General features: G+C 69.8%; 105 protein-coding genes, 2 tRNA genes and 2 pseudogenes (2 of these 109 running past the window's edge). 49 read left to right on the top strand and 60 right to left on the bottom strand.

Going from position 1 to position 113502, the window contains the following annotated elements; all coding sequences use genetic code 11:
* Both MRB58_RS17950 and MRB58_RS17945 read right to left on the bottom strand, forming a co-directional pair.
* A protein-coding gene (locus MRB58_RS17950) for an MFS transporter (protein WP_244778464.1) crosses the window boundary here: on the bottom strand, nucleotides 1–1160 show its 5' portion. It extends 49 nt beyond the left edge of the window; the window shows 1160 of its 1209 coding nt (coding positions 1–1160); the start codon lies at nucleotides 1158–1160; the stop codon falls past the left edge of the window.
* A gap of 210 nt (nucleotides 1161–1370) precedes the next feature.
* Nucleotides 1371–2384, bottom strand: coding sequence for a methyltransferase (locus tag MRB58_RS17945; RefSeq protein ID WP_244778463.1), 1014 nt, complete (start codon nucleotides 2382–2384; stop codon nucleotides 1371–1373).
* Nucleotides 2385–2536: 152 nt separating this feature from the next.
* Between MRB58_RS17945 and MRB58_RS17940 the strand changes: the two genes are divergently transcribed.
* The 5 genes from MRB58_RS17940 (at nucleotide 2537) to MRB58_RS17920 (ending at nucleotide 7958) form a co-directional block, all read left to right on the top strand.
* Nucleotides 2537–4033 carry an FAD-linked oxidase C-terminal domain-containing protein gene (locus tag MRB58_RS17940; protein WP_244778462.1) on the top strand — a complete coding sequence of 499 codons (1497 nt, stop codon included), beginning with the start codon at nucleotides 2537–2539 and terminating at the stop codon, nucleotides 4031–4033.
* Nucleotides 4033–4533: a Rap1a/Tai family immunity protein gene (locus MRB58_RS17935; protein ID WP_244778461.1), complete on the top strand. Its 501-nt coding sequence runs from the start codon at nucleotides 4033–4035 to the stop codon at nucleotides 4531–4533. Before MRB58_RS17940 ends, MRB58_RS17935 begins: the two co-directional genes overlap by 1 nt.
* Nucleotides 4530–5726: an FAD-binding protein gene (locus MRB58_RS17930; RefSeq protein ID WP_244778460.1), complete on the top strand. Its 1197-nt coding sequence runs from the start codon at nucleotides 4530–4532 to the stop codon at nucleotides 5724–5726. Before MRB58_RS17935 ends, MRB58_RS17930 begins: the two co-directional genes overlap by 4 nt.
* An 86-nt stretch (nucleotides 5727–5812) precedes the next feature.
* Nucleotides 5813–6451 (top strand): hypothetical protein, encoded by a 639-nt coding sequence (locus tag MRB58_RS17925; RefSeq protein ID WP_244778459.1) that lies wholly within the window; start codon nucleotides 5813–5815, stop codon nucleotides 6449–6451.
* A gap of 61 nt (nucleotides 6452–6512) precedes the next feature.
* A complete protein-coding gene (locus MRB58_RS17920) occupies nucleotides 6513–7958 on the top strand; it encodes a heterodisulfide reductase-related iron-sulfur binding cluster (protein ID WP_244778458.1) in 1446 nt (481 codons plus the stop codon).
* A gap of 18 nt (nucleotides 7959–7976) precedes the next feature.
* On the opposite strand, the gene MRB58_RS17915 is transcribed toward MRB58_RS17920, so the two are convergent.
* The 5 genes from MRB58_RS17915 to MRB58_RS17895 all read right to left on the bottom strand — a co-directional run bounded on the left by MRB58_RS17915 (nucleotide 7977) and on the right by MRB58_RS17895 (nucleotide 12378).
* A complete protein-coding gene (locus tag MRB58_RS17915) occupies nucleotides 7977–9104 on the bottom strand; it encodes a hypothetical protein (protein ID WP_244778457.1) in 1128 nt (375 codons plus the stop codon).
* Between the two features lie 148 nt (nucleotides 9105–9252).
* Complete coding sequence (locus tag MRB58_RS17910; RefSeq protein WP_244778456.1) at nucleotides 9253–10227, bottom strand: NAD(P)-dependent oxidoreductase; 975 nt, start codon at nucleotides 10225–10227, stop codon at nucleotides 9253–9255.
* Nucleotides 10228–10234: 7 nt separating this feature from the next.
* Nucleotides 10235–11437 (bottom strand): alpha-hydroxy acid oxidase, encoded by a 1203-nt coding sequence (locus MRB58_RS17905; protein ID WP_256461683.1) that lies wholly within the window; start codon nucleotides 11435–11437, stop codon nucleotides 10235–10237.
* Nucleotides 11438–11669: 232 nt separating this feature from the next.
* Nucleotides 11670–11746, bottom strand: a tRNA-His gene (locus tag MRB58_RS17900).
* A 134-nt stretch (nucleotides 11747–11880) separates the two neighbouring features.
* Complete coding sequence (locus MRB58_RS17895) at nucleotides 11881–12378, bottom strand: phasin (RefSeq protein ID WP_244778455.1); 498 nt, start codon at nucleotides 12376–12378, stop codon at nucleotides 11881–11883.
* A gap of 312 nt (nucleotides 12379–12690) precedes the next feature.
* Here MRB58_RS17895 and MRB58_RS17890 point away from each other — a divergent pair, with 312 nt between their 5' ends.
* Complete coding sequence (locus MRB58_RS17890; RefSeq protein ID WP_244778454.1) at nucleotides 12691–14124, top strand: PAS domain-containing protein; 1434 nt, start codon at nucleotides 12691–12693, stop codon at nucleotides 14122–14124.
* A gap of 32 nt (nucleotides 14125–14156) precedes the next feature.
* Here MRB58_RS17890 and MRB58_RS17885 read toward each other — a convergent pair whose 3' ends face one another.
* Nucleotides 14157–14654: an Lrp/AsnC family transcriptional regulator gene (locus MRB58_RS17885; RefSeq protein ID WP_244778453.1), complete on the bottom strand. Its 498-nt coding sequence runs from the start codon at nucleotides 14652–14654 to the stop codon at nucleotides 14157–14159.
* A 50-nt stretch (nucleotides 14655–14704) separates the two neighbouring features.
* Here MRB58_RS17885 and MRB58_RS17880 point away from each other — a divergent pair, with 50 nt between their 5' ends.
* The 8 genes from MRB58_RS17880 to MRB58_RS17845 all read left to right on the top strand — a co-directional run bounded on the left by MRB58_RS17880 (nucleotide 14705) and on the right by MRB58_RS17845 (nucleotide 22844).
* Nucleotides 14705–15709, top strand: coding sequence for an ELM1/GtrOC1 family putative glycosyltransferase (locus MRB58_RS17880; protein ID WP_244778452.1), 1005 nt, complete (start codon nucleotides 14705–14707; stop codon nucleotides 15707–15709).
* A gap of 54 nt (nucleotides 15710–15763) precedes the next feature.
* The gene (gene trxB, locus MRB58_RS17875) at nucleotides 15764–16747 is read left to right on the top strand and encodes a thioredoxin-disulfide reductase (RefSeq protein ID WP_244778451.1); all 984 of its coding nucleotides are present in this window, start codon (nucleotides 15764–15766) and stop codon (nucleotides 16745–16747) included.
* Nucleotides 16748–16788: 41 nt separating this feature from the next.
* Nucleotides 16789–17682: a LysR family transcriptional regulator gene (locus MRB58_RS17870; protein WP_244778450.1), complete on the top strand. Its 894-nt coding sequence runs from the start codon at nucleotides 16789–16791 to the stop codon at nucleotides 17680–17682.
* A 1-nt stretch (nucleotide 17683) separates the two neighbouring features.
* The gene (locus tag MRB58_RS17865; protein WP_244778449.1) at nucleotides 17684–18442 is read left to right on the top strand and encodes a DUF1624 domain-containing protein; all 759 of its coding nucleotides are present in this window, start codon (nucleotides 17684–17686) and stop codon (nucleotides 18440–18442) included.
* 210 nt (nucleotides 18443–18652) lie between these two features.
* Nucleotides 18653–18874 carry a hypothetical protein gene (locus MRB58_RS17860; RefSeq protein WP_244778448.1) on the top strand — a complete coding sequence of 74 codons (222 nt, stop codon included), beginning with the start codon at nucleotides 18653–18655 and terminating at the stop codon, nucleotides 18872–18874.
* An 89-nt stretch (nucleotides 18875–18963) separates the two neighbouring features.
* A complete protein-coding gene (gene uvrB / locus MRB58_RS17855) occupies nucleotides 18964–21825 on the top strand; it encodes an excinuclease ABC subunit UvrB (RefSeq protein ID WP_371747200.1) in 2862 nt (953 codons plus the stop codon).
* A 95-nt stretch (nucleotides 21826–21920) separates the two neighbouring features.
* Nucleotides 21921–22235, top strand: coding sequence for an ATP-dependent Clp protease adaptor ClpS (locus tag MRB58_RS17850; RefSeq protein ID WP_244778447.1), 315 nt, complete (start codon nucleotides 21921–21923; stop codon nucleotides 22233–22235).
* A gap of 243 nt (nucleotides 22236–22478) precedes the next feature.
* Nucleotides 22479–22844 (top strand): hypothetical protein, encoded by a 366-nt coding sequence (locus tag MRB58_RS17845; RefSeq protein ID WP_244778446.1) that lies wholly within the window; start codon nucleotides 22479–22481, stop codon nucleotides 22842–22844.
* 10 nt (nucleotides 22845–22854) lie between these two features.
* Here the strand turns inward: MRB58_RS17845 and recO are convergent, their stop codons facing one another.
* The 8 genes from recO to rpoZ all read right to left on the bottom strand — a co-directional run bounded on the left by recO (nucleotide 22855) and on the right by rpoZ (nucleotide 30089).
* Entirely contained in the window at nucleotides 22855–23598 is a 744-nt protein-coding gene (gene recO, locus MRB58_RS17840) for a DNA repair protein RecO (RefSeq protein ID WP_244778445.1), read from the bottom strand.
* Between the two features lie 12 nt (nucleotides 23599–23610).
* Complete coding sequence (gene era, locus MRB58_RS17835; protein ID WP_244782036.1) at nucleotides 23611–24537, bottom strand: GTPase Era; 927 nt, start codon at nucleotides 24535–24537, stop codon at nucleotides 23611–23613.
* 94 nt (nucleotides 24538–24631) lie between these two features.
* On the bottom strand, nucleotides 24632–25330 hold the full coding sequence (rnc, locus tag MRB58_RS17830) for a ribonuclease III (RefSeq protein WP_244778444.1): 699 nt from the start codon (nucleotides 25328–25330) through the stop codon (nucleotides 24632–24634).
* Nucleotides 25331–25339: 9 nt separating this feature from the next.
* Nucleotides 25340–26095, bottom strand: a complete 756-nt coding sequence (gene lepB / locus MRB58_RS17825) for a signal peptidase I (RefSeq protein ID WP_244778443.1) — start codon at nucleotides 26093–26095, stop codon at nucleotides 25340–25342.
* Nucleotides 26096–26217: 122 nt separating this feature from the next.
* Nucleotides 26218–26616, bottom strand: a complete 399-nt coding sequence (gene acpS, locus MRB58_RS17820) for a holo-ACP synthase (protein WP_244778442.1) — start codon at nucleotides 26614–26616, stop codon at nucleotides 26218–26220.
* Entirely contained in the window at nucleotides 26613–27383 is a 771-nt protein-coding gene (locus MRB58_RS17815; protein WP_244778441.1) for a DUF2062 domain-containing protein, read from the bottom strand. The genes acpS and MRB58_RS17815 overlap by 4 nt, the downstream gene beginning before the upstream one ends.
* 46 nt (nucleotides 27384–27429) lie before the next feature.
* Nucleotides 27430–29556: a bifunctional (p)ppGpp synthetase/guanosine-3',5'-bis(diphosphate) 3'-pyrophosphohydrolase gene (locus tag MRB58_RS17810; RefSeq protein WP_244778440.1), complete on the bottom strand. Its 2127-nt coding sequence runs from the start codon at nucleotides 29554–29556 to the stop codon at nucleotides 27430–27432.
* 143 nt (nucleotides 29557–29699) lie between these two features.
* Entirely contained in the window at nucleotides 29700–30089 is a 390-nt protein-coding gene (gene rpoZ / locus MRB58_RS17805) for a DNA-directed RNA polymerase subunit omega (RefSeq protein WP_244778439.1), read from the bottom strand.
* 193 nt (nucleotides 30090–30282) lie between these two features.
* Between rpoZ and MRB58_RS17800 the strand changes: the two genes are divergently transcribed.
* A complete protein-coding gene (locus tag MRB58_RS17800) occupies nucleotides 30283–30882 on the top strand; it encodes an NYN domain-containing protein (protein WP_244778438.1) in 600 nt (199 codons plus the stop codon).
* Nucleotides 30879–31544 carry a uracil-DNA glycosylase gene (locus MRB58_RS17795; RefSeq protein WP_244778437.1) on the top strand — a complete coding sequence of 222 codons (666 nt, stop codon included), beginning with the start codon at nucleotides 30879–30881 and terminating at the stop codon, nucleotides 31542–31544. Before MRB58_RS17800 ends, MRB58_RS17795 begins: the two co-directional genes overlap by 4 nt.
* 133 nt (nucleotides 31545–31677) lie before the next feature.
* On the opposite strand, the gene MRB58_RS17790 is transcribed toward MRB58_RS17795, so the two are convergent.
* From MRB58_RS17790 to MRB58_RS17780, 3 genes are all read right to left on the bottom strand, one after another.
* The gene (locus MRB58_RS17790) at nucleotides 31678–32814 is read right to left on the bottom strand and encodes a polysaccharide biosynthesis/export family protein (RefSeq protein WP_244778436.1); all 1137 of its coding nucleotides are present in this window, start codon (nucleotides 32812–32814) and stop codon (nucleotides 31678–31680) included.
* Between the two features lie 230 nt (nucleotides 32815–33044).
* Nucleotides 33045–34379 carry a hypothetical protein gene (locus MRB58_RS17785; protein ID WP_244778435.1) on the bottom strand — a complete coding sequence of 445 codons (1335 nt, stop codon included), beginning with the start codon at nucleotides 34377–34379 and terminating at the stop codon, nucleotides 33045–33047.
* Nucleotides 34380–34385: 6 nt separating this feature from the next.
* Complete coding sequence (locus MRB58_RS17780) at nucleotides 34386–35243, bottom strand: ATP-binding cassette domain-containing protein (protein ID WP_244778434.1); 858 nt, start codon at nucleotides 35241–35243, stop codon at nucleotides 34386–34388.
* 416 nt (nucleotides 35244–35659) lie between these two features.
* Here MRB58_RS17780 and MRB58_RS17775 point away from each other — a divergent pair, with 416 nt between their 5' ends.
* The 5 genes from MRB58_RS17775 to MRB58_RS17755 all read left to right on the top strand — a co-directional run bounded on the left by MRB58_RS17775 (nucleotide 35660) and on the right by MRB58_RS17755 (nucleotide 40665).
* A complete protein-coding gene (locus MRB58_RS17775; protein ID WP_244778433.1) occupies nucleotides 35660–36337 on the top strand; it encodes an HAD-IA family hydrolase in 678 nt (225 codons plus the stop codon).
* On the top strand, nucleotides 36334–37071 hold the full coding sequence (locus MRB58_RS17770; protein WP_244778432.1) for an ATP12 family chaperone protein: 738 nt from the start codon (nucleotides 36334–36336) through the stop codon (nucleotides 37069–37071). The genes MRB58_RS17775 and MRB58_RS17770 overlap by 4 nt, the downstream gene beginning before the upstream one ends.
* A 325-nt stretch (nucleotides 37072–37396) precedes the next feature.
* Nucleotides 37397–38929, top strand: a complete 1533-nt coding sequence (locus tag MRB58_RS17765; protein WP_244778431.1) for an acyl-CoA carboxylase subunit beta — start codon at nucleotides 37397–37399, stop codon at nucleotides 38927–38929.
* A 75-nt stretch (nucleotides 38930–39004) separates the two neighbouring features.
* Nucleotides 39005–39771 (top strand): IS5 family transposase gene (locus MRB58_RS17760; RefSeq protein ID WP_244778430.1). Its coding sequence is split into 2 segments (ribosomal slippage): nucleotides 39005–39314 and nucleotides 39314–39771, totalling 768 coding nucleotides; the frame shifts between segments, so codons are not numbered across the junction.
* A 9-nt stretch (nucleotides 39772–39780) separates the two neighbouring features.
* A complete protein-coding gene (locus MRB58_RS17755; protein ID WP_244778429.1) occupies nucleotides 39781–40665 on the top strand; it encodes an SDR family NAD(P)-dependent oxidoreductase in 885 nt (294 codons plus the stop codon).
* Between the two features lie 22 nt (nucleotides 40666–40687).
* On the opposite strand, the gene MRB58_RS17750 is transcribed toward MRB58_RS17755, so the two are convergent.
* From MRB58_RS17750 to MRB58_RS17740, 3 genes are all read right to left on the bottom strand, one after another.
* Nucleotides 40688–41653, bottom strand: a complete 966-nt coding sequence (locus MRB58_RS17750) for an ACP S-malonyltransferase (RefSeq protein ID WP_244778428.1) — start codon at nucleotides 41651–41653, stop codon at nucleotides 40688–40690.
* Between the two features lie 180 nt (nucleotides 41654–41833).
* Nucleotides 41834–42559, bottom strand: a complete 726-nt coding sequence (locus MRB58_RS17745) for an LrgB family protein (protein WP_244778427.1) — start codon at nucleotides 42557–42559, stop codon at nucleotides 41834–41836.
* A complete protein-coding gene (locus MRB58_RS17740; RefSeq protein ID WP_244778426.1) occupies nucleotides 42559–42894 on the bottom strand; it encodes a CidA/LrgA family protein in 336 nt (111 codons plus the stop codon). The genes MRB58_RS17745 and MRB58_RS17740 overlap by 1 nt, the downstream gene beginning before the upstream one ends.
* 77 nt (nucleotides 42895–42971) lie before the next feature.
* Here MRB58_RS17740 and MRB58_RS17735 point away from each other — a divergent pair, with 77 nt between their 5' ends.
* The 3 genes and pseudogenes from MRB58_RS17735 to MRB58_RS17725 all read left to right on the top strand — a co-directional run.
* Nucleotides 42972–44951, top strand: coding sequence for an acetyl/propionyl/methylcrotonyl-CoA carboxylase subunit alpha (locus MRB58_RS17735; protein ID WP_244778425.1), 1980 nt, complete (start codon nucleotides 42972–42974; stop codon nucleotides 44949–44951).
* Complete coding sequence (locus MRB58_RS17730; protein ID WP_244778424.1) at nucleotides 44951–45223, top strand: acylphosphatase; 273 nt, start codon at nucleotides 44951–44953, stop codon at nucleotides 45221–45223. The genes MRB58_RS17735 and MRB58_RS17730 overlap by 1 nt, the downstream gene beginning before the upstream one ends.
* A gap of 141 nt (nucleotides 45224–45364) precedes the next feature.
* Nucleotides 45365–45760, top strand: a pseudogene (locus tag MRB58_RS17725) (VOC family protein); the annotation flags it as partial.
* A 105-nt stretch (nucleotides 45761–45865) separates the two neighbouring features.
* Here MRB58_RS17725 and MRB58_RS17720 read toward each other — a convergent pair.
* On the bottom strand, nucleotides 45866–47263 hold the full coding sequence (locus MRB58_RS17720; protein WP_244778423.1) for a pyruvate dehydrogenase complex dihydrolipoamide acetyltransferase: 1398 nt from the start codon (nucleotides 47261–47263) through the stop codon (nucleotides 45866–45868).
* Nucleotides 47264–47432: 169 nt separating this feature from the next.
* On the opposite strand from MRB58_RS17720, the gene MRB58_RS17715 reads away from it, so the two are divergent.
* From MRB58_RS17715 to MRB58_RS17705, 3 genes are all read left to right on the top strand, one after another.
* The gene (locus tag MRB58_RS17715) at nucleotides 47433–48647 is read left to right on the top strand and encodes a glycosyltransferase (protein WP_244778422.1); all 1215 of its coding nucleotides are present in this window, start codon (nucleotides 47433–47435) and stop codon (nucleotides 48645–48647) included.
* Nucleotides 48648–48865: 218 nt separating this feature from the next.
* Complete coding sequence (locus MRB58_RS17710) at nucleotides 48866–49168, top strand: hypothetical protein (RefSeq protein ID WP_244778421.1); 303 nt, start codon at nucleotides 48866–48868, stop codon at nucleotides 49166–49168.
* A 156-nt stretch (nucleotides 49169–49324) separates the two neighbouring features.
* Nucleotides 49325–50047: an SDR family oxidoreductase gene (locus MRB58_RS17705; protein ID WP_244778420.1), complete on the top strand. Its 723-nt coding sequence runs from the start codon at nucleotides 49325–49327 to the stop codon at nucleotides 50045–50047.
* Between the two features lie 49 nt (nucleotides 50048–50096).
* Here the strand turns inward: MRB58_RS17705 and MRB58_RS17700 are convergent, their stop codons facing one another.
* The 3 genes from MRB58_RS17700 to MRB58_RS17690 are packed head-to-tail and all read right to left on the bottom strand — an operon-like array spanning nucleotide 50097 to nucleotide 52028.
* Nucleotides 50097–50399: a hypothetical protein gene (locus tag MRB58_RS17700; protein ID WP_244778419.1), complete on the bottom strand. Its 303-nt coding sequence runs from the start codon at nucleotides 50397–50399 to the stop codon at nucleotides 50097–50099.
* A gap of 13 nt (nucleotides 50400–50412) precedes the next feature.
* The gene (locus MRB58_RS17695; protein WP_371747199.1) at nucleotides 50413–51066 is read right to left on the bottom strand and encodes a L,D-transpeptidase family protein; all 654 of its coding nucleotides are present in this window, start codon (nucleotides 51064–51066) and stop codon (nucleotides 50413–50415) included.
* Nucleotides 51063–52028 (bottom strand): glycine betaine ABC transporter substrate-binding protein, encoded by a 966-nt coding sequence (locus tag MRB58_RS17690; RefSeq protein ID WP_244778418.1) that lies wholly within the window; start codon nucleotides 52026–52028, stop codon nucleotides 51063–51065. Before MRB58_RS17690 ends, MRB58_RS17695 begins: the two co-directional genes overlap by 4 nt.
* Nucleotides 52029–52218: 190 nt before the next feature.
* On the opposite strand from MRB58_RS17690, the pseudogene MRB58_RS17685 reads away from it, so the two are divergent.
* The 3 genes and pseudogenes from MRB58_RS17685 to MRB58_RS17675 all read left to right on the top strand — a co-directional run.
* Nucleotides 52219–53466, top strand: a pseudogene (locus MRB58_RS17685) (putative DNA modification/repair radical SAM protein); the annotation flags it as partial.
* 62 nt (nucleotides 53467–53528) lie between these two features.
* A complete protein-coding gene (locus MRB58_RS17680; protein WP_244778417.1) occupies nucleotides 53529–55040 on the top strand; it encodes a UdgX family uracil-DNA binding protein in 1512 nt (503 codons plus the stop codon).
* A 134-nt stretch (nucleotides 55041–55174) separates the two neighbouring features.
* Nucleotides 55175–56689 carry a DUF2865 domain-containing protein gene (locus MRB58_RS17675; protein WP_244778416.1) on the top strand — a complete coding sequence of 505 codons (1515 nt, stop codon included), beginning with the start codon at nucleotides 55175–55177 and terminating at the stop codon, nucleotides 56687–56689.
* Between the two features lie 64 nt (nucleotides 56690–56753).
* Here the strand turns inward: MRB58_RS17675 and MRB58_RS17670 are convergent, their stop codons facing one another.
* The 3 genes from MRB58_RS17670 to MRB58_RS17660 all read right to left on the bottom strand — a co-directional run bounded on the left by MRB58_RS17670 (nucleotide 56754) and on the right by MRB58_RS17660 (nucleotide 60181).
* A complete protein-coding gene (locus tag MRB58_RS17670; RefSeq protein WP_244778415.1) occupies nucleotides 56754–58109 on the bottom strand; it encodes a glutamate--tRNA ligase in 1356 nt (451 codons plus the stop codon).
* The gene (locus tag MRB58_RS17665; RefSeq protein ID WP_244778414.1) at nucleotides 58102–59673 is read right to left on the bottom strand and encodes a nitrilase-related carbon-nitrogen hydrolase; all 1572 of its coding nucleotides are present in this window, start codon (nucleotides 59671–59673) and stop codon (nucleotides 58102–58104) included. The genes MRB58_RS17670 and MRB58_RS17665 overlap by 8 nt, the downstream gene beginning before the upstream one ends.
* Before the next feature lie 94 nt (nucleotides 59674–59767).
* Nucleotides 59768–60181, bottom strand: coding sequence for a helix-turn-helix domain-containing protein (locus tag MRB58_RS17660; RefSeq protein WP_371747198.1), 414 nt, complete (start codon nucleotides 60179–60181; stop codon nucleotides 59768–59770).
* A 79-nt stretch (nucleotides 60182–60260) separates the two neighbouring features.
* On the opposite strand from MRB58_RS17660, the gene MRB58_RS17655 reads away from it, so the two are divergent.
* On the top strand, nucleotides 60261–61466 hold the full coding sequence (locus MRB58_RS17655) for an MFS transporter (RefSeq protein ID WP_244778412.1): 1206 nt from the start codon (nucleotides 60261–60263) through the stop codon (nucleotides 61464–61466).
* A gap of 91 nt (nucleotides 61467–61557) precedes the next feature.
* Here the strand turns inward: MRB58_RS17655 and MRB58_RS17650 are convergent, their stop codons facing one another.
* From MRB58_RS17650 to MRB58_RS17635, 4 genes are read right to left on the bottom strand one after another with little or no spacing between them, the layout of a single operon-like run.
* Nucleotides 61558–62958 (bottom strand): class II 3-deoxy-7-phosphoheptulonate synthase, encoded by a 1401-nt coding sequence (locus MRB58_RS17650; RefSeq protein WP_244778411.1) that lies wholly within the window; start codon nucleotides 62956–62958, stop codon nucleotides 61558–61560.
* Nucleotides 62959–62976: 18 nt separating this feature from the next.
* The gene (locus MRB58_RS17645; RefSeq protein WP_244778410.1) at nucleotides 62977–63543 is read right to left on the bottom strand and encodes a gamma-glutamylcyclotransferase family protein; all 567 of its coding nucleotides are present in this window, start codon (nucleotides 63541–63543) and stop codon (nucleotides 62977–62979) included.
* Nucleotides 63540–64922, bottom strand: coding sequence for a glutathione-disulfide reductase (gor, locus tag MRB58_RS17640; protein WP_244778409.1), 1383 nt, complete (start codon nucleotides 64920–64922; stop codon nucleotides 63540–63542). The genes MRB58_RS17645 and gor overlap by 4 nt, the downstream gene beginning before the upstream one ends.
* A gap of 4 nt (nucleotides 64923–64926) precedes the next feature.
* Nucleotides 64927–65448 (bottom strand): DUF2059 domain-containing protein, encoded by a 522-nt coding sequence (locus MRB58_RS17635; RefSeq protein ID WP_244778408.1) that lies wholly within the window; start codon nucleotides 65446–65448, stop codon nucleotides 64927–64929.
* Nucleotides 65449–65579: 131 nt separating this feature from the next.
* Between MRB58_RS17635 and MRB58_RS17630 the strand changes: the two genes are divergently transcribed.
* Complete coding sequence (locus tag MRB58_RS17630; RefSeq protein ID WP_244778407.1) at nucleotides 65580–66251, top strand: HAD-IA family hydrolase; 672 nt, start codon at nucleotides 65580–65582, stop codon at nucleotides 66249–66251.
* Between the two features lie 26 nt (nucleotides 66252–66277).
* Here the strand turns inward: MRB58_RS17630 and MRB58_RS17625 are convergent, their stop codons facing one another.
* Nucleotides 66278–67099 (bottom strand): thioesterase family protein, encoded by an 822-nt coding sequence (locus tag MRB58_RS17625; RefSeq protein WP_244778406.1) that lies wholly within the window; start codon nucleotides 67097–67099, stop codon nucleotides 66278–66280.
* 191 nt (nucleotides 67100–67290) lie between these two features.
* Between MRB58_RS17625 and MRB58_RS17620 the strand changes: the two genes are divergently transcribed.
* The 3 genes from MRB58_RS17620 (at nucleotide 67291) to MRB58_RS17610 (ending at nucleotide 70028) form a co-directional block, all read left to right on the top strand.
* On the top strand, nucleotides 67291–68076 hold the full coding sequence (locus tag MRB58_RS17620) for an SDR family NAD(P)-dependent oxidoreductase (protein WP_244778405.1): 786 nt from the start codon (nucleotides 67291–67293) through the stop codon (nucleotides 68074–68076).
* Nucleotides 68077–68323: 247 nt separating this feature from the next.
* Entirely contained in the window at nucleotides 68324–69235 is a 912-nt protein-coding gene (locus MRB58_RS17615) for an ABC transporter permease (protein ID WP_244782034.1), read from the top strand.
* A gap of 1 nt (nucleotide 69236) precedes the next feature.
* Nucleotides 69237–70028: an ABC transporter permease gene (locus MRB58_RS17610; RefSeq protein WP_244778404.1), complete on the top strand. Its 792-nt coding sequence runs from the start codon at nucleotides 69237–69239 to the stop codon at nucleotides 70026–70028.
* A 15-nt stretch (nucleotides 70029–70043) separates the two neighbouring features.
* Here MRB58_RS17610 and MRB58_RS17605 read toward each other — a convergent pair whose 3' ends face one another.
* Nucleotides 70044–71042: an NADPH:quinone oxidoreductase family protein gene (locus MRB58_RS17605; RefSeq protein ID WP_244778403.1), complete on the bottom strand. Its 999-nt coding sequence runs from the start codon at nucleotides 71040–71042 to the stop codon at nucleotides 70044–70046.
* Between the two features lie 140 nt (nucleotides 71043–71182).
* On the opposite strand from MRB58_RS17605, the gene MRB58_RS17600 reads away from it, so the two are divergent.
* Nucleotides 71183–72025: a universal stress protein gene (locus MRB58_RS17600; protein WP_244778402.1), complete on the top strand. Its 843-nt coding sequence runs from the start codon at nucleotides 71183–71185 to the stop codon at nucleotides 72023–72025.
* Between the two features lies 1 nt (nucleotide 72026).
* On the opposite strand, the gene MRB58_RS17595 is transcribed toward MRB58_RS17600, so the two are convergent.
* Nucleotides 72027–72761 (bottom strand): IclR family transcriptional regulator, encoded by a 735-nt coding sequence (locus tag MRB58_RS17595; protein ID WP_244778401.1) that lies wholly within the window; start codon nucleotides 72759–72761, stop codon nucleotides 72027–72029.
* Between the two features lie 170 nt (nucleotides 72762–72931).
* Here MRB58_RS17595 and MRB58_RS17590 point away from each other — a divergent pair, with 170 nt between their 5' ends.
* Entirely contained in the window at nucleotides 72932–73573 is a 642-nt protein-coding gene (locus tag MRB58_RS17590; RefSeq protein WP_244778400.1) for a VOC family protein, read from the top strand.
* 92 nt (nucleotides 73574–73665) lie between these two features.
* Here the strand turns inward: MRB58_RS17590 and MRB58_RS17585 are convergent, their stop codons facing one another.
* From MRB58_RS17585 to MRB58_RS17575, 3 genes are all read right to left on the bottom strand, one after another.
* Nucleotides 73666–74886 (bottom strand): murein L,D-transpeptidase family protein, encoded by a 1221-nt coding sequence (locus tag MRB58_RS17585; protein WP_244778399.1) that lies wholly within the window; start codon nucleotides 74884–74886, stop codon nucleotides 73666–73668.
* Nucleotides 74887–75171: 285 nt separating this feature from the next.
* A complete protein-coding gene (locus MRB58_RS17580; protein ID WP_244778398.1) occupies nucleotides 75172–76128 on the bottom strand; it encodes an acetyl-CoA carboxylase carboxyltransferase subunit alpha in 957 nt (318 codons plus the stop codon).
* 68 nt (nucleotides 76129–76196) lie between these two features.
* Nucleotides 76197–77069: a tyrosine recombinase gene (locus MRB58_RS17575; RefSeq protein ID WP_244782033.1), complete on the bottom strand. Its 873-nt coding sequence runs from the start codon at nucleotides 77067–77069 to the stop codon at nucleotides 76197–76199.
* Between the two features lie 286 nt (nucleotides 77070–77355).
* Here MRB58_RS17575 and MRB58_RS17570 point away from each other — a divergent pair, with 286 nt between their 5' ends.
* From MRB58_RS17570 to MRB58_RS17560, 3 genes are read left to right on the top strand one after another with little or no spacing between them, the layout of a single operon-like run.
* Complete coding sequence (locus tag MRB58_RS17570; protein ID WP_244778397.1) at nucleotides 77356–77937, top strand: shikimate kinase; 582 nt, start codon at nucleotides 77356–77358, stop codon at nucleotides 77935–77937.
* The gene (gene aroB / locus MRB58_RS17565) at nucleotides 77934–79058 is read left to right on the top strand and encodes a 3-dehydroquinate synthase (RefSeq protein WP_244778396.1); all 1125 of its coding nucleotides are present in this window, start codon (nucleotides 77934–77936) and stop codon (nucleotides 79056–79058) included. Before MRB58_RS17570 ends, aroB begins: the two co-directional genes overlap by 4 nt.
* Nucleotides 79059–79083: 25 nt before the next feature.
* Nucleotides 79084–80355 (top strand): HlyC/CorC family transporter, encoded by a 1272-nt coding sequence (locus MRB58_RS17560; protein WP_244778395.1) that lies wholly within the window; start codon nucleotides 79084–79086, stop codon nucleotides 80353–80355.
* Here the strand turns inward: MRB58_RS17560 and MRB58_RS17555 are convergent, their stop codons facing one another.
* Nucleotides 80356–80754, bottom strand: coding sequence for an NUDIX domain-containing protein (locus MRB58_RS17555; protein ID WP_256461739.1), 399 nt, complete (start codon nucleotides 80752–80754; stop codon nucleotides 80356–80358).
* Nucleotides 80755–81015: 261 nt separating this feature from the next.
* On the opposite strand from MRB58_RS17555, the gene MRB58_RS17550 reads away from it, so the two are divergent.
* Nucleotides 81016–81891, top strand: coding sequence for a metallophosphoesterase (locus tag MRB58_RS17550; RefSeq protein WP_244778393.1), 876 nt, complete (start codon nucleotides 81016–81018; stop codon nucleotides 81889–81891).
* A 101-nt stretch (nucleotides 81892–81992) separates the two neighbouring features.
* On the opposite strand, the gene MRB58_RS17545 is transcribed toward MRB58_RS17550, so the two are convergent.
* A complete protein-coding gene (locus tag MRB58_RS17545; RefSeq protein WP_244778392.1) occupies nucleotides 81993–82268 on the bottom strand; it encodes a DUF1153 domain-containing protein in 276 nt (91 codons plus the stop codon).
* Between the two features lie 137 nt (nucleotides 82269–82405).
* Here MRB58_RS17545 and mnmA point away from each other — a divergent pair, with 137 nt between their 5' ends.
* From mnmA to MRB58_RS17530, 3 genes are all read left to right on the top strand, one after another.
* Complete coding sequence (mnmA, locus tag MRB58_RS17540; RefSeq protein WP_244782032.1) at nucleotides 82406–83569, top strand: tRNA 2-thiouridine(34) synthase MnmA; 1164 nt, start codon at nucleotides 82406–82408, stop codon at nucleotides 83567–83569.
* 15 nt (nucleotides 83570–83584) lie between these two features.
* Nucleotides 83585–84232, top strand: a complete 648-nt coding sequence (locus tag MRB58_RS17535; RefSeq protein ID WP_244778391.1) for a class I SAM-dependent methyltransferase — start codon at nucleotides 83585–83587, stop codon at nucleotides 84230–84232.
* Nucleotides 84233–84315: 83 nt separating this feature from the next.
* A tRNA-Met gene (locus tag MRB58_RS17530) sits at nucleotides 84316–84392 on the top strand.
* A 101-nt stretch (nucleotides 84393–84493) separates the two neighbouring features.
* On the opposite strand, the gene MRB58_RS17525 is transcribed toward MRB58_RS17530, so the two are convergent.
* Both MRB58_RS17525 and MRB58_RS17520 read right to left on the bottom strand, forming a co-directional pair.
* On the bottom strand, nucleotides 84494–85291 hold the full coding sequence (locus tag MRB58_RS17525; RefSeq protein WP_244778390.1) for a hypothetical protein: 798 nt from the start codon (nucleotides 85289–85291) through the stop codon (nucleotides 84494–84496).
* A gap of 224 nt (nucleotides 85292–85515) precedes the next feature.
* Nucleotides 85516–87063 (bottom strand): acyl-CoA synthetase, encoded by a 1548-nt coding sequence (locus tag MRB58_RS17520; RefSeq protein WP_244778389.1) that lies wholly within the window; start codon nucleotides 87061–87063, stop codon nucleotides 85516–85518.
* Between the two features lie 244 nt (nucleotides 87064–87307).
* Here MRB58_RS17520 and MRB58_RS17515 point away from each other — a divergent pair, with 244 nt between their 5' ends.
* From MRB58_RS17515 to MRB58_RS17495, 5 genes are all read left to right on the top strand, one after another.
* On the top strand, nucleotides 87308–88099 hold the full coding sequence (locus tag MRB58_RS17515) for an ABC transporter ATP-binding protein (protein WP_244778388.1): 792 nt from the start codon (nucleotides 87308–87310) through the stop codon (nucleotides 88097–88099).
* Nucleotides 88096–88806 (top strand): ABC transporter ATP-binding protein, encoded by a 711-nt coding sequence (locus MRB58_RS17510; RefSeq protein WP_244778387.1) that lies wholly within the window; start codon nucleotides 88096–88098, stop codon nucleotides 88804–88806. Before MRB58_RS17515 ends, MRB58_RS17510 begins: the two co-directional genes overlap by 4 nt.
* Nucleotides 88807–88923: 117 nt before the next feature.
* Nucleotides 88924–89835, top strand: a complete 912-nt coding sequence (locus tag MRB58_RS17505) for a branched-chain amino acid ABC transporter permease (protein WP_244778386.1) — start codon at nucleotides 88924–88926, stop codon at nucleotides 89833–89835.
* A gap of 4 nt (nucleotides 89836–89839) precedes the next feature.
* Entirely contained in the window at nucleotides 89840–90883 is a 1044-nt protein-coding gene (locus tag MRB58_RS17500) for a branched-chain amino acid ABC transporter permease (RefSeq protein ID WP_244778385.1), read from the top strand.
* A 14-nt stretch (nucleotides 90884–90897) separates the two neighbouring features.
* Nucleotides 90898–92106, top strand: a complete 1209-nt coding sequence (locus MRB58_RS17495) for an ABC transporter substrate-binding protein (protein ID WP_244778384.1) — start codon at nucleotides 90898–90900, stop codon at nucleotides 92104–92106.
* 52 nt (nucleotides 92107–92158) lie between these two features.
* Here MRB58_RS17495 and ligA read toward each other — a convergent pair whose 3' ends face one another.
* From ligA to MRB58_RS17410, 17 genes are all read right to left on the bottom strand, one after another.
* Nucleotides 92159–94351 carry an NAD-dependent DNA ligase LigA gene (gene ligA, locus MRB58_RS17490; RefSeq protein ID WP_244778383.1) on the bottom strand — a complete coding sequence of 731 codons (2193 nt, stop codon included), beginning with the start codon at nucleotides 94349–94351 and terminating at the stop codon, nucleotides 92159–92161.
* Between the two features lie 160 nt (nucleotides 94352–94511).
* A complete protein-coding gene (gene recN, locus MRB58_RS17485; RefSeq protein WP_244778382.1) occupies nucleotides 94512–96164 on the bottom strand; it encodes a DNA repair protein RecN in 1653 nt (550 codons plus the stop codon).
* Nucleotides 96165–96237: 73 nt separating this feature from the next.
* Nucleotides 96238–97059: an outer membrane protein assembly factor BamD gene (locus tag MRB58_RS17480; protein WP_244778381.1), complete on the bottom strand. Its 822-nt coding sequence runs from the start codon at nucleotides 97057–97059 to the stop codon at nucleotides 96238–96240.
* A gap of 109 nt (nucleotides 97060–97168) precedes the next feature.
* Complete coding sequence (lpxC, locus tag MRB58_RS17475; protein WP_244778380.1) at nucleotides 97169–98053, bottom strand: UDP-3-O-acyl-N-acetylglucosamine deacetylase; 885 nt, start codon at nucleotides 98051–98053, stop codon at nucleotides 97169–97171.
* Between the two features lie 58 nt (nucleotides 98054–98111).
* Complete coding sequence (gene ftsZ / locus MRB58_RS17470; protein WP_244778379.1) at nucleotides 98112–99740, bottom strand: cell division protein FtsZ; 1629 nt, start codon at nucleotides 99738–99740, stop codon at nucleotides 98112–98114.
* Nucleotides 99741–99889: 149 nt separating this feature from the next.
* Nucleotides 99890–101200 carry a cell division protein FtsA gene (ftsA, locus tag MRB58_RS17465; protein ID WP_244778378.1) on the bottom strand — a complete coding sequence of 437 codons (1311 nt, stop codon included), beginning with the start codon at nucleotides 101198–101200 and terminating at the stop codon, nucleotides 99890–99892.
* The gene (locus tag MRB58_RS17460) at nucleotides 101197–102084 is read right to left on the bottom strand and encodes a cell division protein FtsQ/DivIB (protein WP_244778377.1); all 888 of its coding nucleotides are present in this window, start codon (nucleotides 102082–102084) and stop codon (nucleotides 101197–101199) included. The genes ftsA and MRB58_RS17460 overlap by 4 nt, the downstream gene beginning before the upstream one ends.
* Nucleotides 102072–102983, bottom strand: coding sequence for a D-alanine--D-alanine ligase (locus MRB58_RS17455; RefSeq protein WP_244778376.1), 912 nt, complete (start codon nucleotides 102981–102983; stop codon nucleotides 102072–102074). Before MRB58_RS17455 ends, MRB58_RS17460 begins: the two co-directional genes overlap by 13 nt.
* Entirely contained in the window at nucleotides 102980–103936 is a 957-nt protein-coding gene (murB, locus tag MRB58_RS17450) for a UDP-N-acetylmuramate dehydrogenase (RefSeq protein WP_244778375.1), read from the bottom strand. The genes MRB58_RS17455 and murB overlap by 4 nt, the downstream gene beginning before the upstream one ends.
* The gene (gene murC, locus MRB58_RS17445; protein WP_244782031.1) at nucleotides 103933–105327 is read right to left on the bottom strand and encodes a UDP-N-acetylmuramate--L-alanine ligase; all 1395 of its coding nucleotides are present in this window, start codon (nucleotides 105325–105327) and stop codon (nucleotides 103933–103935) included. Before murC ends, murB begins: the two co-directional genes overlap by 4 nt.
* A gap of 8 nt (nucleotides 105328–105335) precedes the next feature.
* On the bottom strand, nucleotides 105336–106409 hold the full coding sequence (murG, locus tag MRB58_RS17440; RefSeq protein ID WP_244782030.1) for an undecaprenyldiphospho-muramoylpentapeptide beta-N-acetylglucosaminyltransferase: 1074 nt from the start codon (nucleotides 106407–106409) through the stop codon (nucleotides 105336–105338).
* A gap of 2 nt (nucleotides 106410–106411) precedes the next feature.
* A complete protein-coding gene (gene ftsW / locus MRB58_RS17435) occupies nucleotides 106412–107560 on the bottom strand; it encodes a putative lipid II flippase FtsW (protein WP_244778374.1) in 1149 nt (382 codons plus the stop codon).
* Nucleotides 107560–108954 (bottom strand): UDP-N-acetylmuramoyl-L-alanine--D-glutamate ligase, encoded by a 1395-nt coding sequence (gene murD, locus MRB58_RS17430; RefSeq protein WP_244778373.1) that lies wholly within the window; start codon nucleotides 108952–108954, stop codon nucleotides 107560–107562. Before murD ends, ftsW begins: the two co-directional genes overlap by 1 nt.
* Nucleotides 108951–110036, bottom strand: coding sequence for a phospho-N-acetylmuramoyl-pentapeptide-transferase (gene mraY, locus MRB58_RS17425; protein WP_244778372.1), 1086 nt, complete (start codon nucleotides 110034–110036; stop codon nucleotides 108951–108953). Before mraY ends, murD begins: the two co-directional genes overlap by 4 nt.
* Nucleotides 110029–111405 carry a UDP-N-acetylmuramoyl-tripeptide--D-alanyl-D-alanine ligase gene (gene murF, locus MRB58_RS17420; RefSeq protein ID WP_244778371.1) on the bottom strand — a complete coding sequence of 459 codons (1377 nt, stop codon included), beginning with the start codon at nucleotides 111403–111405 and terminating at the stop codon, nucleotides 110029–110031. The genes mraY and murF overlap by 8 nt, the downstream gene beginning before the upstream one ends.
* The gene (locus MRB58_RS17415; RefSeq protein WP_244778370.1) at nucleotides 111402–112829 is read right to left on the bottom strand and encodes a UDP-N-acetylmuramoyl-L-alanyl-D-glutamate--2,6-diaminopimelate ligase; all 1428 of its coding nucleotides are present in this window, start codon (nucleotides 112827–112829) and stop codon (nucleotides 111402–111404) included. Before MRB58_RS17415 ends, murF begins: the two co-directional genes overlap by 4 nt.
* Before the next feature lie 5 nt (nucleotides 112830–112834).
* Nucleotides 112835–113502 carry the 3' portion of a penicillin-binding protein 2 gene (locus tag MRB58_RS17410; RefSeq protein ID WP_244778369.1) on the bottom strand. It continues 1009 nt past the right edge of the window, so only the last 668 of its 1677 coding nucleotides appear in the window; its start codon lies off the right edge, out of view — the gene reads right to left on this strand; it ends in the stop codon at nucleotides 112835–112837.

The raw sequence follows: 113502 nt of genomic DNA, 5'->3' as shown, positions 1-113502 counted from the left end.
CCCAATACAATCAGAGGGCAAGCGACCAGGCCGAGGAGGACCCAGTTGATCGGCGCCCACCCCGCCGTCTGGAACAAGGCGCCCGACGACAGCGAGGCGACGGCGACCATGCCGAAGACGATGAAGTCGTTCGCCGCCTGGGTGCGGGCGCGCTCCTCGGGACGCTGCGCCTGGGTCAGCATCGCCGTGCCGCCGATGAAGCCGAAGTTCCAGCCGAGGCCCAGGAGGATCAACGCCACGTAGAAGTTGCCGAGGTCGATCCCCAGCAAGGCCGTGCCACCGGCAAAGGCGAGCAGGACGAGGCCGATGGTCGCGATCGGCTCGGCCCCGAAGCGGGCGATCAGGCTGCCGGTGAAGAAGCTCGGCGCGAACATCGCGATCACGTGCCACTGGATGCCGGTGGCCGCGGCGTCGGTGTCGAACCCGCAGGCGAGCATGGCGAGCGGCGCGGCGGTCATCATGAGGCTCATGACGCCGTAGGAGACGAGGGCGACGAGGATCGCCAGCTGCACGCGCGGCTCGGCGAGGATCTGGCGCATCGGCCGGCCGGCCGCCGCCTGGACCGAGCGCGGCGCCTGCACCGGCCCGCGGTAGAAGGCGAGCAGGCCGAGGCTGACGATCGCCAGCAGCCCCTGGGCCAGGTAGGCGCCGGCGAACGCGGTGGGGGCGAAGAGGTCGCGCGTCGCGATCACCGTCTGCGGGCCGATGATGCCGGCGAGCAACCCGCCCGCCAGGACGAACGAGATCGCCCGCGGCTTGAACCGATCGCTCGCCCCGTCGGCGGCGGCGAACCGGTACTGCTGCACGAACGCGAACGAGAAGCCGCCGACGAAGGTGCCGACGCAGTAGAGCGGGAAGCTGTCGTTCATGATCGCGGCGAAGGCGACGAAGCCCCCCGCCGAGGAGATCAGCGCGCCGACCATGAAGCCGGCGCGACGGCCGATCCGCCCCATCAGCATCGCCGCCGGGATGGTGCCGCAGGCGGTGCCGACGATCATCATGGAGACCGCCAGCGTCGCGATCTGCGTCGTGGCGCCCAGCAGCGACACGCCGACGAGACCGCCGAGGGAAATGGTGATGGAGGTCAGCGCTCCGCCCATCGCCTGGGCGAGCGCCAGCACGAGCGCATTGCGCCGCGCCAGACGATCATTGGCTTGCATGCCGCCCGATTATCCCCTGCGGCCAGATACCGCAAGCAAGCCGACGCGCTCCCGGCGTCGACCATTCACGCAGCCTATGGCCGGCGGCGCCGGCCCGGCCGGCGACGGGGTCGGACCGGGGGCACGCCGCTCGCGCCACGTCGCGCGCGGGGGGCCGGAGCGAAACCATAGGGCCCCGGCGACCCGTGGGTGGCCGGGGCGCGGCGTGCGTTACTTCGGACGGTGACCGCTCGCCAGCATGGTCATCTCGGGGATCATGGTGCGGACCTCCACCTCGTGGAAGCCGGCCTTGCTCATCGCCTCGGCGAGCCAGCCCGCGTCCAGCGAACGCGCCTCGGGCGTGAACGCCGTGTGCTGAAGCTGCCAGAGCGCGGCGAGCTTCGGACCCGTGCGGTCCGCGTCGACGATGAAGTCGTGCACCATCAGCCGGCCGCCGGGGGCGAGGTGATCGTAGGCGCGGGAGATGAGGCCCTCGTGCGCCTCGCCCGGCACGCCCGAGAAGAGGTAGGACATGAGCACCACGTCCTGGTTCTTCGGCCAGATGTCCTCGCGCCCATCACCGGCGACGTAGGTGATCCGGTCCGAAAGGTCCGCCTCCTCGACGTATTCCTTGCCGAGCGCGGCGACATTCGGATAGTCGACCACGGTCGCCGTCAGGTTGACGTTGGCCTTGCACAGGGTGATCGCGAAGGCGCCCGTGCCGCCGCCGACGTCGAGCAGGGTCCTGGCGTCGGACAGGTCGGTCTTGCGGGCGAGCTGGCGCGCGGGACCGAGCGAGCCGGCATGCTGGCTCTCGGAGTAGAGCCGGGCCTGCTCGGGATCGGAGAACCAGTCGGCGTAGGATGCGGTGGCATCATCGGGCAGCCGGTTCTCGAGCGCCGCCTCGATCTGGTCGATTAGCGGATACATCTGCTTGCCGACCTGCAGCCGCAGATAGTCGGAGAAGTCGTACTTCGCGCCCTTCACCAGGAAGGCGTCGGCCGCCGGCGAGTTCGCGAATTTGCCGTCCTCGACCGTGACGAGGCCGAGCCCCGCCAAAGCCGTCAGCAGCATCTCGGCACGGTCGGGTTCGAGGGCGGTGTCGCCCGCCACCTCCTCCGCCGTCCGGGGACCGTTCGAAAGGAGAGTGAACACGTTCGACTCCAGCGCCGCGAACAGCGCCTTCGATCCCATGTAGCCGAATGCGATTTGCGAAATTTCGTCTGCCTGCGTGAGAACGCCCATGCCATTCCTTCGAAGTGGATTATGCTCCTTTTAGGATATCATGTTCTCGACAATTTCAAGGTTTTGGCCGCTATGTCGTGCGTCATACGCGCCAAGATGCGGTTGCAATCGATGGCCGAGGGCGGCAGCTTGCAGGCTGCGGGGGGAAAGATATGTCCGGGCTGAGAATGCCGGCCGTCGACGCTCAGATCATGGCGCGACGGGGCGAAATCGTTGCGAAGCTGCGCGAAATCGTACCGGGAGAGGGCACGGTCGACGATGAAACCGGCATGCGCACTTACGAGAGCGACGCGCTCACCGCCTATCGCCAGATGCCATTCGTGGTTGTGTTGCCCGAAACGGTGGAACAGGTCGCCGCCGTCCTGAAATATTGCCACGAGACGGGAATCCGCGTCGTCCCGCGCGGCGCCGGCACCTCCCTCTCGGGCGGCGCGCTGCCGCTGGCGGACGCGGTGCTGATCTCGATGATGCGCTTCAACCGCATCCTCGACATCGACTTCGCCAACCGCTGCGCCACCGTTCAGCCGGGCGTGACCAACCTCGCCATCACCAACGCGGTCTCGCACGAGGGGTTCTACTACGCGCCGGACCCGTCCTCGCAGATCGCCTGCTCCATCGGCGGCAACATCGCCGAGAACTCCGGCGGCGTGCACAGCCTCAAATACGGCCTCACCACCAACAACGTCCTGGGGCTCGAGATCGTCACCATCGAGGGCGAGGTGATGCGCTTCGGCGGCAAGCACCTCGACGCGGAAGGGTACGACTGGCTCGCCTTCATGACCGGGTCCGAGGGGCTGCTCGGCGTCGTCACGGAGATCACCGTGCGCATCCTGCGCTCACCGGAGACGGCGCGGGCGGTGCTCGTCGGCTTTCCCGAGGCGGAGGACGCCGGGCGCGCGGTGGCCGCGATCATCGGCGCCGGGATCATCCCCGGCGGCATGGAGATGATGGACAAGCCCGCCATCCACGCTGCCGAAGCCTTCGTCCACGCCGGCTACCCGCTCGACGTCGAGGCGCTGCTGATCGTCGAGCTGGACGGACCGAAAGTCGAGGTGGATCATCTGATCGACCTCGTCGAGGGGATGTGCCGCGAGAATGGCGCCACCTCCTGCCGCGTGTCCGAGACGGAGGAGGAGCGCGCCACCTTCTGGGCCGGGCGCAAGGCCGCCTTCCCCGCCGTCGGCCGCATCTCGCCCGACTACATGTGCATGGACGGGACCATCCCGCGCCGCGAGCTGCCGCGCGTCTTGAAGGGTATGGCGGAGCTGTCCGAGAAGCACGGGCTGCGCGTCGCCAACGTCTTCCACGCCGGCGACGGCAACCTGCACCCGCTCATCCTGTTCGACGCCAACCAGCCGGGCGAGCTGGACCGGGCCGAGGCGTTCGGCGCCGACATCCTGAAGCTGTGCGTCGAGGTGGGCGGATGCCTGACGGGCGAGCACGGCGTCGGCGTCGAGAAGCGCGACCTGATGCCGGAGATGTTCACCGAAGACGACCTGAAACAGCAGCAGCGCGTGAAGTGCGCGTTCGACCCGCAGCACCTTCTCAATCCCGGCAAGGTGTTCCCGGTGCTGCACCGCTGTGCCGAACTCGGCCGCATGCACGTCCACCGCGGCAAGCTGCCCTTCCCGGACATTCCGAGGTTCTGATGCGTTCCCTCATCGTCGCGGCGAGCCTCCTCGCCGCCGTCCCCGTCGCCGCGCAACAGGCGCCGCGGGGCGACACCAGCCCCTTCCGCGTCGCCGCGCGCTTCCTAGAGAACTGCGACGCGCGGGCGGGTGCCGATGGCCAGCGCCCGCCGGAAAACTACGGCTGCCTGTCCTACATGGCCGGCCTGGTGGAGGGGTACAGCGTCGCCGCCTACGCCAACGGCGACAAACACCCCTACTGCCTGCCCCGCCCGGTCACGCTGGTCGAGATGATGGACATGATGGCCGTCGCCATCGAGCGCGGCGTGCCGGGCGACACGCCCACCGCCGCCGTCTTCCACAACCTCCTGACCGTCACCTTCCCCTGCAACGCGGCGACCGTGCCGCTGTCCGACGATACGCCCGGCGAGGCACCCGCCGGCATCACGGACACGCCCGCGAGGGACGCCACCGATACGCCCTCCGGCACCTCCGGCGGCGCGGCGCCGAGCGCCCGGTGAGCAACGTGCTGACCCCCGAATCGGCGGCCGACGTGGTGGACTACGTCGCCTCCGCCGTCGCCACCGCAGAGCCGCTGGAGATCATCGGCGGCGGCACCAAGCGCGCCATCTCCCCGCCGACGCAGACCGGCTACGTGATGGACCTGTCGCGCCTCGCCGGCATCGTCGGCTACGAGCCGGAGGAACTGATCCTCACGCTGAAGCCCGGCACACCGATGGCCGAGATCGGCGACACTCTGAGCGCCGCCGGGCAGATGCTGGCCTTCGAGCCGCCCGACCTCGTCCCGCTTCTGGGCGCCGGGGGCGTTGCGACCTTCGGCGGCGCGTTCGGCACCAACTTCGCCGGCCCGCGGCGGCTGACGGCAGGCGCGGTGCGCGACCACATGCTGGGGCTGCACGCGGTCTCCGGCCGCGGCGAGAGCTTCAAGGCCGGCGGCAAGGTGGTCAAGAACGTCACCGGCTACGACCTCGCCCGCGCGCTGTGCGGCTCGTGGGGCACCCTCGCCATCGCCACCGAGATGACGGTGAAGGTCCTGCCGCGGCCCGAGACCGAGACGACCGTCGCCCTCCCCGGCCTCGCCGTCGAGGCGGCGGTCCACGCGATGTCCCGCGCGATGGGCTCGGCCGCGGACGTCTCCGGCGCGGCCCACCTCGCGGCCGACGTCGTGGGCGCGGCGATCCCCGGCGCGACGGTCCCCCACACGGTGCTGCGGCTGGAGGGCTTCGGCCCCTCGGTCGCCGCGCGCGCCGAGGCGTTGCGCCGCCTTTTCGCGGGGCAGGAGATCGTCGCCGTGGAGCGCGAGCCCTCGCAGGCGCTGTGGCGCGCGATCCGCGACGTCACCCCGTTCGTCGGCACCGCGGGCGCGGTGTGGCGCATCTCCGTGGCGCCGACCGAGGGACCGCGGATCGCCGCGGCGATGCCGCCCGGCAGCCGCGCCATGCTCGATTGGGCCGGCGGGCTCGTCTGGGTCGAGACGCCAGCCACGGGGGACGCCGGGGCAAGCCTCCTGCGCGACGCTGTCGCCAAGGCGGGCGGAGGCCATGCGACGCTGATCCGCGCACCGGCCGAGATCCGTACGGGAACGTCCACGTTCCATAACTCGGCAGTAAATGTTAAAGCGTTAAGTGAGCGCTTACGCGCTGCATTCGACCCGCACGCGATTCTCAACCCCGGTCGCTTGGCCCGCACCTAGGCGGTCGTCATTCGACCCGAAAACGGTGCGATGACATGCTGCTGTGGAGCCGCAACGTTCACCCGAGTTCGGTCGTTGACGAACGTATGAGCGATTCCGAGCCTCCCCGGCGCTCCGGCCCGAGCGTGCCGTCCCACGGCGCGCCCAGGCGCAAGGCGGCGCGCCCGCGCACCGCCAAGGGGCCCGCCTCACGCCCGCATCTGCCGGAGGCGCCCCGCGTCACCGGCGCGGCGCCGCCCGCCCGCAAGACCGCTCCGGTCCGCCCCAAAGCGGCCAAGCCCACACCACCGCCCGAGACCGACGCCGCGGTCGACGCGGCCGCGGCCGCGGCCGCCGAGGCAGCCGGCCCCGGCGCGCGCAAGCAAGCGCGCATCGAGGCGGCGGGACGCTGGGACCAGCCGGGGATGGTCAACGCGAAGCTGATCTACGCGGCCTATCTGGTCAGCCCCGCGCTGCCGATCACCGCGCTGGCGGCCTTCGCCTTCGCCCACTACGCGCGGCGACGCCGGCCGCCGGCCTGGCTCGCCTCGCACTACACCTACCAGATCCGCACCTTCTGGGGCGCGGCGGCGGGCTATGTGCTCTCCATCGCACTCGCCTTCGCGGGCGGCGGGGTGATCATCTACCCCCTCGTCGCGGTATGGCTGGTGGCGCGGTCCGTCCACGGCATCGTCCGCGCGGCCCATGCGCAACGGATCGACGACCCGGACGCCTTTTTGGTCTAATTCCGAAGTGACGACATCGCCGCGCATTCCGCCGGCCCACAAAATAAAATATCGTCCCTTCATGCAGACGAACTTCTCCCCCGCACAGCTCGAAGACCCCGCCATCCGCACGGCCGACGGCATCTTGCGTGCCTGCGTCCACTGCGGCTTCTGCACGGCGACGTGCCCCACCTTCGTGCTCCTGGGCGACGAGCGGGACAGCCCGCGCGGCCGCATCTACCTCATCAAGGAGATGCTGGAGGCGGACCGTCCGGCCACCGCGGCCGACACGCTGCACCTCGACCGCTGCCTCTCCTGCCTCGCCTGCATGACGACGTGCCCGTCCGGCGTGAACTACATGCACCTCGTCGACCATGCGCGCGCCCACGTCGAGAAGACCTACCGCCGGCCGCTGGCCGACCGGCTGCTGCGCGCCACGCTGGCGGCGATCCTTCCCTACCCGCGCCGCTTCCGCGCGGCGTTGAGGCTGGCCGCCCTGGCGCGCCCCTTCGCCGGGCTGATCGCGCCACGGGCACCGCGCCCGGCCGTCCGCGCCACGGCCGAGAACCACGCCGACGCCGAGAACCGGGTGATGAAGCCCGCGATGCCGGCGGCCGTGAACAGCGCCCGCACCACTGCGCCCAAGGCGGACGTGCGCTCCCGACTGGGGGCGATGCTGGCGCTGGCGCCGCGCGCCCTTCCCGCCGCCCAGGACGCCCCGCGCCCGGCCGTCTACCCGGCCACCGGCACGCGCAAGCGGCGCATGGCGCTGCTCACCGGCTGCGCGCAGAGCGTGCTGGCACCGTCGATCAACGCGGCGACGGTGCGCCTCCTCAATCGCGCCGGCGTCGAGATCGTGCAGCCGGCGGGCGAGGGCTGCTGCGGCGCGCTGGTCCACCACATGGGCCGCGAGGATGACGCGCTCGCCGCCGCCAAGGCGAACATCACCGCCTGGCTGGCGGAGGCCGAGCGCGGTCTCGACGCCATCGTCATCACCGCGTCCGGCTGCGGCACGACCATCAAGGACTACGGCTTCATGCTGCGCGAGGATCCCGAGTGGGCCGACCGCGCCGCGACCGTCTCCGCCCTCGCCAAGGACGTGACGGAGGTGCTGGGCGACCTCGACCTCGGCGCCCCTTCGCGGGCGAGCGACACGGTCGTCGCCTACCACTCCGCCTGCTCGATGCAGCACGGCCAGCGCATCCGCACCGAGCCCAAGAGGCTGCTGGCGGCCGCCGGCTTCACCGTGAAGGACGTGCCGGAGGGGCACCTGTGCTGCGGCTCGGCGGGCACCTACAACATCATGCAACCGGGGATCGCGGCGCGGCTGAAGGAGCGCAAGCTCGCCAACATCGGCCTGACCGGGGCGGACATCGTCGCCACCGGCAACATCGGCTGCATGACGCAGCTCGGCAGCGCCAAGGCGGTGGTGCATACGGTGGAGCTGCTGGACTGGGCCTACGGCGGCCCGGCCCCCGCGGCCGCCGCCCCCCACCTTCGCGAGCGGCAGGCCGTCGCCGCCGCCTGACGCGCATCGCCCGCGGGTTCAGACCGACGCGGCGACCCGGCCGACGCGGCGCACCACGTCGGCATAGCGGGCGGCGTCCATCTTCTTCATCACCCGGTCGATCAGCAGCTGTGCCTCGTAGGGGTGCTGGCCGGTGATCTTGGTGATGTCCTCCAGCCGGGTCCCGCAGTAGAGGAAGAAGGCCATGAACGCCTCGTCCTCGCTGAGGCCGTAGACCGCCCTCACCCGCGGCACCACGGTGCGCGCCCGCTCGTGGTCGGGCGCCAGGTAGATGACGGCCGCCGGCTCGTCCTGCGGCGCCAGGGACCAGATCGCCGGCCGTCGCGCCCCCTCCGGCAGGCGCGACGCGGTGAGGTGGATGTCGCCCAGATAGCCGAGGTCCTTGACCCGTACGGTGCGCGCGGCGCTGCGGCCGGCCAGCACGTCGCCGAGCACGGCCTGGACGGTACCGTCCGCCTCCGGCGTCGCACCGCACAGCTTGCCCTTGGCGTCGACGTTGAGGCCGGTGATCCACAGCAGCCGCTCCGCCGCCTCGTTCATGTGGATCACCCGGCCGACGTGCGAGACCAGGAGCGCCCCGGTCGCCGAGGTGTCGAGTGCGGCCGATACGCCCTTGGCCCAGGCCTTGCCGTTAAGATCGGCGAGCGTGGCGAGATGCGGCGCGAGACGGCCCAGCAGCGCCTCGAACCCGCGCCCCGCCGCCTCCTCCAGCGCGTCGGACATCTCGATGCTGGCGCTGAGCACGTAACGTCCGCTGCGCGCCACGTTGATCGCGAGGCCGCCGATGCCGAGGCCCAGCGGGCGCTTCCAGTCGTTGTAGATCTCGGACTTGGCGATGGCGCGGCGGTCGACATGGGCCAGGGCGAACTGCGGCGCGTTGAGCGGAATGCGCGTCAACGGCTCCTGATATGCATTCCGGCTGGCATAATAGTTCACGAAAGAGTCGATACTGTCCGCGTCGATGCCAGAAAAACCGGCCACGTCTTCGCACTTGGTCAGGACATCGATCCGGCGGAGTGCGACCACAATGCGGTCGTCGCACAGCGAAACAAGTTTATCGGTGAACGACTGAAGGTTCGATTCCTCGACAACGCTTGCCAGTAGGTAGCCGATCAGCTCGGATTGGTCGGCTTCATCGATGTTCATCGTCGCATGGCCCGGCTCCGCAGCGGGATCGAGGGGCGGAGATCCTGTCTCGGCGCCCTCCCTTAGCCAGCATAACCGTCGCCTTACAGATTTGAAAAGTGCATAAGTGCGAAATCAAAGATCGCCGATGTGGCGGCGCTGTGTCGGCCTAGACCGGGAAGGGGCCGCCTGCGAAGACCTCGTCGTGGTAACCCTTGCGGCCGATGCTGCGGGCGAGGTCGCTGCCGATGGGCGCGCCCGCCTCGACCTGGCGCAGGATCGCGGCGAAGTCCCAGCGCGGACGCCAGCCGAGTTCGGCCACGGCACGGCGACTGTCGTAGACGCGGTCGAACGTGTCCAGCATCTCCCAGCCGGCCGCGTCGTAGATCCGCCGATAGTCCGGGAACAGGCGGGCGACGACGGCGTGCGGATCGCGGCGCAAGGCCGGCGCGTCGGACGGTGCGAACGGGGCCGGGGCGCTGATGACGTACCGCGCGAAGCCGGCGCCCGCACCGAGCGCCGAAAGGTGCGCGGCGGCCGCGTCCTCGATGTCCACACGGCGGTAGAGGAACTCGTTGGCCTTGATGTTCGGCTCGCTCCAGCGCGATCGCACCGCAGCGTCGTCGTCGTCCTCGGGGAAGAAGCGCGAGGTGCGCAGGACCGTGACCGCCATCCCCTTCTCGCGCGCGAAGAGGGCGCACAGGTCCTCCGCCGCGGTCTTGGTGACGCCGTAGATGTTCTTCGGGACCGGGGCGACGCTCTCGTCGATCCAGGCCGCCGGCTCGTCCGCCGCGGGGTTCAGCGCCGCGCCGAACGCGCTCGTCGTGCTGGTGAAGACGAAGCGGGCGATCCGGTGCTGCGCCGCCGCCTCCAGCAGCGCCAGCGTTCCGGCAACGTTGGTCTCCACGAATGCGGCCTTGGAGTGGGTCTTCACGTGCGGCTTGTGCAGCGTGGCGGTGTGAAGGATCGCGTCGACACCGAGGGTCGCGGTGTAGGCGACCTCCCGGTCGGTGATCGAGCCGACGATGTCGGTATGCGGCCCCGGCTCGATGTCGAGGCCGATGGGGTCGTGACCCGCCGCCGGCAGCATCCGCATCAGCGCTTCGCCGAGGTGGCCGGCGCTGCCGGTGACGAGGATACGCATCGCGCGGTCAGGCGCCGACGGCGACGAGGTCGTCCTCGCGCGGCTCGGTGGCGGCCGGCTCCACCGCCGGCACGCGGCCCCAGATGTTGTGGTGGCCGACGGCGTTGATGTCCGTCTCGCCGCACAGGGCCATGGTGATGTCGAGCTCCTTGGCGAGGATCTCGAGCGCGCGGGTGACGCCCGCCTCGCCCGCCGCGCCCAGGCCGTGGATGAAGGCGCGGCCGATGGAGGTCGCGTCCGCGCCCAGCGCCATCGCCTTCAGGATGTCCTGGCCGGAGCGGATGCCGCCGTCCATGTGGATCTCCATCTGCCCGCCGACCGCGTCGACGATGGGCGGCAGCATGTCGATCGAGGCGGGCGCCCCGTCGAGCTGGCGGCCGCCGTGGTTGGAGACGGTGATCGCGTCCGCCCCGGTGCCCAAGGCGATCTTGGCGTCGTCCGGATCGCCGATGCCCTTCAGGATCAGCGGGCCGCCCCACCGCTCCTTGACCCACTCCACGCTCGACCAGTCGAGCGTCGGGTCGAACTGCGAGGCGGTCCAGTCCGACAGCGAGCCCATGTCGGTCACGCCCTTCACGTGGCCGACGATGTTGCCGAACTGGCGGTGCTTGCAGCCGAGCATCTTCAGGCACCACTCGGGGCGGGCCATGAGCTGGGCGATGACCTTCGGGGTCATCTTCGGCGGGGCGGAGAGGCCGTTCCTGAGGTCCTTGTGGCGCTGGCCGAGGATCTGCAGGTCGAGCGTCAGCACCAGCGCCGCGCAGCCGGCCGCCTTCGCCCGCTCGATGAGGTCGGCGGCGAACCCCCGGTCGCGCATCACGTAGAGCTGGAACCAGAAGGGCTTGGTGGTGGCCGCGGCGACGTCCTCGATCGAGCAGATCGACATGGTCGACAGGGTGAACGGCACGCCGAACTTCTCGGCGGCGCGGGCGGCGAGGATCTCCCCGTCGGGGTGCTGCATGCCGGTCATGCCGACGGGAGCGAGGTAGAGCGGCAGCGCGCGCGTCTCGCCGAGGACTTTGGCGGAGAGGTTGCGCTGGTCGATGTTGCGGGCGACCCGCTGGCGCAGCTTGATGGCGGAGAACGCGGTCTCGTTCTCGCGGTAGGTGCCCTCGGTGTACGACCCGGAATCGGCGTAATCGTAGAACATCTTGGGGGTGAATCGCCGGTGCTTGTCGCGCAGGTCGGCGATTGTCAGGTTGGGTGCCACGGGTAACCTCCTGGCCGTTCGGCCCTCTCAAGCGCCGATACTAACGCAGCTTTTCAGGAGCGGACACCACCTGGGCGCGGCCCTCCCCCTTCGTGCGCGGGACCTGCGGCGCGTACTCTCGCACGCCGGTGCTCTCGCGCGCCGGTCCTGCGGCGCGGGCGCACGATGCCCGCTGCGGGGACCGGTACGGCGCCGGGGTGGGAAGACGAGACGGGAGTGGGTGTGTGGTGGATGGTACCGACGGTCCGGTTCGAACGGACGACCTCTGGATCCACAATCCAGCGCTCTAACCAACTGAGCTACGTCGGCACAGGTCCGCGTCGGGGTGTCCCCCGCGCCGGTCGGGTGCATATGGCATAGAAAAAGCGCGCCGGGAACCCCGACGCGCTTCTTCATTTCAGCTTTCGCGACCTCGAAGGTGCGACGCCGTCGACGCGTGAGAATTACGCGTTGAACTTGTGCGTCGCGCGCTCCCAGGCTTCCTTCATCGGGCCCGAGGTCTCGGAGGCGAGCTTCTGCGCGGTCTCCTGCATCTCACGGGCCTGCGAGGCGAAAGCCTCGAACTGCTCACGCGCGAACTTGGTCTGCAGCTCGACGGCCTCCGACACGGTCTTGGCGCCGGCAACTTCCTTCGCGAAAGCGAAGACGCGATCGGTGTTGGCCTGGGCCTGATCGATCAGCTTCAGGTTCAGCTCGGTGAACGACTTCCGAGCGGTTTCGTAGGTATCTTCCATCATGTCAGTCGCCTCCTCTGCGGCGTTGCGGGCATTTTCATACATCTGGCGGGCCGTGGAGATGCCTTGCTCAGCCATCTCACGGACCATCTTGGGGGCATCGTACCCCGGAAGGGCAGACGCGAACTGGTCGGTCGCCTGATCGGCAGCCTTGAACGCCTCGTTCGCGATGGTATCCGGGGTCGGAATGTTTTCGTTGATCGACATTTTGACCTCCTGCACGGGATCGCGGTGAAGCGCCGCGGCCGTCTGGCCGCAGCCTTTTCGCCGCTGCCAACCCCTATGTAGCGCACCGATTGTGCAGTGCAACATTTTTTTTGCGACCGCTCAGAACGCAGGCGTTCGCTGCGTGAAAATGTGACACCTTTACCTGGGGATAACCGAATTCACCGCTTCCGCCCCCGGTATGCGTTGCAGCCGGATTAACTCGATGGCAGCAAGCTCCCTCGCACGATGAACGATCAATCCGAGGATAAGGGAGACGGCATGGAGGCGGACGCACCGATTGATGTCGGCCGAATGTCACGACCCGAAGCCGACGCGTTCCGGTACATCGCCAAGGCGCTCGGCGCGGAGTTCGCCGGCGACATGCCGGACGAGTTCGACCCCAGCCCCCTCGCCCGCCTGTCCACCGACGTGCTGCTCAACCGTTGGGACAAGCCGAAAGGCTCGATGCTCGACGTCGCGCCGGTCGACGCGAAGGCGCGCGACCTCTTGGAGCGGATGCCGGTCGCCGCGCTGGTGATCGTCAACGACGACGTCGCCTTCATCAATCGCGCCGCGGTGGTCCTGTTCGGCTACACCTCCGCCAACATCCTGGAGGCGGCGGGCGGAATGGGCGCGCTCTTCGCCGGCGGCGGGCCGGGGCGGCCGGGGGGGATGCCGCTGCGCACCGCCGGCGGGCGGACCTTCGGCGCACGCGTCACCATGGCGACGATCGAGTGGAGCGGCGAACGGGCGATGCTGCTGACCGCGATGCCCGACGAGATGCACGTCGCCGAGGTCCCCGCGACGACATGCGCGCCCGGGCGCGACCTCCTGATGGAGGTGCTCGACGCCAACCCCGCCCCCATCGCGCTCGTGACCCGCGGCGGCCATATCGAGCTGTGCAACCGCGCCTTCGACGCGCTGGCGCCGTTGCAGGCCAAGGCGCGGCTGGAGGACCGGCTCACCGCGGCCGACCTCGAGCACGTGTTCGACGTGATGAGCCTGTCCTTCCTGCTGGCGGACGGGCAGGCGCGCACCACGAAGGCGGTGGCGATCGGGTCCGCGCGCTACACCGTCAGCGTCGGCGCGCTGCGCGACGGGCAGCTCTCCGTCCTGGTCTTCCACAAGCAGCTCACCGCCGACGACGTGCTGCCGATGTTCCCGCCCGTGCCCGGCGAAGGCCGCGCGGAGACGATGCCCGAGGCCGCCACCCCCTTCACCGCGCCGGACCCCGCCTGGGTGCCCGACCTCGCCCTGCGCGATTTCGACGCGGACGCGCGCGCCAACGACGATGGCGCCCCCGAGCCGCAGGCCGCCGCCGAGGACGACGCCATCGCCGGCACGCCGCTGTTCCGCGCCGTGTGCGACGTGCGCCGCCTGGTGCGGGACGCCGCCTTCCTCGTCGTAACGGAAGAGGACGAAGCCGTCGCGACGCCTGCCGCGCCGGCGGCGGTCGCCGAGGTGAATCTTCTTCGGATGGTTCTGCTGACGCTGGCGATGCGCGGCGACGCGCACGCGGTGCTGACCCTGCGGCGCGACGGTGAGCGCATCCTCATCGACGTCCCGGCCGCGCCGACGCGGGCGCTGGAACGGGTGGCCGAGTCGGACCGTGTGGCCGAGGCGGCGATCGCCGCGGAGCGTGAGGTGACGGTGCGGATGGACGGCCGCGTCACGATCGCACCGCTGGAACTGCCCGAGGACATGGCGGCCCCGCCGGCGGCGGCGATCATCGACTTCGCCCGCTGACGCTCGACGCGTCGACCCTCCTCGCGCGTCGGCTAGACGGCGACGGGGTCGGCCACTTCCTGCCCCGGCATCGGTACGCGGGGCTCGGATTTCGACTGGCGGATCGTCAGAGACGTGCGCACGCTCTCCACGTTTTCGGCGGAGGTCAGCGTCTCGATGATGAAGTTCTGGAACGAACGCAGCGTCTCGGTGATGCAGAAGAGGACGAAATCGACCTCCCCCGACACCATCCAGGCGTCGCGCACGATCGGCCAGGCACGCAGCTGCTCCTCGAACTTCAGGAGTTCGGCTTCGGTCTGGTTCTTCAGGCCGACGAAGGCGAAGGCGGTCAGGTCGTACCCGAGCTCCTTCTCATCGATCAGGGTGCGATACCCGGTGATGATCCCGTTTTGCTCGAGAGCACGGACGCGGCGTAGACAGGGCGGCGCGGAGATACCGGCGCGGCGCGCCAGCTCCACGTTGGTCATGCGCCCGTTGCTCTGCAACGCGGCTAGGATCTTCCAATCTACGGTGTCGAGGCGAACTTTCATGGCGGACGCGCGTGTTCTCGCTCTAATTCAAGCGTCAAAGGGGTGAGGACTTGGATCCTTCAGGTCGTAGCTCAACCCGCCCTTCGCAAGAATATTGTACACAACGTGATCACCCTGAACCTCCCTGCTGCCTCATCGTTTCGGCACAGGGCAAGATCGGGCATCACCGACAGGCAGTCGCCATCGCACGGCGTTTGTCACTTCCATATAGTGCGCTCGTTGCCGAAGAGTTCCCTCTGCCGCCTCGGTTGGCGCCAGAAATCGTTCTCGTCATTGCGGCCGGGCGACAGAGTCTGAGCCCCGCGCGGGCGATCTCGCACCTTTGCGCGCCGCGCCCGTTCGTCCTCGCGCTGCAACCCGTCCTGTGGCGCCCGCGCGACTTCGACATGATCTGGGCGCCGCGTCACGACCGGCGCCGGGTCGACGCCCTGCTCCCGCCCCGGTTCGAGACGCTGACCGCCCCCTCGGCCGTCACCGCCGAGGATCTGGCGCGAGGGTCGGCGGCGCTGCGCCCCTTGCTGCCGGCGCGTCCGGGCGGCGTCGTCGGCGTGCTCGTCGGCGGGACGGCGGCGCGCCAGCGCTTCGAGCCGGCGGACGCCGCCGCGTTCGGCCGCGCGCTCGCCGCCTTCGCCGCGCGGCACGACTGCGTCCTCGCCGTCGGCACCTCGCGCCGGACCGGCCCCGCCGCGACCGCCGCTCTCACCGACGCGCTGGCCGCCACCCCTCATCATTTGGTCGCGAGTGACGCGCCGGAAAGCGCCGTGTCCTACGCTGGAATCCTCGCCCTGGCGGACGCGTTCATCGTCACCGCCGACTCCGTCGCGATGCTGAGCGACGCGGCGACGACCGGCAAACCGATCCTCGGATGGCGAATCGGTCGTGGAAAAGCCCGATTCGAATCCTTTTATTCCAGTTTGATCGAGTACGGTGCGATGCGCTGGTTTGATGGGGATTTTCCCCGTTGGTCCTATATTCCATTGGACGCCGCCGGTGCCATCGCCGACGCGTTGCGCCCCCGGTTGGGGTTGTCCAATGTTGCAGCGCAGCACAAATAGCAGCACAAATAGAGGTGCAGCGAGCAGCGATCCCTCGCGAAAGGCATACGTTCGATGAGCGATACCGAGCAGAACATCGTCAGGACCAAGCTTCTGATCATCGGCTCCGGCCCGGCCGGCTATACCGCCGCCATCTATGCCGCGCGTGCCATGCTCGAACCCGTGCTCGTGGCCGGCATCCAGCCGGGCGGGCAGATGACCATCACCACCGACGTGGAAAATTATCCGGGCTTCGCCGACGTCATCCAGGGCCCCTGGCTGATGGAGCAGATGCGCGAGCAGGCCGAGCACGTCGGCACCAGGATGATGTACGATCACCTGACGGCCGCCGACCTCTCCCAGCGCCCGTTCCGCTTCGAGGCCGACAGCGGCAAGATCTACGTCGCCGATGCGGTGATCCTCGCCACCGGCGCGCAGGCCAAGTGGCTGGGCCTTCCCACCGAGGAGCAGTTCAAGGGCTACGGCGTCTCCGCCTGCGCCACGTGCGACGGTTTCTTCTACCGGGGCAAGAACGTCCTCGTGGTGGGCGGCGGCAACACGGCCGTGGAAGAGGCGCTCTACCTCACCCACCATGCCGACAAGGTGACCCTCGTTCATCGCAGAGACACGTTGCGCGCGGAAAAGATCCTGCAGGATCGGCTGTTCGCGCATCCGAAGATCGAGGTGGTGTGGAACGCCGAGATCGCCGAGGTGACCGGCGACCACGATCCGCTCGGCGTCACCGGCGCGCGGCTTCGCGACACGGTGACCGGCGAGGAGAAAGAGGTGAAGACGGACGGCGTCTTCGTCGCCATCGGGCACGCCCCGGCGACGGAGCTGATCGCCGACCAGCTCCGGCTCCGCCCGTCCGGGTATGTTTGGACGGCGCCGGACTCCGCGGCGACCTCGGTCGAAGGCGTGTTCGCCGCCGGGGACGTGACGGACGAGACCTTCCGCCAGGCGGTCACCGCCGCGGGGATGGGATGCATGGCCGCGCTGGAAGCGGAGCGGTGGCTCGCCGCCAATCCGGCGCGGGCGAACGAAACACTCGCGGCCTGAGGCCGCACGCCCCCGAGAGCGGGCCTTGAAGGCAAGACGAGATGGACTGGGATAAGCTGAGGGTTTTCCACTCTGCCGCGCGCAAAGGTAGTTTCACGCACGCCGGCGAGGAACTCGGCATCAGCCAGTCGGCCGTCAGCCGTCAGGTACATGCGCTCGAGCAACAGGTCGGCGTGGCGCTGTTTCATCGCCACGCCCGCGGCCTCCTGCTGACGGAACAGGGCGAGAAGCTCTTCCGTACCACGTCGGGCATCGCTCGCGAGTTGCAGGCGGTCGAGGGTGCGCTGGTCGATTCGCGCGACCGGCCGCGCGGCGTGCTGCGCGTCACCACCACGATGGGCCTCGGCACCACGTGGCTGTCGTCGCGCATCGGCGACTTCGTGGAGACCTACCCCGAAGTCCAGCTCCTGATGATCTTCGACGACAACGAGCTCGACATCGGCATGCGCGAGGCGGACATCGCCATCCGCTGGCGCCAGCCGACGCAGCCCGACCTGGTGCAGCGCCGCCTCTTCACCGTGCATTTCCACGTCTACGCTTCGCACGAGTACATCGCCAAGTTCGGCTCTCCGGGCACGCTCGAGGAACTCGACGGGCACCGCCTCGTCACCTTCGGCCCCAACCCGCCCGCCTATCTGCGCGATCTCAACTGGCTGGAGATCGCCGGGCGCTCGGCGGACGACCCGCGCCAATCGGCGGTGCGCATCTCCAACATGCCGGCCATGAAGCACGCGATCGCCGGTGGCGCCGGCATCGGCGTCCTGCCCGACTTCATCGTCGAGACCGACGCCGACAGCCTGGTGCGGCTCGATCTCGGCGCCGAGGCGCCGACCTACGACCTCTACTTCGTCTACGCCGAGGAGCTGCGCTCGTCGGCCCGCGTGCAGGCGTTCCGCGATTTCATCGTCGAGAAGGCCGAGAGGTGGCGGTACTGACGTGAGCGACGGGCGGCCCGCCCTCGCGGCCGACGGCGACGCGCCCACCGCGTCCCCGCGGCGGCGCATCCTGTGGCTCGACGCGGCGCGCGGCGTCGCGATCGTCGCCATGGTGATCTACCACGGCTCGTTCGACCTCATGTTCTTCGGCCATGTCGACTGGCCGGTGACCACCAGCCCGCTGTGGCGCGGCTTCGCGGCCGGCATCGCGTCCACCTTCCTCTTCCTCGTCGGCGTCAGCCTCGTCGCGGCGCATGCGCGCGGCATCCGCTGGCGTCCCTTCCTCACGCGGCTCGCCTGGGTGGCGGGCGGCGCGGCAGTCGTCACCCTCGGGACGGCCTATGCGATGCCGGTGCCGATCTACTTCGGCATCCTGCACGCCATCGCCCTCTTCAGCCTCCTGGCGCTCCCCTTCGTGCGGGCGCCGGTCGCCCTCACCGCGGCGGTGGCGCTCGCCGTCTTCGCCCTCCCGCACGTGTGGCGCGACGCCGTCTTCGAGGCGCCGTGGGCCTACCCGCTCGGCCTCGCCCCGCAGATGCCGATCACCTTCGACTACGAGCCCGTCTTCCCCTGGTTCGCGGTGACGCTGCTGGGCGTCATCGTCGGCCGCGTGGTCCGGCTGGTGCCCGGCCGGGGGCGCGCCGGGCCGGTCTGGGAGGCGATCGCGGTGCTGGGGCGGTGGAGTTTCCCCATATACCTGCTGCACCAGCCGGTGCTGTTCGGCATTTTCATGGGCCTTGCGATGTTGAGCAACGGCTGAGGCTCTGTTCATCCGAGGTTGGCCCGGCCTAGCCTAGGATGGTGTGAGATCGCAGCCTCGGAGATGCCTCGACCCATGGTGCCGCACCGCGTACCGCCTCGCGTCGCACTGGCCTTGCTCATGGCGACCCTGGCGACCCTGGCGGCCCCGTCGTCGACCGCGGCGCCCGCCCCGCCACGGCTCGCGCCGCCGCCGGCGGGATGGGAACACGTGCAGGGTTACTGCGGGCGGCAGAACTTCGTCTGCCAGCGCCGGTTCGGCCAGGGGGACCGCTACCGCTCGTGCATGGCGCGGCGCGGCTGCGCGGTGGGCGGGGGCGGCGGCGGCAGCCAGGGCGGCAACCGCTGCGAGTCGCGCGCTCGCTTCTGCGGCCGCCGGTTCCAGAATGGCTCCCCCCAATTCAACCGCTGCCTGCGCCGCGGCGGCTGCTGAACCCGGCAACGGTCGAGACCGCGGCGGCCTCCATTGGAGGACCGCGCCGGGTGTGCCATATGGTGCTGATGGCGCAACGGACCGGACCCATGGAACGCACGCCCAAGTCACGCGACAGCGGCAAGATCGAGAGCTGGGCGAGCGACGTCGAGAACGACGCCTTCCTCGTCGGCGACGACGCGCCGGCCGACGCCCCGACCGACGCGCCCAAGGCCGCCCCGGCGGCGGCGCCGAAGAAGGCGCCCCGCAAGACTAAGGACAAAGCCGCCGCCGCCAAGGCCGAGGAGAAGCCCAAGCGCGGCAAGGGGAACGCGGCCTCGGGCCGTACCTCGCGCGGGACGTCCATGGGCGGCAAGGCCACGGCACGCGAACGGGCCGCCTCCGGTCTCAACCCCGTCGCCGGGCTCGACGTCGGCCTGGAGGAGGCGGAGGCGCTGCCCGAGAGCGGCGCCACGGCCACCGTCGCCGCGCTCGAAAGCCTCATCCAGCAGGGCCGGCCGGAGTTCCGCGCCGGCGAATGGACCCCCCACCGCCCGCCCCGGCCGGACAAATCGGAGGGCGGCGTCCCGCTGGCGCTCGTCTCGGAATACGAGCCGAAGGGCGATCAGCCGCAGGCAATCTCCGAGCTGGTCGCGGGATTGCAGCAGGACGAGAAGACGCAGGTCCTCCTCGGCGTCACCGGTTCCGGGAAGACCTACACAATGGCCAAGGTGATCGAGGCGCAGCAGCGCCCGGCGCTGATCCTGGCGCCCAACAAGACGCTGGCGGCCCAGCTCTACGGCGAGTTCAAGAGCTTCTTCCCGAACAACGCGGTCGAATACTTCGTCTCCTATTACGACTACTACCAGCCCGAGGCGTACGTCCCGCGGACCGACACCTATATCGAGAAGGAATCCTCGATCAACGAGCAGATCGACCGGATGCGCCACGCCGCGACCCGCGCCCTCCTGGAGCGGGACGACGTCATCATCGTGGCGTCGGTGTCGTGCATCTACGGTATCGGCTCGGTCGAGACCTATACGGCGATGACCTTCTCCATCCAGGTCGGCGAGCGGCTCGACCAGCGCCAGCTCCTGGCCGACCTGGTGGCGCTGCAATACAAGCGGTCCGACGCGAACTTCATCCGCGGCACCTTCCGCGTGCGCGGCGACACGGTCGAGATCTTCCCGGCGCACTACGAGGACCGCGCCTGGCGCGTCTCCCTCTTCGGCGACGAGGTGGAATCGATCACCGAGTTCGATCCGCTGACGGGCAAGAAGTCCGAAGAGATGGAGTTGGTGAAGGTCTACGCCAACTCGCACTACGTCACCCCGCGGCCGACGTTGCAGCAGGCGATGAAGTCCATCAAGGAGGAGCTGAGGCACCGCCTGGTGGAGCTGAACAACGCCGGCCGCCTCTTGGAGGCGCAGCGCCTGGAACAGCGCACCCGGTTCGACCTCGAGATGCTGGAAGCGACCGGCGTGTGCAACGGCATCGAGAATTATTCGCGCTACCTCACCGGCCGCAAGCCGGGCGAGCCGCCCCCCACCCTGTTCGAATATCTGCCCGACAACGCGCTCGTCTTCCTCGACGAGAGCCACGTGACGGTGCCGCAGATCGGCGCCATGTACAAAGGCGACTTCCGCCGCAAGGCGACGCTCGCCGAGTACGGCTTCCGCCTGCCGTCGTGCATGGACAACCGCCCGCTGCGCTTCGAGGAGTGGGACATGATGCGCCCGCAGTCGGTCGCGGTGTCGGCCACGCCCGGCGGCTGGGAGATGGAGGAGGCCGGCGGCGTCTTCGTCGAGCAGGTCATCCGCCCGACGGGGCTGATCGACCCGCCGGTCGAGATCCGCCCGGCCAGGCACCAGGTCGACGACGTGTTGGGCGAGATCCGCGAGGTGGCGGACAAGGGCTACCGCACGCTCGTCACCACGCTGACCAAGCGCATGTCCGAGGACCTGACCGAGTACCTGCACGACAACGGCGTGCGGGTCCGCTACATGCACTCCGACATCGACACCATCGAGCGCATCGAGATTATTCGCGACCTCCGGCTTGGCACTTTCGACGTCTTGGTCGGCATCAACCTGCTGCGCGAGGGGCTGGATATTCCCGAGTGCGGTCTCGTGGCGATCCTCGACGCCGACAAGGAAGGGTTCCTGCGCTCGGAAACCTCGCTGATCCAGACGATCGGCCGTGCGGCGCGCAACGTCGACGGCAAGGTGATCCTCTACGCCGACCATATGACCGGCTCGATGGAACGCGCGATCAACGAGACCAACCGTCGCCGCGAGAAGCAGCTCGCCTACAACGAAGAGCACGGGATCACGCCCGAATCGGTCAAGCGCTCGATCGGCGACATCCTGGACAGCCTCTACGAGCGCGACCACGTGCGCGTCGACAAGGGGATGGCCGACGCCGCGCCCGGCATCGGCCACAACATGCAAGTCACGGTGGAGGACCTGGAGCGGCGCATGCGCGAGGCGGCGGCCAACCTAGAGTTCGAGGAGGCGGCCCGCCTGCGCGACGAGATCCAGCGCATGCAGAAGACCGAGCTGATGCTCTCGGAGGACCCGATGGCGCGCCAGCGCGACGTCGAGCTGTCGGCAGGCCGATACTCCGGCGAGCGCGACTACAACGCCTCGGCGACGCTGAAGACCCGCGCCAAGAAGCCGGGCCTCGACGACATGGGCCCCGGCACCGACCGCGGCCGCCTCCGCCGCGCCCCGCCGACGGACGGCGTCGAGGACGAGCGCGACCTGCCCCCGACGCGCGCGCGCAAGAACAACCTCGACGAGATGACGGTGAAGCGGACGGAGAAGTACAAGGCCAAGACGCCGCCGCAGAAGCCGGAGGACGACCCCGGTATCGTCGTGCGGCACAAGATCGGCATCGGCAGCCACGAGGACCCGGCCGACGAGAAGAAGCGCGCCCGGCGCAAACGCAAGACCGGCCGCCCCGGCAACTGACGCCCGGCACCCGAGCATGGCCGGCGCGCCCCGAGCGCGCTGGACTGGCCGGCAGCGGCGCCCTAAGTAACGGAAACTTCGGGACGGAGGCGCCGATGACCACGGACACCACCGCGACCCCAGAGCTGAAGACCGCGACCAAGCCCAAAGCCGAGCGACCGAAGCTGCACAAGGTGCTGCTTCTGAACGACGACTATACGCCGCGCGAGTTCGTCGTGCGGGTGCTGAAGGCAGTGTTCCGGATCGGCGGGGAAACGGCCCACACCATCATGATGACCGCCCACCAGAAAGGCGCGTGCGTCGTCAGCGTCTACCCGGCGCAGGTCGCCGAGACCAAGGCGAACGAGGCCAACGCCATGGCCCAGGATGCCGGCCACCCGCTCCAGTTCACGACCGAGCCTGAGGAGTAGGCCGAGCCTGCCGCCCCGCTCCGCGCGATCACATCCCAGTGCACGGGCGTGACAGCCACGCCGAAAATCTGAATTATATCAGAATTCTGACCATTCTCTGCGGCGGGGTTCGCACGCCGTGTCCCGCCGGAGCGGCAAACCGGCCCCGGGTGTGATCTCGCACACAGGGTGCGGGGGCCTGACGGGTCCATCTCCTGGTTGTGCCGGTGCTCACACCGGTCTGACACGTCCAAGGAGAGCGACATGACGATCAAAGCGACAGTTCTTTCGGCCCTCGTGGGTCTGGCCGCCGTCTCCGGCGCCAACGCCACCGGGCTCGCCCCGCTCGCGGCGCTGGACACGGCGAGCGGGATCATCGAGGTCCGCGGCAACGGCGGTGGCGGCGGCCAGGGTGGCGGCCAGGGCGGACAGGGCGGCAGCCACGGCTTCGGCGAGCGCGTCATGCCGCGCCAGACCTACGTGCGCGGCGGCTCCGACCTGCAGCGCCGCACCTACCGCCACCCCAACGAGTGCTACAAGAAGCGCATCCGCGTGTGGAGCAGCCGCATCGACGGCTGGCTCTACAGCACCAAGGAGGTCTGCTACGACGCGCGCGTGCGCAGCTACTGAACGCGCGCCGTCAGCGCCCGGCCGCGTCCTCCCGTGCCACCGCCTTCACCACGGCGCGCACGAAACGCTCGCGCGGCTCGGGCAGCGGCTTCCCCGCGAGCCCGGCGACGTGGGTCGCCAGGAAGTGCCCCGTCATGCGGAAGCCGTCGGCGAGGGAGGCCGCGTCGCACACCGCGTCGCGGCTGAGGAAGGCCGGCAGCGGCAACAACCTGTCGGCATAGGGCGCACCGGGGCCGCGGCCGACGGCACGCCCGCTGCGCGGAGAGACGTAGACGAGATCCGCGGTGTCTCCGGTGGCGGCGCAGCGACCGAGGTCGAGCCCGTAGCCGAACTCGTCCAGCACGATCAGCTCGAAGCGCACCCCCGCCTCCCCCGCCGCCCGCGGCAGCGCGAACGCGCCGATCAGCGCGTTGGCCGCCGCATAGAGCCGCGGGTGCGGATCGCGTTCGGGAAGGAAGGCGAGCAGCGAGGCCATCGCCGCGATGCCGTAGGCACCCCAGGCGGTGTCCATCACCAGCCCGGCCCGTGCCTCGATCAGCTCCAGCGAGAGGGTGCCGAGCTGGTCTTCCAGCCGCCCGCGCCAGGTCGCCGCGACGCGATTGCCGGGCTGCACCAGGGCGCGCATCGTCTTGGATCGGGCGCCACGCACGAGGCCGGCGGCGCGCCCCTCGCCCGGCGTCAGCACTTCGACGATCTTGGAATTCTCGCCCAGCGGCCGCGTCGAGAGGATCAGCGCCTCGTCACGCCACTCCATCGCGGCGCCGCGCTAGCGGTGGAAGTCGAGGCCCATCTCGCGGTAGCGCTCGGGATCGTCGGTCCACCGCGGACGCACCTTGACGAACAGGAAGAGATGCACCGGCGCGCCGACCAGCTTGGCGATCTCGTGGCGCGCGGACATCGAGATGGAGCGGATGGTCTTGCCCTTCTCGCCCAGCACGATCTTCTTCTGCCCGTCGCGCTCGACGAAGATCGCCTGCTCGATCCGCACCGAGCCGTTGCGTAGCGTCTTCCACGTCTCCGTCTCGACGGTGGCCGAATAAGGCAGCTCGTCGTGGAGGCGCAGCGTCAGCTGCTCGCGGGTGATCTCGGCGGCGAGCTGGCGCATCGGGATGTCGGAGATCTGGTCCTCCGGGTAGAGCCAGGGGCCGGCCGACACCGAGCGCGCCAGATGACGGGCGAGATCGTCGACCCCGTCGCCGGTCTGCGCCGAGATCATGTAGGTGTCCTCGAAGCGGGTCACGTCGTTGGCGGCCTGGGCCAGTTCCAGAAGGCGCGGCGGGTCGACGAGGTCGACCTTGGTCAACACCAGCGTCTTGGGCTGGCGCACGGAGGTCAGGTCCTCGAGGATCTTGGCGTTCGCCTCGTCGATGCCGCGCTTGGCGTCGATCAGGAGGCAGATCCGGTCGGCGTCGTAGGCGTGGGTCCAGGCGGTCCGGACCATCGCGCGGTCGAGCCGGCGCTTGGGATCGAAGATGCCGGGCGTGTCCACCAGGATGATCTGCGCGTCTTCGGCCATCACGATGCCGCGCACGGTGGCGCGCGTCGTCTGCACCTTGTGCGTGACGATGGCGACCTTGGCGCCGACGAGCGCGTTGACGAGGGTCGACTTGCCGGCGTTCGGGGCGCCGATCAGGGCCGCGAAGCCGCAGCGCTGCTTGTCGAGGGGGACGCTGGGTTCGTCCGCGGCCGGCACAGGGGCGGCGGGCACAGGGGCGGCGGGCTCGGCGCTGGGGGCCGGATCGATGGCGTGGGGATCGATGGCGTGGGGGTCCTTGTCGTCGGGCACCTCAGGAAGGCTCCCGCATGGCGAGACGCGCCAGCGCGGCGCGGGCGGCGGCCTGCTCGGCCTCGCGCTTGGAGCCGCCCTCGCCTTCGGCGAGGATGGCGTCACCGTCCACCACTTCGATCACGAAGTGGGGGGCGTGGTCGGGTCCGGTGCGGGCCTTGAGGCGGTAGACCGGCGGCCGGCCGCCCTCGGCCTGGAGGCGTTCCTGCAAGCTGGTCTTGGCGTCGCGGTCGATGCCCTTGTCGTCGAGCAGCGGGGCCCACACGCGCAGGACCGCGGCTTCCGCGGCACCGAAGCCGGCGTCGAGGAAGACGGCGGCGAGCACCGCCTCGCACGCGTCGGCGAGGATGGCGGTCTTGCGGCGGCCGCCGGCCTGGGCCTCCGCGGCGCCGAGGCGCAGCGCCTCGTCGATCCCCAGCGACAGCGCCCGGTCGGCGCAGGTCTCCTTGCGCACCAGCGCGTTCAGGCGCCGCGCGAGGTCGCCCTCGTCGGCGGCCGGATCGCGGCGGTAGAGTTCGGCGGCGATGGTGAGGCCGAGCACGCGGTCGCCCACGAACTCCAGCCGCTGGTAGTTGGGCCCGCGGCCGTTGACGTGAACGCTGGCGTGGTTGAGCGCCTCGATCAGGACCCGACGGTCTGAGAAGGTGTGCCCCAGGCGGAGCTCGAGCGCGTCGAGCGCATCGTCAGACCGTTGCCCCAAAGACGTCTCCTACAGCGAAGTGAATATGCGGTTCCACCGCACGGCCCACGGCCAGTTCCAAACCTGCCAGATGGGCGTGCCTTCCCCAATTGAGAAGAAGATAACTTCCGCGCGACCCACGAAATTTTCAAACGGCACGAATCCGACACCCGACTGGCTGCGGCTGTCGGTCGAATTGTCCCGATTGTCGCCCATCATGAAGTAATGGCCTTCGGGGACGGTGTAGACCTGCGTGTTGTCGAACAGGCTGTTGGGGCTGGAGTCCAGGACCTCGTAGGTGACGCCGTTGGGCAGCGTCTCCTCGTAGCGGTGGGCGCGGACCTCGCGGCCGTTGGCGCCGACCTCCACATAGTCGGAGAGCTGGCGACGCGGCACCTCGCGGTCGTTGATGTAGAGGATCCCCTCGCGCACCTGGATGCGGTCGCCCGGCAGGCCGATGACGCGCTTGATGTAGTCGGTCGCATTGTCGCGCGGGAGCTTGAAGACGGCGACGTCGCCGCGCTCGGGCTCCGAGGCGAAAATACGACCCGACACCGGGATCGCTCCGAACGGGACAGAATATCGCGAATATCCGTAAGAATATTTCGACACGAAGAGGTAGTCACCCACGAGGAGGGTGTCGACCATCGAGGCTGACGGGATGTTGAACGGCTGGAACAGGAACGTTCGGATCACCAATGCGATCAGAAGTGCCTGAACGATGACCTTGAACAACTCGTACAGGCTGCCCTCGCCTTCCGACGTCTTGTCTTTCGCCACGCTCATCGAAACCCCTAATGCGGCGCGTCACTCTACACGCCCTTCGCCGCCGGGCGGCACGAACCTCAGCTCATAGAGCGTGAGGCACTGTCAAGCAATTCGGTCTGCGCGGGTGCGCGGGCCGTCCGCTATGATGGAACGGCCTCGATCACCACGAAGGCCTGCGCCAGGGGGTGGTCGTCCGTCATGGTGAGATGGATCGCCGGGACGTGTCCGTCGGGGATCATCGCGTTCAACCGGTCGAGAGCGCCGCCGGTCAGTTGCAGCGTCGGTTGGCCGGACTTCAGGTTAACCACGCCCATCTCGCGCCAGGCAACCCCCATCCGGATGCCCGACCCCAGCGCCTTGGAGCAGGCCTCCTTGGCGGCGAACCGCTTGGCGAAGGTGGCGGCCGGCGTCACGCGGCGGGCGGCCTTGGCGCGCTCGACGTCGGTGAAGACGCGGTGGGTGAAGCGCTCGCCGAAGCGGTCGAGCGTCTTCTGGATGCGGCGAATGTCGATCAGGTCCGAGCCGATGCCGATGATCACGAGCGCCCCTCGGTCCGGCGCAGCGGCGCGGGGTCCGTCTCGTGCGCGGCCTCGCCGGCGCCTTCATGGGCGAAGCCGTGCTCGTGCGCGCCGTGGTGGCTTCCGTCCCGGCAAGGCTCGGCCTCACGGTGGTGGGCGAGGTCCTGGGCGTGCTCGATCTCGTCGATCATGGCGGCGGGATGCAGGAGATCGGCCGGCCGCAGCGCCAGGTCGACGCGGTTCTGCGCCGCGGCCGCGAGCCGGGCCGACCGCAGCGACTGCGACATGACCACCGTCGAGCGGACAAGCAGATAGAGCGCCCCGGCGATCACCGTGCCCATCACGATCCCGCCGACGAACATCGGCTTCAGCGTCGGCCAGATGGTGTCGAACGACTGGGTCAGCGTGTTGAACGACAGCTCGACCTGTCCCGGATGCGCCCCCTTCGGAGAGGGGCCGAGGATCAGTTCGCCCAGCTGGAAGGAGGACAGCCAGATCAACGGGAAGGTCAACGGATTGCCGACCGCCGTGCCGAACGCGGCGGCGATCATCGACCCGCCGATCACCCAGGCGAGCGCGAACGAAAGGATGAAGTGGAAGCCCACCAGCGGCGTACAGGATGCGAAGGCGCCCGCCGCCACGCCCGCCGCGATCGCATGCGGCGACGCCTCGAGACGCAGGACGCGGTGCTTGTAGTAGCTGAACGATCGCCCGAACGATCGACGGGGCCAGGCCGCAACCCGCAAACGCTCGCGGAACGATGGCCGAGCCTTCCGCGCGAACAGCATGCACTCTCCTCCGAACCCAATCGCGCGCGTCATTGAAGGACCGGCGTCAGTGGCTGGTGCGCGAGGCTTCGGCCACCGTCGTCAGTCCCCGCAACCTGTCCAGTACGCGGGACAGATGCGCAGCATCCCGCACCTCGATATGGAGGTTGAGTTCGCGATAATCAGGGGTCTTCGTCACGACTGTGAGTTCCCCGAGATCGGCGTCCTCGGCCTCGAGCGCCTCGGCGATGCCGGCGAACACGGTGGGCTTGTTCGACGCGACGACCCGGACTGCTGCGGTATAGAGCGTCGCCGCGGCGCCGGAAAGGTCCCAAGCCACGTCCACCCAGCAATGCGGATCCGCGGCCACCGCATCGAGTGCGTCGCTGGCGCCGGCCGGATAGATCGTCACACCCTCCCCCGGCTGGAGAATGCCGACGATCTTGTCGCCCGGGATCGTCGGATGCTGGGGGGCGAAGGTGATGGGCAGATCATCGCCATGGCCGCGGATCTTCACCGGCGCCCCGTTGTGGTGGGCGGGCGGCGGCACCGTCCCCTCCGCCTCGTAGCCGAGGGCGCGCAGCACGTCGGTCGCCGACATCGCGTCGCTGCCGATGGCGTAGGCGAGCGCATCGGCCTCCGGATAGCCCAGCCGCTCGGCGCTGGTGGCGAGCGAGGGGACGTCCGGCAGCGCGCGGCGCACGACCTCGTTCTCGAACAGCTGGCGACCGAGGCGCACGAACTTGCGCCGGTCCTGCTCGCGGTTGGCGCGCCGGATGGCGGCGCGGGCCTTGCCGGTGACGGCGAGCGCGTTCCATGCGGACGGCGGCTGCGCCCCTTCCTTGCACAGGATCTCCACCTCGTCGCCGCTGTTGAGCGGGGTGACGAGCGGGCGCGGATGGCCGTTGATACGACAACCCGTGCAGGTATTCCCGACGTCGGTGTGGACCTGATATGCAAAATCGATGGGGGTCGCGCCCGGCGGCAGCGCGATCAGCTTGCCGCGCGGCGTGAAGCAGTAGACGCGATCCTGGAACAGTTCGAGCTTGGTGTGCTCCAGGAATTCGGCCGACGAGCCGCCGTCCGACAACAGCTCGATGGTGTGGCGCAGCCAGGCATAGGCTTCCGAATCGCGCGCCAGCTCGCTCGGCCGGCGCGACGTGCCGTCCTTGTAGAAGGCGTGTGCGGCGATGCCGTACTCGGCGAGGCGGTGCATCTCGTGGCTGCGGATCTGCAGCTCGATGCGCTGCTTGCGCGGGCCGACGAGCGTGGTGTGGATCGAGCGATAGCCGTTCTGCTTCGGGGTCGAGATGTGGTCCTTGAAGCGGCCCGGGACCGACTGCCAGATCGTGTGCACGACGCCGAGCGCGGCGTAGCAGTCGGCCGTGGTGTCGACGAGGATGCGGAAGCCGTAGATGTCCGACAGGTGTTCGAAGTTGATCGATTTTCGCTGCATCTTGGCGAAGATCGAATAGGGCTTCTTCTCCCGCCCGGTCACCACGGCGGCGATGTCGTTCACGCGCAGCCGCTCGGACAGCTCCGCCTCGATGCCCGACAGCAGCGAGCCGACGGCGGCGCGCCGCTCGGCGAGCTTGCCCTCGATGTAGGCCGCCTCTTCGGGGTGGAGGACGTGGAAGGAGAGGTGCTCCAGCTCCTCGCGCATCCAGAAGATGCCCATCTTGCCGGCGAGCGGGGCGTAGACCTCCATGGTCTCCTGCGCGATGCGGGCGCGCTTGTGGACCGGCACCCAGTGGATGGTGCGCATGTTGTGGAGGCGATCGGCGAGCTTGACGAGAAGCACGCGCACGTCCTCGGCGACGGCCAGCAGCAGCTTTCGGAGGTTCTCGCCCTGCTTGTCGGCCTGGCTGACGAACGCCAGGCGGCCGATCTTGGTCAGCCCCTCGACCAGCTTGCCGATGCGCGGACCGAACAGGTGGTCGATCTCGGCGCGGGTGGCGTCGGTGTCTTCGATGGTGTCGTGCAGCAGGGCGGCGACGATGGTGGCGTCGTCGAGCCGCATCTGCGTCAGGATGGCGGCGACTTCCAGCGGATGGGAGAAGTAGGGGTCGCCCGAGGCGCGCTTCTGCCCGCCGTGCTTGGTCATGGAGTAGACGTAGGCGCGGTTCAGAAGCGCCTCGTCGACGTCCGGGTTATAGGCGGCGACCCGCTCGACCAGCTCGTATTGCCGCATCATCGGCCGCTGCGGCCCTTCCGTCCCGCCCCCAGAGGACGTCACATGGGGGTGGGAAGGCTTTCCTGCAACGCGTGCTTCGACCTGCCCAGCGTGTTCGTCGGTGCCGGATAAGGTACGAAGCATCGCGCGTTATGGTGCCTCCGTCAGACCTCTTCCGTCCGCTCCGGCGGGACCAGGGTCTCCATGGCGCGCAGGAGTTCTTCCTCGGACATGGAGTTGAAGGTCTGGTCGACGCTGTCGTCGGCGCCGCCGGAGGGCTGCTGGATGGCGGCGGCGGCCGGCATCTCGGCCTCCGGCTCGTCGACCTCGACGTTCTTCTGCAGGGAGTGGATGAGCTCTTCCTTCAGGTCTTCGGGATGAAGGCGCTGATCGGCGATCTCACGCAGAGCCACGACCGGATTCTTATCGTTGTCGCGGTCGACCATGATCGGCGAACCGGACGAGATCATCCGCGCACGGTGAGCGGCCAGCAGGACCAGCTCGAAGCGGTTCTCGACCTTATCGACGCAATCTTCGACGGTGACACGGGCCACGGCGAACTCCAAAATGAGTTGACAACAAGGGGGCTCCGATACCAAGCACACTCGACCGACGCAAGCGTCATGTTGTAGCATCATGTGTCATGGGCGGGCCTTTCCGCCCCGACCTCCTATTTATGTGATAGCTGTGCTCCCGCATTCACGGACCAGTGCGTCGCCTTGAACATACTGAACAGAAAGACCCCGAATGTTCGACCCCCGAGAGAAGATCGCTCTATTTATTGACGGCGCGAATCTCTACAGCGCTGCGCGATCGCTTGGATTTGATATTGACTATAAGCGATTGCTGTCAGTCTTCGGCGAGAAGGGTTACCTTCTCCGCGCATATTACTACACGGCCCTCGCCGAGGACCAGGAATTCTCGACCCTGCGCCCGCTGATCGACTGGCTCGATTACAACGGATATTCCGTCGTCACGAAGCCTCTCAAAGAGTTTTACGACCAGAGCGGCCGCCGCAAGGTCAAAGGCAACATGGATATCGAGCTGGTGATCGATGCCATGGAGCTCGCCGAGCAGGTCGACCACATCGTCCTCTTCTCCGGCGACGGTGACTTCCGTCGTCTGGCCGAGGCGTTGCAGCGCAAGGGCAAGAAGGTCAGCGTCGTCTCCTCGCTGCAGACCCAGCCGCCGATGATCGCCGACGACCTGCGCCGCCAGTCCGACCACTTCATCGAACTCGCCGACCTGCAGGCTCAGATCGGGCGCGACCCGTCCGAGCGCAACCCGCGCCCCGACCGGCCCGATCGCCCGGTCGCCGCCGAGCGTCACCCGCACCCCACCGCTTGACGACGCCGACCGTCGACTGGCCGCGGGACCCGGACCACGACTGTCCGCGGTGCCCGCGCCTGGTCGGCTACCGTCACGAGCAGCGGGCCCTCGAGCCGGCGTGGCACAACGCCCCGGTGCCGACCTTCGGCGACCCGGCGGCGCGTGTGCTCATCGTCGGCCTCGCCCCCGGCCGCATGGGCGCCAACCGCACCGGCCGTCCCTTCACGGGCGACTATGCCGGCACCCTCCTCTACGCCGCGCTCACCGCCCACGGCTTCGCCAACGGCCGGTTCGACGCCCGGCCCGACGACGGCCTCGTCCTCGTCGACGCTGCCGTCACCAACGCGGTGCGCTGCGTCCCCCCGCAGAACAAGCCCACCACCGCCGAGATCCGCGCCTGCGCCCCGTTCCTCACGGCGACGCTCGCCGCCTACCCCCGGGTGTCGACGATCCTCGCGCTGGGCCGCATCGCTCACGACGCGATCCTGCGCACGCTCGGCGCGCGCCTTTCCGCCCACCCATTCGGCCACGGCGCGATCCACGCCACGGCGTCCGGCCTCAACGTCGCCGACAGCTACCACCCGTCCCGCTACAACGTGAACACCGGCGTCCTCACCGACGCGATGTTCCACGACGTGGTCGCCGGCGTGCGCGCCCTCCTCGACCGCTCGGCCAGCTGAGACCGCCCGGCCAGCGGACCGCCCCGCCGCCCGGCCGCCGGCAGCGCCCGCCCGCCCCCGACGAAAAACGGCCCGCCTGGGTGACCAGGCGGGCCGTTCGCGTTCAAGCCTTCCGTGGGGCGGGCGCCGCAGCCTAGTTGCTGAAGCGCTCGGACAGGGTCAGCGCGGTGATGACCTGCGAGACGGCCGGCTCGATGATCCGCAGGAACTTGTTGAACTCGACCGAGGGGTGGGTGGAGACGTAGAGCAGGTCCTCGTCGCGCAGCTCGAAGGTCTGCATCAGGAAGAAGCTCTTCGGATCCTTCAGGTTGAAGCGGTAGACCACCGGCACCAGCGACCCCTCGTGCGCCACGATCGCCCGCTCGGAAAGCTGCTTGGCGATGGTGTCCGGCTCGAAGCGGAACAGGAAGACGCCGCGCGCATCGGCCTGCAGGTCGTTGAGGCCGCCGGCCTTGGCGAGACCCTCGGCGATGTTGATGCGGCGCGCCTCGAACGGGATCTCGGCCTTGGTCGTCGTCGCGCCGTAGACGGTGTAGGAGCGCGGCGCGGCGGCGAGGAGGATCGTGTCGCCCGGCTGGACCGCCACGTTCTCCTTGGGATTGTCGAACAGGTCCTCGAGGTCGGCGCTGGCGACCTTGTTGCCGCGGCGCAGGATCACCCGCGTCTGATAGGTGGGGATCGACGAGCCGCCGGCCGCCGCGATCACGTCCAGAACCCGGAAGTCCGACACTGGGACCGGGATTTTCCCGCCGGTGCCGACCTCGCCCAGAATGGTCACGGTGTTGACGACCGAGTTGGCCACCTGCACCTGCACCTGCGGCTGGATCGCCTTGTCCTGCAACGCCTCCTCGATGGCCGCGCGCAGCGACTTGGACGAGCGGCCGGCCGCCTGGATGGTGCCGACGTAAGGGACGAAGACCTCGCCGTCGCCGTCGATCGTCGCGACGATCTGCGTGGCCTTGGACGTCTCGGACGAGAACAGGCCGTCCGCGCCGGCCTCGTAGATGCTGATGGCGATCTGATCGCCGACCGCCAGGCGCACCTGCACGCTGCCGAAGTCGACCTTGTAGAACGAGGAGAAGCCCTTGGTCTTGTACTGGCCGGTGACGTTGACGACCTTCTCGTCCACGTCGACCACGACATATGCGGCCGGAGCCGCGTTCTCACGATTGGTCTCGGTGATCACCTGAGCGGACGGACCACTCGACGGCACCGCACCGCAGCCGGCCAAGGCCGCGGCACACGCGAGCGCTATCCATCTCAGCATCATCGAGACGTCCCCGTTCGGTACACAACGACGTCAGGCTTAACACCGTCGTTGCGCTGTGGGGACCGCTATTGCGTGACTTGACGAAACATCAATTTAGATCGTGGCATCGAAGCCACATGAACGCGTAGTAGTCGGAAGCACTTCGCGCCGAAACCTCCGGGTTTGCGGGCGGGGCGGCGCACTATAGTTAACACCTCCTTGCCGCCTGCTGCAACATCGCGGCCCGGCCCTCAGGCCGCCCGGTCCCGAATCACAGCAGACACCAAAATAATGAAGCCCCAGATCAAGAAGCTGGTGACCGCAACGATCGCCGTCCAGCGCATTGCTTGCGGGTACGTCGCCTCTTCTGGCGCATCCCCCCGCACGAAGACTGTCAGATACCGTTGCTGCTTCAAGGCATCGACGCGCGCCGCCTCCAAGGTCTCGTACGAGGACTGGTATTGGTTGAGCGCGAATTCACGCTCGGCCACCAGCTCCTCGTAGAGCGAGAGGCGCTCGGTGAGGACGCTCTCATCCTGCCCCTCCTCGCCCACGGCGACACGGCGCCGCTCGGCGTCGATCTGGCGCTGCATCGCCTCGATCTGGTTGCGCACGTAGACCACGCGCGGCGAGTTCTCGCTCATGGTGGAGCGCAGCGAGGTCAGCAGCGACTCCATGTTCGCCACGTCCGACTCCAGCTTGCTGACCACGGTCTGGCGGGCCTCGGCGGTCTTCTCCGGGCTGATCTCCTGCGTCGTGCCGCGGTAGGAGGCGACCGCCTTGCGCGCGTCGGCGTAGCGCGTCTCGGCGATGTCCACCTCGCGCTGGGCCGATCGCACGCTGTCCTCGCGCGCCCGCAGCGAGATGTCGTTGACGAGGTTCTCCGCCTTCTCGATCACCTTGCGGGTGATTGCCTCGGCGTCGCTGGGGCGGAAGGCGCGGATCGTCAGCGTCAGGATGCCGGTCTCGAGGTCGTAGTCGACCGCGGCCATCATGTTCCAGTAGGCGACGAGCCCCTCGATCGGCAGCGACGGATCGAGCCGGTAGTAGGGATCGGCCGAGGGACGGCTGTAGACTTCGAGGAAGTTCGCCTCGTTCACCAGCGCCTGCACCATCGCGCGGGACAGGATGTACTCCTGGACGATGAAGCTGTCGGCGATCTCGGTGCCCGCGCCGCCGCCGGAGGCCATGAAGAGGCCGGCGCTGTCCATCGCGCCGCTCGAATCGGAGGAGCCGCGCACCGCGAACTTGCTCTCGGTCGCATACTGCGGGCTCGCCGCGAAGGCGTAGAACAGCGCCACGCAGATCACCGGCACCGCCACGAACAGGATGAACGTCCAGCGCGAGAACCAGGCAAACGGGGACGTGCGCTGGTCGAGCTGGACGCGTGGCGGCAGAACGAACGTCTGGACCGGGTTCTCGCTCGCCGGTTGCGGCAGGTTGTCGACCTCGTCGACGTCGGTGGTGTCGACCGGGGTCGGGGCCTGGCGCCGCTCGGCGAGATAGCGCTGGCGGCGCTCGATCTTGCTGAGGCGGGTGCCGCGCCGCTCCGAGTTCGGCAGAGGAACGAGATTCTTGTCGGTCATATCGCCCTACATGAGATCGACGGCAACGCTTTCGTCGTCGCTGCCGTCGTCCTTGTCGTCTTGACCCGCAAACGGGTTCGGGTTCTCCGGCGTCGGCAGAGACTGGTAGATCTCCATCCCCCGCGCGACATCCTCGAACATGAACAGTCGCCCATTATACAGGATATGGAGCAGGTCGCAGTTGCTCGGAACCTGTCGTGGCTCGCTGAGCGCCGCAATATAGTCCCGCGACGTCACCGCCGACATCATCGCCTCGAGCCGCTCGTTCATCTGCCCGAACATCATGCCACGCAACGGGCCGTCGATGATGTGGCAGTCGAAATTCCCCAGAAGGTACACCAGCAGGCCGATCCGTCGGCGCATGGAGATGGGCATGTTGCCCATGCGCTCCTTGAGCTGCCCCTGCTGGAAGTTGCAGATCTCGAGCGCGGCGCCGATCAGGTAGGAGGGGTCGACGTTCAGCACCCGCGCGATGAAGATCATGTTCTGCCGCAGCGTCAGCCGTCCGTCGAGGTACTGCACGAACGACACCGACCAGGACAGGCGCGAGTTGACGATCACCCGCCCCTTCTGCACCGCCCGGCGCTTCAGCATCATGTCGATCAAAACGGTCTTGCCGGAGCCCTTGTGGCCGAGCACCGCGATGCGCCGCTGCTTCGGGAAGGCCGCCGACAGGTCCTTGAAAAGCGCATAGCGGCTGGTCTTCGCCTGCATGATGATGGTGCAGCGGTCCAGCGCGACATGGCAGGACCCGGCGTCGATCACCGGCTGTGCGCTGCGCAGCGCCTCGTCGGAGATGTAGGCGATGGACTCGTCCCGCGCCCGCGCGGCGTCGTTAAACGAGACGACGTTGGTCTCCATCATGCCAACTCCAAGACGTGCGGGCGAACGCGGCCGCGCGCCGTGCCGCCGTGCGCTCCGGCCCGGCCGGCGCGCGTCTGTGCAAAGGCGCCGCCCCATCCGAGCCCGGCCGTGCCGGACCGGGTATGGGCGCGCAAATATCCACGGGCAAGGCCCCGTCTCGCGGCGGCGCCTCCCGCAACCGCTCGATAAATAGCGATTTTCAGCTCCGGCGCAAAGGCGGCGGGCGAGTTTCTGGTGCAACGTGATCGGGCATGCCGCCATCGTGAGCGGCAGGTGGACCACCGGCGGCCGGAGCCGCCGGCCGGGTGTCCCCCAGCCGCGACAAACTGTTTGTCGGCAAATCACCGCGCCCGGCCCGAGGAACGAGATCGCCGCGAAGGACTTGACCCGGAGGCGCGCGGTATGACCTTGACGCTATGACACTCCGCCTCGTCCTCTTCGACTGTGACGGCACGCTCGTCGACAGTGCCGCCGTCATCGTCTCCGCCATGCAAGGCGCCTTCGTCCTCGAAGGCCTGCCCCCGCCCTCCGACGCGGAGGTGCGCGCCATCATCGGCCTCTCGCTGCCGCGTGCGGTCGGCGTGCTCGCCGCGCGCCATCCCGAGGCGCCGGTCGATGTCCTGGTCGCCTCCTACAAGGCCGCCTATCGCGATCAGGCGCTCGCCACCACGGGGAATGAGCCCACCTTCCCCGGCACGCACGAGGCGATCGCCGCGATCCACCGCGAGGATACGCTGCTGGGCGTCGTCACCGGCAAGTCGCGCCGCGGCCTGGAACGCGTTCTCGCCGAGCACGGCCTCGCCGAGCGCTTCGCCGTCACCGTCACCGCCGATGATGCAGCCTCCAAGCCCGCGCCCGACATGGTGCTGAACGCCCTCGCCGCCACCGGTGCCGCGGCGGCGAGCACCGTCGTCGTCGGCGACACCGTGTTCGACATCGAGATGGGCCTGAGCGCCGGGGCCGCCGCGATCGGCGTCGACTGGGGCTACCATGCCACCGCCGACCTCGAGGCCGCCGGCGCGCACGCCATCGCCCGGTCGATGGAAGAGCTGCCGCACCTGGTCGACGAGGTGCTGCGCAAGGTGGCCTCGTGAGCGCGGAGCGGCAGCCGCCGCGGCCGCCGGAGGCGATCCGCCGGTTCTACGAGGCCGCGTCCGTCGCGCCGCAAGAGGACGGCACGGCGCGCATCCACCTCGATGGGCGACCGGTGCGCACTCCGGCGAAGGCGCACCTGAGCGCCCCGCCCCCCGTCGCCGCGCGCATCGCCGCCGAGTGGAACGCGCAGGGCGAGCACATCCTGCCGATCACCATGCCGATGACGCGCCTCGTCAATACCGCGATCGACGGGGTCGCCGCCGCCGTCGACCCGGTGCGCGAGGACATCGCCCAGATGGCCACCAACGACCTCGTCATGTACCGCGCCGACTTCCCCGCCGGCCTCGTCGCCGAGCAGCGGGCGCTGTGGGATCCGGTGGTGACGATCGCCGAACGGCTCCTCGGCGTGCGCATCGTCCTCGTCGAGGGGATCATGCCGGCCGATCAGGACCCCCGCCTCGCCCCGGCGGTTCGCGCCCGCCTGCCCGAGGCGCCGCTGCCGCTCGCGGCCTTCCACCAGCTCACCACGCTCACCGGCAGCGCCCTCACCGCCCTCGCCTTCGCCGAGGCCGCGATCGACTTCGACACCCTGTGGCGCACCGCCCACGTCGACGAAGACTGGAACATCAAGGCCTGGGGCGTGGACGCCGAGGCGGCCGACCGGCGCGCCCAGCGCCGCCGCGACGCCGAGGCCGCCGCCTTCGTGCTGCGCCCGGAGGAAACGCCCGGCTGACGCCGCGACCCACCCCGCGGGTCGTCAGCCGCCGGGGCGCGCGTCTCCGCGGGAGCATCTTGAAGGCCTTGGGGTTGGCCTTGGCGAAGTCCAGTCGTGGGGGTCGTCGCGAGTTCGTCTGCGTCGTCGATACCCCCATGACGCCGCCGTCATGCGCGATGTGACATCGGGCGGAAATATCTCACCCGATCCGCCCCCCGGCCCCAACAATCCGACAATAGCCGCCCCCGGCGGATGCGCCGAGCCTTGTCACGTGATTGAATTGGCGATTGAACAACCGGACGAAGCGGCCCCGCCGCCGAAGAATCACTCACGGAGGAGCCGGATGAAGGACGTGCTTGTAGAGCTGGAGCGACGGCGGGCCGAAGCGCGGGCCGGCGGCGGCGAGAAGCGCATCGCCGCGCAGCACGAACGCGGCAAGCTCACCGCCCGCGAACGGCTCGAGGTGCTCCTCGACGAGAACTCCTTCGAGGAGTTCGACATGTTCGTCGAGCACCGCTGCACCGACTTCGGCATGGAGACGCAGAAGTTCCCCGGCGACGGCGTCGTCACCGGCTGGGGCACCATCAACGGGCGCCAGGTGTTCGTCTTCGCCAAGGACTTCACCGTCTTCGGCGGGTCGCTGTCGTGGACCCATGCCGAGAAGATCATGAAGGTCCAGGACATGGCGGTGCGCAATCGCGCCCCCATCATCGGCCTGTTCGACGCCGGCGGCGCGCGCATCCAGGAAGGCGTCGCAGCCCTCGGCGGCTACGGCGAGGTGTTCCAGCGCAACGTCTTGGCGTCGGGCGTCATCCCGCAGATCTCGGTCATCATGGGGCCGTGCGCGGGCGGCGACGTCTACTCCCCGGCGATGACGGACTTCATCTTCATGGTCCGCGGCACGTCCTACATGTTCGTCACCGGACCCGAGGTGGTGAAGACCGTCACCAACGAGACCGTCACCTCCGAGGAGTTGGGCGGGGCGGACGTCCACACCACCCGCTCCTCCGTCGCCGACGGGGCCTACAACGACGATATCGCCGCCCTGATCGACGTGCGGCGCCTGATCGACATCCTGCCGGCCTCCAACGTCTCCCCCGCGCCGGTGCTGGCGACGGACGATCCGTGGGACCGCGTCGAGATGAGCCTCGACACGCTGATCCCCGACAGCCCGACCGCGCCCTACGACATGAAGGAGCTTCTGGAGAAGGTCGCCGACGAGGGCAGCCTCTTCGAGATCCAGGCCGCGTTCGCCAAGAACATCCTGACCGCGTTCGGCCGGATCGAGGGCAAGACGGTCGGCTTCGTCGCCAACCAGCCGCTGGTGCTGGCGGGCGTGCTCGATAGCGACGCCTCCCGCAAGGCCGCCCGGTTCGTGCGCTTCTGCGACGCGTTCAACATCCCGATCGTGACGTTCGTCGACGTGCCGGGCTTCCTGCCGGGCACCGCGCAGGAGTATGGCGGGCTCATCAAGCACGGCGCCAAGCTGCTCTTCGCCTATGCCGAGGCGACGGTGCCGAAGGTGACGCTGATCACCCGCAAGGCCTACGGCGGCGCCTACGACGTCATGGCCTCCAAGCACCTGCGCGGCGACATGAACTACGCCTGGCCGACGGCCGAGATCGCGGTGATGGGGCCGAAGGGCGCCGCCGAGATCCTCTACCGCGCCGACCGCGGCAACCAGGAGGCGCTCGACAAGCGCATCAAGGAATATGAGGAGCGCTTCGCCAACCCGTTCGTCGCCGCCGAGCGCGGGTTCATCGACGAGGTGATCCTGCCCCACTCGACCCGCCGGCGGATCGCGCGGGCGCTGCGCCTCCTGCAGGAGAAGCGCCTCGAGAACCCCTGGCGCAAACACGACACGATCCCGCTCTAGGTCGTGAACTCATGGTCCGGGATTCTCAAATGGTCGCGCCCATGATTCAATCTCCTGTCAGTCAGGAGTTGGGGCGTGGCACGTTACGATCTGAGCGAAGTGGAATGGTCGATCATCGAGCCGCTGTTGCCGCCGGCGCCGGCCGGAAAGCAGCGTGTGGACGACCGGCGTGTCCTCAACGGCATCTTCTGGGTGTTGCGGACCGGGTCACCGTGGCGCGACTTGCCGGCGCGCTATGGCCCATCGACGACGGTCTACAATCGCTTCAACAGATGGGCCAAGCGCGGCGTATGGCTGGTGGTGTTCGAGGCACTTGCTCGAGAAGAGCCGGCCGCGCTCCAGCTCATCGACAGCTCCATCGTGAAGGCTCACCAGCACGCAGCCGGCGGAAAAAAGGGGGCCCGGATCACGCCATTGGCCGTTCTCGTGGAGGACTGACGACCAAACTCCACGCCGTCGTCAACGAGCGGGGCCTGCCGATCCGCTTCGTAATCACGGCTGGTCAGGCCTCCGACAAGACAACAGCGCCGATCCTCCTCGACGGGCTCCCACTCGCACCGGACATCGTGGCCGACCGCGGCTACAGCGCCAAGGCGCTGATCGAATGGTGTGCGGCCAGAGGCGCCACCGCCCACATCCCGAGCCAGCGCAACGTTCGTGTTATGCGCACCGTTGCACCACCGCTCTATCGGCTGCGCAACCTCGTCGAGCGGTACTTCAACAAGCTGAAGCACTTCCGCCGCATTGCCACCCGATTCGACAAACTCGCCCGAAACTTCATGGCCGCCGTCGCCTTGGCATCGACCCGCCTATGGCTACGACACCATGAGTCCACGACCTAGAGGTCCACAATGGAGGCGACGAAGACCGAGCCACGCATCAAAGCCGCCATCATCGACCGCGCGGACGGCGGTGCGGACGAGGCGGCCCCGCCCGTCGACCGCAGCTTCGCGGGGGCGGCGGTGCTCGTCACCGGCGGGAGCGGCTGGCTCGGGCGGCTGGTGGCCGAGGCGGTCGCACGGCGCGGCGCCTCCGTCGCCCTCACCTACCGGCGCGGCGACGTGCGGGCCAAGGCCGCGGTGGATTCCATCACCGCCGGCGGCGCCCGCGCCATCGCCCTGCCGCTCGACCATACCAAGCCGACCCACGTCACCACCGCGATCGAGACCACGGCGCACTTCCTCGGCGGGCTCGACATCCTGGTGAACTGCGCCGGCGCGACCGAGGGGCGGGTCCGCGTCCCGACCGGCGATCTCGACGCGCTGACGCCGACGCTGTGGGACGACCTGATGAAGGTGAACCTGCGCGGCCCCTATCTCGTCGCCAGAGCGGCCGCGCCTTATCTTCGCCAATCCCGGTGGGGGCGGATCGTGATGGTCGGCGCCAGCATCGCGCCGGACGGCAAGGCCGGCGCCGCCGCCTATGCGCCCAGCCGCCTCGCCGTCGCCGAGCTGACGCGCTTCCTCGCCGCCGCGCTCGCGCCCGCCATCCAGGTCAACTGCGTCGCCCCGGACATGACCGACGTGACCCCGCTCCCGGCCGTGGAGCCGGCGCCCGCGACCCTCGGGGCCGCCCGCGCGATGATCTCCGCCGAGGGCCGGCGGCTCGACAAGCTGCGCCCGCTGCCTCCGGCGCTGAAGGCGAGGCTCGACGACATCGTGCTGCAGATCGTCACCACCTGCCTGGACGAGAGCCTGACGGGCGAAGTGATTGAGATGGGGGGCCGGCGGCGCTGATCCGCCGGGTCCGCGGCGCGGCTCAGGCCTGAACGGCGCGCCCCACGGCGCCCAGGAGCGCCGGGAGGTCCTTGGGCGCGTTCAACGGAACGGTGTGCGGCGGCAGCACCTCCGGCCGGCCCATCGCACCGCGCGGCGTCACCCGCACCATCATGCCCGACGACACCACCGCCCGCAGCCGCTGCGCCGTGAGCGGCGCGTCGACGAAGGCGGTGATCGAATCGGCCAGCACCTCGCGCGCCGTGGAGGCGTCGGCGATCGGCGCCTCCTGCGCGCCCGACAGCAGCGTCACCTCGGGGTCCTTGAACGGCTGCGTCTCGGCGTAGGCGTGGAACTTGTCGACCGCCGGCTGGAACATCGGCAGGTGCCACGGCCCCTCGACGGCCTGCTCCAGCCAGCGCCAGCCCATCTCGCCGGCGAGCCAGGCCGCCTCCGACAGTGCCGGCTCCATCCCCGCGATCAGTTGCAGGTTGGGGCCGAGGATGCCGACCATCTCGATATGGCCCAGCCCGCTCACCTCGGCGCAAAGATCCTTCGCCCCGTCCTCCGTGGTGCCGATCAGCAGGCCGACGCCGCCCGGCGGCAAGGTGCGCGCGATCTCCGCCTCGCACACGCCGCGATAATGGGCGAGTCGCAGCACCGTGGGAAAGTCCACCACGCCGGCGGCATAGGCGGCGACCGTCTCGCCCAGGCTCAGCCCGCTGACGGCGCCCGGCTCGGCCAGCCCGTTGCGGCGCGCATAGTCGAACGCGATCGCCGAGGCGAGGACGTTGCTCACCGTCTGCACCTCGACCCGGCCGTGGATCTTAGGATCGCGATGGCAGGTCAACTCGATGAGCTCGCGCCCCAGCACGTCGACCGCCAGCTGGAACTGGTCGCGCGAGGCGCGGTCGGCGTTGACGAAGGTCAGCGCCATGTCCCACGCCGGCTTGCCGCGGCCCGTGAAGAGGAGCGCATAGTGACCCGTGGGGGTGTCGATACCGCTCATCCTGCTCCGCCGAATCCTTGCGCCGCCGAGGTGTCTCTCGAATGGCCTCAGGTACCAGCAGAGCATTTGGCGATCAATCGATGTACAATCAGGCTTGCGTGAAGGTGCGCAAAGTTCCAATCCGCCGCGCACGCCCTGACAGCGGGCGTACACGGCCCCCGGCGCGGCCGGGGCGCACGGTCACAACGCCGCCAGAAGCATGAAGGCAAGCGGTGTCAGCAGCGCGGTCAACGCCCCGTTGAGTGCCATGCCGATACCCGCGAAAGCCCCCGCCACCGGGTCGACCTGGAAGGCGCGCGCAGTGCCGATCCCATGCGCGGCCACCCCCGCCGCGAACCCGCGGGCGCGCATGTCGGTCATCTTCAGGAGGTTCATCAGCGGCGTCACCGCCACGGCGCCGATGATACCGGTGAGGATCACCAGCACCGCCGTCAGCGGCGGAATGCCCCCCAGTGCCTCGGCGATGCCCATGGCGATCGGCGTCGTCACCGACTTGGGCGCCAGCGAGGCGAGCACGTCCCCCGGCAGCCCCAACGCCCAGCCGACGACGAGCGCGCTGGTCACCGCCGTCACCGACCCCGCCACCAGCGCCGCGGCGATGGGCTTGGCCGACCGGCGCACCAGCGCGCGGTTCTGCACCAGCGGGATCGCCAGCGCCACCGTCGCCGGGCCGAGCATGAAGTGCACGAACTGCGCCCCCTCGAAATATGTGGGAAACGGCGTACCGGTGATCCCCAGCAGCGCGATCACCAGCACCGCCGACACCACCACCGGGTTCGCCAGCGGATGCCGCCCCACCCGTGCCGCCAGCCGGTCCGCCAGCGCGTAGGCGATCACCGTCACCGTGAGCCACGTCAGCGGCTCTTCGGAGAGGTAGACCCAGAGAAGCTCGACCTCCTGCGGCATCACTTGCCCGCCGCCCAGCGGAACGCCAGCGCCGCCGCCGACAGCGCCGCCACCGACGACACCACCAGCGCCGCGATCAGCGCGAAGCCGTACTCCATGAAGAGCTCGCGGTGGTCGATCACCCCCACCGCCGCCGGTACGAACAGGAGCGACAGGTTGGACAGGATCGTGCGCGCGGTGGTGTCCATCGTCGGCGATACCTCGCCCCGCACGAGCAGCCCCGCGCACATCAGCGCCGCGCCGACGACCGGACCGGGCACCGGGAGGTCAGCCAGACGCACGAAGATTTCGCCCAGGAGCTGGCACCCGAGGAGGAGAGCGATGGCGTTGATCATAGGGGCCTCGTTTGATTTGGGATTCGGTGCAGTATGCGTCTAAAACGCTTGCAGACTGATGGGCTGAAGGGACGGCAATGTTCGAGAAGATCCTGGTGGCGAACCGCGGCGAAATCGCGTGCCGAGTGATGCGCACATGCAAGCGCCTGGGGATCGGCACCGTCGCCGTCTACTCCGACGCCGACCGTCACGCCCCCCACGTCGAGATGGCCGACGAAGCCGTGCGCATCGGCCCGCCCCCCGCCGCCGAGTCCTACCTCCGGATCGACGCGATCCTGGAGGCCTGCGCCGAGACCGGCGCCCAGGCCGTCCATCCCGGTTACGGCTTCCTGTCCGAGCGTGCCGCCTTCCCCGCGGCCCTCGCCGAGGCCGGCATCACCTTCATCGGCCCCAATCCGGCGGCCATCGAGGCGATGGGCGACAAGATCGAATCCAAGCGCCGCGCCGAGGCGGCGGGCGTCTCCACCGTCCCCGGCGGCGCCGGTGCGCTGGAGACCGCCGAGGACGCGGTGAAGATCGCCGACGGGATCGGCTACCCGGTGATGATCAAGGCCTCCGCCGGCGGCGGCGGCAAGGGCATGCGCATCGCCCACTCGCGCGACGAGGTCGCCGACGGGTTCGACCGCGCCCGTTCCGAGGCGAAGTCCTCGTTCGGCGACGAGCGGGTCTTCGTCGAGAAGTTCATCGTCGACCCGCGCCACATCGAGATCCAGGTGCTGGGCGACAAGCACGGCAACGCGATCCACATCCTGGAGCGCGAGTGCTCCATCCAGCGTCGCAACCAGAAGGTCATCGAGGAGGCGCCCTCGCCGCTCCTCACCCCCGAGGTCCGCGCGAAAATGGGCGAGCAGGCCGTCGCCCTCGCCAAGGCGGTCGCCTACGATTCGGCCGGCACGGTCGAGTTCGTCGCCGACCAGAACGCCAACTTCTACTTCCTGGAAATGAACACGCGCCTCCAGGTGGAGCATCCGGTCACCGAGCTGATCACCGGGCTCGACCTCGTGGAGGAGATGATCCGCGTCGCCGCCGGCGAGCCGCTGCGCCACCGGCAGGACGACATCGCGCCGAACGGCTGGGCGGTCGAAGCGCGGCTCTACGCCGAGGATCCGGACCGCAAGTTCCTGCCCTCCATCGGCCGCATCCGCCGCCTCGCGATGCCGCAGGACACCGCCGCCGAGACCACCGTGCGGGTCGACACCGGCGTCGTCGAAGGCTCGGAGATCTCGCGCTTCTACGACCCGATGATCGCCAAGATCGTCACCCACGGCCCCACCCGCGAGGCCGCGATCGACGCCATGTCCATCGCCCTCGACGAGGTCGCCATCGACGGGATCCGCCACAACGGCACGTTCCTGTCGGCACTGATGGCCCACCCGCGCTGGCGCGAGGGGAACCTCTCCACCGGCTTCATCGCCGAGGAGTTCCCCGACGGGCCGACCCTCCCCGCCACCGACGAGATCCGCACCCTGATGGCGACCGTTGCCTTCGCCGAGGAGGCGCGCGAGGCGCTGCGCCGCTCCACCTTCGGCTCGCACCCGACCCCGGTGCCCGGCGCCCTCGCCGCCCTGTTCGACGACGACACGCGCGTCGAGGGCACCGTCGCGGCGCGGGCGGACGGCGTCGAGGTCACCATCGAGGGCACCACCCGCCTCGTCTGCCGCGAGCGCTGCGGCCTGGGCGTGTGGCGCGGCACCGTGGACGGCGCGCTCATCTCGATGGGCTACGGCGAGACGCCGCACGACGTCGGCCTCACCTATCGCGGCCGGCGCCTGCGCGCCAAGGTTCGCCGCCCGCGCATCGCCGACCTCCAGGCCTACATGCCCCAGCTCTCCGCCGCCGACACGGCCAAGAAGGTTCTCTGCCCGATGCCCGGCCTCGTCGTCTCGCTCAACGTCGCCAAGGGCGACATGGTGGACGACGGCCAGCCGCTGGCCGTCATCGAGGCGATGAAGATGGAGAACGTCATCCGCGCCGAGCGGTCGGGCAAGGTGAAGGACGTCTACGTCGAGGCGGGCGCGAGCCTCGCGGTCGACGCGGTGATCCTCGAGTTCGAGTAATGGCGACGCGCTTCCTCATCGAAGGCCGGGTCCAGGGCGTCGGCTATCGCAACTGGCTCCAGGAGGAAGCGCAGCGCCGGGGGCTGCGCGGCACGGTGCGCAACCTGCGCGACGGCCGCGTCGAGGCCGTCGTCGTCGGCACCTTCGAGGAGACCGACGCGCTCCTCGCCGCCTGCCGCCAGGGCCCGCCGATGGCCAAGGTCACCGGCATCGGCCTCGACCCCGTCGGCGATCCGTCCGTGACCGGCTTCGTCGTCCTGCCGACCGCCTGAGGCACCGGCGCGCCGCGTCCGCCCTTGTCCGGCAGGGCTCGGCAGGGGCCGGCAACGGGGTCGGCTGAGGGCCGCGGGGGTCGGCGAAAAGGGACGTGGGCCCTATCTCCCTCTCCTTCGACCCGCGACGAAGGAGCCGCCATGCGAATCCTCGAAACCGCCCTCTACGCCGAAAACCTCGCCGAAACGGCCGACTTCTACGAACATATTCTCGGCCTGGAGCGCTTCGCCGAGGTCGACGGGCGGCACGTCTTCTTCCGCCTGGAGGGGACGGTCCTCCTCCTCTTCAAGCCGTCTGCCACGGCCGAGGCGCCGGCGAACGGCGCCCTCCCCGTCCCACCTCACGGCGCCACCGGGCCCGGTCACGCCTGCTTCGCCGCCCCCGGCGCGGAGATCGACCGTTGGCACGACCGCCTCACCGCCGCCGGCGTCACCGTCGAGAGCGCCTTCGCTTGGCCGCAAGGGGGCCGGTCGCTGTACCTGCGCGACCCCGCCGGCAATTCCATCGAATTTGCCGAACCGCGCATCTGGGGGCTGAGGCGTTCGCGCAGGCGTCTATGGACGCATCCGGCTGAAACGAAAACGGGCAGCCGAAGCCACCCGAATCCATCGCCTCTCGCCCGATGCGGGGCGGGCCGCCGGTCAGACCAGCAGCGCCATCGGGCTCTCGACGTAGCGGGCGAAGGCCTGCAACACCTCGGCACCGAGCGCCCCGTCGACCGCGCGGTGGTCGACCGAGAGCGTCACCGTCATCACCGTGGCGATCGCCAGCGCGCCGTCCTTCACCACCGCCCGCTGCTCGCCGGCGCCGACGGCCAGGATCGAGCCGTGCGGCGGGTTGATCACCGCGGCGAAGTCCTTGATGCCGAACATGCCGAGGTTGGAGACGGCAGTAGACCCGCCCTGATACTCGGCCGGCTGCAACTTCTTGTCGCGCGCGCGCTTGGCGAGGTCCTTCATCTCGTTGGAGATCACCGACAGCGTCTTCGAATCGGCCTTGCGCACGACCGGGGTGATGAGCCCGTCCGGGATCGCCACCGCCACACCGACGTCGACGCCGGTGTGGATCAGACGCGAGGCGGAGGTGTAGGTGGCGTTCGCCATCGGCACGTCGCGCAGCGCCAGCGCCATCGCCTTGATGACGAAGTCGTTCACCGAGAGCTTGTAGGCGGGCTTGCCGTCGCCGTCCTTGGGGGCGGCGGCGTTGAGATCGCCGCGCAGCTTCAGCAGCGCGTCGAGTTCGACGTCCCGCGTCAGGTAGAAGTGCGGGATGGTCTGCTTCGATTCGGTCAGGCGGCGCGCGATCGTCTTGCGCATGCCGTCGTGCGGGATCTCCTTGTAGGCCCCCTCCGCGAACATCGCCTTGATCTGATCGTCGGACATGCCGGCGGGCGCACCGGTGGGGGGCGGCGCCTTGGCGGCCGGCGCGGAAGCCGGAGCCTTGGCCGCCTCGGGCGCCTTCGCCGGGGCGGTGCCGGTGGTCTTCGCCTGCTCGACGTCGGCCTTGACGATGCGTCCGTGCGGCCCGGTGCCGGAGACGGCGGCGAGGTCGATCCCGCCTTCCTTGGCGAGGCGGCGGGCCAGCGGCGAGGCGAAGACGCGACCGCCGTCGCCGCCCTTGGGCGCCGCACCGGCGGTGGAGGCGCCGCTGCCGTTGCCGCTGCCGGTGCCGTTGCGCGTCGCATCGGCGGCGCCGCCGGTGGAGGTCTCGGCCGCGGCCTGATCCTTGGCTTCGGGCTTCTGCGCCGCGGGGGCCTTCGCCTCGCTCGGGGCGGCGGCGATGTCGTCCGCGCTCTCGCCCTCGGCGAGGAGGATGGCGATCGTGTCGTTCACCGGCACGTCCGCCGTGCCCTCGGCGACGACGATCTTGCCGACGGTCCCTTCGTCGACCGCCTCGACTTCCATGGTGGCTTTGTCGGTCTCGATCTCAGCGATCACGTCGCCGGAGGAGACGGTGTCGCCTTCCTTGACGAGCCATTTCGCGAGCGTTCCCGCCTCCATCGTAGGCGACAAAGCCGGCATCAAGATCGGGGTAGGCATGGCGCGTCCTCAGTGTTGTCGCTCGCACGCGCTCGGAACGCCTCCCGTCCGCGCGTCGGCCGGACTGTTGGGCAACCAGCGCGTGATTGCAAGGCGCTCTAACATCGCAAATGCCTAGTGACGCGCCAAGGTTTCAGTGTATGGCCCGGCCAACGACCGCGAGGCCAATATGCGCATCCTATTCCTACACAACAATTTCCCCGGCCAGTACCGGCGGATCGCCAATCACCTGAAATCCGTCGCAGGCGTGGAAATGCTGGCGGGAACGCTCGCCAGCAACCAGCAGGACATGGGGATCAAGAAGGTCCCCTACGAGCTTCACCGGGAGGTCGCCAAGGGCATTCACCCCACGCTCGTCACCGCCGAGCGCGCCGTGCTGACCGCACAAGCGGCCTTCAAGGCGCTCTATCCGTTGAAGAACCAGGGGTGGGAGCCGGATCTCGTCTGCGCCCATTCCGGCTGGGGGCCCTCGCTCCTCGTCAAGGAGCTGTGGCCCAAGACGAAGCAGCTCAGCCTGTTCGAGTGGTACTACAACGCCCGCGGCAGCGACGCGGACTTTCTCGAGCCGCTCAATCACGACGCCGCGGCGCGGGCGCATTTCAAGAATATCCCCATCCTTCTGGACCTCGCGACCATGGACTGGGGCTCCTCGCCGACGCGCTGGCAGCACAGCCAGTTCCCCAAGCACCTGACGCACAATATGTCCGTCCTGCACGAGGGCGTGGACTGCGAGTTCTTCAAGCCCGGCCCCGATCAGGTGACCGTGGGCGACCGCACCTTCACCGCGCAGGACGAGGTGATCACCTACGTCGCGCGCGGGATGGAGCCCTATCGCGGGTTCCCGCAGTTCATGCAGGCCGTGGCGAAACTGCAACAGCGCCGCCCCGACCTCCACGTCCTGATCGCCGGCACCGACCGCACCGCCTACGGCAAGACGCGCAAGGACGGCAAGACCCACCGCGAACACGCGATGGAGACGCTCGACCTCGACCTCGAGCGCGTCCACTTCCTCGGCCTGGTGCCGCTGAAGACCTTGCGGTCGATGTTTAGAATCACGAAAGCGCACGTCTATTTGACCGTGCCCTTCGTATTGTCGTGGTCGCTGCTGGAAGCGATGTCGACCGGGGCGCTCGTCGTCGGTTCGGATACACAGCCGCTGCACGAAGTTGTTGATGACAAGCGCAATGGCCTGCTGACGCCCTTCTTCGATGCCGACCGCTTGGCCGATACTCTGGAACGCGTCCTGCGCAAGGAGGTGGACCGGGCAAGCCTGGAGAAAGCCGCACGCCGCACGATCGTCGAACGCTATGCACTGCCCGTCATCCTTCCCAAGCAATGGGGGCTGATGCAGGCGGTGGCGAAGGGTGAACGGCCCAAAGTGTGACGTTGAGATCTCGAATGGGGGGCTGCCGCTGACGAATATCCCGTCGGCGGAGCGCATTATACCAAGAGGCAGGTGGCGGTCGGTTCACGCGGACCGCACTTTATCCTCGCAGACTGCGCAACTCTTAAGATGAAGATGTAACGGACTGATGACAGCAAACACGCCGTAGGCGGCCAAGTCTTCGACGGACGGTCGCCAGCGACAGAAGGAGATTCCTGATGCGCAAACTTGCTCTTTTTGCCCCTCTTGCTGCCCTGGCTTTCTTCGCTCCGGTCGATACAGCCGACGCCAAGACCGTCTGCAAAGAACGCGGTGAGATGATCAAGATCCTCTCACGGAAGTTCAACGAACATCAACGCTCGTTCGGCCTCCAGAACGACCGCCGCGTCCTCGAACTCTACGCCTCCGCCGACGGCACCTGGACCGCCATCCTCTCCATGCCCAACGGCAAGTCCTGTGTCGTCGCCGCGGGCGAAGCCTGGACCGTCCTTCCCCCGGTGCCCACCGGCGAGCCGGCCTGAACCGCCTCACACGCCGGCCCGATGAGCGGGCCGGTCCGCACCGTCGCACCTGACGCCGGACCGTTTCGCCCGTTGCATCGCCGATGCGAAGGCCCTACGCCAAATCCTAAATAAACTTAGGAGGACGCTGTGGGCGTTGAGGGAAAAGTCGTCTTGGTGACAGGGGCCAGTCAGGGGATTGGCAAGGCGTGCGCGCTGACCCTCGCCAAGCACGGCGCCAAGGTCGTGGCCGCGGCCCGCACCGAAGAGAAGCTGAAAGCCGTCGCCGCCGAGGCCGAAGGCACCATCGTGCCGATCCGCTGCGATGCCACCGACGAGGCGTCGGTCGACGCCATGTTCGCACGCATCAAGGACGAACTCGGCCGGATCGACGTCGTGTTCAACAACGCCGGCGCCAATATGCCCGGCACCGATGTCGGCGACATCGAGTTCGCCGAGTGGCGCCGTGTCGTGGGCACCAACCTCGACGCCTGCTTCCTCGTCGCGCGCGGGGCCTATCGGCTCATGCGCGAGCAGTCCCCCAAGGGCGGGCGGATCATCAACAACGGCTCGATCTCGGCCCATGCGCCGCGGCCCGGCTCCATCGCCTACACCGCCTCCAAGCACGCCATCACCGGCCTGACCAAGACCATCAGCCTCGACGGCCGCAAGCACGACATCGCCTGCAGTCAGATCGATATCGGCAATGCGCAGACCGACATGGCCTCGCGCATGGCCCACGGCGTGCCGCAGGCGAACGGCGAGATCGCGCCGGAGCCGCTGATGGACGTGCAGGTCGTCGCCGACACGCTCCTCTACATGGCCGGCCTCGACCTCGACGCCAACGCGCAGTTCCTGACCATCATGGCCACGAAGATGCCGTTCGTCGGCCGCGGCTGACGCGGCGGAGCGCGGGGCTTGCCTCCGGCAGGCCCCGCCCTCATCCCGATCAGGCGATGCTTTCGATCACGCCCTGGTCGGTGACGACGCAGGTCGCCTGCCCGTTGCCGACGCTCAGCACCACCGAGTAGCGCCCCGCCGTCGTCTGCGCCGACGAGATCGGCAGGACGTCACCCGACGCGCCCAGACGCGTCTGCGCCTCTGAAGCGCACAGGAGCTGCAGGTCGGCCGGCGCGGTGACGACGGTCTCGCGCACCGTGGTGCTCGTGGACGGCGCGTTGGTCGACGAGGATGACTGGCAGGCGCACAAGCCGAGCGCGCAGCCCGCAATCACCATTCCAAGCTTCAGCATTCGCATAATTCCCTTAAACGCCGCGGTAGAGCGCTGCGCCCTGCATCAACACGATCACCTTCGCGCCTTTCTCTACCCGGCTGTAGAGATCGATCACGTCCTCGTTGTTCATGCGGATGCAGCCTGACGAGATGTCGAGCCCGATCGACCACGGCTCGTTGGTGCCGTGGATGCGGTAGATCGTGTCGCGGTTGCCTTCGAAGAGATAGAGCGCGCGGGCGCCGAGCGGATTGTCCGGCCCGCCGGGCATGCCACCGGCATATTTGGCCGCCTTCGGGTCGCGCGCCACCATCTCCGCCGGCGGCGTCCACGTCGGCCACTCCTGCTTGCGGCCGACGTTGACGATGCCGGCCCAGCCGAACCCCTCGCGCCCGACGCCGATGCCGTAGCGGATCGCCTTGAAGTCGCCCAGCACGAGGTAGAGGAAGTGCCGGTTGCCGTCGATCACGATGGTGCCGGGCTTCTCGGCCGTGCGGAAGGTCACGACCTGGCGGCGGAAGTCCGCCGGCACCTGGCCGTGCTGCTTGTAGTAGCGCAGCGCGTGCGAGGGGTCGTAGGGCACCCACGTGCGGGTGTTGGGGTCGAACACCTCGGTCGCGTGGGCCGTACCCACCGCCAGCGCGATGCCGAGCGCCGCCGCGACAATCCTGGCGAACATCGCACTCATTGGGTCCACTCCGCGATCTTGTCTTCGTTCTGGGCGATCCACTCGTCCGCCACGTCCTCCGGCGTGCGCGCCTCCACGTCGATGGCGTAGCTCATCGCCTCGGCGTCCTCGTCCGTCAGCGCCATCTTGTCGAGGAAGGCGACGAGGTCGGGGTGGTAGTCGGCGAGGTCGCTCGCGTAGCCGATATGATAGTGCGAGGCCATCCACGCGCTCGCCGCGGTGGAATTCTCCAGCCACGCCGGATCCTCGGACGGCGACAGGACGTGCCAGGTCGACGGGTCGTGCGCCGGCTCCTCCAGCTGCACGATGTCGTGCAGCGCGAAGAGGTGGTGCGGCGCATAGCAATAGAAGACGATGGGCGTGCCCAGGGCCACCGCCGCGTCGACGGAGGCCATCGCCATGTCCTCGGGCATGGTCAGCAGCATCATCGACTGGTCGTAGCCGTAGCTCTTGGCCCGCAGCCGCTCGATCCGCGTCGCCGACCAGTAGAAGTCGCCGATCCACATCTCGCCGCGGCCGTCGCCGTCGGTGTCGAATTGGGCGGCCATCGCGGGGTCGGCGAGGTCGGCCACCCGCCGGATCCCCGTCGCCTCGACCGTCGCGGGCGTGGTGCAGATGTGCTGCGTCGCCTCCACGCGGGCCGGCGCCAGGGTCAGCGTGCCCAGCTCGTCGGTGTACTTCCGGATATCGACCGTCTCGTTCGGCATCCAGATCTCGGGGTGGATGTCGACCTCGCCGCGGTCGATCGCGTCGAACAGCTGCACGGTACCGATCGGGCGCAGCATCGGCGTCATGCCGTAGGTCTTCTCGGCCACGCGCGCGATGATGTTGGCCGTCACCTTCGCGGTCGGCCAGTCGGGCATGCCGATCACCACGGTCGACTGCGCCGCCGCCGGCCCCGCCCCGGCCACCACCGGGACGGCGAGCGTCAGCGCCCCCACCCATGTTCTCAACCGCCCCATGGTACCTCCCCCGTTCGCCTGACTACCCGGCCGATGACGGCGCGCGATGACCATGCATGGTTGTCCAACCGCGACGACAATAGCGAGAAACGCGGCGATTAGTGTGACCATTCTTCAACAGACGTTACGTCGCAGTTTACGAACCGTCAGTTTCACACCTAAATGGAACAAAGAATGAACTGAGGCCGCCATGCCGCCCTATTCCGGCCGAATCCGCTCGTTGCAAGAGAAGCTCGCCATCCTCGCCGACGCGGCGAAATACGATGCCTCCTGCGCCTCGTCGGGCACCACGAAGCGCAATGCGCGCACCTCGGGCGGGATCGGCTCTACCGAAGGTTCGGGCATCTGCCACGCCTACGCGCCGGACGGCCGCTGCATCTCGCTGTTGAAGCTGCTGCTGACGAACGCCTGCATCTACGACTGCGCCTATTGCATCAACCGCGTGTCGAGCCGGGTGGAGCGGGAGGCCTTCACGCCGGACGAGGTGGTCGACCTCACCCTCGCCTTCTACCGGCGCAACTACATCGAGGGGCTGTTCCTCTCCTCCGGGATCGTCCGTTCGGCCGACCATACGATGGAGGAGGTCGTGCGCGTCGCCCGCACCTTGCGCGTGGCGCACGGCTTCCAGGGCTACATCCACCTCAAGACCATCCCCGACGCCTCGCCAGCGCTGATCGCCGAGGCGGGACGGTGGGCGGACCGGCTGTCGATCAACATCGAGCTGCCGACCGAGCGCGGGCTCGCCGCCCTGGCGCCGGAGAAGAGCGGACGCACGATCAAATCGTCGATGGCGGCGCTGCGCACCGGGATCGACGCCGCGCGCGACACCACGCGCCAGAGCCGCCGCCGCGCACCACGCTTCGCGCCGGCCGGGCAGTCGACCCAGATGATCGTCGGCGCGGACGGGGCGAGCGATCTCACGATCCTCACCACGAGCCGCAATCTCTATACCTCGTACGATCTGCGACGGGTCTACTACAGCGCCTTCTCGCCGGTTCCGGACGCATCCTCCGCGCTGCCGCCCGCAGCACCACCCCTGGTGCGTGAGCACCGCCTCTACCAGGCCGACTGGCTCACCCGCTTCTACGGCTACGAGCTCGACGACCTGGAGCGCGCCACCGACGGCGGAATGCTCGACCTCGACATCGACCCCAAGCTCGCCTTCGCACTGGCGAACCGGGCGGACTTCCCGGTGGACGTCAACCGAGCGCCGCGCGAGCAGCTCCTGCGCGTGCCGGGCCTCGGGGTGAAGGCGGTGGACGCCATCGTGCGCACGCGGCGCCATCGACGCATGCGCCTGGAGGACCTCGCCCGGCTGACGCCGACGGCCCGCAAGGCCAAGCCCTTCGTCGCGCTGGAAGGTTGGCATCCCGGCCGGCTGATCGACACGGCGAACCTGCGCCAGCGCTTCCTGCCGCCGGCCCGCCAGCTCGACCTATTCGCCACCGCCAGCTCCGCCGCCGCCACCACCGCCGCCGCCGGAGCCGCGGAGGCCGCGCCGTGACCGCCGCCGCCCTCGCCCGCGCGGAGCGGACCCCGCGCTGGACGGTCACGCTCGACCACCCGGCGGATTTCGCGACCTTCCGCGCCGCCGCCCGCAAGCTGACCGCCGGCTGCGTGCCGGCACGCGATGTGGACTGGGTGGTCGGCGAGGTGCCGCGCAGCCTCTTCGGTGCCGACCGCCACGTCGACGAGCTGCCGGAGCCCGCCCCGGTCGACGCCCCGCGCGCCCCCCGCGACTTCCCGGCGCTGGCCGAGGCCCTCGTGTGCCACCGCGCGCCGGAGCGGTTCGTCCTGGCGCACCGCCTGCTGGAGCGGTTCGCCGCCGAGCCGAAGCTTCTGGAGATCGCCAGCGACCCGGACGTCGCCAAGGCGCGCACGATGGCCAAGAACGTCGCCCGCTGCTCGCACAAGATGAAGGCCTTCGTGCGCTTCCGCGAGACGCATGACGCCGACGGCATCGCCCGCTTCGTCGCCTGGTTCGAGCCAGAGCACCACACGCTGGACCGCACCGCGCCGTTCTTCATGCGCCGTTTCCCGGAGATGCGCTGGTCGATCCTCACGCCGGACCGCTCGGCCCACTGGGACGGCGAGATCCTGGCGACGGGTCCGGGCGCCGCGCGCGACGTGGCGCCGGGCGGCGACGTCAACGAGGAGCTGTGGCGCACTTATTTCGGCGCGATCTTCAACCCGGCGCGGCTGAAGGTGAAGGCGATGCAGTCCGAGATGCCCAAGCGCTACTGGAAGAACATGCCCGAGGCGGCGCTGATCACGCCGCTGATCCAGGCGGCCGGCCGGCGCACCGAGGCCATGGTCGCCGCGCCGACACGCACCCCGGCCCGCTCCACCCGCGTCGCCCGCGAACGGCGCGCGCAGGACGACGCCGGCGCCGCCGCCGCGGCCGACATCGCCACCCTCGCCGACCTCGCCCGTGCCGCCACGCACTGCACCCGCTGTCCGCTCTACGGCCCGGCGACCCAGGTGGTGGTCGGCGAAGGGCGGCCCGGCGCGCCGATCATGTTCGTGGGCGAGCAGCCCGGCGACCAGGAAGACCTCGCCGGGCGCCCCTTCGTCGGCCCCGCGGGCCGGCTCTTCGACGAGGCGCTCGCCGCCGCCGGCATCGACCGGGCGCAGACGTTCATCACCAATGCGGTGAAGCACTTCAGATTCACGCCACGCGGCAAGCGGCGCATCCACCAGAAGCCGACGCTGTCGCAGGTCCATGCATGCGGCGTTTGGCTGGAGGCGGAGCGGGACCTGGTGCGGCCGCGGCTGACGGTGGCGCTGGGCGCGACGGCGGCGCAGGCGCTCATGGGGCGCGCGGTCAGCATCGGCCGCGAGCGTGGCCGGGCCCTCGCCTGGGCCAACGGCGACCATGGATTGATCACCATTCATCCGTCTTATCTGCTGCGTCTCCCGGACCCCGACGCGAAGCGATCGGAGTTCGAACAATTCGTTGCCGATCTGTCACGAGTCCGTGAGCTCGGGATGGCATATCCACCGGAAAGGTAGACGAACCCACGCTCGCTCAGCCCTAATTCATTAAGCCTATGCAACGGACGTATCGTCGGTTCGTTGTGGGTTTGACGCCGCTTGCTTATTTACCTGCAGTTAGCGTTTGGCCGAAAACCGATTGGGGAAGTTCCATGCGCCTTCTGATTGCTGCCCTCATAGCTGTGCTATTCGTCGGCGAGGCGGCGGCTCAGTCGTGCAATTCCCTGCGCAAGCAGCTGGCGGCAGCGCAGAGCGGTGGTGGCGACATGGCCAGCCTGCGCTCGCAGTACAAGGCCTATCGGTGCGACGCCTCCACCCGCTACGGGCGCAATCGCGCCTGCGCGGGGATCGAGGCGCGCATGGCCCGCGCGGGCAGCGGCCGGCAGGTCGCCGCGTTGCAGCGGCAGGTGCAGCAGGCGTGTGCGCCGAGCCGCGTCGCCACCCGCCGCGAGCCCGCCCCGCGTGAAAGCACCATGATGATCGGCGGGCGCGTCGTCACCGGCGTCCACACCGAGGGCAAGCGCAACCGCGGCATCTTCTCCAGCCTGTTCGGCAACTCGCGCAGCCGGGAGGAGGTGCGGGTCGTCAGCACCGCCCCGGCCAACGGCGTCGAGCGGCTGGACCTGAACTCCGCGCGGCCCAACCGCGCCGCCTCCGGCGGTGGCGAGACGTACGTCTCCGCCGCGACGCGCTCCAGCGGGCACGTGAAGGGGCAGATGCGTGTCGGCAACTATCGCACCGTGTGCGTGCGTCTGTGCGACGGCTTCTACTTCCCCATCAACAGCCGCTCCCATTCGGACAATTTCTACGACGAGCTCGCCATGTGCATCGGCCGCTGTCCGGGGGCGGACGTTTCGCTCTACGCGCACGGCAGCGATTCGCCGGTGGAGAGCATGCGCTCGACCATGACCGGCGAGCGCTATGTGACGCTGCCGACCGCGTTCGCCTACCGCAAGCGCTCCGTTTCCGGCTGCGGCTGCCAGCCGATGTCCACCGGCTCGCCGGACGAGAAGGTGGTCGACTCCGTGGTCGCCTCGCTGAAGGCGGACGAGCAGACGGCCTCCGACGCGCCGGCGCCGGAGATCGTCGAGTGGACGCCGTTCAAAGCCGTCTACGACGAGACGGGCAAGCCGCTGCCGCCCCTCAAGACCGACCGCACGTCCGAGGCGCCAACCCGTCTCACCGGGCTGACCCTGCCCGACGCGCCGCGCCGCGTCGCCTCCAACCCGACGATGGCGATGGAAGGCGACCACCGGTATCGCGACGTCGGCCCGCAGTTCTTCTCCAAGTACGTCAGCGAGCCGGCCGTCGCCCAAGCCCGCCCCAAGACCACCGGCATGATCGCGACGACCGCCGTCACCGTGATCCCCCTCGGCACGACGACCCCGCGCTCGGCGGCCCCGCGCGCGACGACGCCGGTCGCATCGTCGACCGCCCCCTCGGCGGCCTCGCCCGTCACGCCGGCCGCGGCCGACGCCGAGGCGGCGACGCTGACGCCGGCGGCCTCCGGCACCCTCGCTCCGGCCTCGCTCGCCGCGCCGCCCGCCACCGAGGGTGACGCCCCCGGCCCGCAGGCGCATCCGGCGACGGGCGATGCCCCCGCCGGCGCCACCACGGACGCACAGCAAGAGGCCCGCGGCCCCCTCGAAGGACCGCGCGGCGGCTGATCCGCCGCTTCAGGCAACTGCTCGCTCGCGGCTTTCGCGCGGCCGGGTGGCGCGGCGGCTCGGGTCAGGGCGCGCGGGAGAGCGCGGCGTCGAGGCGGCGGGAGGTCTCCTCGCGGCCGAGGAGGAGGAGGAAGGCGGCGAGTTCCGGGCCCTGTGCCTCGCCCGTCAGTGCCAGCCGCAGCGGCATGAAGAGGCCCTTGCCCTTGGCCCCGGTAGCGGCCTTCACCGCCGCGGTCCACCCTTTGAAGGTGCTCTCATCCCACGGCTCGGGCGGCAGCGCCTGGCGCGCGGCGGCGAGCACCGGGCGATCCCCCTCCGCCGGCGGCACGGCGGCCGGGCCGTCGCGCAGGATCGCCACCCACGGCGCGATGTCGGTCCGCCGGGCGAGGTTCCCGCGCAGCGTCGTCCACACCGCCGGATCGCTCACCCCGTAGGTCTCCGCCAGCCATCCTGCGACCGCCTCGTAAGGCATCTCGTGCAGGAGCGCGGCGTTGAGGCGGGTGACGTCCGCCGGATCGAACGTCGCCGGCCCGCGCGAGACGGCGGCGAGATCGGCCCGCGCGCACAGCGCGCCGAGGTCGGCCACCGGCTCCACCGGCTGCGAGGTCCCCGTCAGCACCGCCAGCGAGGCGACCGCCATCGGCTCCACCTCGTCCCCGCGCAGCCGCGTCAGCGAGAGCGGGTTGTCGCGCTTGGAGAGCGGCTCGCCGTCGCTGCGGGTGAGGAGGTTGTGGTGCGCGAAGGCGGGCGCAGCCGCCCCCAGCGCCTCGAACAGGGCGATCTGTACGCCGGTATTGGTGATGTGATCCTCGCCCCGCACGATCAGCGTGACGCCCATGTCGACGTCGTCCACCACCGAGGTCAGGGTATAGAGGTAGCTGCCGTCGGCGCGCACCAGCACCGGATCGGAGATGGCGTCGAGGTTGACGCGTTGCTCGCCGCGGCAGCGGTCGTCCCAGGTGCGCGCGCCGTCCGGCAGACGGAAGCGCCAGTGCGGATGGCGCCCCTGCGCCTCCAGCGCGACCCGGTCCGCGTCGGCGAGGGCGAGCGCGGCGCGGTCGTACTTGGGCGGATGGCCGCGTGCGCGTTGGAGGGCACGCTTGCGCTCCAGCTCGTCCGGCGTCTCGTAGCACGGGTAGAGGAGGCCGGCGGCGCGCAATCGGTCCGCGGCGTCGTCGTACAGCGCCAGGCGGTCGGACTGGCGCACCAGCGTCGCCGGGCGGATGCCGAGCCAGGCGAGATCGGCCGCGATCGCCTCCGCGAACCGCGCCTCGGAGCGCTCCACGTCGGTATCGTCGAACCGCAGGATGAAGGTGCCGCCGGTCTGTCGCGCGACGGCGTAGTTGTACAGCGCCGTGCGGGCGTTGCCGATGTGGATCTCGCCGGTGGGCGACGGAGCGAAGCGGACGATTTCAGGCATCACGATACCGGTTGGTGATCGGGTAGCGGCGATCTCCGGCCGGCCGAGGCGCCAGCCGCAGCCGTGGCGTCGCCCGGCGCCGCATGGCCTCGCCATCGGTCACCCGGCGCGCCAACCGCCGCACGGTGTCAGCCTCGTAACCTTCCGCGACCAGCTCGTCCACGTCGGCGTCTCGCTCCAGGAGCGCGCCGAGGATCGCGTCGAGCACCACGTCCTCCGGCGCGTCGGCGCCGAGACCGATGGGCGCGGCGAGCAGCGGCGGCGGGAAGAGCGGCCCCGCAGGGCCGAGGGCCCCGTCCGGGCGGTGGACGTCGCGCCAGTGCGCCAGCGCCTTGACGTCGGTCCGGTCGAGGTCGCCGATGGGGTTCAGCCCGCCGCCCACCGGTCCCTGCCCCAGCGCGATCGCCGTCGCGCTGCCGGCCCGCACCACCAGCGCGCCGCCATCTTCGGCCAGCGCCCCCAGGACACCGCGGGCGATGCCGGCGCGCAGCTCGGCCGCCCCGGCCGGCCCCAGCGCCAGGCCGTCCACCGCGCGCAACGCCGGCGCCAGCGCGACGGGCCGCGGCGCCAGGCCGAGCGTAGTGGCGAGCGCGGCCGCGGCGGCCTCGGGCGGCGGATCGAACACCACCGCGTCGACGGCGTCGGCACCCAACGCGTCGACCGCGAGCGCCGCGGCGACGGCGGCGTCCACCCCGCCGGCCAGCTCCAGCACGATCCGCCCCGCGCCGGCCTTGCGGACCGCGTCGCGAAGGCCGAGCACGGCCGCGGCCCAGCGCGCGGCCGCCCCGTCCGGGATCGTCGCGGACAGCCCCGGCTCCAGCGTCCACCCCCGCGGTCCGCGACGGAAGACGAGCCGGGCCGAGGCGGGGACGAACGCGGGGAGCTGATGCGTCAGCCGCCGGTCCGCGCCCAACGCGAACGAGGCGCCGTCGAACACCCACTCGTCGTGGCCGCCGACGGCGTTGACGATCACCAGCGGCAGCTCGCTGTCCACCACCCGCGCGACGGCGACGTTGAGCCGCCGGTCCGCCTCCACCGGCGTGAACGGCGAGGCGGTGGGCACGATGAGGATCTCCGCCCCGGTCTCGGCGAGGCACTCCACCACGTCTGCCCCGAAGAGGTCCTCGCCGATCGGCAGCCCCACGCGCACGCCGTCGATGTCCACCGGGCCCGGCATGTCGGCCGAGGCGAAGACGCGCGCCTCGTCGAACGGCGGGCCGTCCTGCACCTCCACCTTGTGACGCACGACCGCGACGGCACCGCCCTGCAACACCGCGCAGGCGTTGGTGAGCCGCCCCTCCTCCAGCCACGGCGTGCCGATGGCGACGGCCGGCCCGGCGGCGAGCGCGGCGGCGAGCGCCTCCGCCTCGGCCATGCACCGCCGGGCGAAGCCGTGCATGCGGGCGAGGTCGTGCGGCGGCGCGCCGCTGAGGAAGAGTTCCGGGAACACCACGAGGTCCGCGTCGGCGGCGCGGCAGGCCGCCTCGGCCACGGCGCGGTTGCCCGAGACATCGCCCAGCACCGGGTTGAGCTGCTGGATCGAGACGGTGAAGGTGTCGCGCATCGGGTCCTTGTCGTGTGTTCGTGCCGGGCGCTGTGTAGCCTGCCGCGGGGCGCGCGCGAAACCCACCGCCCGCACGCCGGTCCCGCAAAGTGCGTCAGCGGCGCGGCAGCGGCCCTTCCGGTCGCCCGCGATGCCCGGCGAGGCGCATCATGCGGCGAAATGTCGGGCACTCCATGTGGCTGGGCGCGGGGCAGACGGCGGCGTGGCGCAGTCCGTCGCGCAGCGCGCTCAGTTTGCGGATCGTGCGGTCGAGCGTCTCGGCCTTGGCCTCCAGGTCGGCGGGCTGGATCGCGAGGCGGCCGTCGGACCCGAACATGGCGCCGATCTCGTCCAGCGAGAAGCCGGCCGTGCGACCGAGCGCGATCAGCGACAGCCGCTCCAGCACCGTCGCCTCGAAGAGCCGTTTCAGCCCGCTGCGGCCGACCGAGACGATGAGGCCCTTCTCTTCGTAGTAGCGCAACGTCGACGCCGGCAGACCCGAGTGCCGCGCGACGGCAGATATATCCATCAAAGGCATGCTTGACCTCAAGTCGACTTGAATTCGTAGCCTCGCGCCGGATCCGAGAAACCGCAAGTCCGAGGCCCCGATGCACGCTCCATCCACCACCGCCCCACGCCCCATCTGGCGCGACCCGCGCGCCCACGCGCTGCTGCTGGCGGCGACGCTCAACATCATGACCAACGCCACGGTGAGCCCCGCCCTCCCCGGCCTCGCCGGCGAGTTCGCCGATGCGCCCGACACCGCGCTCCTGCTGCCCCTCCTCGTCAGCGCGCCGTCGCTGACGGTGGCGCTGGCGGCGCCCTTCTGCGGCGCGGCGGTGGACCGCTGGGGGCGGCGCCCGCTCCTCGTCCTCGGCGTGGTCCTCTTCGCGCTGGTCGGCACGGCGGGTCTCGTTCTGCCGACGCTGGGAGGGATCCTGGCGAGCCGCTTCCTGCTCGGGCTGCCGATGGCGCTCATCATGACGGCGCAGACCGCACTGCTGGGCGACATCTACGCCGGGGAGGCGCGCGGGCGCTTCTCCAGCTACCAGTTCGCGGCGATCAACTGGGGCGGGTTCGTCTTCATCATGCTGGCGAGCACGCTGGCGGGGCAGTCGGCGCGGCTGCCGTTCGCGGTCTACGCCCTGCCGCTCCTCTTCGCGCCGTTCATGTGGCGCGTGCTGGCGGGCGCGGAGGTGCCGGGGCGGCGGCCGGCGGCGGGGACGGCGGGCGAAGGGCGGCGCGGCTGGGCGTTCGTCGTCGCAGTGGCGGCGGGCGGGCAGATCCTCACCGGCGCCCTCTTCTTCCTGATGCCGACGCAGATCCCCTTCGCCGCCGAGGTCCGCGGGCTGGACGGCGCGGCGACCACCGGCCTCGTCCTCGGCACCTTGATGCTGGCGGGCGGAGTCGGCGCCCTCGGCGCGCAGCCGCTGCGGATGCGGTTCGGCCGCGCGGCGACCATGGCGCTCGGCTTCGCGGCGATGGGGGCGGGCTTCGCGGCGCTGGCAGGCGCGGCGACTGGCCCGGCGATGGCCCTGGCGGGGGCGGCCATCGGCGCCGGCTTCGGCACCGTGTCGCCCCACTTCGTGACACTCGCGCTCGACGCCGCCCCCGCCGCCCGGCGCGGCATGACGGCGGGGATCGTGACGATGAGCATGTATCTGGGGCGGTTCCTGTCGCCCTTCGGCAGCGAGCCGATGATCGCCGCGCACGGCTTCGCCGTCACCTACGACGCGACTGCCGTCGTCTTCGCCGTCTTCGCCGTCTGTGCCGCGGCGGCCGGCGCAGCCCACCTCGTCGCCCGCGAGAGCTGACCGCGCGGGGCAACGAAAAAGGGGCGGCCCGGCGGCCGCCCCTCGATCATCCTTCGCCGCGGGTCGCCCCGCGTCGTGCAGGAGAGCCCGGTCAGGCCGCCTTGCTGGCGGTGCGGTCGCGCTTCTCGGCCTGGAGGTTCTCGGCCATCAGGAACGCCAGCTCGATCGCCTGCTCGGCGTTGAGGCGCGGGTCACAGTGCGTATGGTAGCGGTCCGACAGCGTGTCCTCGGTGACGGCGCGGGCGCCGCCGGTGCACTCGGTCACGTTGGTGCCGGTCATCTCGATGTGGATGCCGCCGGCGTGCGTGCCCTCGGCCCGGTGCACCGCGAAGAACGACTGCACCTCCTTCAGCACCCGGTCGAACGGGCGCGTCTTGTAGCCGGCGACAGAGATCGTGTTGCCGTGCATCGGATCGCACGACCACACGACCTTCTTGCCCTCCCGCTTCACCGCGCGGATCAGCGCCGGCAGGTGGTCGAGCACCTTGTCCGCGCCGAAGCGGCAGATCAGCGTCATCCGCCCTGCCTCGTTGTCGGGGTTGAGGAGATCCAACAGCTCGATCAGCCCGTCGGCCGTCAGCGACGGGCCGCACTTCAGCCCCAGCGGGTTGTTGACGCCGCGGCAATACTCGACGTGCGCGTGGTCCGGCTGGCGCGTGCGATCACCGATCCAGATCATGTGACCCGAGGTCGAGTAGTAGTCGCCGGTCAGCGAGTCGACGCGCGTGAAGGCCTGCTCGTAGCCCAGCAGCAGCGCCTCGTGCGAGGTATAGAGCTCGGTCGACTGGAGCTGCGGCGTCGACTCGGCGGACACCCCGCAGGCGCGCATGAACTCGAGCGACTCGGAGATACGATCGGCCAAGGCACGGTATCGATGGCCCTGGGGCGAATCCTCGACGAAGCCGAGCATCCACGAGTGCACGTTGTCGAGGTTGGCGTAGCCGCCCTGGGCGAACGCGCGCAGGAGGTTCAACGTCGCCGCCGACTGGCGGTACGCCATTTCCATGCGCTGCGGATCGGGGATCCGCGCTTCCTCAGTGAACTCGATGCCGTTGACGATGTCGCCCTTGTAGGACGGCAGCTCGATCCCGTCGCGCTTCTCCATCGGCGAGGAGCGCGGCTTGGCGAACTGGCCCGCGATGCGGCCGACCTTGGTGACGGAGGACGCCGACCCGTAGGTCAGCACGACCGCCATCTGCAGGAAGACGCGGAAGAAGTCGCGGATGCCGTCCGGGTGATGCTCGGCGAAGGCTTCGGCGCAGTCCCCGCCCTGGAGCAGGAAACCACGACCCTCGGAAATCTCGGCCAGCTCGGCTTTGAGCGCGCGCGCCTCACCTGCAAAAACGAGCGGCGGATAGGACGCGAGGCGCTTCTCCACGGCGTCGACCGCCGCGGTATCGGGATACTCGGGAATCTGCTTGGCCGGTTTGGCGCGCCAGCTGGACGGACTCCAGCCCGGCGCGCTGTGGCGAAGCGGTGTCTCGTTTCTCATGGCGCTTACCCAACACGTTCAGTGTTGGGCTTCATCCGTCGACAGGAACGTAACGTCAACCATTGTTAGCATCCGATCGCACAACGAACGCTCGTTTTCGGTCAACTGTTGGGCACGCGGGTAACGGGGTGCCGCTCGGTCGTTCAAAATCGGCACATGCCATCCGTCCGTGGTGGCGAAGAAGCGCTCCACCCCCGCCTCGCCGAACTCGGTGAGGAAGCCCTGCACGACGACGTCGACGTACGAGAGGTGCACCGGGCTCGCCGCGTCGCCGAACCGGTCCGCCTCGGCGTTGGCACGGAAGATCAGCGCCCCCTCGCCCAGCGCTTCGGCCAAGAGCGGATCGTAGCGGTACTCACGCGCGTTGATCACGGGGCGGACCTCGTCCTCGAAGGTGACGAGCAGGCCCTCGATCGTATCCTCGCCCGGCACCACCGACAGCGCGCAGACCCCGCCGGCATGGGCGATGCTGGTCGCCCGCCACGCGCGCCGCCAGCCGGAGAGGCTCACCGGCTCGGCCGCGACGTGCGGCGGCAGGGTCAGACGATTGACGAGCGAGCCGTAGCCGAAGACGGAGAAGGTCAAGCCGCCTCGCGCCTCAGCTGTGCGGAGGGGGTGCGCATCGTCACCAGCTCCTCGGCGGCGGTGGGGTGGACGGCGACGGTGGCGTCGAAGTCGGCCTTGGTGGCGCCCATCTTGACGGCGATGCCGAGCACCTGCGCCATCTCGCCCGCCCCGTGGCCGACGACGTGGACGCCGAGCACCTTGTCGGTCTGCGCGTCGACGAGCACCTTCATCAGCATCCGCTCGTCGCGGCCCGACAGCGTGGCGATCATCGGCCGGAACGAGGCGCGGTAGACGTCGACCGCGTCGAACGCCTCGACGGCCTCCTGTTCGGTCAGCCCCACGGTGCCGATCTCGGGCTGCGAAAACACCGCGGTCGGGATCAGCGTATGGTCGACATGGCGCGGCGTGCCGCCGAACACCGTGTCGGCGAAGGCGTGCCCCTCGCGGATCGCGACCGGGGTCAGGTTGACGCGGTTGGTCACGTCGCCGATGGCGTAGATCGAGGGGACCGACGAGCGGCTCTCGTGATTGACCTTCACGGCGCCGACGCCGTCGAGTTCCACGCCGGCGGTCTCCAGGCCCAGCCCTTCGGTGGCCGGGCGGCGGCCGGTGGCGAAGAGCACCTGGTCGGCGGCGAGCGTCTTGCCGTTGGAGAGCGTGGCGGTGATCCCGTCCGCGCCCTTCTCCAGCTTGGAGAAGATCGTGTCGAACTCGAACTTCACGCCGCGCTTTTCCATCTCGGCGCGGACGCAGGCGCGGATCTCGTCGTCGAACCCGCGCAGGATCTCCGGGCCGCGGTAGACGAGCGTGGTGTCGGCGCCGAGACCGTTGAAGATGCCCGCGAACTCCACCGCGATGTAGCCGCCGCCGGCGATCACCACCCGCTTCGGCATCTCCTTCAGATAGAAGACCTCGTTGGAGGTGATGACGTTGTCGATCCCGGCGAGGGTCATGTCGAGCCAGGGCGAGCCGCCGGTCGCGACGAGGATGATGCGCGCCGTGACGGTGCGGTCCTCCTCGCAGATGCGCACCTCGTGCGGGCCTTCCACCACGGCCCGGCTCTGGAACAGCTCCGCGCCCGAGGCGGTCAGGTTGCGGATGTAGATCGCGTTGAGCCGGTCGATCTCGGCGTCCTTGGCGGCGATCAGCTTGGCCCAGTCGAACGTCGCCTCGGGGACGGTCCAGCCGTATCCGGCGGCATCCTCGAACGCCTCGGAGAACTGCGAGGCGTAGACCATCAGCTTCTTGGGCACGCAGCCGCGGATGACACAGGTCCCGCCGACGCGGTGCTCCTCCGCCACGGCGACCTTGGCCCCAAAGCCGGCCGCGATCCGCGCGGCGCGGACGCCGCCGGACCCGGCGCCGATGACGAAGAGGTCGTAGTCGAACTCGGCCACGGCCTTAGAGTGCGCCCGCCGCCACGAGGCGCTTGCGGGACTCCTCCAGCATCTGCTGCGAGAGCTGCTGCTCCCACTGGCGCGCGGCGCCGACGCTGAGCGCGGTGATCGAGGGCGTCAGCTCGACGAACTTCTTGCCCGTCTCGCTGGCGAAGAAGGCCTTCATCTCCTCCAGCTCGGCCACCGTGAAGCGGCGCGCCCAGACCTCCTGGATCGTGCGGGCGAGGTCGACGCGGCGGGGCGCATACTCGATGGCCACCGCGAACACCACCTCCTCGACCTCGCGGGCGATGCTGGGGTTGTTGCGGGTGAAGATGGTCTGCACCTGGTTGGCGATCCGGGGCAGGATGTCGTCGAACGTGGCGGCCGACTCGGTCAAGTCGACCACGTCCTGGGCCAAGGCCAGCTGCTCGGGCGTGAACGTCTCGTCGGCGGAGGTACCGCCGGAGGCGGCGTTGTTCTGGGCGAACGCGGGCGCGATGGCGAGGGACAGTCCGAAAGCTGCAGCGAGTGCGAGTGCACGCATCGTGGGACCCCTAACGGTCAACTGGCGATATCTGGGCGCTTGAAGCAAGTCGCGGCGCAAGTTGCAAGCCGGGCGTGCTAATGGCGTCACCGTGGGCAACGGTTATCCCGTGCCGAGAGCGGAGGCGCAATGTGAACGGACTGGCGGTGTTCGACCTCGATGGGACGCTGGTGGACACCGCGCCCGACCTCATCGACACCTGCAACGTCGTGCTGGGATGGCGCGGCGTCCCGCCCATCGACGCCACGATCCTGATGCCGCACATCTCGATGGGCGCCAAGGCGATGATCTCGGCGACGCTGATCGAATCCGGCACCTCACTGCCCCCGGACGAGATCGAGGGCGCCTACCGCGACTTCCTGGAGCACTACGCGCTGCGCATCGCCAAGCTGAGCCGCCCCTTTCCCGAGCTTCTCGGCGCACTCGACACGCTGGACGCGGCGGGCGTGGGCCTGGCGGTCTGCACCAACAAGCGCGAGGCCAACGCCAAGCAGCTCCTCGCCGAGCTGAAGCTGATCGACCGCTTCCGTTTCGTCGCCGGGTTCGACACCTTCGCCGTCTCCAAGCCGGATCCCGGCCACCTGACGGCGACGGTCGAGGCGGCGGGCGGCGATCTGGCGCGCACGGTGTTCGTCGGCGACAGCCGCGTCGACCTGATGACGGCGCGGGCGGCGCAGGTGCCGTTCGTCGGCCTCGCCTACGGCTACTCGGACGTGCCCATGCTGGACCTCGCCCCGGACCGGCTGATGGCCCGCGGCGAGGACGTCGGCGCCGCCATCCTGGAGCTGATGCCCGCCGCCTGACCGCCGGCCGCCGGCCGCTGGCGCGGTTAGGCCTCCAGCACCCGCACCATGTCCGGGATCGGCACCGAGCGGCGGGTGGCGAAGTCGAGCAGCATCGCGCGCACGTCGCCGCGGGCGAGGACGGTGCCGGTGCGCACCTCGTCGACCTGGTGCACGATCGCGACCGACTTGGGCGCCACCTCGTGGATCCAGGAGATCTGCCGCAGCACCATGCCCGGCGTGACCGGCGCGACGATCGTCAGCTTCTGCTCGACGGCGATGCGGCCATGGCGATGCTCGTTGAGGTACGCGCCGGTGACGCCGGCGAAGGCCCAGGCATGGGCACCCCCGTCGCTGAAGCCGCTGATGAACTCGTAGGTGCGGTACCGCCCCGCCGCGTCGAACGCGCTCGGATCGGCGACGCGCACGTTGGAGACCGTCGCCGCGCCGCGCTCCAGGCGGTGCACCGCGTCGGCGGGCTCGGCCGGCGCGAGGGGGACGCTGCGGGGCATCGCCGCGGCCACCTCGTCGGCCGCCACGGTCGGCACCTCGCCCAGAGCGTCGACCAGATCGAGCGCGGTGGCGGCCACGGCGTCGGTCGAAGCGTCGATCAGCAGGTGGACCACACGACCGTCGGCCGGGCCGCCCACCACGCGAGCCGAGCGCACGCGAGTCAGCGCGTCGAAGCGCAGCTCGCGGTGGAACCGGACGTGACGGCAGCGCGCGACGGCGCTGGGCTGGCCGGCCAGCGCGCACAGCATCTCCAGCGCCTCGTCGTAGCGCTTGGCGTAATAGCGGACGTTGAGGTGATCGTTGGTGTCGCACTCCCAGCTTTCAACATATCCCACGTGCGTGTCGACGAGCGCCATCGATCGGTGTGTCCTCTTCAAAGGGTCGCGGCGCAGCCTTCTGCGCCGGCGGGTCGCTCCCAGGCTTATGGGCCCCGGCGCCGTCCGTCGAGCCGGGGCGGTGGACAAGCCGGCGCGAGACGGGTGGCGCCGGCGGCTGGCTTGCGCCCTATGATGAACGCAACCACGAGACGACGAGCGGGAGGGGACCCATGGAGATCGACGGATCGGTAGCGGCGATCGTCACCGGCGGCGCCTCGGGCCTCGGTGCGGCGACGGCGCGAGCGCTGGCGGCGCGCGGGGTCAAGGTGACGCTGTTCGACCTCAACGCCCCCAAGGGCGACGCGTTGGCCCGCGAGATCGGCGGCGCCTTCTTCAAGGTGGACGTCGCCGACGAGGAGAGCACGGTCGACGGCTTCATGGCGGCGCGGGCGGCGCACGGGCAGGAGCGGATCCTGGTGAACTGCGCGGGGATCGGCAGCGGCGCCCAGCGCACCGCCAGCATCGACCGCGACAGCGGCCACCCCACCCGCTTCCCCACCGACCGGTTCGACAAGGTCGTCGCGGTCAATCTCGTCGGCACCTTCCGATGCATCGCCATCGGCGCGGAGGGGATGCTCACGCTCGACCCGCTGGCCGGTGGCGAGCGGGGCGTGATCGTCAACACGGCCTCGGTCGCGGCCGAGGACGGGCAGATCGGACAGGTCGCCTACGCGGCCTCGAAGGCCGGCGTGGTGGGCATGACCTTGCCGATCGCGCGGGACCTCTCGGCCGCCGGAATCCGGGTGAACACAATCCTGCCGGGGATCTTCGACACGCCGCTCCTGGCCTCGGCACCGGAGAAGGTGCGCATGGCGCTGTCGGCCGCGGTCCCCTTCCCGCAACGCCTGGGGGACCCGTCCGAGTACGCCCACCTGGCGCTGACGATGATCGAGAACCGCTACTTCAACGGCGAGGACGTCCGTCTCGACGGTGCGATCCGCATGGGTCCGCGCTAGGCCGCGGCACGGGCCCTGCATCGGCCCCTGCACCGATGCCGTCGGCGGGGGCTCCGGGCGGGACAAAGGTGGTTCGGCGCCTCGACAATCGCGGGGCCTTGGGTCACGATTTCGCCCGACCGTCCGCCATTCCAGCGCCTGACCGCACCATGCCCCCAGCCGACCTACCTGGCCGACCCGGCCCCACTCGGCTCGCACCTGGGAGAGCGTCTTGAGCGCAGTCGACCACAGCCGCGACGGGCCGCCGGTGCCGTGGCGCACACGCGCGCTGTGGCGGCTGCGCAGCCTCGCCGTGGCGCTGCCGCCCTACGTGTGGCTCCTCGCCTTCTTCTTGGCGCCGTTCCTGATCGTGCTGCGGATCTCGTTCTCGGAGGCGGTGATCGCCCAGCCGCCTTATGCCCCCGCGTTCGACCTGGCGGACGGGATCCCCGGGTTGTGGGCCAAGGTGCAGGAGTTCACCACCTACAACTACGCCTTCCTCGCCGAGGATTCGCTCTACTGGCGCGCTTACCTCTCCTCGGTGCGGATCGCGGCGGTTTCCACCGCCGTCACCCTCGTCATCGGCTTTCCGATGGCCTACGCCATGTCGCGGGCGCCGCGGCGCTGGCGGCCGCTGCTGCTGGCGCTGGTCATCCTGCCGTTCTGGACCTCGTTTCTGATCCGCGTCTATGCGTGGATCGGCATCCTCAAGCGCGACGGGCTCCTCAACCACTTCCTCCTCTCCACCGGCGTCATCGGCGAGCCGCTGACGATCATGAACACCGACCTCGCGGTCTATATCGGCATCGTCTACGCCTACCTGCCGTTCATGATCCTGCCGCTCTACGCGTCGCTGGAACGGCAAGACCCGGCGTTGCTGGAGGCGGCGTCCGACCTCGGCAGCCCACCCTGGCTCGCCTTTTGGCAGGTGACGGTGCGGCTCGCGGTGCCGGGCATCATGGCGGGGTGCCTGCTGGTCTTCATCCCGGCGGTGGGCGAGTTCGTGATTCCCAACCTCCTCGGCGGATCGGATACGCTGATGATCGGACAGACGCTGTGGGACGAGTTCTTCTACAACCGCGACTGGCCGCTCGCCTCGGCGGTGGCGGTCTTGCTGGTGCTGGTGCTGGTGGTGCCGATCACCATCTTCCAGCGCGCCCAGGCGAGGACGACCGGCTGACATGTCCCGATTCACCCGCTTCAACGCCGTCTCGCTGACGCTAGGCTTGGCGTTCCTCTACCTGCCGATCGTGCTGCTGGTGATCTTCAGCTTCAACGAATCGAAGCTCGTCACCGTGTGGGGCGGCTTCTCCACCAAGTGGTACGTGGCGCTGTTTCAGAACGCGCAGCTCCTCGACGCGGCGCGCGTGTCGATCCTCGTCGGTCTCGCCACCGCGACCATCGCCACGGTGCTCGGCACGCTGGCGGCGGTGGCGCTAATCCGGGCGCAACGCCTGCCCGGCCGCTCGCTCTTCACCGCGATGACCTATGCGCCGCTGGTGATGCCCGAGGTGATCACCGGCCTCTCTATGCTGCTTCTGTTCGTGGCGCTGGGGATCGACCGCGGTTTCTGGACGATCACCGTCGCCCACACCACGTTCGCGCTGTGCTTCGTGGCGGTGGTCGTCCAGTCCCGCCTCGCCGCGTTCGACACCAGCATGGAAGAGGCGGCGCAGGACCTCGGCGCGCCGCCGTGGCAGGCGTTTCTGCTCGTCACCCTCCCCGCCATCGCGCCGGCCGTCGCCGCGGGCTGGCTCCTCGCCTTCACCCTGTCGCTGGACGACCTGGTGATCGCCAGCTTCACCTCCGGTCCGGGGTCGACCACATTGCCGATGCGCATCTTCTCCTCGGTGCGCCTCGGCGTCTCGCCGGACATCAACGCCGCCTGCACCATCCTCATCGGCTGCGTGGCGGTGGGGGTGATGGCGACGACCTTCGTGATGCGTCGCCGGGCGATGCAGCCGGCCCCGTGAGGACCGGCCGTCCGCTCACCGCGTGGTGACGACCACCTTGCCGATCGCCTGGCGCGAGGCGAGGTGCTTGATCGCCTCCGCCCCCTCGCTGAGCGGCCAGGTCCGGCTGACGCGCGGGCGCACCTTGCCCTCGGCCCACCAGTCGAAGAGCTGGGCGACGTAGGCGCGGTTCTTGTCCGGGAAGCGCCGCGCGAAGGCACCCCAGAACACCCCGCGCACGTCGCAGCTCTTCAGCAGCGTCAGATTCAGCGGCAGGCGCGGGATGCCGGCTGTGAAACCGGTGACGAGGTAGCGCCCCTCCCAGGCGATGGAACGCAGCGCCGGCTCGGCATAGTCGCCGCCGACCGGGTCGTAGATCACGTTGGCGCCGTCCTCGCCCACGGCCGCCTTGAACTCCGCCGCCAGCGCCTTGGACGCCGCCTTGTCGAGCGGGCCGCGGGGGTAGATGACCGCCCCGTCGGCGCCCGCCGCCATGATCGCGTCGGCCTTCTCCTGGCTGGAGACGGCGCCGATCACCCGCGCGCCGACCGCCTTGCCGATCTCCACCGCCGACATGCCGATGCCGCCGGCAGCCCCCAGCACCAGCAGCGTGTCGCCCGCCTTCAGCTCGCCCCGGTCGAGCAGCGCGTAGATGGTGGTGCCGTAGGTGAAGAGAAGCGCCGCGCCCTCCGTCGCCGAGACGCCCTGCGGCAGCGGGAAGGTATCGTTCGCGTCCGCCGTCGCGAGGGTCGCCATGCCGCCGAAGCGGGTGTCGGCGATCACCCGGTCGCCGGGTTTGAACGTCTCCACTCCCTCGCCCACGGCCTCGATCACGCCGGAGACCTCGCCGCCCGGCGCGAAGGGACGCTCCGGCCGGTACTGGTACTTGTCCTCGATCACCAGGACGTCCGGAAAGTTGAGCGCGCAGGCCTCGGTGCGGATGAGCACCTCGCCGGCCTGGGGCACGGGGTCCGGCATCTCCGCATATTCCAGCGTTTCTGGCGGCCCCGGCACGCGCGAGATCAATGCTTTCACGGATGTCCCTCCCTCTTGTTTCAGCGGCACCTTAATCCGATCGACCCCCGCTTGTGCACCGCCCCCGCGCGGTTCGCCGCCCGGTGCAGCCCGGGGCAAGCACGGCGCGGCACTCTGGCGCCGGCAGGGGGAGGACCGATATGGCGGTCGGCAAAGTCGTCGCGCTGGTCGACGGATCCATCTACTCGACGAGCGTGTGCGAGCACTCGGCGTGGATCGCCAAGCGCTACGACGTACCCGTCGAGCTGGTCCACGTCATCGGCCGGCGCGAGCAGGCGCCGCGCGACCTGCTCGAGGAGTCGGACCGCGGCGAGCTTCTGGAGAAGCTCCGTGAGGTGGACGGCAAGCGTTCCGAGCTGATGGAGGCGATGGGCGAGGCGATCCTCGCCGAGGCGGCCGGCATAGCGACGGGCGCCGGCGCGCCCGAAGTCCACCGCCGCCTGCGCCACGGCGACCTCCTCGACGCGCTGCACGAGCTGGAGGTGGACGCGCGCTGCCTGGTGGTCGGCAAGCGCGGCGCGGCGGCGGACTTCGCCAAGAGCCACCTGGGTTCGAATATCGAGCGTGTCGTGCGTGCGTCGCGTGTCAACGTGATGGTCGCAAACCGCAGCTTCGCGCCGATCAAGCGCTTCCTCGTCGCCTACGACGGCGGGCGCAGCGCCACCAAGGCGCTCGAGTTGATCTCGCGCAGCCCCCTCTACGACCACCTGCAGCTCCACATCCTCACCGTGTCCGGCAACAAGGCGGAGGCGGAGAAACGTCTGGAGCAGGCGGAGGACGCACTGAACTGGAGCGGCAAGGTGGTGTTCGACCATGTCGACGGCGAGCCGGAGAAGGCCATCGCCGACTATGTCGAGGATCACTGCATCGACCTCTTGGTGATGGGCGCGTACGGGCATAGCCGCGTGCGCAACCTCCTCGTCGGGTCGACGACGTCGCAGATGATGCTGTCGTGCAAAGTGCCGGTGCTGGTGGTCCGCTAGCTCAGACGGCCGGCGCGCCGAGCGCCTCGGACGCCGCCCGCCCCGCCGCGACCACCACCGGGGCGAGATCCTTGATGCGCTGGCGCGTCAGCCGCTGGGCCGGTCCGGATACGGTGATCGCGGCGATCACCGCCCCGCGGGCGTCCGCCACCGGCGCCGCGACGGCGGCGACGTCGGGCAGGTATTCGCCCAGGTGCCGCGCGTAGCCGAGCCGGAGGATCTGCGCCACCTCCGCATCGAGCGAGGCCGCGTCGGCGATGGTGCGGGCGGTGTGGACGGTGAGCGCCTGGACCGCCACGGGGCGCAACCGGTCATAGTTGTAGGCCAGCAGCACCTTGCCGGAGGCGGTGCGGTGAAGTTCGGCCGATTCGCCCTGCTCGGTGTAGGTGCGCAGCGCCTGACCCCCGTCCACCTTGTCGATCTGGATGACGCGCGCCCCGTCGAGCACCGAGAGGTGCACCGTCTCCCCGGTCGCCGCCAGCAGGCCGTGCATCGCCGGAGCGCAGAGCTCGGCGATGCGCTGGTGGCTCATCAACGCATGCCCCAGGCGCCAGAGCTTGAGGCTGGCGCGGTAGGTGCGGTCCGGATCCTGCACCACGTAGTCCATCTTGCGCAGCGTGCTGACCAGGCGGTGAACGTTGGACTTGTTCATCGCGAGGAGGGTCGCAAGCTCGGTGATGCCGAGGGGTTTGGGCGATGCGGCCAGCGCCTCCAGGATAAGCAGACCCTTGGACAAGGTGCTGTCCAACCGCTCTGTCATAGTGGGTGAACCACCTCTCGCGCCGACTTGAGATCCCTAACACAGCGTGCCAATATTTGGAACCGCTGTTCGATATATCAAAAATCGACGGCACGAATGCGACACGGCGGCCCCCAAGCGCCCGCCGCTGCCGGCGGAGGGGTCCCATGCACAACGTCATCGATCATGTCGCCATCGGCGCGACCACGCTGGAGACCGGCGCCGCCGCCCTGCGCGAGCACCTGGGGGTCGACATCGCGCCCGGCGGCAAGCATCCGGACATGGGCACGCACAACCGCCTCACCCGCACCGGCCCGGGCGAATTCCTGGAGCTGATCGCCATCGACCCGGCCGCGCCCGCCCCCGCCCATCCGCGCTGGTTCGCGCTCGACGAGGCGGCGACGCAGGCGCGCCTCGCCGCCGGCCCCGCGCCGGTCTCGTGGGTGGTGCGCACGGACGACCTGGAGCGCGTCGCCGCCCTCGCCAGCGCCGACATCGGCACCCCGCGCCGGCTGAGCCGCGGGTCGCTGACGTGGACACTCACCGTCGCCGAATCCGGGATCGCCGCGCTGGGCGGGCTGGTGCCCTCGTTCATCCAGTGGGATGCCGAGCCGCACCCGGCGGAGGCGATGCAGGACGCGGGGCTGAAGCTCGCCGCGATCACGCTGCGCACGCCCGACCCGGACGCCGTGCGAGCCTTCCTGGCGTCGGTCGAAATCGCAGACCTCGCGCAGGTCGAGCCCGCGGCCGCGCCGGCGATCGCGCTGACGTTCCAGACACCGGACGGACGCACCGTCACGCTGGATTGAACCGGCGGCGCTTCACGGCGCGCGAGCCGTGGCTGCGGCGCGCGCGTGCGTGCGTGTAGGTGCTCGCGTCGGTGCCGGTGCCGGGTCCGGCGTTAGTTGAAGAGCTTGCCGGCGGAGCGGAACAGGCCGCGGCTGCTCTTGGCGACGGAGGAGAAGAAGCCGGCGTCGTCGTCCTCGGCGGCATAGCCGAGCGGCGCGGTCGCCTCCGCCCCCGCGGTGGAGGCGACGGGGGCCTGCGCGTCGCGGCTCTCGGTCTCGGGCGTCGTGGTGCCGGCGACGGATGCGACCGCGGGCGCGGGTGCGGCGGGCGCCGGCGAGGCGTTCGCCGGCCGCTGTCCGCCGGGCGCCTGGCGCGGGACCGGCACGGCACCGCCGGCGCCGGTCGCGGTCGCGGTCGCGGTCGCGGTCGCGGCGGCCTCGGTGCTCGGCGCATCGCCGGCGCCGGTCTTGGTCTCGTCGCTGTCGGCGCGGGCGCGCGAGAAGAAGCCGGCGATCGCCTCCTCGCGATCTTCCCACGCCTTCTCGCGATCGTCGCGGATCTTGGCGCGCGCGACGATGGTCGCCCGCTTCTCGAGGTCGTCCGTGCGCTTCTTGGCGACGAGCTGCTCGACCGACGGGTCGACCTGATAATCGGGACAGGCCGCCGCGGCGGTGAACCGGCCACTCGTCGACGCGTTGAAGACGTAGCGCTTGCCGCACACGTCGACTTTCGGCGCCACGCCGGTCACCTCGAAGTGATCGGCCCCCTCCTTCAGGTTCTCCCAGAAGGCGAGGTTTTCGCTGTCGGCGTGCTTGGCCATGTTCTCCGGCGTCATCCGGAAGGGGAAGGCCTGGACCTGGAAGGCCTGCTGCCCGCCCATGAACGCCTCACGCGCCAGCGCGTAGATCTCGCCGACCGCCTGGTCCTCCATCGCGTAGCAGCCGCGCGAGGAGCAGTCGCCATGCACCATCAGGTGCGAGCCGGTGCGGCCGAGGCTACGGTCGAAGGCGTTGGGGAAGCCGAGGTCGAACGACAGGTAATAGGAGGAGTTCGGATTCATCTGGCCGCGGCCGACGGTGTAGAAGCCCTCGGGCGCCTGCCGGTCGCCCTCCTTGAGCTTCGGCCCCAGCTTTCCGGACCAAGCGCAAATCTCGTAATTTTCCAGCAGCTTGTACTTGCCCGACTTGTCGCGCTTCCACACCTCGAGGACGTCGTCCTCCTTGTAGATGCGCAGCATGATGGGCGAGCGTTTGTCCATGTTCAGGCGCGCCATCTTGCGCTCCAGTCCGGACGGGACCGGGGCGAGATGCTTGGCGGTCCCGAGGTCGGACACCTGGCAGCCGGTCAGGAGAACCGCCCCCAGCAGAGCCGATGCGACGGCCAGACCGGCGCGCGTCCGACGGCGATTCGAGCGAGGCTCGCAACGGCGCTCCGAACGAGGCATGGGGCGAATGGGGTCATGCATCATGCGTGGATCCCGCGATCACTGGCGACAGTCACGCGCCGCCGAACATTGCCTCTACCCCGCGGCGACGCGCTTATCAAATGGGCGCGCCGGCTTGTTCCCAGCTTGCGCATGCGAATCGGCGGAACCGTCACTCTGGAGCAACGGTCCAGGTCAAACTTCGAGAGAACGGCCGATATCCAGGAAACGCTGGGCGCGCATGGACTTCAGCGTCGCCCCGTCCTCCTGCCGCAGCTCGCGCAGGGCGGCGGAGATTCGCTCGCCGACGCGGTCGATCGCCGCAGCCCGGTCGCGATGCGCGCCGCCGATCGGCTCCTCGATGACGTCGTCGATCACGCCGAGACGCAGGAGGTCCTGCGCCGTGATCTTCATCGACGACGCGGCGTCCTGCGCCCGCGCCGCGTCGCGCCACAGGATCGACGCCGCCCCCTCCGGCGAGATCACCGAGTAGATGGCGTGCTCCAGCATCATCACCTTGTTGGAGGCCGCCAGCGCCAGCGCGCCACCGGAGCCCCCCTCGCCGATCACCACCGCGACGGACGGAACGGTCAGCGTCAGCGCCTGCTCGGTGGACCGGGCGATCGCCTCGGCCTGGCCACGCTCCTCGGCACCGATGCCGGGATAGGCGCCGGCGGTGTCGATCAGGGTGACGACGGGCATGCGGAAGCGCTCGGCCATCTGCATGATGCGCTTGGCCTTGCGGTAGCCCTCCGGCCGCGCCATGCCGAAATTGTGCTTGATCCGGCTCTCGGTATCGACCCCGCGCTCATGCCCCAGGACGGCCACGGAATGCCCGTCGAGGCGGCCGACGCCGGCGATGATGGCCGAGTCCTCGGCGAACGAACGGTCACCGGCGAGCGGGGTGAAGTCCTCCAGCAGGCGGGCGATATAATGCGAGGTGTGCGGCCGGTCCGGGTGACGCGCGACCTCGGTCTTCTGCCAGGGTGTCAGCTTGGAATAGATCTCGGCCAGCGCCCGCTCGGCCTTGTCCTTCAGCTTGCCGATCTCGTCGCGCGCGTCGACGGCCGACGTGTCGCCCAGCGAGCGCAGCTCCTCGATTTTGCCGAACACGTCGGCGACGGGCTTTTCGAAGTCGAGGAATGTGCGCATTCGTCCGCAATACTGGTTGGCGTTGGGGCGGGACCGTTTAAGTCGGACGCGCCCCCTGTCAAGCCGTGTCAGCCGAGAGGGTGACAGTCGGAGACGACGGCGGCGAGGTGATCGTTGCCGACGTGGGTATAAATTTCGGTCGTGGCAATATCTTGGTGGCCTAAAAGCGCCTGCACGATGCGAAGATCCGCGCCGCGCGCCACGAGATGGGTTGCGAATGCGTGGCGCAGGACGTGCGGCGAGACGCGGTCCGCCCGCAGGCCGGCCGCTCCCGCCAGCGCCTTCAGCTCCCGCGCGAAGGCCTGGCGCGTCAGGTAGCCGGTCCGCGAAGCCGCCGGGAACATGTGCCGCGACGGGCCGCGCACCGCCCGCCACCGCGTCACCGCGCGCTTGGCGTGCCGCGACAACGGCACGACGCGCTCCTTCTCTCCCTTGCCGCGGATCATCATCATGTCGCTGTCCGCGCGCGGGGCGGCGTCCGGCAGGCCGACGAGCTCGGTGACGCGCAGGCCCCCGGCATAGAGAAGCTCCACCAGCGCCGCGCGGCGCACGGCGCCCGGCTCGCCGCGGACGGCCGCCGCCTCCGCCGCGGTCAGGAGGCGGTCGACCTCCTCCACCGTGAGGATCTTGGGGAGGGGGCGGGTCTTCTTGGGGCTGTCCACCTGGGCGCCGGGGTCGTCGTCGCGCACCCCCTCGGCGTAGAGGAAGCGCAGGTATCGCCGCACCGCGGAGAGGCGGCGGTTCTGCGTGGCGACCGCCGCGCCCTCGCCGGCCATGGCGCGCAGGAAGCCGGTGACGTCGCCGGTGCCGGCGCGGTCGGGCGTGGTGCCCCCGCCCGCGCAGTGGGCCGCGAAGGCGGCAAGGTCGCGCCGGTAGGCGTCCAGCGTGTGTGGCGAGGCGGCCTTTTCCACCGCCATCATCTCCAGGAACGCGTCGATCATGTGCACGCCCGTACCCTCCCCGGTCGTCGGCCCGGTGCGGCCTCGCGGTGCACCGATGCGCCTCACGGCAAAGGCCGATTGTCGCCGCGGCCCGTTGACCGACCGTCGCCGGCGCGCATCGAATTGTATCGACGTGGCGAGAATCGGCGACCATAGCTTGACGGGTGGTCGGGCATCATGCAGCTAGGCCGCCTTTCCGCGGGATGGCCGATAGGGGCTTGCCCTCGCCACGGATTTCGGGTCCGCTGAGGGACGGTGTCGTGGCGTGACGAACAGGGAGACAAGGTTGAGCCAGGATCGCCCTGGGCTGGTGACCGCGCTGGGGCGCAACCCGGTCCTGGTCGGCTTGCCCGGCGCAGGCAAGTCGAGCGTCGGCAAGCGTCTGGCGACCAAGCTCGGCGTCCCGTTCGTCGACGCCGACACCGAGATCGAAAAAGCCGCCGGCATGACGATCGACGAGATCTTCAAGATGCACGGCGAACCTGCCTTTCGCGACGGTGAGGCGCGGGTGATCGCGCGGCTGGTGCGCGGCGGCCCGCACGTCATCGCCACCGGCGGCGGCGCCTTCATGCGATCCGACACGCGCGAGGCGATCGCCGGCCACGGCATCGCCATCTGGCTCGACGCGTCGACCGACGTACTGCTGTCGCGCATCGTGCGCCGGACCAACCGGCCGCTGTTCCACAACGTCGACCCGCGCCAGAAGCTGGTGGACCTCAGGGCCGTGCGCGACCCGGTCTTCGCCGAGGCGCAGATCAGGGTCACCTCCTCCGCCGGCCCGCACGACCGCGTCGTCCAGGCGATCATCCGAGAATTGAAGGCGCGCACCCGCGGCGTCGGCCAACCGGAGGCCGTCGACCCGGCATGACGACCCTCGACCGCCTCCGGCCGCAGACCGTCCATGTCCCGCTCGGCGACCGCGCCTACGACGTCCTCATCGGCGAGGGACTCGTCGCGAACGCCGGCCCGATCATCGCCGAACGGCTCGGCCGCCGCCGCGCGCTGGTGGTGACGGACGAGGTCGTCGCCGCGCTGCATCTGCCCGCTCTCACCGCCTCGCTGGACACCGCCGGCATCGGCTCCACCGCCATCGTCCTGCCCGAAGGGGAGGCCACCAAGTCGCCCGCGCGGCTGATGGAGACGGTCGACGCCATCCTCGACGCGGGGCTGGAGCGGGGCGACCTCGTGATCGCGCTGGGCGGCGGCGTGATCGGCGACCTCGCCGGCTTCGCCGCGGCGGTCGCGCGGCGCGGCATGCCCTTCGTGCAGGTGCCGACGACGCTGCTCGCGCAGGTGGATTCCTCCGTCGGCGGCAAGACCGGGATCAACACGCGCCACGGCAAGAACCTCGTCGGCGCCTTCCACCAGCCGGCGCTGGTGTTGTCCGACCTCGGCGTCCTCGCCACCCTCTCCGAGCGCCACCGCAAGGCCGGCTATGCCGAAATCGTCAAGATCGGCCTCCTCGGCGACGCCGCTTTCTTCGACCGGCTGGAGGCGCTCGGCCCCCGCGTCTTCGGCGACGGGCTGCAGGAGGCGGTCGCCACCGCGGTCGCCGCCAAGGCCGAGGTGGTGGTGGCCGACGAGCGCGAGGCCGGCCGCCGCGCGCTCCTCAATCTCGGCCACACCTTCGCCCACGCGGTGGAGCGGTGCGCGGGCTATGATGGTCGCGTGGTGCATGGCGAGGCTGTCGGACTCGGGCTTGCTCTCGCCTTCCGCTTCTCGCAGACTCTGGGTCTGTGTCCGGGTCAGGACACGGTCCGGGTCGAGCGGCACCTCGCCGCGGTGGGCCTGCCCACGACGTTCGATCAGCTGCCGGTTGCGCTCGACGCGCCGTCGCTGATCGCCGCCATGGGACAGGACAAGAAGGTGAAGGACGGCGTCGTGCGCTTCATTTTGCTGAACCGGATCGGCGATGCGTTCGTTTCCGAAGGTGTGCCGCCCGAGGCACTGCGCACCTTCCTCCACCACGAGGGTCTTCCCACGCCATGACCGCGGCAATTGATCGGGCCTAGCGGTGATCGACTGGAACCTCTGGCTGACCGTGGGCGCGATTGCGGTGCTGCTCGCGATGTCGGCGTTCTTCTCCGGCTCGGAGACGGCGCTGACGGCCGCCTCGCGCGCGCGGCTGTTGCAATATGAGAAGCAGGGCTCGCGTCGGGCCGGCACCGCCGCCAAGCTCATGGAGATGCGCGAGCGGCTGATCGGGGCGCTGCTGGTCGGCAACAACCTCGTCAACATCCTCTCCTCGGCGCTCGCCACGCAGGCGCTCCTGCGCATCTTCGGCGATACCGCGATCGTCTACGCGACCATCATCATGACGACGCTGGTGCTCGTCTTCTCCGAGGTGCTGCCCAAGACCCTGGCGATCCTGCGGCCGGAGGGCTTCGCGCTGGCGGTGGCGCCGGTGGTGCGGGTGATCGTGATCCTGTTCGCGCCGGTCACCAGCCTTGTCAATCACATCGTGGCGCTGATCCTACGCATGTTCGGCGTGCATGCGGACGCGGCGACGGTGAACTCCGCGCGCGAGGAGATCCGCGGCGCGGTGGACCTGCAGCACGCCGAAGGCGGCCTCCACAAGTCCGATCGCGACCGCCTGGGCGCGATCCTCGACCTCGCCGAGCTCGACGTGTCGGACGTCATGGTCCACCGCACGCGCATGCGCATGCTGGACGCCGCCCTCCCCCCGGCCGAACTCGTCGCCGAGGCCGCCGGCTCGCCCCACACCCGCCTGCCGCTGTTCGAGGGCGAGACCGACAACATCGTCGGCATCCTCCACGCCAAGGACCTTCTGCGCGCGGTGCAGTCGCTGGGCGGGGACATGGAGCGGCTGAACGTGCGGGCGATCGCCAAGCCGCCGTGGTTCGTGCCCGAATCGACCATGCTGCACGACCAGCTCAACGCCTTCCTGAAGCGCAAGGCCCACTTCGCGCTGGTGGTCGACGAGTATGGCGAGGTGATGGGCCTCGTGACCCTCGAGGACATCATCGAGGAGATCGTCGGCGAGATCGAGGACGAGTACGACAACGAGGTCGAGGGCCTGCGCGTGGAGCCGGACGGGACGGTGCTGGTCGACGGCTCGGTGTCGATCCGCGACCTCAATCGCGCGCTCGACTGGGAGCTGCCGGACGACGAGGCGACGACCGCCGCCGGCCTCGTCATCCACGAGGCGCAGATGATCCCGGACGTCGGCCAGGCGTTCACCTTCCACGGCGTGCGCTTCGAGGTGGCCGAGCGCGAGCGCAACCGCATCACGCTCTTGAAGCTGAACCAGCAGGACGCCGAGTAGTCACCAGTCGACGGTGGACGGCGCGCCGTCGTAGGCTTCGGCGAGGCGGCGGCGCGTCGGCGCCGTGGTGGCCTGCGGCAGGTCGGCCAGCGGCGCGGCGATCGCCTCGGCGATCTCCAGCGCCTGGACCTTCAAGGGAGCGGTGGACAGGTCGTCGTCGACCTCCGCGGCGAAGGTGACGACGTGGTCGCGATTGGAGTAGGTGCGGTTGAACTGGACGCCGACGAGGCGTAGCGGGGCGTCGACCTGGTAGCCGGTCTCCTCGCGACACTCGCGCACCGCCGCCTCCTGGGCCGTCTCGCCGACGTCGACCCCGCCGCCGGGAAGGTGCCAGCCGGCCGTATAAGTATGACGAACAAGAAGGACCCTGTCCGCCCGATCTCGCACGATGAGTCGCACGCCGAGACTGACCGGCGGGTTGATCAGAGCGGTGATCCGCCAACGTAGAGCGCGTGATAGCCCCAAATCGGCCCTCCTTCCTGCGAACGCACGCCGCACTCGGCGCGTTGATTGTTTTGTATGGCTGATATTGAGCGACTGCACCCCCGCTTTCGCCGGGTCGAGCGGAAACCCAGGTCGACCGGCGCCCGGGTCGACCACAATCTGGATACCGCCGCCGCCGGCGTTGATCTGGCGCGGCAAGCGCGTTGAAGGTCTCGTATGCGACTGCGTCTAGCCCATCTGTCCGACCTGCACCTCGGCCCCTTCCCCAAGCCGGCCCTGGGGGAGCTGATGTCGAAACGCGCCTTCGGCTACGCCAACTGGGTGCGCAATCGCCGCGCCGCCCTCGGTCAGACCGGGCTCGACCGCCTGATCGCCGACATGCGCGCCTACAATCCCAACCACTATTGCGTCACCGGCGATCTGGTGAACATCTCCACCGACGCGGAGGTCTCGCTCGCCCGCGCGTGGCTGGAGCGGCTGGGGCCGGCGCAGCGCGTCAGCGTCATCCTCGGCAACCACGATGCTTATGTGCCGGGCGCCGCCTGCCGCGCCATCCAGGCCTACGGGCCCTATATCCCCGGCGGCCAGTTTCCCTATGCGCGGCGGCTGGGCGCGGTGGCGCTGGTGGGCGTGTCGACCGCGGTCGCGACGCCGCCGCTGATCGCCTCCGGCCGCGTCGGCGCCGCGCAGCGCCGGGCCCTCGCCGCCCTGCTCGACCGGCACGACGACGCCTACAAGGTGGTGATGATCCACCACCCGCCCGACGCCGCCCTCGCGTCCGGGCGGCGCGGCCTGACCGACGTGGACGCCGTGCGTGAGGTGCTGTCAGCTGGCTGCGCCGACCTCGTGCTGCACGGCCACACCCACAAGCCGTCGCTGACCTACCTGGAAACGCCGCGCGGACAGGCGGCGGTGATCGGCGTGCCGTCCGCCTCCTCGGACGGCACGGCCCACCCGCCGGGCGCCTGGGCGATGATCGACATCGACACCGACGCCCGCACCGTGCACCTCACCCGCCGCGGCTGCCCTGCGGGCAGCGAGACGGTGCGCACGATCGAGACGGTGGAGATCGCAGGCCGGGCGCTGGTATGACGGGCGGCCTTGAGCGATGGACGCCGGGGCGTCCCGTCCCGCGCACCGGGCGGGTGCGCAGGTGCGGCGGCGGGAGCCCCGGCGCTCCGCCGAGCACGCCTTCAGGCGCGGTACTGCTGAACCTTGGTGGCGCGCAGGCCGGCGAGGCCGTGCCGGTCGATCAACGCGTTCCACGACAGGAACTCCTCGACCGTCAGCGTATAGCGATCGCACGCCTCGTCCATCGACAGGAGGCCACCCCGCACCGCGGCCACCACTTCCGCCTTGCGACGGATGACCCAACGTTTGGTATTCTTGGGTGGTAGATCGGCTAGGGTAAGCGGGGTCCCGTCGGGCCCGATGACATAACGATAACGCGGCTGTGGATACTCAGACATGACGCCTCGACATACGCCCAACTTCTGTTCTCACGATAAGCCGCGACTCAGATTAACGCGAAGCTAATGTGCCGCGGGGGCTTCCTCTCCCGAGGTACGTTGCCGTGCGAGCGGTTTGTTATTAGCTAACGGACGTGATGCATTCGTCGGAACCGACCAACTCTCTAGGCCTGCCCGGCCGTGCCGAGGACCACCGCGTGGTCGTCGCGATGTCGGGTGGCGTGGATTCCTCCGTCGTCGCCGGGCTGCTGGCGCACGAGGGTTTCAACGTGGTCGGCATGACGCTCCAGCTTTACGATCATGGCGCCGCGACGGCGAAAAAAGGCGCTTGTTGTGCGGGGTCTGACATTCATGACGCCCGCGTCGTCGCCGAGCGGCTGGGCATCGCGCACTATGTGCTCGACTACGAGAGTCGCTTCCAGGAAGGGGTGATCGCAGCCTTTGCGGACGCCTATGCGCGGGGCGAGACGCCGGTGCCGTGCATCGCCTGCAACCAGACCGTAAAATTCACCGACCTTCTGGCCGCGGCCCGCACGTTGGGCGCCTCGGCGCTGGCGACCGGCCATTATGTGGCCAGCCGATTCGAGCGCGGCCGGCGGCGCCTCTTCCGCCCGCACGACGCGCAGCGCGACCAGAGCTACTTCCTGTTCGCCACCACCGCCGATCAGCTCGACTATGTGCGCTTCCCCCTCGGCGACCTGCCGAAGGACCGCGTGCGCGAGATCGCGGCCGAGATGAGCCTCGTCGTCGCCGACAAGCCGGACAGCCAGGACATCTGCTTCGTGCCCGATGGGCGCTACTCCAAGATCGTCGCCGCGATGCGCCCGGACGCCACCCAGGACGGCGTCATCCGCCACGTCGACGGGCGCGTGCTCGGCCGCCACCATGGCGTGATCGGGTACACGGTCGGTCAGCGGCGCGGCCTGAACATCGCGCTCGGCGAGCCGCTCTTCGTGGTGCGGATCGAGCCCGAGACCAACGAGCTGATCGTTGGACCGCGCGAGGCGCTGAAGACGCACCGGATCCTGCTGCGGGACACCAACTGGCTCGGCGACCCCCTGTCGGAGACCGACGAGGTGGCGATCTTCGCGCGTGTCCGCTCCACGCGTCCCCCCCGCCCCGGGCTCGTGCGCCGTATCGAGGGTGGGCTCGAGGTGGAGCTGGCCGAGGGCGAGGAGGGCGTTGCGCCGGGGCAGGCGTGCGTGCTCTACGCCTCCGACGCTGCCCGGGCCGAGATCCTGGGCGGCGGCTTCATCCAACGCACCACGGCGGGATCGACCCCGGCGCTGGCCCACGCGTAACTCCGAACGGACCTGATGACTTCACCGAACCGCACCGTCGAAGGCAGCGACGTCAGATCGGCCTATGCCCGCTGGGCGCCGATCTACGAGTTCATCGCCACGCCCACCGTTCCGGCCCGCAAGATCGCCGCCAAACGCGTCAACGCCATCGGCGGGCGCTTTTTGGAGGCGGGTGTCGGCTCGGGCTCGGCTCTCCCCCTCTATGGCGACAATGTCGATCTCGTCGGGGTCGACCTTTCGCACGACATGCTGAAGATCGCACGCGAGCGCGTCGTGGGCACGGACGGCAAGCCGGGACTGAGGAACGTCGAGGCCATCCTGGAGATGGACCTCATGAACCTCGCCTTCGCCGACGCCTCGTTCGACGGCGTGGTGTGCATGTTCACGATCACCGCCGTTCCGGACGCCGCCAAGGTTATGGCGGAGTTCGCGCGTGTGGTGCGGCCGGGCGGCATCGTGATGATCGCCAGCCACTTCGAGGCCAAGCGCGGCCCCTGGCAGGTGACCGACCGCGTGCTCACGCCCTTCTCCAAGCGCCTGGGGTGGAACCCCTCGATGCCGATCGACGGCGTTCTCGACGTTCCCGGTCTCACGCTGGAGGCGCGCGAGGAGCTGCCCCCGCTCGGCCTCATCACGCTGCTGATGTTCCGCCGCACGGCGTAGTCCGGCGCGGATATGCACGGCGTGGATCGGCGAGATTGCCCGCTTGACTTTCGCGCCCCGCCGTCACATTTAGCCCGAGCCCGGGCGGAGTAGCTCAGTTGGTTAGAGCAGCGGAATCATAATCCGCGTGTCGGGGGTTCAAGTCCCTCCTCCGCTACCAATTTCCCGGCGCGCCTCCTGCTCACGCGCCTCTCGCCCATCGGCCGCACGCTCGCGTCTCCGGCGTCTGGACCGCCGCCGCGCCGTACCCCGGCGCTGCGGTCAGAACCGCAGGATGCCGCTGACCAGCGGGCCGTGGATGATGGAATCGATCGAGAAACCGCCGTTCGAGTAGTCGACGCCGGCGGCACGGTAGCCGGCCAGCAACGAGACATGCTCGTTGAACTCGTAGCCGATGGCGCCCATCACGTCCCAGTCGATGTCCGAGGCGATGCCGAAACCGCCGATCATGCCCCAGCCGGTGGCGTAGAACGGCGTCGCGCTCTTCCAACGGCCTTTGACGCCGATCATCGGGTCGACCCACACCTCGTTGTCGGCCTCGCGCACGGAGCCGCCGCCGGGTCCGACCAGCCGCACGCTGCCGCCCACGCGCCACAACCGCGCGCCCGCCATCACGTCGATCGAGGAGCCTCCCTGCTCGACCACGCGAAACTCGCCCATCGCCGTCGCGGCGACCATGTTGATGCCGGCGTTGGCGTCGATGAAGCCGGCGAGATCGGTCTCGGCCTGAGTGAGGTTCATGTAGATGAAGTCGGCGAAGAGGCCGAAGCGGTCGTAGCGCGCCTCGCCGGCGGCCATCACGGTGAACTCCAGGTCCTCTAGGATGTCGAAGAAGCTGAGGTGAGTGTCGAATGGGCCGAGGCCGCGCACACCCATGTTGCCGTCGAGGCCGGCAGCCCAGAGATAGGCCCCGCCCTTCACTTCCCACCGCTTTTGGAAGTCCTCCGGCGAGATCGGCGCGGGGGCCGGGCCGAGGTCCGCGGCGCGCGCCGCTGGGCCCGGCAGGGCCAGCGCGACGGTGACGAGGAGGACGGACGAGATCCAGCGAAACGGCGACATAGCGAAACTAATCCTCGCGCAGACGGTCGTCGGCGGATGTACTTGTCGACCGACCTCCGGCATCAGTCCACGCTGCTCTGAAGCGCGCAAGATAATTCCCCGGTCGTGATCCCGGTCTATTGCGGTTTCGTCTTCGGTGTCACCCAACGGCAGCACCCGTCGGTTGTGGCGAATGCGTGGCGCCTGCGGCCGTTACGATGCTTCGCCAGGCCGTGCCGTGACGGTCAGGCGGTCGCGGCCGCGCGGGTCTTGTACTCGTCCTTCAAGAGGCGCTTCATCAGCTTGCCGGTGGGCGTGCGGGGCAGCTCGTCGCGGAAGTCGACCGTGCGCGGAGCCTTGATGGGGGAGATGCGGCTGCGCACGTAGGCGATCAGCGCCGCCTCCGTCTCGGGCCCCGCCGCCGCGCCGTCCTGCAACTGGACGACCGCCTTCACCTCCTCGCCGAGATCTTCGCTGGGCACGCCGAAGACCGCCGCATCCACCACCCACGGATGGCAGATGAGCACGTCCTCGGTCTCCTGCGGATAGATGTTCACGCCGCCGGAGATGATCATGTAGTCGGCCCGGTCGGTCAGGAAGAGGTAGCCGTCGGAGTCGACGGAGCCGATGTCGCCCAGGGTGCCGCAGCCGGGGCGCAGGAAGGCGGCGGCGGTCTTCTGCGCGTCGCCGCGGTAGACGAAGTCGCGCCCGGAATCGAAGTAGACGCGGCCGACCTCCCCCGGCGGCAGCTGCCGCCCGTCCGCGTCGGCGATGACGATGTCGCCGATGAGGCTGCGGCCGACGGTGCCGGGGTGCGCCAGCCAGGCCGCGCTGTCGACCACGGTCACGCCGTTGCCCTCGGTGCCGGCGTAGTATTCCAGGATGATCGGCCCCCACCAGTCGATCATCCGCTGCTTCACCTCCACCGGGCAGGGCGCCGCGGCGTGGATCGCGCACTCCAGCGTCGCGACGTCGGCCGCCGCGCGCACCGCCTCGGGAAGCTTCAGGAGGCGCACGAACATCGTCGGCACGAGCTGGGTGTGCGTGACGCGGTGGCGCGCGACGAGGCGCAGGAAGGTCTGCGCATCGAACTTTTCCATGACGATGGTGGTGGCGCCGAGGTTGGCCGCGGTTCTGGTGAACCGCAGCGGGGCGGCGTGATAGAGCGGCGCCGGCGAGAGGTAGAGCGAGCGCGGCGTCATACCGCCCAGCGTCTCGCACAGCAGCGTGAGCAGCGGGTTCACGGTGTCGATCGGACCGGGGTTAACCTCCGCCACGATGCCCTTCGGGCGGCCGGTGGTGCCGGACGAATACAGGAGATCGGCACCACAGCACTCGTCGGCGACGGGCGTCTCCGGTTCGGCCTCGCACCGCTCGCGCCAGGTGGCGCCGCCTGCCGGGTCGCGCCCGCCGACGATCACCACCGCCACCTCGCCGCGAAGCCGGGGGCGGATCGCATCCACCAGCGCCGCGTACCCCTCCGAGACGACGAGCACCTTGGCCCCGCAATCGCCGATGATGTAGGCCGCCTCCTCCACGCCGAGGTGACGGCTGACCGCGGTGTAGACGATGCCCGCGCGATGCGCCGCCCACAGCACCTCGAAGAACTCGAGGCGGTTCTCCATCAAGATGGCGATGTTCTCGCCGGGCGCGACGCCGAGCCGGCGCAGCAGCCGGGCGCCCTGATTGGAACGGCGGTCCAGTGCCGCGTAGGTCAGCGCCTCTCCCGAGGTCGCCATCTGGTAGGCGACCTTGTCCGGCGTCACCTGCGCATGAAACGAGGGATGCTTCACGGCGCCTCCTCCCCGAGGGCGTAGCGATTTAATCGCGAAATTAACTCACGCTGCGCCCCGCGCCAATCCGCGCGACGGCGAATTAACTGCGCATTGAAATTTCAATGCGAACCGCCGTTTCGCATATTGACAGCGCACCCGCAGCGTGTGGTTATGCATCCATAAGCAGCCGCCAAATCCGCCGGGGCGGCAACGGACAACGGCTGACAACAGCCGGCAGCGTTCCTCGGGAGGAACTGGGGTTATGGGGGACCGAGCGCCCGCACGTGGCGACCCGATCCTGCGCGTCGAGGGCGTGACGGTGCGCTTCGGCGGCGTGGTCGCGCTGGACGGCATCGGCTTCGATCTCGGGCGTGGCGAGGTGCTCGGCCTCATCGGCCCCAACGGTGCGGGCAAGACCACCCTCTTCAACTGCCTCAGCCGTCTCTACACGCCCCGCGCCGGGGCCATCACCTTCGAGGGGGTCGACATCCTCGCCCAGCCGGCGCACCGCATCGCACGCCTCGGCATGGGGCGCACGTTTCAGAACGTCGCCGCCTTCTCCAAGCTCTCGGTGTTCGACAATATCCGCATCGGCGCCCACGCGCGCAGCGTGTCGGACCCGTGGAGCGATGCGCTGCGCCTGCCGCGCTGCCGGAGCAACGAGGCCGCCACCTTTCGCGCCGCGCACGACATCGTCGACTATCTCTCGCTGGGCGCGGTGGCGGACCTTCCCATCTCCGGCCTTCCCTTCGGCGTGCAGAAGCGGGTGGAGCTGGCGCGGGCTCTCGCGGCACGGCCGACGCTGCTGCTGCTGGACGAGCCGGCCGCCGGCCTCAACCACGACGAGGTGGAGGAACTCGCCGGCCTGATCCGCCAAATTCGCGACGACCTCGCGGTCACCGTCCTCCTCGTGGAGCACCACATGGCGCTCGTCATGTCGGTCTCCGACACGGTGGTGGTGCTCAACTTCGGCCGCAAGATCGCCGAGGGGACGCCCGAGCGGGTGCAGCAGGACCCGGCCGTCATCGAGGCCTACCTGGGGCACGCCGCGTGAGCGCGCTGCTCTCGGTCACCGGGCTGGAGGCCGCCTACGGTCCGGTGAAGGCGCTGCACGGCATCGATTTCGAGGTCCGGGAAGGCGGCGTCACGGCCCTGCTGGGGGCCAACGGCGCCGGCAAGACGACCACGCTGCGCGCCATCTGCCGCATGGTGAAGACCCGTGGCGACATCCTGTTCGACGGCAAGCCCATCATGCGCAAGGCGACCGAGGACGTGGTGCGGCTGTCCATCGCCCACGTGCCGGAGGGGCGCGGCACCTTCACCACCCTCAGCGTCGAGGAGAACCTGCACCTCGGCGCGATGACGCGGGCGCGCGCCGGCATCGCCGCCGACGTGCAGCGCATGTACGGCTATTTCCCGCGCCTCGAGGAACGGCGGACGCAACAGGCCGGCTCGCTCTCGGGCGGCGAGCAGCAGATGCTGGCGATCGCCCGCGCGCTGATGCTGCGCCCGCGGCTGATGCTGCTGGACGAGCCGTCCTTCGGCCTCGCGCCGCTCATCACGCAGGAGCTGTTCGCCATCCTCGCCGCCATCAAGCGCGAGGAGAACGTCTCCATGCTGGTGGTCGAGCAGAACGCCAACCTCGCGCTCAACATTGCCGACGACGCCTACCTCTTCGAGACCGGCCGGGTGGTGATGTCCGGCCCGGCGGCAACCATCCGCGAGGACGAGGGGATCCGCCGTGCCTACCTCGGCTTCTGACCCGCCGCGCGCGATCCCGCCGCGCCGCCGCAGGCGCCGGCCGGCGCGCCGTCCCCGCCACACGCGGGTGTGCCAGCCGCGCCGCGCCCCCCGCCCCCACAAAGACCGGGAGCCTTGATGGACCTCTTCGTCGCCCAAGTCCTCGCCGGCATCGCGACGGGTGCGATCTACGCCTGTGTCGCGCTGGCGGTGGTGATGATCTACCAGGCGATCCACCACCTGAACTTCGGCCAGGGGGAGATGGCGATGTTCTCCACCTACATCGCCTGGCAGCTCATGCAGTGGTTCGGCGCCGAATCGGGGGGCACGCTCGTCAGTCTCCCGCTCTACGTCCTCGCCTTCGTGCTCACCGTGGCGATCTCCATCGCCGGCGGGTTCGTGCTGGAGCGCACCGTGTTCGCGCCGATCCGCAACGCGCCGGTGCTCTCCCACGTGGCGGTGTTCGTGGCGCTCTTCCTCATCTTCAATTCGCTGGCGGGCGAGATCTGGCAACACACCATCAAGCCCTTCCCGACCCCGTTCGGCTCCGGCCCGCTGACGCAGGGCGGCCTCATCTCCAAGCACGACGCGGGGATGGTGGCGGTGACCTTGCTCGTCCTCCTGGCGCTGGCGCTCTTCTTCCAGTTCACGCGGGCGGGACTGGCGATGCGCGCCTCGGCGGCCAACCCGGTGTCGGCACGGCTGGTGGGGATCCGCGTCGGACTGATGACGGCGTTGGGCTGGGGCATGGCCTCGGGCGTCGGCGCGATCGCGGGGATGCTGATCGCGCACAAGGTCTTCCTCGAGCCCAACATGATGCTCTCGATCCTGCTCTACGGCTTCGCCGGGGCGGTGCTGGGCGGCATGACGAGCCCGGGCGGAGCGGTGCTGGGCGGCTTTCTGGTGGGCATCGTGGAGAATCTCGCCGGCACCTACATCCCGGTCGTCGGCTCGGAGCTGAAGCTGCCGATCGCGCTGGCGCTCATCGTGGTGGTGCTGGTGGTGCGGCCGACGGGCCTCTTCGGCCAGCGCATCGTGCAGCGGGTGTAGCGCGATGGACCAGTCCACCCACCGCCTCGCCCCGTCGGACGCCGCGGCGCGCCGCACGCCGCGGCGCGACCGCGCCGCCCTCGCCGGAACGCTGGTCGTCCTCGCCGTCCTCGTCGCGCTGCCGTTCCTGATCTCCAACTTCGGCGTATCGACGCTGACGAAGGTGTTGATCTACGCGCTGGCGATCCTGGGGCTGAACCTCCTCACCGGCATCAACGGGCAGTTCTCGCTCGGCCACGGCGCCTTCTTCGCCATCGGCGCCTACACCACCGCGATCCTGATGGTGCACGGCGGCGTGCCCTACCCACTGACGCTGCCGGTCGCCGCGCTGGTGACCTTCACGATCGGCGTCGCCTTCGGCCTGCCGGCCCTGCGGCTGGAGAACGTCTACCTCGCCCTGGCGACCTTCGCGCTGGCGGTGGCGACGCCGCAGATCCTCAAGCTCTCTCCCCTGGAGGCGTGGACCGGCGGCGTCCAGGGCCTGCAATATTACGCGCAGAAACCGAAGGTCCCCTTCGGCCTCCCGCTGAGCGCCAACCAGTACATGTACTTCTTCGTACTCGCGGTGTGCGCGTTGGTCTATTGGGGGACGCACAACCTCGTCGCCAGCCGCACCGGCCGCGCCTTCATGGCGATCCGCGACAACCCGATCGCCGCCCGCTCGATGGGGATCGACGTCTCCAAGTACAAGGCGACGTGCTTCGGCATCTCGGCGATGATCGCCGGCCTCGCGGGCGGCCTCACCGCCATCTACCTCCCCTTCGTGGCGCCGGACAGCTTCACCTTCACGCTCTCCGTGGGCCTCTTCGTCGGCATGGTGGTGGGCGGCGTCGGCTGGCTGCCGGGGGCGATCTTCGGCGGACTGTTCGTGGTCTACGCGCCCAACCTCGCCGAGGAGGTCGCCACCAAGGGGCTCGCCGGCGCGGTCTACGGGGTGATCCTCATTCTCATCATCTATCTCGCGCCGCAGGGCATCGGCGGGCTGGTCCGCTCGATCCCCATCGCGGCGCGGCGCGTCATCCGCAAAGGCCCCGCCAGAGGGCAGTGAAGAGGGAGACTGTCATGATCCTGAGACCGACCCGTCGCGGCGTTCTGAAGGGCGGTGCCGCGCTCGCCGCCTCCAGCGTCCTGCCCCTGCCGGCGATCGCCCAGGCGCGCACGATCAAGATCGGCAACACCATGCCCTATTCCGGCCCGGCCTCGGCCTACGGCCAGATCGGCATGACGATCGGCCACTACCTCGAAAAGCTGAATGCGGACGGGGGCGTCAACGGCGTCAAGTTCGAGTGGATCTCGTACGACGACGGCTACAGCCCGCCCAAGACCTTCGAGCAGACCCAGCGTTTGGTGGAATCGGACGAGGTGCACATCCTCTCCTCCAGCCTCGGCACCCCCACGGTCTCGGCCGTCAACGACTATACCAACGCGATGGAGATCCCGCTGCTCTTCGTCTCCTCCGGCGCCTCCAAGTGGGGCCAGCCGCAGACGCACCCGTGGACCATGGGCTGGCAGCCGGACTACGTGTCCGAGGGGCGCATCTATGGCCGGTACGTGCTCGAGGAGCGGCCGGAGGGCAAGGTCGGCATCCTCTACCAGAACGACGATTACGGGAAAGACTACGTCAACGGCTTCAAGGACGCGTTGGGCGAGAAGGCGTCGATGATCGTCGCCGAGGAACCCTACGAGGTGAGCGAGCCGACGATCGACAGCCAGATCATCAAGCTGAAGTCGGCCGGCGCGGACGTCTTCCTCAACATCACCACACCGAAGTTCGCCGCACAGGCAATCCGCAAGGTCGCGGAACTGGGGTGGACGCCGCTGCACCTCCTCAACAACGTCTCGCAGTCGGTCGGCGCGGTGCTGCAACCGGCGGGCCTGGAAAACTCCAGGGACATCGTTTCGGCATCCTACGCCAAGGACCCGACGGACCCGGCGATGCAGGACGACGAGACGATGCAGGCGATGCACGCCTTCCTCGACCAATATTATCCGGACGCGGACCGGGCCTCGTCGTTCACCGTCTTCGGCTACGGACACGGGCTGACCCTGGAGCACCTCTTCAAGCAACTGGGGGACGACCTGTCGCGCGAGGCGATCATGCAGGCGGCGGCGAACCTCGACTTCCCGCTGGGAACGCTGCGCCCCGGGGTGACGATCAAGACCAGCCCGACCGACTTCTACCCGATCCAGAGCATGTGGCTGACCCGGTTCGACGGCAACTCGTGGGTGGCCTTCGGCGACGTCATCTCGGGTGCCGCGCAGGGATCCTGACACGGCGCAGCGCGGCGTCGCGGACTTTGCGGCGCTGCGGACCACGCGGCGACTAGCCGTCGGCGATCGCCATCCAGGCGGCCTCGTCCCAGACGGTCAGCCCCAGGTCCTGGGCCTTGGTGAGCTTCGACCCGGCGCCGGGCCCGGCCACGACGATGTCGGTCTTCTTCGAGATGGAGCCGACGACGCGGGCGCCGAGCGCTTCGGCGCGGGCCTTGGCCTCGTCGCGCGTCATCTGCTCCAGCGAGCCGGTGAAGACGATGGATTTGCCGGCGATCGGCGAAGAGACCGCGCGGGCGACGTCGTCCTCGATGGTGAGCTGGGCGGCGAGGTCGTCCACGGCCGCCATGTTGCGGGGCTCCTCGAAGAAGGCCTCCAGCGCGTCGACCACCACCTCGCCGATACCGTCGATCACGGTGAGCTCCTCGCGCAGCTCGTCGGCGGCCTGGGCATCCTGGGACACCTCGGGAAGGGCCAGCACCTCGGCGGCATTCTCGGCGGTGCGTTTGCGCTTGCCGGCGGCGCGCAGGATCCGCCGGCGCTCGGCGCGCGTGTCGACATCCTCGGCAAGCCGGCCCATCGCGGCGCGGAAGGCGTCCCACGACTGGAAGTGGCGGGCGAGCACACGGGCGGAGACTTCGCCGACCCGGCGGATGCCGAGGGCGTAGATCACGCGGCGCAGCGCGATGGTGCGCCGGCTCTCGATGGACTCGAAGAGATTGCGCACGCTCGTCTCGCCGTAGCCCTCGCGGTCGATGATGCGCTCGCCCTCGGGTCGCGCGGCGTCGCGGGCGGCGAGGGTGAAGATGTCGGCCGGAGTGTCGATCAGGCCTTCGGCATGGAAGGCGGCGATCTGCTTGGCGCCGAGGCCCTCGATGTCGAACGCGGCGCGGCTGACGAAGTGGCGCAGGCGCTCGTACTGCTGGGCCGGGCAGATCAGCCCGCCGGTACAACGCCTCACCACGCCGGGCTGGTTGGTTCCGGGGTTGGTCTCCTGCTCCACCTTGGAGCCGCACACCGGGCAATGATCGGGGAAGGCGTAGGGCACCGCATCCCCGGGCCGCTTGTCCGTCAGGACCTGCAACACCTGCGGGATGACGTCGCCCGCGCGCTGGATCTCGACCGTATCGCCGACGCGGATATCGAGCCGGGCGATCTCGTCGGCATTGTGGAGGGTGGCGTTGCGCACGACGACGCCGCCGATGGTGATCGGCTCCAGCCGCGCGACCGGCGTCAACGCCCCGGTGCGCCCGACCTGGATCTCGATTGCCTCCAAGGTGGTGATCGCCCGCTCGGCGGGGAACTTGTGGGCGACGGCCCAGCGCGGCCGCCGCTCGCGCTCGCCGAGGCGGCGCTGCAGGTCGAGGCGGTCGAGCTTGTAGACGAGGCCGTCGATGTCGTAGGGCAGCTTGGCGCGGGCCTCGGAGACGGCGGCGTAGGCAGCCAGCATCTCGTCGAGGCCGTGGCAGATCCGGGTCAGCGGGTTGACCGGCATCCGGAACGATTCCAGCGCCGCGATCATCTCGTGCTGCGTGTCGGCCGGGAGCGCGCTGACCTCGCCCCACCCGTAGGCGAAGAAGTCGAGCGGGCGCTCCGCGGTCTTGGCCGGGTCCACCTGGCGCAGCGATCCGGCGGCGGCGTTGCGCGGGTTGGCGACCGGGTTCTTGCCCTCCTCGGTGAGGCGCGCGTTCAGCGCCTCGAAGGCGTCGTGGGTCATGTAGACCTCGCCGCGCACCTCGAACACGTCCGGCGCATCCTTCGGCAGGGTCTGCGGGATGGCGGCGACATGGGCGACGTTGGCGGTGACGTTCTCGCCGGTACGCCCGTCGCCGCGGGTGGCGGCGACCACGAGGCGGCGGTCCTCGTAGCGCAGCGAGATCGACAAGCCGTCGATCTTCGGCTCGGCGGTGGTGGCGGGGGTCTCGTCCGCGGGCAGCTTCAAGAAGCGGCGCACGCGCACCAGAAATTCGGCGACCTCCTCCTCCGTCAGCGCCTTGTTGAGGGAGAGCATGTCCACCGGGTGCTCGACGGTGGCGAAGGCGCCGGAGGGGGCGGCGCCGATGCCGGCGCTGGCACCGTCGGCAAGCTCGGGGTGGTCTTTCTCGAGGTCTTCCAGCTCGCGGCGCAGCGCATCGTACTGGGCATCGGAGACGGTGGGCGCGTCGTCCTGAAAGTAGCGCTTGTCGTGCTCTTGGAGCTCCGTCACGAGCTTCGCGTGTCGCTCCGTCAGGGCCTTGTCCGCCACGCTGCTCCTCCGTCCACATTGCCGCGGACGATGATGTAACGCGCGGCGTGGCCCTTGTCTCGCGCTTCCCCGGCGGCGCACGGCTCGTTGCAGACCGCCGCGCGCGCCGCGGGCCCCGGCGTCCGGTTCGGCGGCACCCGGTACGCCCGGCGCGGCGGGCTCAGGCCTCGATGAGCCTGGCGGCGGCGGCGCGCGCCTCGTCGGTGACGGTGGCGCCGGCCAGCATGCGGGCGATCTCCTCGCGACGCTCGTCCTGCTCCAGCGCGCGCACGGCGGTGGCGGTGCTCGACCCGTTGGAGGCCTTGGCGATGAGGAGGTGCTGGTCGGCGCGCGCGGCCACCTGCGGGGCGTGCGTGATCGAGACCACCTGGAGCGCCTCGGCGAGGCGCGCCATGCGCGAGCCGATCGCGTCGGAGACCGCGCCACCGACGCCGGTGTCGATCTCGTCGAAGATCAGCGTGGAGGCCGAGCCCTTGTCGGCGAGGCAGACCTTGAGCGCCAGCAGGAAGCGGGACAGCTCGCCCCCCGAGGCGACCTTCATGATCGGCCCCTCCGGCGAACCGGGGTTGGTCTTCACGTGGAAGGCGACGGCGTCCAGGCCTTCGGGGCCGGGGCTCGCGGTCTCGCGGCGGACGATGAAGCGCGCCTTGTCCAGCTTGAGGGGCGCCAGCTCGGCGGCGACGGCGGCCTCCAGCGCCTCGCCGGCGGCGGCGCGACGCTCCGAGAGGTCCTCGGCGGCGGAGCGGTAGGCCTTCTCGGCGCCCGCGACCGCCTGGGCGAGGGCGTCGCCCCGGACCTCGCCGGCTTCGAGATCGGCCAGATCGTCGGCCATGCGGCTGGCGAGGTCGGCGAGGTCGTCCACCGCGACCTTGTACTTGCGCGAGGCGGCCCGCAGCGCGAACAGGCGTTCCTCCAATTCGACCATCTGGCCGGGATCGAAGTCGAGCGAGCGCTGCGCGTCGGCGATGGTCGAGCGGGCCTCTTCCAGCGTATCCAGCGCCGCCGCCAGCGCGTCCATCACCGGGTTCAGCTGTTCCTCGGCCCCGCTCGCCTTGCGCTCCAGCTTGCGCAGCACGCCGGCGAGCGTGGGGATCGGCGACTTCGCCCCCTCCAGCGCGGAGGCGGCCTCCTCGAGGTCGGTGGCGACCTTTTCCGCCGCGCCCATGGCCTGGCGGTGGGACGACAGACGCTCCTCCTCGCCGGGCTCCGGGTCGAGCTTGGACAATTCGTCGACCGAGGCGCGCAGGTAGTCGGCCTCCTCGCGGGCCTTTTCGAGGGCGGCCTCGTGCGCGGCGAGCGCCGCCTCAGCGTCTTTCAGCGTCTGCCACAGGACGGCGACGCGGGCGGCCTCGCCGCTCAGGCCGCCGAACGCGTCGAGCAGGCGGCGGTGCGAGCTGGGCGACATCAGCGCCCGGTCGGAATGCTGGCCGTGGACCTCCACCAGCAGCGGCCCCAGCTGGCGCAACAGGCCCACGCCGACCGGCTGATCGTTGACGAACGCGCGCGCCTTACCGTCGCTCCCCAGGACGCGGCGGACCATCAGCGCGTCCTCGCGCGGGATCCCCATTTCGTCGAGGACGGCGAAGGCGGGGTGCGTGGGCGGCACGTTAAAGGTCGCCGCGACGGAGCCGGTTGTCTCGCCGGAACGCACCAGCTTGCCGTCGGCCTTGCCGCCGAGCGCGAGCGCCAGCGCGTCGAGCAGGATCGACTTGCCGGCGCCGGTCTCACCGGTGAGCACCGTGAAGCCCGACTCGAGGTCGAGATCGAGCGCCTCGATCAGGACGATGTTGCGTACGTTCAGCCGTGAGAGCACGTGGTCCTCAGAGCACTGGGGTCCTTCTGGCAAGGAAACCGCTCGCCGCGGGCGAGCGGGCCGACGGGCACGATCAGAGGACGTTGAAGCCCTTGAATGCGCGGCTGATCCAGCTCGACTTGTTCTCCTCGGGCGAGAACCCGCCCGTCTCGAGGAGCGTGTAGGCGTCCTTGTACCAGCGGCTGTCGGGGAAGTTGTGGCCCAGCACGGCGGCCGCGGTCTGCGCCTCCTGGGTCAGGCCCAGAGCATAGTAGGATTCGGTGAGGCGGAACAGCGCCTCTTCGATCTGGTTGGTGCGCTGGTACTTCTCGACCACGACGCGGAAGCGATTGATCGCGGCGAGGTTTTCCTTCCGCTCCAGGTAGTAGCGGCCGATCTCCATCTCGTGACCGGCGATCTGGTCCTGCACCTGCTGGTATTTGCGGCGCGCTTCGTCGACATACTCGGAGTCGGGATACTTCTCGATCAGGACCTCGAACGCCTCCAGCGCACGGCGGGTGCCGTCCTGATCGCGCGTCACGTCCGGGATCTGACGATAGTAGGACATCGCGATGATGTACTGCGCGTAGGCCGCGTCCGGGCTGCCGGGGTTGAGCGCGATGAAGCGCTTGGCGGCGACCGACGCGTCGGTATAGCGCCCGCGCGAATAGTTGGCAAAGGCCTGCATCACCTGGCTCTTGCGACCGAGATCGCTGTGCGGGTGAAGGCGGTCGACCTCCTCGAACTTGAGCTGGGCGGTGCGATAGTCGCCCTCGTTCATCAAGACGAGGGCCTCGTTGTAGAGTTGGTCGGCGGGGCGCTCGTCAAAGTCCAGCTCGGTGACACGACTGCCGCATGCACCGAGGCCGACGACAAGGATCAGGGCCGCAAGCGGCCGAGTCAGACGCATCACCATCGTAGAACTCCACACCTCTACAGGGGACCTGATACCAATCACCGGTGGCACGGGGCAATGGGGGGCCGGTCAGGGGGGCGACCCTCACCGTCGTCCTGCCGCGACTGTTTCAATTTAGCAACAATTGAAAGTTTTCGGTGCGGGCGAAGAGCTTCGCCAGCAGCGTGTAGTTCAGCCGGTGTCCGCCCCGGTGGCTGCGATAGAGGCCGATGATCGGCGCTCTGGCCAGCGCCAGGTCGCCCACCGCGTCGAGCAGCTTGTGGCGCGCGAACTCGTCGGGGAAGCGCAATCCCTCCGGGTTGACCACCTCCGCCCCGTCGACCGCGACGGCGTTCTCGAGCGAGGCGCCGCGGCCGTATCCCCGCCGGCGCAGGCGCTTGATGTCCCTCAGCCGGCCGAAGGTGCGCGCCGGGGCGACCTCGGCGCCGTAGTCCCCGGCCGCGAAGTCGAACAGGGCGCGCTGCATACCGATCGCGGCGTCCGCGAAGTCGATGCCGACGTCGAAGCGGCGGGTGGGGAACGGAAGCAGCGCCGCGAAGGCGTTGCCGGACCGCACCGAGACCGGCCGCAGGACGCGGATCGCGCCGCCCGGCGGGGCGACATCGCTCGCCTCCGCGAGGCCGGCGAGGAACGGCGCGGCGCTGCCATCGAGGATCGGCACCTCGGGCCCGTCGATCTCGACCCGCGCCGACCAGATGCCGAGGGCCGACATCGCGCTCATCAGGTGCTCGACGGTGGCGACCGAGGTCTCGGCACTCTCGATCACCGTCTGCAGGCGCGTCGCGGCGACGTGGCGCCAGTCTGCGGCGACGGTGCCGCCGGTGTCGGTGCGGTGGAAGACGATGCCGCCCTCCCCGTCCGTCCCGTCGGCGTCATGGGCGCCGGATGCCGGATGCACGACGCAAACGACGTCGGCGCCCGTATGGACGCCGACGCCGCGAAAGGTGACCGGCCGGGAGAGCCGCCGGGCGGGGAGCGAAGGTTCGTCGAACATCCTCTCCCTCTATCGTTTCGCCATCCGGGCCGGAACCCGGATGGCGATCATCGCCGTGTCAGTTCGCCTGACGACGCAGGAAGGCCGGGATCTCGAGCTGATCGTCGTCCGTCGTGCGCTGCGCGGGGCGCTGGCGGGACACCGGCTCCTCGTCGCGGCGCTGGCGGCGCGTCTGGGCCTGAGCCTCGGCGCGCGACCGCGGACGACGCTGCCGCTGGGGCTCCTCGGCCTCCTCCTCGAACGCTTCGGGAGCCGGCAGACGGGCGACCTCGGGACGCTGAGCGCGCATCTGGCGGCGACGCTGGGCGCGAGGCTCGACCGGAGCGAACTCCTCCTCGTCGTCCTCGTCGCGGCGCGAGCGCCCGATCAGGCCGCGCAAGATCCCCATCGGACGACGGGTGTCGGCCTCGTGGTATTCTGGCTCGGCCTCCTCGCGGGCCCGCGGAGCGCGGGGCGCGGTCTCGACGAAGTCGTCGGCGTCGTCCATCGCGGTGTCGAGATCCTCGTCGTCCTCGATGATGTCGGCCTGCTCGATCGGCTCCAGGCCCGCCTCGAACTCGTCGAGCTCGGCGGCGACCGCCGCGGCGATGGCGACCTGGTTGGCGTCGGACGCGGCGGGAGCGCCGGCCTCGGCCTTCTCCTTGCGCGGCTGCGCGGCGCGACCGGCGAAGGACAGGACGCGGGTGTCGAGGCGCTCGTCCTCTTCATCCTCGATCGGCTCCTGGTCGATGCCGGTGGCGACGACGGAGACGCGGATGATGCCGTCGAGCGAGTCGTCGAACGTGGCGCCGAAGATGATGTTGGCGTCGTCGTCCACTTCCTCGCGGATGCGGGTGGTGGCCTCGTCGACCTCGAAGAGGGTCAGGTCCTTGCCGCCGACGACGGACACCAGAAGGCCGCGCGCGCCCTTCATGGAGGTCTCGTCGAGGAGCGGGTTGGAGATGGCGGCCTCGGCGGCCAGCATCGCGCGGTTCTCGCCGGACGCCTCGCCGGTGCCCATCATCGCCTTGCCCATGTTGCGCATCACGGAGCGCACGTCGGCGAAGTCGAGGTTGATGAGGCCCTCTTTGACCATGAGGTCGGTGATGCAGGCGACGCCCGAGTAGAGCACCTGATCGGCCATCGCGAAGGCGTCGGCGAAGGTGGTCTGCGCGTTGGCGATCCGGAACAGGTTCTGGTTCGGGATCACGATCAGCGTGTCGACGTGCTGCGCCAGTTCCTCGATGCCGGCCTCGGCGAGGCGGGCGCGGCGCATGCCCTCGAACTGGAACGGCCGGGTGACGACACCCACCGTCAGGATGCCCTGATCGCGAGCGACGCGGGCGACCACCGGGGCCGAGCCCGTGCCGGTGCCGCCGCCCATGCCGGCGGTGATGAACACCATGTGCGAGCCGGAGAGGTGGTCGGCGATCTCGTCGATGACCTCCTCGGCGGCGGCACGGCCGACGTCGGGCTGCGAGCCGGCGCCGAGACCTTCGGTCACGGCGATACCCATTTGGATGACGCGCTCGGACTTTGACAGGTTCAGCGACTGCGCGTCGGTGTTGGCGACGACGAAGTCGCAGCCGTCGAGGCCCGCCTCGATCATGTTGTTGACGGCGTTGCACCCTGCCCCACCGACGCCGAAGACCATGATCCGCGGCTTCAGCTCAGTCAGGTCGGGCGTTTTCAGATTAATGGACGACATTCATGTCTCCCGTAGTTCGTCCCATGCCCGCACCGGGCGCTTCATTGTGCCGGCCGTGGCCGGGGTCGATCTCTTCGTCGGACGCCTCTGGAGGCGTCCCTCTCCCGCCTCGAGGCGGGTATTCTGGTCGGGCGCGCCTGGGGGGCGCGTCAGAAGCTTTCGCGCAGCCAGCGGCCGAGCCGGGCAAAGGTGCCGGTCGACCGTCCCGAGGCCTCGAAGAGGGCCGCGGGGGCGAGCTGCGGGTAGATCAGCAGGCCGATGACGGCGCTGAACGCCGCCCCCCGCGCTGCGATGGGCAGGCCCTTCACACCGAGCGGGCGCCCCATCCGCACCGGTCGGCCAAACACGTGCCGTGCGACGTCGGTCAGCCCGGTGAGCTGGCTTCCGCCGCCGGTCATGACGATCCGCCGCCCAATTCGCCCGGAGAAGCCGGACGCCACCAACCGGTCGCGGATCATTTCCAAGATCTCGTCCACACGGGGACGGATGATGGTGTTGAGGGTCAGCCGGGGGATTTGGATCGGCGACAGGCCGTCCTCCTCGCCGACCGGGTGGATGGTGAGCATGGCTCGCTCGTCGATCCCGGAGGCGACGGCCGAGCCGTGCAGGGTCTTGAGCCGCTCCGCCTCTTCCAGGCGGATCGACAGGCCCTGCGCGATGTCCATGGTGACGTGGTGCCCGCCGATCGCGATCGCATCGACATGGACGAGGTTGCCGTCCGCGAAGATCGCGATGGAGGAGGTACCGCCGCCGATGTCGACGCACACGGCGCCGAGTTCGCCCTCGTCGTCGACCAGCGAGGCGAGCGCCGAGGCGTACGGCGTCGCGACCATCGCGTCGACGTCGAGGTGGCAGCGGTTGATGAGGAGCGCGAGGTTGTCCTGCGCCGAACGGTCGGACGTGACGAGGTTCACATCCACGCCCAGCGTGTCGCCGACCATCCCGCGGGGATCACGGATCCCGTCCTGTCCGTCCAGGGAATAGCCGATGGGGAGGGCGTGCAAGGCGATGCGTCCGTCTGGAATCTGGTGGCGCCCCGAGGCGGCGAGCACCCGTCGGATGTCCGCCTCTCGAACCGCGCCTGTATCGAGGTCCACCTTGGCGCCGAAGCTCTCAGAAGAGAGTCGCCCCGAGGTCTGAGCCACGATAAGCGATTCGACTGTCAGACCAGCCATTTGCTCTGCGGCATCCACCGCTCTGCGAATAGCGTGCTCCGCTTTGTCCAGATTTACGATCGCGCCGGACTTCACACCGCGCGATTGCTGGTACCCATAGCCGATCACCTCGATCGCGTGCGTGCGACCGGTCAAGAGATCTTCCTCCGGCGCCGGCTTCAACTTGGCGATGAGGCAGGCGACCTTGGTCGAACCGACGTCGAGGACGCACACCGTCGACCCGCGCCCGGCGGGCACGTGGCAGCGGCTCTGGTCGACGCGGCGGGGCATGTCGATCACGTTCATTGCATCGCCTCCCGGATCGCCGCGGCGAGCGGATCGTCCTCGCGCCTGGCCTCGGCGATCGCGGCGGCGAGGAGGTCGGCCGGCTCCTCGAAGCGGTGCTCCTCCTCGGGCGCGATGTAGAGTTCGTTGGCGTCCTTCGGGTCGAGTTCGATCACCGTGCGATCGGCGAGGCGCATGTCGACGATGACGGGCTCCATGGTGATGGCGCCCTTCATCTCGAGGTCGGCCAGCCGGTCGAGCGCGGCGGACGGGTCGATTTCCGGAAGCATCACGGTGGCGCCGGTGTCGAGCACGAGGTCCCAGCGGCGCTCGCCGACGAGCACCGCGGCCTGCGTGCGGATCTGATAGAGCGGGTTGGCGTCGAGCAGCGCGACCGCGTCCTCGGCGAGCGCGTTGGCGCCCTGCCCGGCGATCAGCGGCAGGTCGAGGAACTCGCGGGCCACCGTGTCGGACAGGACCGTGCCGTCGCGGGCGATCAGCTTCACACCCGTCTCGGTGCGCCAGCGGGCGTACGGCTCGGCTTCTTCGATCTCGAGCTGCACGGTCCCCGGAAGCACCTTGCGCACCGAGGCCCGCTCCACCCACGGCAGCCGCTCGACCCGCTCGCGCAGACCCTCGGCGTCGACGGTGAAGATGCTGGCACCCGGCGCCAGGCTCGCGGTGGCGACGATGGAGCTGATCGAGGTCTTGTTCTGCCCGTTCAGCTCCAGCCCCCGCACCTCGAACCCGCTGGCACGGCCGACCGCGTCGATCGCGTGGCTGGGGTCCTGCGAATAGGCGAGGCCCGCACCGCAGGAGCCGACCAGCACGGCCGCGGTGAGAAGCCGCGTCGGCCAGGGCCCCGCCAGACGGGGATTGATCGCGCGCGGTGTCACCGCAGGCATGACGCATCCTCCACCATCGAAGCGACCAGCGCCTCGAAGCTCATCCCCGCATGGGCGGCCATTTCAGGAACCAAGCTAGTTTCCGTCATTCCAGGCTGAGTATTGACTTCGAGGCACACGAGTTCGTCTCTGTCCGGATCGTACCGAAAGTCTGCACGAGAGACTCCGCGGCACCCCAAGGCCCGATGAGCCAACAGAGTGAACTTTTGTATATCCTGGTAAATATTTGGTTTAATTCGGGCCGGCAAAATGTGCTCTGACCCGCCTGGACTGTACTTGGCGTCGTAGCCGTAGAAGCTTTCGCTCACAGGCACCACGTCGATGATATCCGAGGCCTTATCGCCGATGACGGCGCACGTCAGCTCGCGCCCGGCGACGTACTGCTCGGCCATCACCTCGTCGCCGTAGGCCCAGGTGGACGCGGTTAATTCCGCCGGCGGCCGATTGGCCCCTTCCGGCACGATGACGATGCCGAACGAGGACCCTTCGTTGACCGGCTTCACCACGTATGGCGGCTTGAGGACGTGGCGCTGCGCCGCCTCGAATCGGTTGGTGACGACATGCACGGCGACGGGGATGCCGGCGCGCGCCATCACCGCCTTGGCGCGGTCTTTGTTGAGCGCCAGGGCCGAGGCGAGCACACCGGAGTGGGTGTAGGGAATCTTGTGGAATTCCAGGATCCCCTGGACCACGCCGTCCTCGCCCATCGGCCCGTGCAGCGCATTGAAGGCGACGTCCGGCTGAAGCGCCAGCAGCCGCTCGACGAGGTCGAGGCCGACGTCGAGCCGCGTCACCCGGTAGCCGGCGCGCTCCAGCCCCGCCGCGCAGGCATTGCCGGACTTGAGACTCACCGGCCGCTCGGCCGACAGGCCGCCCATGAGGACCGCGACGTGCGTCATGCCGCCTCTCCCTTGCCCATGAAGGCGGGGACCGCGTCACCGGCGGGCACGCCGATTCGCTTGATCTCCCATTCGAGGGTGATACCCGCCGTCTCCCGCACACGGCCGCGCACGGTCTCGCCGAGCCGCTCCAGGTCGTCCGCTGTCGCCTCGCCGAGGTTGAGCATGAAGTTGGCATGGAGCTCCGACATCTGCGCCCCGCCGACGGTGAGCCCGCGGCAGCCGGCCTTGTCGACAAGCTGCCAGGCCTTCTCGCCGGGCGGGTTCTTGAAGGTCGAGCCGCCGGTGCGGGACTTCACCGGCTGCGTCTCTTCGCGGCGAGCGGTGATTCCCTCCATCTCGGCGAGGATCGCCTCGCGGTCGCCGGGCGTGCCTTGGAACGTCGCCTCGGTGAAGACGAAGTCCGCCGGCAGCGACGAATGGCGGTAGGCGAAGCCGAAATCGGCGTTGGTCAGCACGTGGACGACGCCCGCCCGGTCGACCGCGCGTGCGGCGACGAGCACGTCCTTGGTCTCGGTCCCGTAGGCGCCGGCGTTCATCCGCAGCGCGCCCCCCAGCGCACCGGGGATGCCGCGGTAGAAGGCGAGACCCGCGATCGCCGCGTCCGCCGCCGCGCGCGCCAGCCTCACGTCCGGCAGCGCGGTGCCGGCGGTGATCCGCGTACCGGCGACGTCCACCCGGCCGAAGCCGCGCGCCGAGAGGCGAATCACCACCCCCGGCACGCCGCCGTCGCGGACCAGCGTATTGGAGGCGAGGCCCAGCACGTGGACCGGCACGTCCCGCGGCAGCACCTCGAGGAAGGCGGCGAGGTCGGCCTCGTCGGCGGGGCTGAAGAGAAGCTGCGCCGGACCGCCGACGCGGAACCACGTCACGTCCGCCAGATCGCGGTTCGGCTCCATGCGGCCGCGAATTCCGGCGTCGGCGAACAGCGGGGTCAGATCGGGCAGGCTCACGCGGCGAGCTCCTTGGGAAGCGCCGCCGCCCACTGCGTGATCGAACCGGCGCCGAGACAGACGACCATGTCGCCCGGTTCGGCCCGCTGGCGAATGAGCCCGGCGAGCGCCGCCTGATCCGGCAGCGCCAGTGCGTCGCGGTGCCCGCGCGCGGCGAGGCCGGCGATCAACCCGTCCCGGTCGGCCCCCTCGATGGGCGCTTCGCCGGCGGCGTAGACGTCCGCGACGATGACGACGTCGGCGTCGTTGAAGGCGACGCAGAAGTCGTCGAACAGCGAGTGGAGGCGCGAATAGCGGTGCGGCTGCACCACGGCGATGACCTTGCCCGACGCCGCCTGCCGCGCCGCCGCCAGCACCGCGCGGATCTCGACCGGGTGGTGGCCGTAGTCGTCGTAGATCGCGACGCCGTTCCAGTCGCCGACGTGGGTGAAGCGCCGCTTGACGCCGCGGAACCCGTCGAGCCCGCGGCGAATGTCCTCCGCGTCGATCCCGAGCCGGTCGGCGACCGCGACGGCCGCGGCCGCGTTGGCGACGTTGTGGATCCCCGGCATCGGCAGCGACAGGCCCTCGATCAGCCCCACCCCGCCGGTCACACGGTCGGTGATCCTGACGTCGAACACGGTGCGCGGGCCGGGCCGCACGTTCATGAAGCGCACGTCCGCCTGCGGGTTCTGCCCGTAGGTGATGATGCGCCGGTCCTCGATGCGGCCGACCATCGCCTGCACTTCCGGATGGTCGATGCACATCACCGCGAAACCGTAGAACGGCACGTTCTCGACGAACTGGCGGAAGGCGGCGCGCACGCCGTCGAAGTCGCCGTAGTGGTCGAGGTGCTCGGGGTCGATGTTGGTGACGATGGCGATGTCGGCCGGGAGCTTGACGAAAGTGCCGTCGCTCTCGTCCGCCTCGGCGACCAGCCAGTCCCCCGCGCCGAGCCGCGCGTTGGTGCCGTAGGCGTTGATGATGCCGCCGTTGATGACCGTCGGGTCGAGCCCGCCCGCTTCCAGGAGGGTCGCCACCAGCGAGGTCGTCGTCGTCTTGCCGTGGGTGCCGCCGACGGCGATCGCCTGCTTCAGGCGCATCAGCTCGGCCAGCATCTCCGCCCGGCGCACCACCGGCAGGAGCCGCGCGCGGGCGGCCATCAGCTCCGGATTGTCGCGCTTCACCGCCGAGGAGACGACGACGACCGTCGCCTCGCCGAGGTTCTCCGCCGCATGGCCGATGGAGACCGGGATCCCCTTCTCGCGCAGGCGCAGCACGTTGGCGCTCTCGGCGATGTCCGAGCCCTGGACGCGGTAGCCGAGGTTCAGCAGCACCTCGGCGATGCCCGACATGCCGATGCCGCCGATGCCCACGAAATGGACCGGCCCGATGGCGGTGGTCATCTTCAGCGGGGCGATCATGGCGTGTCTCCTGCGGCGATGCGCTCGGCGAGGTCGGCGAGGCGCTCGGCGGCGTCGGGCCTGGCGAGCCCGGTCGCGCCGGCGGCCATGCCGGCGAGACGCGCCGGGTCGGTCATGAGCGAGGTCAGTTCGGCGGCGAGCACTTCCGGCGTCATCGCCTTCTGGTCCAGCCGCCGGGCCCCACCGAGCGCGGCCAACGCGTCGGCGTTGTGGGCCTGGTCCTGGTCGAGCGCGCCCGGAAGCGGCACCAGCAGGCCGGGGCGGCCGATGATCGAAAGCTCCGCCACCGTCGACGCGCCGGAGCGCGACACGACGAGGTGCGCCGCGGCGATGCGCGCCGGCAGATCCTTGAAGAAAGGCGCCAGCTCGAAGCCCTCCAGCAGCGGCGCATAGGCGGCGCGCACGCGGTCCATGTCCTCCGGCCGGCACTGCTGCACGATGCGAAGGCGCGCCCGCTGCTCCTGCGAAAGGAGCGCGATCGCGGGGGGCACGAGATCGGCGAAGACCCGCGCGCCCTGGCTGCCGCCGAAGACGAGCAGGCGGAACGAGTCGGCCGGCGCTTCGTAGGGCGCGGCGGCGGCAACCACCGCTTCACGCACCGGGATGCCGACATGCGTTTCCGACAGCGCGCCCTGGATGCCGCGCACCTCGGGAAAGCTGGTCGCGACGTGGGCGTGGCGGGCGAGACTCTTGTTGGCGCGGCCGATCACCGCGTTCGCCTCGTGCACCACCAGCGGCACCTTCAGCGCCCGCGCCGCCGACAGCGGCGGCAGCGTCGGATAGCCGCCGAAGCCGACCGCCACGTCCGGCCGGAAGCCGCGCACGATCCGCATGGAGCGCATGAACCCGGCACCGTTGGCGACCGCCATCCGGGCGAGCGCGACCGGGTTCTTGCCCGTCAGCGTCGCGGAGGGGACGAAATGCACGCGCTCGGCGGGGAAGGTGTCGACCAGCGCCTCGGCGCGGGCGTCGGTGACGAGCACGACCTTGTGGCCGCGGCGCGTCAGGACGAGCGCCAACGCCTCGGCCGGGAAGAGGTGTCCACCGGTCCCGCCGGCCGCGAGCATCATCCTCACGCGAACGCCTCGGTGATCCGGCGCGATTCGGTGAAGCGCACGCGGCCCGGACGGCGACGGGAGAGCGCCAGCGCAAACCCCATGCCGATGGCGACCGCCGTCAGCGACGAGCCGCCGTAGGACACGAACGGCAAGGTCATGCCCTTGGCCGGCATCAGTTGCAGGTTCACCGCCATGTTGATGAACGCCTGACCGCCGAACAGCAGGATGAGCCCCGACAGCGCGAGGCGCACGAACTCGTCCTCCTCGCGGAAGGCGCGGGACAGGCCCTTGAGCACGATGGCGGCGAACAGCGCGACGATGACGAGGCACATCGCGATGCCGAACTCCTCCGCCGTGACGGCGAAGACGAAGTCGGTGTGGCTGTCCGGCAGCGAGCGCTTGACGATGCCTTCACCCGGCCCGGCGCCGAACCAACCGCCGCGCAGGAAGCTCTCGATCGATCGGTCGACCTGGTAGTTGTCGGCGGTGTCCGGGTTGAGGAACGAGTTCACGCGGTTGGTGACGTGCGGCAGGTAGAGATAGGCCGACACGATGCCGCCGACGCCCGACAGGCCGAGCGCGAACACCCAGCGCCACTGGAGGCCGGCGAGGAAGATCATCGCACTCCAGGTGATCGAGATCAGCATAGCCTGGCCGAAGTCCGGCTGCGCCACCAGCGGCGCGATGACGACGGCCAGCAGGAAGACCGCCAGGAGCCGCCCCGGCAGGTCCGGCCGCCGCGCGCCCTCCGACAGGAGGAACGCGGTGATCACCACGAAGGCCGGCTTGATGAACTCGGCCGGCTGCATCGTGAGGCCGCCGAAGCCGATCCACCGCCGCGCCCCCTTCACCTCGACGCCGATGAAGAGGGTGAGGATGATCATCACCAGCGCGCCGGCGAACAGGATCAGCGAGGCGCGGCGCACCTGACGCGGCGTGAAGAACGACACGGCGATCAGCGTGATGACCGCCGGCACCGCGAACACGAAGTGGCGGATGACGAAGTGATAGGTGCCGTAGCCGTTGCGCTCGGCCACCGGCGGCGACGCGGCGAAGGACAGCACCAGGCCGACCGAGATCAGCGCCAGCAGCGAGAACAGGAGCGTCTTGTCGATCGTCCACCACCAACGGGCGAACGCGGTGGTTTCGGCTCTGCTCACCATCAGGCCGTCTCCTTCGACAGTCGGGCCGCCACGAGGTCCCGGAACACGTCGCCGCGGTGCTCGAACGAGCGGAACTGGTCGAACGAGGCGCAGGCCGGCGACAACAAGACGACGCCGCCTTTGCCGGCCGCGGCGCGCGCGGCGACGTCGAGCGCGGTCGCCAGCGTGTGGCAGCGCACCGTCGGAACGTGGTGGCGCAGCTGCCGCTCGAAGAGCTCGGTGGATTCGCCGATGAGGTAGGCATTGGCGATCCGCGGCGCGAACGAAACAAGGCTCTCGACGCCCCCCTCCTTGGCGACGCCGCCGACGATCCAGTGGATGTTCTCGAACGCGGCGAGCGCCTGCGCCGACGACATCGCGTTGGTCGCCTTCGAATCGTTGACGAAGATCACCTCGCCCGCGCGGCCGACCTCTTCCATGCGGTGCGGCAGGCCGGGGAAGGTCGCGAGGTGCCGCGCCGCCTCCGCCGGATCGAAGCCGAGTGCGGCGGCCATTGCCAGCGCCGCGGCGGCGTTCTGCGCATTGTGCCGGCCGCGCAGAGAGGCGATGCCGGCGAGCGAGCCGACCTCCCGCCGCGCCCCGGCCTCGACCGCGAAGAGCCGCTCGCCCACCGCGCCCACGCCCGACGGGGCGAGGCGGCGCAGCTCGCCCTCGTGGGAGAGGAGGCCGACGCGGCGCACCGGCTTGCCGCCGGCGGCGAATTCCTCGGCGATGCGGGCGGTGGTGCGATCGTCCGTGCCGACGACGGCCTGCCGGCTGGCCGCGATCAGGCGCCCCTTGATGGCGGCGTAGTTCTCGAACGTTCCGTGCCGGTCGATGTGGTCGGGCGACAGGTTGAGGAGCGCGCCGACGTCCGGCGTCAGGCTCGGCGCCAGGTCGATCTGGTAGGACGAGCACTCGACGACGGCGATGCCGGGGACCGCGTCGAGGTCGAGCACCGGGCGGCCGATGTTGCCGCCGACCTGCGCCGCCTCGCCCATCGCCGTCAGCAGGTGGCCGAGGAGCGCCGTCGTCGTCGACTTGCCGTTGGTGCCGGTGATCGCCGCGAGGCGCAGGTCCGGGTGGCGCGCCCGCCGCTCGCCGTCGAACAGCTCGATGTCGCCCACCACGGGGATCTGCGCCGCGTGCGCCCGCTCCACCGTCCAGTGCGGCGCCGGGTGCGTCAACGGCACGCCGGGGGACAGCACCAGCGCATCGAAGCCGGAGAAATCGGCGACGCGCAGATCGCCGGTCGGCAGGCCCACGGCTTCGGCGGCGGCCATCTTCTCGCGCTTGTCGTCGCAGGCGATCACGGCCGCGCCGCCGGCGGCCAGCGCCTGCGCCGTCGCCAGCCCCGACCCGCCGAGGCCGAACACGGCGACCCGCTTGCCCTCGTATGTGGTGACGGGGATCATCTCAGCTTCAACGTCGACAGGCCGATCAGCGCCAGGACGAAGGCGATGATCCAGAAGCGGATCACGACCTGCGGCTCCGTCCAGCCGAGCTGCTCGAAGTGGTGGTGGATCGGCGCCATCTTGAAGACGCGCTTGCCCGTCAGCTTGAACGAGGCGACCTGGATGATGACCGACACCGCCTCCAGCACGAAGAGGCCGCCGATGATGGCGAGCACGATCTCGTGCTTGGTGGCGACCGCGATGGCGCCGATCATGCCGCCCAGCGCCAGCGAGCCGGTGTCGCCCATGAAGATCGCCGCCGGCGGCGCGTTGAACCACAGGAAGCCGAGCCCGGCGCCGATCACCGCCCCCGCGACCACCGCGATCTCGCCGACGCCGACCACGTTGTGGATCTGAAGGTAGTCGGCGAACACCGCGTTACCGGAGAGGTAGGCGATGACGCCGAACGAGCCGGCCGCGATCATCACCGGGACGATGGCGAGCCCGTCGAGCCCGTCGGTCAGGTTCACCGCGTTGCCGGAGCCGACGATGACGAACGCCGCGAACACCGGGAAGAACACGCCTAGGTTGAGGATCAGGCCCTTGAAGAAGGGGAAGGTGAGCGCCGATTCCAGCGCCGGCGTCTCGAGGTACATCATGATCGTCGCGGCGCTGCCGGCGATCAGGAACTCGATGGCGAGGCGCACCTTGCCGGAGAAGCCTTTGTGCGACGCCTTCGAGACCTTGAGGTAGTCGTCGTAGAAGCCGATCGCGCCGAAGCCGAGCGTGACGTAGAGGATCACCCAGACATATTTGTTCGCCAGATCCGCCCACAGCAGCGTCGAGATGACGAGGCCGCACAGGATCATCAGCCCGCCCATCGTCGGCGTGCCGCGCTTCGTCAGGAGATGGCTCGCCGGCCCGTCCTCGCGGATGGGCTGGCCCTTGCCCTGGCGGAGCCTGAGCGCGCGGATCATCCGCGGCCCGAAGATGAACGTGACGACGAGGCTCGTCACCAGCGCCCCGCCGGTGCGGAACGTGATGTAGCGAAACACGTTCAGCGGCGGGATCTGGTCGGAGAGATTGGAAAGAAGCTCAAACATCGGTCAGCCCGTAGCGTTCTTCGATCGCTTCGACGACAGCCCCCAGACCGATGGCCTTCGAGCCTTTCACCAGCAGCGCATCGCCCGGTTCGACCTCCGGCAGCTGGTCCACCAGCTCGCGCGCGGTGGCGGCGTGGATGCCGCGCAGGTCGTAGGGCAGTGCGTCGCGCAAATGTTTTGTCATCTCTCCAACTGTGTGGATGATTCTCACGTCGGCATCGACCAGTAGTGGCGCCAGTCCACGGTGAAGGTCCTCGGCCGTCGGCCCCAGCTCGCGCATGTCGCCCAGGATGGCGATGCGGCGTTTCGCCGGCACCCGGCCGAGCGTCGCGATCGCCGCGCCGACGGACGAGGGGTTGGCGTTGAACCAGTCGTCGAGCAGCACCGCCTCGCCGCCGGCCGGCCGCAGGCGCACGCGCCGTCCCCTGCCCTTCGGCGCCGACCATGCCTCGAGCGCCTCCGCGCCTGCGGCGACGTCCCAGCCCGCCACGGACAGCGCCGCCAGCACCGCCAGCGCGTTGTTGGCGACATGCGGCGCGGGATCCGACAGCACGAAGTAAATCGTCTCGCCGAAGACGTCGGCGACGGCATTGCCCTCGGCGTCCAGCGAGGTCAGCGTCACGTCGCCGCCGGCGCCGAAGCGCACCACCTCGGCGCCCGCCGCGCTCGCGGCCTCGGCCATTCGCTCGGTGTGCGCGTTGTCCGCCGGGATGATGGCGACGCCGCCGTCTTCGAGGCCGCTGAAGATCTCGGCCTTGGCATCGGCGATCGCGGCGACGCTGTCGAAGAATTCCAGATGGACCGCGGCGACCTGGGTGATGATCGCGATCGTCGGGCGCACCATCCGGGTCAACGGCGTGATCTCGCCGGCGTGGTTCATGCCGATCTCGAAGATCGCGGCGTCGACGTCGCCGGGCATCCGCGCCAGGCTCAGCGGCACGCCCCAGTGATTGTTGTAAGAGGCGGCGGAGGCGTGCACGGGGCCGCCGCTGGCGAAGGCGAGCCGCAGCATCTCCTTGGTGCCCGTCTTGCCGACCGATCCGGTGACGGCCACCACCGGCGTCCCCCCTGCGAGCCGCCCGCGCGCCGCGACGCCGACCCGCCCGAGCGCGGCCAGCACGTCGTCGACCCGCACGCACGGGGCGGCCTCGCCGTGCGAGATCACCGCCGCGGCGGCACCGGCGCCGAGCGCCGCGGGCACGAATTGGTGGGCGTCCATCGTCACGCCGACGATGGCGAAGAAGGCTTCGCCCGGTTGCAGGGTACGGGTATCGATGGAGATGCCCGTCACGTCGGTGTCGCGCGGTGCGCCGGAGAGGCTGCCCTGCGCGGCGTCGGCCAGTTCGCCGAGGGTCCAGATGGCTGTCATAGCGCCGCTATAGCCGCCCTGACGGCGGAATGGTCGCTGAACGGGATCACCCGATCGCCGACATATTGTCCCTGCTCGTGGCCCTTGCCGGCCACCACGAGGGCGTCGCCTTCGCCGAGCATCGCCACTGCCGCGGCGATCGCCTCGCCCCGGTCCGCGATCTCGATCGCATCGGGCACCCCGGAGCGGACCGCCGCACGAATGGCGGCGGGATCCTCGCTCCGGGGATTGTCGTCGGTCACGATCACGACGTCGGCGATCGCCGCCGCCGCCTTCCCCATCAGGGGTCGCTTTCCGGGGTCACGGTCCCCGCCCGCTCCGACGACAATGACAAGTCTGCCCGACACATCCGAACGTAGCGCGGTGAGCGCGGCGGTGATTGCGTCAGGCTTGTGGGCGTAGTCGACGAAGACCGGCGCCCCGTTGGCACGGCCGACGAGTTCCAGCCGCCCCGGCGCGCCCTTCAGGTGCGCCAGCGCCGCCACCGCCTCGGCCTCCGGCACGCCGGAGACGATGGCGAGGCCCGCCGCGACCAGCGCGTTGTCGATCTGGAACTCGCCGATCAGCGGCAGGTCGACCTCGTGCCGCGCCATGCCCTGGAGGACGAGGTGCGCCCCCGTCCCGGTGCGCGTCGCCGTCACCAGTGTGAGGCCGGACCCGTGTCGACCCACCGTGTACGCTTCGGCCGCGACGGCGAGCACCGCGTCCGCCCCCGGCGCGTCCGGGTTGACGACGGTCATGGTGGCGTCGGGCTGCAGCGTCTCGAACAGGCGCAGCTTGGCCGCGAGGTAGGCCTCGGGCGTGGCGTGATAGTCGAGATGGTCGCGGCCGATGTTGGTGAAGGCGGACGCGGTCAGCCGCGCCCCGTCGAGCCGGCGCTGGTCGATGCCGTGGCTCGAGGCCTCCAGCGCGACGTGCGTCACCCCGTCGTGCGCCAGCGCGGCGAGGCGGCCGGCGAGCGCGACCGGATCGGGCGTGGTCAACCCTCCCGGCACGTCCACCGCGCCGCGAATTCCGATCGTGCCGATGGAGACCGCCTTGTGGCCCGCGCGAGCGAAGATCTGCCGTGTGAACTCGGCGACCGAGGTCTTGCCCGCCGTACCCGTGACGGCGACGACGACGTCCGGCTGCGGCCCCGCCAGGGTCGCGGCCATCACCGCCAAACGGCGGCGCGGATCGGCATCGCGCAGCACCGGCACGTCGCCGGCCGCCCCGGCCGGCACCTCGGCCTCCGCCGCGACCAGAACGGCGACCGCCCCCGCCGCGACCGCATCGGCGATGAAGGCCGTCCCGTCGAGCCGTGCGCCCTTGAGCGCCGCGAACAGCACGCCGGGGCCGACGCGGCGCGAATCCGCCGTCACGCCGACGATGTCGAGCGCGGGGTCGGCTCCGATCAGGTCCGGCGCGAGGTCGCCGAGCCGCATGGCATCTACTCCTGGTAGGCGACGGTGATGGCGCGCTCGACCGCCTCGTTCTCGGGGAAGCGCGGCTCGACGTGCAGCATCGGGCCGACGCGCGAGATGACGTTGGCCACCGTCGGCGCGGCGTTCCAGCCGGCGGTCGCGTAGTGCTTGCCCTCTTCCGGCTTCGGCTCGTCGAGCACGACCAGGACCACGTACTGCGGGTCGTCGATCGGGAAGGCGGCGAGGTAGGAGTTGAAGCGCTTGTTCTTGTTGTAGCCGCCCTTGGAGGCCTTCTCGGCCGTGCCGGTCTTGCCGCCGACGCTGTAGCCGGGCACCAGCGCGCTGCGGCCCGACCCTTCCTCGCCGTTCAGCTTGAAGAGCGCGCGCATCTGCTGCGAGGCCTGCGGCGAGATCACCCGGCGGCCGATGCGCATCGTTTCCGCCTCGGAGCGCGGGTAGAAGGTCGGCGGCGCGTAGATGCCGCCGTTGATCATCGCCGCGGCGGCGACCGCGGTGTGCATCGGCGTCACCGAGATGCCGTGACCGAACGAGGTCGTCGCCTGGGTGATCTTGGGCCAGGACGAGGGCACCAGCGGCATCGCCGCCTCCGGTAGCTCCGACTCCAGCCGGTCGAGGAAGCCGAAGGACTTGAAGTAGGCCTTCTGCCGCTCCGGCCCGAGCATCAGCGCGATGC

It is taken from the genome of Acuticoccus sp. I52.16.1, from assembly GCF_022865125.1.
Taxonomy (GTDB): Bacteria; Pseudomonadota; Alphaproteobacteria; order Rhizobiales; family Amorphaceae; genus Acuticoccus.
This window is presented reverse-complemented; position numbering and strand designations above follow the sequence as displayed.

Bases quoted from the DNA above. Each gene is read 5' to 3' on its own strand.
- MRB58_RS17945 (WP_244778463.1), bottom strand. From the start codon at position 2,384: ATGGGCGTTCTCACGCAGGCAGACGAAATTTCGCAAATCGCATTCGGC.
- MRB58_RS17940 (WP_244778462.1), top strand. From the start codon at position 2,537: ATGTCCGGGCTGAGAATGCCGGCCGTCGACGCTCAGATCATGGCGCGA.
- MRB58_RS17935 (WP_244778461.1), top strand. From the start codon at position 4,033: ATGCGTTCCCTCATCGTCGCGGCGAGCCTCCTCGCCGCCGTCCCCGTC.
- MRB58_RS17925 (WP_244778459.1), top strand. From the start codon at position 5,813: ATGAGCGATTCCGAGCCTCCCCGGCGCTCCGGCCCGAGCGTGCCGTCC.
- MRB58_RS17920 (WP_244778458.1), top strand. From the start codon at position 6,513: ATGCAGACGAACTTCTCCCCCGCACAGCTCGAAGACCCCGCCATCCGC.
- MRB58_RS17915 (WP_244778457.1), bottom strand. From the start codon at position 9,104: ATGAACATCGATGAAGCCGACCAATCCGAGCTGATCGGCTACCTACTG.
- MRB58_RS17910 (WP_244778456.1), bottom strand. From the start codon at position 10,227: ATGCGTATCCTCGTCACCGGCAGCGCCGGCCACCTCGGCGAAGCGCTG.
- MRB58_RS17895 (WP_244778455.1), bottom strand. From the start codon at position 12,378: ATGTCGATCAACGAAAACATTCCGACCCCGGATACCATCGCGAACGAG.
- MRB58_RS17890 (WP_244778454.1), top strand. From the start codon at position 12,691: ATGTCACGACCCGAAGCCGACGCGTTCCGGTACATCGCCAAGGCGCTC.
- MRB58_RS17885 (WP_244778453.1), bottom strand. From the start codon at position 14,654: ATGAAAGTTCGCCTCGACACCGTAGATTGGAAGATCCTAGCCGCGTTG.
- trxB (WP_244778451.1), top strand. From the start codon at position 15,764: ATGAGCGATACCGAGCAGAACATCGTCAGGACCAAGCTTCTGATCATC.
- MRB58_RS17870 (WP_244778450.1), top strand. From the start codon at position 16,789: ATGGACTGGGATAAGCTGAGGGTTTTCCACTCTGCCGCGCGCAAAGGT.
- uvrB (WP_371747200.1), top strand. From the start codon at position 18,964: ATGGAACGCACGCCCAAGTCACGCGACAGCGGCAAGATCGAGAGCTGG.
- MRB58_RS17850 (WP_244778447.1), top strand. From the start codon at position 21,921: ATGACCACGGACACCACCGCGACCCCAGAGCTGAAGACCGCGACCAAG.
- MRB58_RS17845 (WP_244778446.1), top strand. From the start codon at position 22,479: ATGACGATCAAAGCGACAGTTCTTTCGGCCCTCGTGGGTCTGGCCGCC.
- recO (WP_244778445.1), bottom strand. From the start codon at position 23,598: ATGGAGTGGCGTGACGAGGCGCTGATCCTCTCGACGCGGCCGCTGGGC.
- lepB (WP_244778443.1), bottom strand. From the start codon at position 26,095: ATGAGCGTGGCGAAAGACAAGACGTCGGAAGGCGAGGGCAGCCTGTAC.
- MRB58_RS17815 (WP_244778441.1), bottom strand. From the start codon at position 27,383: ATGCTGTTCGCGCGGAAGGCTCGGCCATCGTTCCGCGAGCGTTTGCGG.
- MRB58_RS17810 (WP_244778440.1), bottom strand. From the start codon at position 29,556: ATGATGCGGCAATACGAGCTGGTCGAGCGGGTCGCCGCCTATAACCCG.
- MRB58_RS17800 (WP_244778438.1), top strand. From the start codon at position 30,283: ATGTTCGACCCCCGAGAGAAGATCGCTCTATTTATTGACGGCGCGAAT.
- MRB58_RS17790 (WP_244778436.1), bottom strand. From the start codon at position 32,814: ATGATGCTGAGATGGATAGCGCTCGCGTGTGCCGCGGCCTTGGCCGGC.
- MRB58_RS17785 (WP_244778435.1), bottom strand. From the start codon at position 34,379: ATGACCGACAAGAATCTCGTTCCTCTGCCGAACTCGGAGCGGCGCGGC.
- MRB58_RS17780 (WP_244778434.1), bottom strand. From the start codon at position 35,243: ATGATGGAGACCAACGTCGTCTCGTTTAACGACGCCGCGCGGGCGCGG.
- MRB58_RS17775 (WP_244778433.1), top strand. From the start codon at position 35,660: ATGACACTCCGCCTCGTCCTCTTCGACTGTGACGGCACGCTCGTCGAC.
- MRB58_RS17765 (WP_244778431.1), top strand. From the start codon at position 37,397: ATGAAGGACGTGCTTGTAGAGCTGGAGCGACGGCGGGCCGAAGCGCGG.
- MRB58_RS17755 (WP_244778429.1), top strand. From the start codon at position 39,781: ATGGAGGCGACGAAGACCGAGCCACGCATCAAAGCCGCCATCATCGAC.
- MRB58_RS17750 (WP_244778428.1), bottom strand. From the start codon at position 41,653: ATGAGCGGTATCGACACCCCCACGGGTCACTATGCGCTCCTCTTCACG.
- MRB58_RS17745 (WP_244778427.1), bottom strand. From the start codon at position 42,559: ATGCCGCAGGAGGTCGAGCTTCTCTGGGTCTACCTCTCCGAAGAGCCG.
- MRB58_RS17740 (WP_244778426.1), bottom strand. From the start codon at position 42,894: ATGATCAACGCCATCGCTCTCCTCCTCGGGTGCCAGCTCCTGGGCGAA.
- MRB58_RS17735 (WP_244778425.1), top strand. From the start codon at position 42,972: ATGTTCGAGAAGATCCTGGTGGCGAACCGCGGCGAAATCGCGTGCCGA.
- MRB58_RS17730 (WP_244778424.1), top strand. From the start codon at position 44,951: ATGGCGACGCGCTTCCTCATCGAAGGCCGGGTCCAGGGCGTCGGCTAT.
- MRB58_RS17720 (WP_244778423.1), bottom strand. From the start codon at position 47,263: ATGCCTACCCCGATCTTGATGCCGGCTTTGTCGCCTACGATGGAGGCG.
- MRB58_RS17715 (WP_244778422.1), top strand. From the start codon at position 47,433: ATGCGCATCCTATTCCTACACAACAATTTCCCCGGCCAGTACCGGCGG.
- MRB58_RS17710 (WP_244778421.1), top strand. From the start codon at position 48,866: ATGCGCAAACTTGCTCTTTTTGCCCCTCTTGCTGCCCTGGCTTTCTTC.
- MRB58_RS17700 (WP_244778419.1), bottom strand. From the start codon at position 50,399: ATGCTGAAGCTTGGAATGGTGATTGCGGGCTGCGCGCTCGGCTTGTGC.
- MRB58_RS17695 (WP_371747199.1), bottom strand. From the start codon at position 51,066: ATGAGTGCGATGTTCGCCAGGATTGTCGCGGCGGCGCTCGGCATCGCG.
- MRB58_RS17690 (WP_244778418.1), bottom strand. From the start codon at position 52,028: ATGGGGCGGTTGAGAACATGGGTGGGGGCGCTGACGCTCGCCGTCCCG.
- MRB58_RS17675 (WP_244778416.1), top strand. From the start codon at position 55,175: ATGCGCCTTCTGATTGCTGCCCTCATAGCTGTGCTATTCGTCGGCGAG.
- MRB58_RS17670 (WP_244778415.1), bottom strand. From the start codon at position 58,109: ATGCCTGAAATCGTCCGCTTCGCTCCGTCGCCCACCGGCGAGATCCAC.
- MRB58_RS17665 (WP_244778414.1), bottom strand. From the start codon at position 59,673: ATGCGCGACACCTTCACCGTCTCGATCCAGCAGCTCAACCCGGTGCTG.
- MRB58_RS17660 (WP_371747198.1), bottom strand. From the start codon at position 60,181: ATGGATATATCTGCCGTCGCGCGGCACTCGGGTCTGCCGGCGTCGACG.
- MRB58_RS17655 (WP_244778412.1), top strand. From the start codon at position 60,261: ATGCACGCTCCATCCACCACCGCCCCACGCCCCATCTGGCGCGACCCG.
- MRB58_RS17650 (WP_244778411.1), bottom strand. From the start codon at position 62,958: ATGAGAAACGAGACACCGCTTCGCCACAGCGCGCCGGGCTGGAGTCCG.
- MRB58_RS17635 (WP_244778408.1), bottom strand. From the start codon at position 65,448: ATGCGTGCACTCGCACTCGCTGCAGCTTTCGGACTGTCCCTCGCCATC.
- MRB58_RS17625 (WP_244778406.1), bottom strand. From the start codon at position 67,099: ATGGCGCTCGTCGACACGCACGTGGGATATGTTGAAAGCTGGGAGTGC.
- MRB58_RS17620 (WP_244778405.1), top strand. From the start codon at position 67,291: ATGGAGATCGACGGATCGGTAGCGGCGATCGTCACCGGCGGCGCCTCG.
- MRB58_RS17610 (WP_244778404.1), top strand. From the start codon at position 69,237: ATGTCCCGATTCACCCGCTTCAACGCCGTCTCGCTGACGCTAGGCTTG.
- MRB58_RS17600 (WP_244778402.1), top strand. From the start codon at position 71,183: ATGGCGGTCGGCAAAGTCGTCGCGCTGGTCGACGGATCCATCTACTCG.
- MRB58_RS17590 (WP_244778400.1), top strand. From the start codon at position 72,932: ATGCACAACGTCATCGATCATGTCGCCATCGGCGCGACCACGCTGGAG.
- MRB58_RS17580 (WP_244778398.1), bottom strand. From the start codon at position 76,128: ATGCGCACATTCCTCGACTTCGAAAAGCCCGTCGCCGACGTGTTCGGC.
- MRB58_RS17575 (WP_244782033.1), bottom strand. From the start codon at position 77,069: ATGATCGACGCGTTCCTGGAGATGATGGCGGTGGAAAAGGCCGCCTCG.
- aroB (WP_244778396.1), top strand. From the start codon at position 77,934: ATGACGACCCTCGACCGCCTCCGGCCGCAGACCGTCCATGTCCCGCTC.
- MRB58_RS17550 (WP_244778393.1), top strand. From the start codon at position 81,016: ATGCGACTGCGTCTAGCCCATCTGTCCGACCTGCACCTCGGCCCCTTC.
- MRB58_RS17545 (WP_244778392.1), bottom strand. From the start codon at position 82,268: ATGTCTGAGTATCCACAGCCGCGTTATCGTTATGTCATCGGGCCCGAC.
- mnmA (WP_244782032.1), top strand. From the start codon at position 82,406: ATGCATTCGTCGGAACCGACCAACTCTCTAGGCCTGCCCGGCCGTGCC.
- MRB58_RS17535 (WP_244778391.1), top strand. From the start codon at position 83,585: ATGACTTCACCGAACCGCACCGTCGAAGGCAGCGACGTCAGATCGGCC.
- MRB58_RS17525 (WP_244778390.1), bottom strand. From the start codon at position 85,291: ATGTCGCCGTTTCGCTGGATCTCGTCCGTCCTCCTCGTCACCGTCGCG.
- MRB58_RS17515 (WP_244778388.1), top strand. From the start codon at position 87,308: ATGGGGGACCGAGCGCCCGCACGTGGCGACCCGATCCTGCGCGTCGAG.
- MRB58_RS17505 (WP_244778386.1), top strand. From the start codon at position 88,924: ATGGACCTCTTCGTCGCCCAAGTCCTCGCCGGCATCGCGACGGGTGCG.
- MRB58_RS17500 (WP_244778385.1), top strand. From the start codon at position 89,840: ATGGACCAGTCCACCCACCGCCTCGCCCCGTCGGACGCCGCGGCGCGC.
- MRB58_RS17495 (WP_244778384.1), top strand. From the start codon at position 90,898: ATGATCCTGAGACCGACCCGTCGCGGCGTTCTGAAGGGCGGTGCCGCG.
- MRB58_RS17480 (WP_244778381.1), bottom strand. From the start codon at position 97,059: ATGGTGATGCGTCTGACTCGGCCGCTTGCGGCCCTGATCCTTGTCGTC.
- lpxC (WP_244778380.1), bottom strand. From the start codon at position 98,053: ATGTTCGACGAACCTTCGCTCCCCGCCCGGCGGCTCTCCCGGCCGGTC.
- ftsZ (WP_244778379.1), bottom strand. From the start codon at position 99,740: ATGTCGTCCATTAATCTGAAAACGCCCGACCTGACTGAGCTGAAGCCG.
- ftsA (WP_244778378.1), bottom strand. From the start codon at position 101,200: ATGAACGTGATCGACATGCCCCGCCGCGTCGACCAGAGCCGCTGCCAC.
- MRB58_RS17460 (WP_244778377.1), bottom strand. From the start codon at position 102,084: ATGCCTGCGGTGACACCGCGCGCGATCAATCCCCGTCTGGCGGGGCCC.
- MRB58_RS17455 (WP_244778376.1), bottom strand. From the start codon at position 102,983: ATGACGCACGTCGCGGTCCTCATGGGCGGCCTGTCGGCCGAGCGGCCG.
- murG (WP_244782030.1), bottom strand. From the start codon at position 106,409: ATGATGCTCGCGGCCGGCGGGACCGGTGGACACCTCTTCCCGGCCGAG.
- ftsW (WP_244778374.1), bottom strand. From the start codon at position 107,560: ATGGTGAGCAGAGCCGAAACCACCGCGTTCGCCCGTTGGTGGTGGACG.
- murD (WP_244778373.1), bottom strand. From the start codon at position 108,954: ATGATCCCCGTCACCACATACGAGGGCAAGCGGGTCGCCGTGTTCGGC.
- mraY (WP_244778372.1), bottom strand. From the start codon at position 110,036: ATGTTTGAGCTTCTTTCCAATCTCTCCGACCAGATCCCGCCGCTGAAC.
- murF (WP_244778371.1), bottom strand. From the start codon at position 111,405: ATGACAGCCATCTGGACCCTCGGCGAACTGGCCGACGCCGCGCAGGGC.
- MRB58_RS17415 (WP_244778370.1), bottom strand. From the start codon at position 112,829: ATGCGGCTCGGCGACCTCGCGCCGGACCTGATCGGAGCCGACCCCGCG.